We start from the raw sequence: 112,444 nt of genomic DNA, 5'->3' as shown, positions 1-112,444 counted from the left end.
CCGGGCATGGGAGCCAGTCCCGGCCCGAACGGCGGGGTCCCCCGCGACTGCAGCGGCGGAGTGTAGGGGCTGAAGGTGGCCCACGGCAGTCCTGAGGATTCAGCGAGGACCCGGGCGCCCCACGCGTTGATGTCGATGAGCAGCAGGTCGGGGCCGACGTCGGCAATAGCCTGCTGCAGGTCAGGCGCGTCGAAACGGGCGCGGCTGGTAAACGTTTCGACGCTGAGGGCAAGGGCGGCCTTGGTGGACCTTGCGCCGTAGTCCCGGGACTCGATGTCGAGCAGCCGGGCGTCCACCGGTTCGGCGTGGAGTCCCAGCCCGCGCAGTAAGGGGACGTAGGCGGGAAGGGTGCGGACATGGACGTCGTGCCCGCGGGCCCTGAGTTCCCCGAGCAGGGGAACCATGGGGAAGAGATGGCCGATGGCGGGCGAGGTGTAGGCAAGGACAGTGGACATCAGGGCCTCCGCGTGAAGGGTTCCAGCATTTCGAGCAGGGAGTGGGCCACCTGGTCGCGGCTGAGCCCGGCGTCCAGGCGCAGCAACTTCCAGGTGTAGACGTCGCAGAGGGCGACGAACTGGGCCAGCCGGCGGTCGTGGTTTGGGCTGCCCTTCAGCGGGTCAAGGTAGGGGGCGAAAACGCGGCGGCACCAATCGCGGTGCAGGCGGCGCGCTCCCGCGGTGATCTCCGCCAGGACGGGAGAGGCTTGTTCCTCGGCGAGCAGCTTCAAGGCAAGCGCGCCGGTGGTTTCGTAGTGTTCCAGGAGGTTGCCGACGGCGGCGGGCACGTCGCCGGGAGGGACGGAGTTGCGCTGGCGGTCCACCCTGGCCGCCGCCGCCTGGGCGGTGGCATCGATAAGGCCTCCGCGGTCCCCGAACCTGCGGATGACGGTCTGCACGGTGACGCCCGCGCGGGCCGCCACCGCGCCCAGCGTGACATCGGCGAGCGGGACCTCCATGAACAGGTTTTCGGTGGCCTGCAGGATCCGGCACCCGGTCTCGGCCGCCGACATGGCACGCTTGGGGGAGCTGTAACTGCGTGTTCCGGCTCCGGCCGTATTCATGTTAACTAGGTTAACTCGAATACGGTGCCAGGGATAGGGCGTCAGCCGCGGGAGATGCGGATCATCTCCTCGCGCGGCACCACCTTGATGCGTTCGCGGACCACATGGTCCAGCCCCTCGGGTCCGGTCCAGGCGGCACCGAGGCCCGCCTCGTGGGCGTCGAGCTTGTTCCAGCCTTCCCACGTGGTGAACTCAATGCCGCGCTCTTCGAGCAGGTCGATGATGGCCTGGGGGTCCGGGTTCTTGGCCGCCGGGAGGTTCAACCGGTCCTCCAGCAGGAAGCCGATAGTCTCCAGTGCGTCGCCCTTGGTGTGGCCAATCAGGCCCACGGGGCCGCGCTTGATCCAGCCCGTGGTGTAGATGCCGGGCACAGGGTTGCCGTCGGAATCCAGGACACGGCCGCCCTCGTTCGGGATGACGCCCCGTTTGGCGTCGTACTCCAGTTCGTCCAGTGCGGAGCCGTGGTAGCCAATGGCCCGGTAGACGGACTGGACCGGGTACTCCACGTACTCCCCCGTGCCCTTGGCGTTGCCGGTCCCGTCCAGCTGCATGCGCTCGAACTTGATGCCGCCCACCTTGCCCGTGCCGTCGTCGAGCACTTCAACCGGGCTGTGCAGGAAGTGCAGGTGCAGCCTGCGGGACGACGGGTTCTCCGACTCCGCGTGTTCCTCCACCAGCCAGTTGGTCAGCGTGTTCACCATGGTCTTGACCTGGTTGTTGGTGCGGATGGCCTCGTCCGAGGCGTCGTCGAATTCAAAATCCTCGGGGTAGAGGACGATATCCACGTCGTCCATGTGGCTCAGTTCCCGCAGCTCCAGCGGGGTGAACTTGACCTGGGCGGGGCCGCGGCGGCCGAAGACGTGGACGTCCGTGACGGGGGACGCCTTCAGGCCTTGGTAGACGTTGTCCGGGATCTCGGTGGTGAGCAGTTCCTCGGGGTGCTTGACCAGCATGCGGGCTACGTCCAGGGCCACATTGCCGTTGCCGATCACCGCGATTTCCTTCGCCTCCAGCGGCCACTCCCGCGGCACGTCCGGGTGGCCGTCATACCAGGACACGAAATCGGCGCCGCCGAAAGAGCCGCGCAGATCGATGCCCGGAATGTCCAGGTCGGCGTCCTTGATGGCGCCGGTGGAGAAGATCACGGCGTCATAGAAAGCCCGGAAATCGTGCAGCGTGAGGTCCCGGCCGTAGGTCACGTTGCCCAGGAAACGGATGTCGCCGCGGTCCAGGACCTTGTGCAGGGCGTTGACGATGCCCTTGATCCGGGGATGGTCCGGCGCAACGCCGTACCTGATCAGTCCGTAGGGCGCCGGGTAGGCCTCGAAGAGGTCGATGCTGACCTGGAAGTCGCCGTCCTTCACCCCGCTGGACTTGGTGAGGATGTCCGCAGCATAGACTCCTGCCGGTCCCGCGCCGACGATCGCGACGCGGAGGGGACGGTTGGCGGCGGTTTCGCTGTGATTGGACACCGGGAACCCTTCTGAACTGGTCCTGCTCATATTTCATGAGGGTGCGCCGCTGGGTGCAGCGCACAGTCCCCCATTCTAGTTGGCGGCCAGGGCCACCACCTTGCCTTCGCGGTACAGGAGCGCCCTGAGTTCTGACTCCGCCGAGTCCAGGCGCTTCGGGTCGATGGTTTCGCCATCGTGGTAGTGGTCCAGCACCCGCGGGTCCACGTAGCTTTTGCGGGCGATGGAGGGAGTGTTGCCCAGTGTCTCCGCTGCGTCGTACATGGCGCGGCTGATGGCACGCTTCCGCTTGGCGGCAGTCCGCTGGACCCCGGTCCGGGCCAGGCTGGACGCCGCTGCCACCGTGCCGCGAAGGGTCCGGAAGTCCTTGGCGGTGAAGTCGGAGCCGGTCCGTTCCTTCACGTAGGCATTGATGTCCGCGCTGGTGACCGGGCGCCAGGTTCTGCCCTCCTTGTAGGCCAGGAGCCGGGCATTGGACCCCCGCCGCTTGAGCAGGCGCAGGAGGGCGGCGAGGTCGGCGTCGCGGATTTCCGATTCCCAGTCCTTGCCGCTCTTGGCCGGGAAGCGCAGCAGGATCCGGTCCTTCCGCACCTGGACGTGGGCGCACAACAGGGTCGCCAGGCCCCGGCTGCCGTTCTCGTTCGTGTACCGCTCCGAGCCCACCCGCAGGGATCCACTGTCCAGCATCCGGAACGCCGCGGCCAGGACTCGCTCGCGGGAGAAGCCTTCGCCGCGCAGGTCCATGGTGACCAGCCGCCGGGCGGCGGGCAGCGATTCTGCCAACTGGAGGGACCGGTCGAATTTCACCCGGTCCTTACGCTCGCGCCACTCGGGATGGTAGATGTACTGGCGCCGTCCCACGGCGTCCACGCCGGTCGCCTGGATGTGGCCATTGTCAAAGGGGGCGATCCAGACGTCGGTCCAGGCCGGCGGTATGCCAATGCTTTCCAGCCGGTCCCGGACGGGACCCGGCGGCAGGGTGGAGCCATCGAGGTCCCGGTAACTGAATCCCTTGCCGGCGGCGACCCTGCGGTAGCCGCGGCCCGAGGCGTTGCTGCGGCGGAGCCTCACGGGGCAGGCTCCGGGAAACGGACACGTGTCATGAAAGCAAGCCTACTGACTATTTTCCGGAATCCACGCCCACCTGCTGGAATACCTGCCCCGAGCCTGCTGTTATGGACTTCGTGCCCATGCCAAAAGGAACGTCCCCCGCTACCCCTGTTGCTCAGACCACAGCGCCGCCGCAGGCAGCGAAGTCACCGGCGGCCCCTGCCCCCGCCAAGGAATCCACGGCGGGCCTGTTGTTCGGCATCGGCGCGTACGTTTTGTGGGGCATGCTCCCGCTGTACTTCTTCATCCTGATGCCGGCGGGCGCCGTCGAGATCGTGGCCAACCGCGTGGTGTGGTCGCTGCTGTTCTGCGCCCTGCTGATCACGGTGACCAGGTCGTGGGGCGTGCTCGCGGTGGCGCTGAAGGACCGGCGCGTCTTTGGTTCCCTGGCGCTGGCGGCGTTCCTGATCGCCATCAACTGGCTGACCTACACCTACGGCGTGACAACGGGGCAGGCAGTGGAGACGTCACTGGGGTATTTCATCAACCCGCTGGTCTCCGTGCTGCTGGGGGTGCTGGTCCTGAAGGAAAGGCTGCGGCCGCTGCAGTGGACTGCCGTCGGCGTCGGCTTCGTGGCGGTGGGCGTCCTCACCTACTCCTACGGGCAACTGCCGTGGATCGCCCTGACCCTGGCGTTCAGCTTCGGCCTGTACGGCTTCGTCAAGAACCGGGTGGGATCGAGGGTGGACGCCATCACCAGCCTGAGCGTGGAGACCATGGTGCTCGCCCCGCTGGCCGCCGTCGCCATGGTGGTCCTGGCCGCGAGCGGCAGCTCCACGCTCACGTCCCAGGGGGCGGGGCACTTCTGGCTTCTGCTGGCATCCGGCGTGATCACCGCCGTTCCGCTGCTCTTCTTCGGCGCCTCGGCGCGGAGGTTGCCCATGACCACCATCGGCCTGCTGCAGTATTTCGCTCCCGTCCTGCAGTTCCTGGTGGCGCTGCTGGTGTTCCGGGAGGCCATGACTGTTGAACGCTGGATCGGGTTCGGCGTGGTGTGGCGCTGCGGGCCCACCCTCCTGGGTTTGCGGGTAAAGCCGTCCTGGCTAGGCGTTGGCCTTGATGGCGGCGGCGAGGACTTCCAGGCCGTCGGCGAGCAGTTCGTCGGTAATGACCAGCGGGGGGAGCAGGCGGATGACGTTGCCGTAGGTGCCGCAGGTGAGGATGATGACGCCTTCCTTCAGGCAGGCGGCGGCAACAGCCTTGGTCAGCTCCGGGTTCGGCTCCTTGGAACCGGCCTGGACAAGTTCGACGGCGAGCATGGCGCCACGGCCGCGGACATCGCCGATCACGCCGGTACCGGCAGCGGCCAGTTCGGACTGCAGTTCCTGCAGGCGCGCCATGGCGATGGACTCGATGTGGCGGGCACGGCCGTTGAGGTCGTACTCCTCCATGGAACCGATGGACGCCAGCGCGGCCGCACAGGCCACCGGGTTGCCGCCGTAGGTGCCGCCCAGGCCACCCGGGTGCACGGCGTCCAGCAGGTCGGCGCGGCCGGTGATGGCGGACAGCGGCATGCCGCCGGCGATGCCCTTGGCCATGGTCAGGATGTCCGGGACGACGCCCTCGTGGTTGACGGCGAACCATTCACCCGTGCGGCAGAAGCCGGACTGGACCTCGTCGGCGATGAAGACGATGCCCTTCTCCTTGGCCCAGGCGGCCAGCGCCGGCAGGAAGCCCTCGGCCGGGACGATGAAGCCGCCCTCGCCCTGGATGGGCTCGATGATGATCGCGGCAACCTGGTCCCCGCCGATCTGCTTCTCGATCATGGTGATGGCGCGCTTGGCGGCCTCGGCACCGGTGATGGCGGGGTTTTCCTCGCGGTACGGGTAGCTCATGGGCATCCGGTAGACCTCGGGTGCGAACGGGCCGAAGTTGGTCTTGTACGGCATGGCCTTGGCGGTCAGTGCCATGGTCAGGTTGGTGCGGCCGTGGTAGGCGTGGTCGAAGGCGACGACGGCGTCCCGGCCGGTTGCCAGTCGGGCCACCTTGATGGCGTTCTCCACTGCCTCGGCGCCGGAGTTGAAGAGGACGGTGCGCTTTTCGTGGTCGCCCGGGGTGAGCCGGTTCAGCTGCTCGGCGACGGCCACGTAGCCTTCGTACGGGGTGACCATGAAGCAGGTGTGCGTGAAGTGCTCCACGGCTTCCTTGACGGCACCGACGACGGCGGGATCGGACGCGCCCACGCTGGTCACCGCGATGCCGGAGCCCAGGTCGATGAAGGAGTTGCCGTCGACGTCGTGGATGATGCCGCCGTCGGCGTCGGCAACGTAGACCGGGACGCTGGAAGCGACGCCGGCAGCCACCACTGACTTGCGGCGCTCGGTCAGTGCCACGGACTTGGGGCCCGGGAAGTCGGCCTGGACGTTGCGCTTCTGCTCCAGGCGGAAGGTGATGTCTGATGCGGTGGTGGTCATGGCGTTACTTTCTCTTACTGGTGGTTGAGCTTGCCGAACCCGGGGTTTCGACAAGCTCAACCACCGGGGAATTGGTCAGGAGACGGGGTCAGGCGTCGAGGGCGGACATCACGTGCTTGATGCGCGTGTAGTCCTCCACGCCGTACATGGAGAGGTCCTTGCCGTAGCCGGACTGCTTGAAGCCGCCGTGCGGCATTTCGGCGGTCAGCAGGATGTGGGTGTTGATCCAGACGGCACCGAAGTCCAGGTCGCGGCTCAGGCGCATGGCGGTGCCGTGGTTGGTGGTCCAGACACTGGAGGCCAGCGCGTAGTCCACGTCGTTGGCCAGGGCCACGGCTTCTTCCTCGGTGCTGAACTTCTGGACGGTAATGACGGGGCCGAAGGTTTCCTTCTGGACCACGTCGTCCGTCTGCTTGGCGCCGGTGATGATGGTGGGTTCGAAGAAGTAGCCCTTCTCCCCCGCGCGGTGGCCGCCGGTTTCGATCCGGCAGTTGGCCGGCAGGTTCTCCACCACGGAGGTCACGGCGTTGAAGTGGTTCACGTTGTTCAGCGGGCCGAAGTAGTTGTCTTCGTCGTTCTGAGAGCCGGTGTGCAGGGTCCGGGTGTGTTCCACCATGGCCGCCACGACGTCGTCGTGCACGGAATCCTGCACCAGCACGCGGGTAATGGCCGTGCAGTCCTGGCCGGCGTTGAAGAACGAGAACTCGGCGATGGCCGCGGCGCTCTTCTTGATATCGGCGTCGGCGAACACGATGGCCGGGGCCTTGCCGCCGAGCTCCAGGTGCGCCCGCTTGAGGCCCTTGGCGGCACCCGAGGCCACCGCGATCCCCGCGCGGACAGAGCCCGTGATGGACACCAGGCCGGGGACCTTGTGCTCAACCATCATGGCGCCGGTTTCGCCGGTGCCCAGCACCACGTTCAGGACACCCGCGGGCAGGACTTCACCGGCCAGGCGCGCCAGGACCAGCGTGGACTCGGGGGTGGTATCGGAAGGCTTGAGAACCACGGTGTTGCCGGCCGCGAGCGCGGGACCGATCTTCCAGATGGCCATCAGGAAGGGGTAGTTCCACGGGGCCACCTGGGCCACCACGCCGATCGGTTCACGGCGGACATAGGAAGTGTGCCCCTCGAAGTACTCCCCGGCGGACTTGCCTTCCAGGATCCGGGCGGCGCCGGCGAAGAAGCGCAGCTGGTCGGCGCCGGCTGCCACTTCCTCGGAGGCGATGAGCGAGCGGACCTGGCCGGTGTTGCGGTGCTGGGCTTCGACGAGTTCGTCGCTGTTGGCCTCGATGGCGTCGGCGAGCTTGAGCAGCATCAGCTGGCGCTGGCCCGGGGTCACGTGCTTCCAGGTCCGGAAGGCGTCCTTGGCGGCGGCCATGGCCGCGTCCACGTCGGCCTGCACCGAAACGGGGGCCTGGGCCACCACTTCTCCGTTGGTGGGGTTGACCACGTCCAGCAGGGCGGTGCCGGCAGGGGTGACGAACTTCCCGTTGATGAAGTTCTGCAAGGTTTGGACCACGGTGTGCAACCTCTTTCGTAAGGGCCATCGGCGGCCGGACGGAACCCGGGACGGATGGATGGAACTGCCTCGAGCCTATGCCAGCGCCCAAGCGGGGTGAATAGCCACCTGCACACCCTTGTTTGGAGGGTTTAGTGCGGTTGCCCAGCTCACGTTTATCCTTGCTTCATGGCCATTTCCCTCGCTGCCCTGGTGGGCGTGTCCTCCCTGAAGCTGGCCAAGGCCGGGGTGGCGGAGACAACCTGGAACCAGGACATTAACTGGGTTGCCGTCACCGAACTGGAGGATCCGCAGCGGTTCCTCAACGGCGGCGAGCTGGTGCTCACCACCGGCCTGCGCCTGCGTTCGGCCCCGGAGCAGCGCCGCTTTGTGCGGCAGGTGCAGCGGGCGGGCGCGGTGGGCATCGGATTCGGCGTGGGGTTGTCACACGAGACGGTGCCGCCGGCCCTCCTGGCCGAGGCCAACCGCTGGGGCCTGCCCGTGGTGGAAGTGCCGTACGAGACGCCGTTCATCGCCATCACCAAGCTGGTGGCGGATGCCCAGTCGGCGGACCACTACGCCAAGCTGGAACGCCTGATCGCCGGGCACCAGGTCCTGGCCCGGGCGCTGCTGACCGGCGGCGGGCTCGCGGAACTGTTGAAGAACCTCGGCGGCATGCTGCGCACCGACATTGCGTTGACCCAGTTCACGGCCCAGCTGTACAACAGCGGCAGCGCCCACCCGTCGGCCGACACCTGGGCCAGCTATCCGGTGCCCACGGGACGGCGGGACGCCTGCACGCTGTGGGTGCGCCAGCCGTTCGAGGACACGGGAATCATCGGCTACGCGCAGAACCTGATCAGCGTGGAGCTCAACAACATGGTCAAGCAGCGCCAGGCCCAGCGCGCCCTGTGCGGGCAGGTGCTGGAGGACGTGATCCACGGGGCGCTGGAGACCAGCGAGGCGCAGCGCCGGCTCGCGGGCGTGGGGGTGAACAGCACCCGCAAGAACGTGGTGCTGCTGGCCGTGTCGGCCGCCCACGGGAAGGCCCTGGGGAGCACGTCGGTGCCGCAGGAGCTGGAGAAAGCCGTTGCCGCCGTCGTGGGCAAGGACCTGGTGCTGGTGGTCAATGACGACGGCGGGACGGCGCCGTCGCTGGCGCGGAGGCTCAGCGACCACCTCGCCGAAGCCGGCATCCACGCCACGATCGGCATCGGCGGGGCGTACACCAAGCCGAACGGCCTTCGCTGGAGCTACTTCGAAGCCCGGGATGCTGCCAGCCATGGGTTGCCGGTCAACGAACCGGAGCGGCTGAGCCTGACCTCGCTGCTGCTGGCCAGCGAGGATGTGCCGCTGGCGGACATGGCGCACGAGTCCCTGAATCCCCTGCGTTCGTTCGACGCCGCGCACGGGTCCGAACTGATGGCCACGCTGGAAAGCTACCTGAACAACAACGGCTCGGTGGCCGCGGTGGCGGAGGAACTCACCCTGCACCGCAACACTGTCAGGTACAGGCTGGCTCAGATCACGGAGCTGACCGGCTACGACCCCGCGGTCACGGCGGACCGGGTGCAGCTCTGGCTCGCCCTGGCGGTGGCCCGGCTGTCGGCGCGGCAGGGCAAATAGGGCCGGGACCGCGTCAGATGACGCCGCGGCCGAACAGGTCCCGCGATTTTTTCCAGGCCTTCCGGTACCCGGCCTGTGCCGCCGCCATCCGTTCCTCCTGCAGGCTGAGCAGCTCCGCGTAGATGCCCGCCGTCGCGGGTTCGCCGTACTCCGCCGCGATGGCGGCCAGCAGGTCGCGGGCCACTACGGCGTCCTGGTGTTGGCCCAGGACCTTCTGCTGCCGGTGGGCGGCCTTGGCCACCTTGCCCGCACGCTTGCCGTGCACCAGTGTTGCTGATTCAGCCACGTGGCGCAGCCGCTTCGCGTCCTTGCGCACCCGGTGGAGCGCCAGTTCCTGCTCCCTTCCGCGCCGTGCGCGCTTGGCCGCTTTGCGGGAGCGCTGCAGCCGCTTGGCGGCCTTGTCCACGGCCTTCGCGGCCGCCCGCCGGCCCGGCGCCACCGAGTCGGCGCGCACCGGCGGGTTGTCACGGAAATCCTCAAGCGTGTCCAGGAGCCGGAAGTAACGCTCCGTCCCCAGGGCTTCCTGCAGGAGGCGGTACGCGGCGTCGTAGTCCGCACCCGTGCGCTGTTCCACCCTCGACGTGGCCGCTTCCACGCCGCCAGCGGAGTGCAGTCTACCCAGCTGCCCGCGGAGCTGCGCCCGCAGGACCTCGGCGTCGCGTGGCTGGCCCAGGAGCTGGCCCAGCCACTTCAGTTCGGTCCGCAGCTTGCGCACCGGCGCTGCCCGGTAGAGCTTGGCATAGGCTGCCAGGACCGAGCGGATGCGGCGGGTGGCGGAGCGCATGTTGTGCACCGCCTCCGGTTCCTCCAGCCGGACGGCACCGTCGCCCGCAAGAATCGCGTCGACCTGCTGCGCCACGTAGACGGTGACGACGGCGGCCGCCGGGGCCCGCTTCCCGGCCAGCAGGGCGGGGGCACTTTGGCTGTCGGCGGCAGCGTCCCCTGCGGCGGCACGCTTTCCCGCCTTGGTACCAGGGCCCAGGGCACGCGCCAGCTTCGAAGCATGCCCGGCCGGCCTGGCGCCGGCAGCCGTGAGCAGTTCCCCGACGGGGCCAAAAAGGTCAGGCTTCCCATGGACCAGCTCCAGCTCCCACTCGCGCCACTCCTGCCGCGCAGCGCTGGCTCCGCCCGCCAGCCGTTCAGCGGTGACCTGGTCATCGGCGAGGTCGGCGAGGTGGACACCGTCGTCCCCATACAGGGGGTAGGTGGTGCGCCGGGTGTCCAGCCGCACGACGGGCACCGGAACGGCGCCCCTGAGGTACGCAAGAAGGTGGGTCAGCAGGGCGTCTGGGACGGCATCGGGCCGGCCGAGGGGTGCGTGCAGTTCCGTCCGCTGCTGGACGCCCTCCCCCGTTGCCTGGTCGCCACCCCCCGGCGGCAGCTTGAGGTGCCATCCGGCGTCCTTCCCGCCGGTGCGGCGCCGGAGCGTGATGCGGCGTGCGGCCAGGGCATGGTTGGGGGTGTCGAAGTAGACGGCCTCCAGCAGGTCGGTGTGCGGCGCGCCGGTCCGGGCAACCCCGGCGGCGTGCTCCAGGGCCGGCACCACGGCATCGGCGTCGACGTCGTACTTCTTCTCAATCTCTAGTCCCCGGGAAGCTTCCACAGCCGTCCTTCCGCACTGCCTGGCCCGCGCCAGGCCCTCCGACCATCCGTTGGCAGTCTATTCCAGCCGGGGCAGGACGGAGAGGTCGGCCACAAAAGGACAAACATCAAACGTCTAACCTTTAGGCTGGAGGGCATGCCAGGAATTCCCCCCGCGTCTCCGCCCGCAACAGCCCAGGCGCCCACGGTGCCGGCCACCCCGGCCACCGGCAGCGCGCCGCCCAAGCCGCGTTCCGCCGTCGTCTTCGGTGTCATTGCGCTGGTCCTGATCGGTCTGAACCTGCGCGCCGGCATCACCGGGGCCTCCGCGCTGCTGCACGATCTCCAGGCGGTGCTGGGCTATGGGGTGCTGGTGGCGTCCATCATTCCCTCGATACCCACCCTGTGTTTCGCCCTGGCCGGCGCCGCCACATCCTGGCTGACCGGCAGGCTTGGCGTGGAGAAGGCCATCCTGCTGTCCCTGGCACTGTTGGCCGGCGGGCTGCTGCTGCGCGGCATTCCCGCCACGGGCATGCTGGTGGCAGGGAGCGTGGTGGGAATGTCGGGCCTGGCCGTCTGCAACGTGGCCATGCCGTCCTTCATCCGCGAGCACTTCGCCACCAGGACGTCGCTGATGACCGCTGTCTACACGGTGACCATGACCACCGGCGGTACCCTGACCTCGGTGGCGGTGGTCCCGCTGGCCCATGCGCTGGGGTCGCCGTCCGCCGCCGTCGGAGCCGTGGGCATCGCTGCCGTCGCCGCCTTCGTGGGCTTCCTCCCGGTGGCACTGCACGCCCACCGCACGGCCGTCCGGACCACGGGCGGCCATGTGGCCCCCTGGCCACTGCTGCGCACCCGGAAGGGCCAGCTCCTCACTGCCATCTTCACCCTGCAGGCCCTGCTGGCCTACGCGCTCCTGAGCTGGTTCCCCTACATGCTCACCACCATGGGCCTGAGCGCCGCGGACAGCGGGCTGATGTTCGGCCTCATGCAGCTGGTTTCCGTCCCGGCGGGCATGGTGCTGATTGCCATCGGGGCCAGGCCGCGGATGCTGCGTCCGGCCTTCTACCTGGTGAGCATCATCATGGCGGCCGGGATCGCGGCGCTGTTGTCCCTTCCCGTAGCGTATGCGGCCGTCCCGGCGGTCCTGATCGGTTTTGGGCTGGGCATCTTCCCGCTGGTCATGGTGATGATCAGCCGGAGCGGAACCAGTACGGCCGAAACCACCGCCCTGTCCACCCTGGCCCAGTCCTCCGGCTACCTGCTGGCCACGGCCGGCCCGTTCGGCATGGGACTGCTGCACAGCGCCACCGGCGGCTGGTCCCTCCCGCTGGCGCTGCTGCTGGCCCTTGCCCTGGCCCAGATCGTGGTGTCCCACCTGATCACCGGCCCCGCGATGACCGGCAAGAACGCGCGAGGAAAGTAATCCCATGACACTGAGCCCTTCGGTCCGTCCGCCGCTGGCCGCCGAGGTCACGGCCAAACTGCGCGGGATGGTCCACACCGGCGAGTGGCCGCTGAACCAGCGCATTCCGCCCGAACCCGAGCTCATGGCCCGGCTGGGAGTTTCCCGCGGCACCCTCCGCGAAGCCGTCAAGGCCCTGGCCCACAGCGGAATGCTGGAAGTACGCCGCGGCGACGGCACCTACGTGCGCGCCACGAGCGAGATGTCCGGGGCCGCGCGCCGCATGTACCTGGACCATACCGAGCAGCACATCCTGGAGGTCCGGCTGGGCCTGGACACCCAGGCCGCCCGGCTGGCCGCCCGGAATGCCACGGACGACGACGTTGCCACCCTGCGCGCCCTCCTCGCCGCGCGGGACCAGGCCTGGACCGCGGGGGACTTCGAAGCCTGGGCGGACGCGGACTGGAGTTTCCATGAGGGCGTCGCCAGGGCCTCGGGCAATCCCCTGCTGCACGAGCTTTATGCAAGCTTCGGCACCGTGTTCCACCAGGACCTGCTGAAGCAGCAGGGCCGGCCGGGCTTCAACGGACTCCCGCGCGACGGCCACGAAACGCTGCTGGACGCCATCACGCAACGGGACCAGGACGCTGCCGTGGCCAGCGTGAACCGCAACCTCAACTCGTGCGCGGAGTGGCTGGCGGAGTAGCCGGACATGGGTGCGGCCCGGCACTGGGGTGCCGGGCCGCCGTCGTCCGCTGTGTGCTGACGGGTGGTGCTAGTCGCGGCGCAAACCCGCGAGGACATTCTTGGGGCGCTGCATCTCGCCGTGCTTGGCACCGAGGATGATCACCAGGGCAGCGAAGCCGGGGATGGCCCACTGCAGGGCCTTGAGCTGCTGCTGGGCCGACTTCAGCTCATCCGAGGCTGCACCGTGCGGTTCGGTGGCACCCTCAGCACCCTCACCGGCCAACTTCTCCACCTTTTTGCCCAGGATGCCCGAGTACAGGGTCACCGCAGCGCCCACCACGGTCACGGCCGTCTTGATGACGGTGTCGCGGGCCACGCCCTCCTGCTTGGCGATGCGGCCTTTGTTTTCCCAGGCAATGGCGAGGTCGGCCACCAGGTGGGAGGCGAAGGCTGCGGTCTGGAAGGGCGCCCACTTCATCCAGCCAGCACTGGACAGCCGGGTGCGCTCGGCCGGGTCCTTGGCCTGGGCTGCCGCCCCGTTGAGCCCGATGGCACCCATCAGGGAGCCACCAAACCATGCTGCCGCCGTCAGGTCGTGAACTGAACGGGCAATGAGATTTCCTGCCATGATGTGCATTCCTAACGTTGTGGACTGATGCAGCTGTGCTGCGGACTATACGCGCCGTGTTCCATCGAAGTGTGGTCCACTCATGGTAAGCACACTTACTAATATTACGAAAGCCCGCCCCGGACAGGACCAACCGCGTAATATCGTCGCCATGGGAAACACTGGGACATTGTTCGGCTGGGCCTTCGGGGACCCCGCCCGTGAGAGAGACGGCGGCTATGTGGACGGGCTGCAGCGGGAGGCGCTGGGGAACGCCCGGGAGACGGCGAAGGCCAAGGGTGTCGGCGTCGTTTCGGGTTCGGAGGTGTTCACCGTCCTGAGCGCGGACGATTCCCTGGTGGAACTGGACAATGCCCCCGGCCAGCTGGTGGTCCGCTGCACCGTGCACGTCGAAGGACCGGGAGCCGAGAAGCTGCGGGCCGAAGGGCCCATGAACGGCTGAGGCATGTCCGACGGCGAATCCACCCTCAGCCAGGCAGCGGACGCTGTCGAGGAGGCGTCCAACCACAAGGCCCTGGACGTCCTGGCCCGCACCGGGTTTGCCGTCATGGCACTGCTTCACGTCATCCTCGGCGCCATTGCCATCGCCATCGCGTTCGGCCATCCGGGCGATGCCGAACCCACCGGCGCCATCGCGCGGCTGGCGGACAACCCCTGGGGGCCACTGGTGATGTGGGCCTGCGTGGCCGCCTGCCTGGGCCTGGCCTTATGGCAGGCCAGCGAGGCAACCCTGCGGGCCAGGAGCCTGCCGCGCAAGCAACGGCTGGCCAAGCTTGTGTCCTCGGGATTCCTGGCCATCGCCTACGGCAGCGTGGGGTTGACCTTCGGCGGCTTCGCCCTGGGGCAGCGCAGCGACTCGGGCGACAACACGCGCGACCTCAGCGCCAGCCTGATGGGCACCCCTGCAGGGCCGTGGCTCCTCGTGGCGCTGGGCCTGACCATCCTGGGCATCGGCATCTACTTCATGGTCAAAGGCTTCCGGCGCGGCTTCAAGGAGGAACTGTTCCACTTTGAGGGCACCAGGCGCGGCAGGCTCATCGACAGCCTGGGCGTCACCGGCCACGTGGCCAAGGGGGTTGCGCTGGACCTCACCGGACTGCTGTTCATCATCGCCGCCGCCAAGCACCGGCCCGAGGAGTCCACCGGGCTGGACGGCAGCCTCAAGGCGCTGCAGGACCACCCGTTCGGCCCCACGCTGCTGGTGGCCATTGGTGCAGGTTTTATCGCCTATGGGATTTTCGCGCTGATCCGTGCCCGCTTTGGCCGCATGTAGTGCCGGGGTTTGTGGGTAGGAAGGAAGTATGACCCAGCAGCTGCGCGTCGTTTCAGCCGCCACCGATAGTGCCGGCCAGGCTTTCGCTGCCGTCTTCCGGCTCCTGAAGCTGGCCAGGCCAGGCCGGCCCATCCATCCCGAGGGACTGGGGCTGTCCGGAACTGTGGCCAGGACCGGCAACCCGGGCGGCCCCAGCGGTATCGGCTGGCTGGACTCGCCGGGCACCGACCAGGTGGTGGCCCGCTTTTCCCGGTCCGTGGGGCTGCCGCAGCGCCTGCCGGACATCCTGGGCCTGGCCCTCCGGGTTTCTGCGTCCGGCGATGCTGCTGCCGGCCCTGCTGATGTCCTGTTTGCCTCCACCGGCTGGGGGCTGCCGGGCCGGTTCATCCTGATGCCACGGCTGGATGTGGCAGGAGCCGCAATGACCACGCTGATGCCCTACCGCGGAAGCCTGGGCCCCGTTCTGCTGGGCCTGCGGACGCGGAGCCTCCCACCGGGTTCGCTTGCGTCAGGGGAATGGGTGCTGGGGCTACACTGGACCACGCCGGGCGGCCGCTGGCGGGAATGCGGTGAGGTGCGGCTGCAGGCCGGTGCCACTCCCACGGATATCCCCCTGCGCTTCGATCCCCTGGAGCACCAGCCGCCGGGCGCGCAGGCCTACGGATGGACCCGGCGTCTGCGGAAGCCGTCCTACCGGGCCGCACGCCGGCCCGCACCTCCCGCCGTCGGACGCCCCACCGAACCTGGACATCCCGCGGTACCCTCCGCGGGACACCGGGGAAGCACCACCGCAACCGGAAGGAACCCCATGTCCACCGTCTCGCAGCTGTTCAAGTCCCCCGCCGCCGACGTCTGGCGCGTCATCGCCGACGGCTGGCTGTACTCGGGCTGGGTGGTGGGCGCCTCCCGGATCAGGGATGTGGACGCCGAATGGCCCCGGGTGGGGGCCAACCTCCATCACTCGGTGGGTGCCTGGCCGCTGGTGATCGACGACAGCTCCCGCGTGACCGCCGTTGAGCCCGGCCGCTCGCTGGAACTCGTGGCGCGTGGCTGGCCCATGGGCGAGGCCAAAGTGGAAATCACCCTGGAGGACCGGGGCGCCCAATGCCTGGTGACCATTGCCGAAGATGCCATCCACGGGCCCGGCAAGCTGATGCCCAAGGCCCTGCGCGATCCCATCATCTCGGCCAGGAACCGGGAAACCCTGCGACGGCTGGAGCTCATGGCCATCGGCGGCGCGGGTAAATAGCCCGGCCGGGTTAAGCCGACTTTTAAACGCAGGAACCGCGGGACCCCCAGGCCCCGCGGTTCCTGTGCCCAGGTCCTAGACCTGCGCGGCGACACCGTCACGGGAGATGGAAACCATGTCCTCGCGCGGCACCACCTTGACGCGCTCACGCTTGACCTCGACGCCGTGCGAGCCGCCGGCCTCGGTGGCTGCGGCGCCGAGGGCCAGCTCGTGGGCATCCAGTGCCAGCCAGCCTTCCCAGCTGGTGAACTTCACGCCGCGGGCGTCGAGGAGTTCGGTAACAGCGTCCTCTGCGGGTGCCTCGGCGACCGGAAGGTTTGCGCGGTCTTCCAGCAGGTAGGTGACGGTCTCCAGGGCGTCGCCCTTGGTGTGGCCGATCAAGCCCACCGGTCCGCGCTTGATCCAGCCGGTGGCGTAGAGGCCCGGCACATGCTGGCCGGTCGCATCCAGGACGCGGCCGCCGTCGTTCGTGACCACGCCCTTCTTGTGGTCGAACTCAACGTCCGGCAGCGCGGAACCGAAGTAGCCGATGGCGCGGTACACGGCCTGGACCGGGTAGTCCACGTATTCGCCGGTGCCGCGGGCGTTGCCGGTGCCGTCCAGCTCGGTGCGCTCGAACTTGATGCCCGCCACCTTGCCGGGGGTTTCGGCGTCGTCGTAGATCTCCACCGGGCTGTGCAGGAAGTGCAGGTGCAGGCGGCGGGAGGCCTTGAGCTCGGAGAGGTCCTCGGGCTGCTCGGCGATCCAGTTGGTGAGGGTGCCCACCATGGTCTTGGTCTGGTTGTTCGTCTGGATCTGGCGGTCAGATTCCTCGTCGAACTCGAAGTCCTCCGGGTACAGGATGATGTCCACGTCCTTGGAGTGGGACAGCTCGCGCAACTCCAGCGGGGTGAACTTGACCTGGGCGGGACCGCGGCGGCCGAAGACGTGCACGTCGGTGACGGGCGAGGCCTTCAGGCCGGCGTAGACGTTGTCCGGGATCTCGGTGACCAGCAGGTCATCGGCGTGCTTGGACAGGACGCGGGCCACGTCCAGGGCCACGTTGCCGTTGCCGATCACGGCGATTTCCTTGGCCTCCAGCGGCCATTCACGCGGCACGTCCGGGTGGCCGTCGTACCAGGAGACGAAATCGGCGCCGCCGAACGAGCCCTCCAGCTCGACGCCGGGGATGTTCAGGTCCGCGTCCTTGATGGCGCCGGTGGCGAAGATGACGGCGTCGTAGTGCTTGCGGAGGTCCTCGATGGTGAGGTCCGTGCCGTAGTCGACGTTGCCGAAGAAGCGGATGTCGCCGCGGTCCAGCACCTTGTGCAGGGCCTTCACGATGCCCTTGATGCGGGGGTGGTCCGGGGCCACGCCGTAGCGGATCAGCCCGTAGGGTGCCGGGTAGCGGTCAAAGAGGTCAATGCTGACGGTCAGCTCGCCGCTCTTGACGGCTTCGCTCTTGGTGAGGATGTCAGCGGCGTAGACGCCGGCCGGGCCGGAGCCCACGACGGCGACGCGCAGGGGACGCGCAGCAGATCCTACGGTAGTGCTGGATGACACGGCTGTGTTCCTTTTCTTCTGCATCGATTGCTGGGTAACTGCCGTTTTGAAGGCTCATAACGGCGGTTACGGAGCAATCGATGGGTTTCAGGTGGTGAGGACGGTCTTGCGGGGGCTGTTCGGGGTGGTGGTGCTGTAGTCAGCGGTTTTGAAGTGCGACGGCGCGAACGGGCTCACGCGCACCACGTCACCGATGACAATCACGGCAGGATTTGCGACGCCGGCCGCCTGGGCCTGGTCGGCGATGGAACCGAGCGTGCCGATGGTGACACGCTGGTCCGGCAAATAGCCGTTTTCCACGATACCAACAGGGGTGTCTGCAGGGAGTCCGGCTTCGCCCAGCGCAGACGCGGATTCGCGGAGCTGGCCTACGCCCATGAGCAGGATGATGGTGTGGTCGGCGCGGGCCGGGACCTCGGAAAGTTCCTCGTGGCCGGTGACCACGCTGAAGCCCTTGGCCAGGCCGCGGTGCGTGACGGGGATGCCTGCGGCTGCGGGGACGGAGATGGCGGACGTAACGCCGGAGACCACCTCGACCTCGACGCCGTGCTGGCGGCAGTATTCGGCTTCCTCGCCGCCGCGTCCCAGGACGTACGGGTCGCCGCCCTTGAGCCGGACCACGCGGTGGCCCTTGAGCGCTTCCTCGACGAGGATCCGGTTGATCTCTGCCTGCGGTACGGGGTGGTGGCCGGGGGTCTTGCCCACTTCGATGACGCGGACGTCCGGGGCGAGTTCGTTCAGCAGTTCGCGGGGGCCGAGTCGGTCGGCGACGACGACGTCAGCCTGGCCCAGGAGCCGGCGGCCGCGGACGGTGATGAGCCCGGTGTCGCCGGGGCCGCCGCCGACGAGGGCAACGGAGCCTCGGTGGGCGCGGCGGCGGCGGAGCGGAAGGTCCCCGGTTTCGAGGGCGGTGGCGACGGCGTCGCGGACGGCCATGGCGCGGCGCGGGTCTCCCCCGGCGTTCACGGCGATCTTGACGTCATCCACCACGGCGACGGCTGGGGTCCAGGCGGCAGAAGCTTCATGGTTGGAGGCGTTGACGCACCAGACCCGCTGCGCCTCGGCGTCGGCCGATACCTGGGCGTCCACTTCCGGAACGCCCGTGGTGGTCTGGATGAACCAGACGCCGTCCACGTCGCTGGAGCGGTAGGGCCGTGCTTCCCAGGTAACCAGGCCGGCGTCGGCCATCTCCTGCAGCGAGGGCGAGGCAACCGGGGCCACGACGGTGACCAGGGCGCCGGCGTCGAGCAGCCCCTTGGCGCGGCGGGCAGCAACGGGGCCGCCGCCCACCACCAGCACGGGGCGGCCGAGGAGCCGCAGCGCCGTGGGGTAAATGTCCTGAATTGCCATGGATCAACGGTAGGGCGGCGTCACATTGGCCTACAAAGGGTCAGCAACACCAGTTCACGTAAGGTAACGCTGCGTCACAAAGGATTTCAGGCGCGGCCGGCAAGGAAGTTGCCCCGGTTGGTGATCAGCCGTTCCAGGTACCGGGCCAGGATGACGCGCTCGACGACGCCGCCCAGGACTCCCAGCGGGGCGGTGAACTCCACCCGGTCCGTCATGATGCTGCCCCCGGCTGTGGGTACGAACTCATGGACGTGCCGGAACGACCTGAACGGCCCCTTGACCTGTTCGTCGGTGAAGCTGCGGGGGAAGTCCAGGTAGGTGACCCGGCTGGTCATGGTGAGGGGAATGCCGAAGTGCTTGGCCCGCCATGTGACTTCCTGGCCTGCTCCGATCAGCCCTTTGGTGACACCCCCGACCGCCCGCTCCCCCGAGTCCTTCTGCGAGTCCAGGTGCAGGTCGATGCTGCGGGCCCGGTCAAAGAGCTGCGCCACCGGAAGCCGGGACTCGGTGCGGCACACGAAGCTGACGGTCATGGCGCCAGTCTGCCATGCGCCAGGGAACGGCAGAGCCCGACGGCGGGAGGTCGCCGTCGGGCCCTAAGCGTGCGTTGGGAGGGGTTTGGGTCAGCGGGTGCTGCCGGCCAGGAGGCCCCGGCGCCGCAGGAGGCGTTTCTCGATGGGCCCGAAGACCAGCAGCTCGATGAGGATGCCGACGCCGAGGATCAGCAGGATGGCAGCCATCACGATGGTCATGTCGGACAGGTCGCGGCCCTGGTCCAGCAGGGACCCCAGGCCAAAGCCGATGGTGCCGCCCACCGCGATGATTTCCGCCGCCATGAGCGAGCGCCAGGAGAAGGCCCAGCCCTGCTTGAGGCCGCTGAGGTAGCCGGGCAGTGCGGCGGGAAGGATCACCTGCAGTGCCATCTGCAGCCGGGACGCGCCCAGGACGGTCCCCACGCGCCGGTACTGCGGCGGGATCTGGTCCACGCCGGAGATGAGGCCGTTGATGATGGAGGGGATGGCGCCCATGAACACCACGAAATACACGGTGGCGTCCGTGAGGCCGAACCAGATGATGGCCGCGGGAACCCACGCCACGGACGGCAGCACCTGCAGGCCGGAGATCAACGGGCCGAACGCGCGTCGAAGCGGCGCAACCTGGGCCAGCAGCAGACCGACGGGAGTGGCAATGGCCACCGAGATCAGGAAACCCACCACACCGCGCTGCAGCGAGGTCCAGATCGCCTCCTGGAACTTGCCGTCGCCCCACAGGACGCCCATTTGCGCCACCACATCAAGCGGACCCGGAACCAGGTCCCGCCGCTTCACGCCGAGCGAGACGTAAAACTGCCAGACGAGCACCAGGACCACCAGCGCCGCCACCGGCAGGAGGATGCGGCTCCAATCGATCCGGTGCTTCCGGTCGGCGTCGGACTGCAGCGAGTCCAGGCCGGACTCAAGCTCCCGGAGGTCCTCATGGCCACTCGAAGTCCGCGTCAAAGCGGCATGGACGTGGGCCGCAGGCGCAGCGCCGGATGCCGCCCAGGGAGTGGCATCGGGCCTTTCGGAGCCGGACGCTTCGTCCGAAGGACGAAAGCCGTCCGGCGAAGGGGCGGGGGCGGCATCCGGCGCGGAGCCAGACAGGAACTTACTTGGCATGGCGGCGAATCTCCTCCCGCAGCCGGGCGGTGATGACCCCGGTCAGCTGGCCGGCGAGCCCGGCGTCGGTTCGGTGTTCCTCGGTGACGTTCCATTCCTGGACCACGCGGCCGGGGCGGGAGGACAGCAGCAGGACGCGCTGGCCCAGCCGGACGGCTTCGCGGACGTTGTGGGTGACGAAGACGATGGTGCGCCCGGTTTCCTTCCAGATGCGTTCCAGCTCGTCGTGCAGCAGGTCGCGGGTGATGGCGTCGAGGGCGGCAAAGGGCTCATCCATGAGCAGCAGCTGCCGGTCCTGGGCCAGGGAGCGGCCCAGGGACACGCGCTGCCGCATGCCGCCGGACAGTTCGTGCGGGCGCTTGTCCCCCGCGGATCCCAGGTGCACCAGTTCGAGGAGTTCCTGGGCCTTGGCGCGGCGTTCGGCCTTGCCCACGCCACGCAGCTTCAGGGCCAGCTCGATGTTCTCCCGCGCTGTGAGCCACGGGAACAGTGCGGCGTCCTGGAACATGAAGGCGGCGCCGTCGCTGGGCACTTCCAGGGCGCCCGACGTCGGCGCTTCCAGTCCCGCGATGATGTTCAGGAGGGTGGATTTGCCGCAGCCGGAGGCACCAAGGAGGGCAACGAACTCGCCCTGCTTGATGTTGGCGTTGACGTCGTCCAGTACCGGGGCGCCGTCGCCGAAGCGCTTGCCCAGGTGTTCCAGTACGACTGGCATGGTGGCGTCCTTTGGTAGTGGTGGGTGTCAGTCCTGGCCGAGGCCGGCTGCCGAAATCCTGCCGGCGCCGGTGACCTGGTTAAGCGCGGTGAGGTCGAAAAGGCCGTTGATGTCGGCCTTCTTGGTGGTGCCGGCGTCCACCCCGTCCTGCAGCAGTTTGGGGTAGCTGCCGGCCAGCGGGTCGAGGGTGAAGGTGATGTTGGCGAGGGAACGGTTCAGCACATCAGCCGGCAGTGCGGCCCCGGCGGATTCCTGCAGGGCCTCGTTGATCAGTGCGGCCTTCTCGTCGGCGGGTGCGGAGTTGAGCCATGCCACCGACTTGGCGTGCCCGGCCAGCAGCGCCTTGACGGTGTCCGGGTGGTCGGCGGCGAACTTCTGGTTCACGATCAGGACGGTGGTGGGGAACTCCCCGGGTTTGCCGGTGGCTGAGCCGTCCCACAGGTCTTTTTCGTCAACCAGCACCTTGGCTCCGGCCTGGAGCACCAAACGCGACGCCCACGGCTCAGGCAGCCACGCGCCGTCGAGCTGTCCGTCCTGGAAGAGCTTGAGCGTCTGGGCGTTGTCCGTGGGGTTGATGGCGACGTCGCCGCTGCCGTCCACGCTGGTCTTGTAGCCCTGCTTGGTGAGCCAGGCGCGCAGGGCGACGTCCTGGGTCCCGCCCAGCTGCGGCGTTGCCAGGGTCTTGCCCCGCAGGTCCGCGGCGGAGGTGATGCCGGGCTTGACCACCAGCTGTGCTCCGCCTGCCGCGGCTCCCGCGATCACGCGCACGGACTGGCCCTGGCTCTTGGCGAAGGAGTTGATGGCGGGGTTCGGGCCGATGTAGGCCGCGTCGATGGCCCCGGCGTTGAGGGCTTCGATGGCTGCCGGTCCGGCGTTGAAGGTCTCGGTGCTGAGCTTAGTGCCGCCCAGGGCCTCCGCGAGGAACCCTTTTTTGACCCCGACGAGGGCGGGGGCGTGCGTGACGTTGCCGAAGTAGCCCAGTTTCAACTCTGCGGCGGGGGTGGGCTCGGCGGCCTGCGCCTCGGTGTTGCGGGAGATGTTGGAGGCAACGATGGCCCCGACGGCGATCAGCAGCACCAGCCCGATGGCCAGGGCAGCCTCGACGGCGCGCCTGCGCGTGGGGACCGCGCTCTCGCCTGCCACGATGCGGGTCATCCCGGGCTTGGAACTAGTCATTGTTTCACCATAGGGAGCGGCCCCAACCCGTTCAACGAAGCGGAAACGGGGGGTCACGCACGTTCATCCAGCGTCATATTCCGCCGCACAGCTGCCCGGTTTCGCGGATTCAGTTGCCTTTGACGTTGACCAACTGCCGCAGCTTGTGCCGCACCGTCACCAGGTCCGCGGCGTCCTGCATGACCTGGTCGATCGGCTTGTACGCAGCCGGGATCTCATCGATGAAGGCTTCGGACGCCCGGAACTCGATGCCCCGCATGGCCCGCTTCAGTTCCTCCAGGGTGAAGGTCCTGCGGGCTGCATGGCGCGAGTATTCACGCCCGGCCCGTGCGGGGAGGAGTTCAGCGACGCCGGGTTGCCGCGGCCTTCCACAACATACGACGCCGTCCCCATGGACCCGGGGATCAGTCCGGGATCGCCGCGGCCGGCTTTGATGGCACCCTTGCGGGACACCCAGACGGGCTTGCCGTAGTGCGTTTCCTGCTCCGTGAAGTTGTGGTGGCAGTTGATCCGTTCGCGTTCCCGGACCGGCCCTCCCACCCAGCGGCTGAACTGGGCAGCCACCCGGTCCATCATTTCCTCCCGGTTCAGCAGGGCGAAGTGCTGGGCCCACCGCAGCTCGGCAATGTACCGCTCGAACTGGGGTGTCCCTTCGTCCAGGTAGGCGAGGTCCGGGTCCGGCAGGTGGACCTGATGCTTCCGGCTGACCTGCCGGGCCACCTGGATGTGGTGCTGGGCGATCCTGTTGCCGATGCCCCGCGAGCCCGAATGCAGGAAGAGCCACACGCCGTCGTCCTCATCCGCGGAGATTTCGATGAAATGGTTTCCGGAGCCCAGGGACCCCAGCTGCAGTTCCCACTGGGCGACGTATTGGGCCGGGTTGAAGCCTGCCGCCGCGGCCCGCTGCTTCAGCTCGGCGATCCTCGGCCCGGCAGTGGGCAGCACCTGCTTGTTGTTGTGCCCTGCGGAGAGCGGGATGACCCGTTCGATGTTTTCGCGGAGGCTCTTCCGGTCCTTCGGCAGTTCCCGCACGGAGTACTGGGTGCGCACCGCAATCATGCCGCAGCCGATGTCAACGCCCACCGCCGCAGGGATGATGGTTCGCAGGGTGGGGATGACTGAGCCGACGGTGGCACCCTTGCCCAGGTGCGCGTCCGGCATCAGCGCCAGGTGCGGGTAGATGAAGGGCAGGCTTGCGGTCATGACGGCCTGCTCGCGGGTCTTGTCGTCCAGGATGGACGCCCAGTTGAGCAGTTTCGGGCTGATGGTCTCCATGTCCGCCTCCCAGGCACCACCGCTAACGTGGTTGCAGGCTATTCCCGCACTCTACAGAGGAGACGCAACCATGGTGGACGTCCTGACCGAGATTGTCATCAAAAGGCCGCGCCCCGAAGTGGCGGAGTATGCTGCCAACCCGGACAACGCGCCGAAGTGGTACGTGAACATCCACAGCTCGCAGCGGCTCAGCCCGGGACCGCTTGATAGAGGGTCCAAAGTAGCCTTCACCGCGAAGTTCCTGGGCCGGGAGCTCAAGTACACGTACGAGTTCGTTGAGTACGTCCCCGGCGAAAAGCTGGTGATGAGCACGGCCCAGGGCCCCTTTCCCATGCAGACCACCTACACCTGGACGGACGACGGCGGCGGCACGCGGATGTCGCTGCGCAACAGCGGGAGCCCCTCGGGTTTCTCCCGGCTGGCGGGGCTGGTCATGGAGCCTATGATCCGGCGCGAAACCCGGAAAGACCTGCAGAAGCTCAAGTCGATCCTCGAGGAGCGCTCCGCGTAACCGGCCGAGCCCCGCATAACCGTTGCCGGGCAGCACCGGTTATGCGGACCGGGGCCGGTTACGTGAAAAGCACGAAGGCCCCGCTCCAGATAACTCCAGTGCGGGGCCCGTGCAAGCCACATCAGATGCTGTAGCGCTCGTCCTCGTGGTCGCCCGGGTGGTCCTTGACCAGGCCGGCGGCCAGCGTGTTGCCGTCGAGCGGGTCGATCACCAGGAACGCACCGGTGCGGCGGTGGTGCAGGTAGTTCTCCAGCGGCAGCGGCGCGGCGAGCCGGAGCTGCGCGTGGCCGATGTCATTCAGTTCCAGGCTCGAGGCACCCTCAAGCTTGAAGGTGGCCAGGTCCAGCTTGCCGGACACGCTGCGGACCATCGCCTGCACGGTGCGGGTGCCGTGCTTGACCAGCACCTTGGCGCCTTCGCGCAGCGGCTTCGGGGACAGCCAGCACAGGGCGGCGTACAGGTCGGCGGAGGCTTCGCGGACGGTGCCGGCGGCGGCAATGGTGTCACCGCGGGCCACATCGAACTCGTCTGCCAGCCGGATGGCCACGGACTGCGGGGCGGCGGCTTCCTGCAGGGGAGCGCCGGCGAAATCGATGCCCGCCACGGTGGTGGTCCTCGGCGACTGCCCCGGTGTCAGCACGGAGACCTGGTCCCCCACCTTCACGGAGCCCTCGGTGATCTGGCCGGCGTACGCGCGGTAGTCGCGGTAAGCCTCAACGTCCAGGCCGGCGGCGACGGCGTCGGGAGCCAGGGCGCCCTGCGGCCGGACGACCAACTGGACCGGGAAGCGGAAGCTTTCCAGGTGGCTTTCGAGCTCATCGGCGGCGGGCAGGGTCTCTAGGACCTCCAGCAGCGCCGGGCCGGTGTACCAGGGGGTGCGCTCCGAGCGATCCACCACGTTGTCGCCGTCGAGCGCGGAAACGGGGACCACCAGCAGGTCGCTGATGCCGTCCGAGCCCAGGCCCAGTTCCCGGCCCACCTGCTGCACGTCGGCTTCGATGCCGCGGAACACGGACTCGCTGAAGTCCACCAGGTCGATCTTGTTCACGGCCACGATCACGTGCGCCACGCGCAGCAGCTGCAGCACGGACAGGTGCCGGCGGGTCTGCTCCAGGACACCCTTGCGGGCGTCGATGAGGACGACGACGGCATCCGCGGTGGACGCGCCCGTCACCGTGTTCTTGGTGTACTGCACGTGCCCGGGGCAGTCGGCCAGGATGAAGCTGCGCCGGTCGGTGGCGAAGTAGCGGTAGGCCACGTCGATGGTGATGCCCTGTTCGCGCTCGGCGCGCAGGCCGTCGGTCAGCAGGGCCAGGTCGATCCCGCCCTTTTCGCCGCCGAAGCCACGGTCCGCGGAAGTGCGGGCCACAGCGTCGAGGGTGTCAGCGAGGATGGCCTTGGAATCGTGAAGGAGGCGGCCCACCAACGTGGACTTGCCGTCGTCGACCGATCCTGCCGTGGCGAAGCGGAAGAGGGTGGTGGGCAGGGCCTCGTTGATCGAGCTGGCCTCGGCGATTGAGCCTGTCGAAATCGTGGTCATTAGAAGTACCCGTCCTTCTTGCGGTCTTCCATGGCGGCCTCGGAGATGCGGTCATCTGCGCGGGTGGCGCCACGTTCGGTCAGGGTGGAGGCGGCAACTTCAACCACCACGTCGGATACGGTGAATGCGTTCGATTCAACGGCGCCGGTGCAGGACATGTCCCCCACGGTCCGGTAGCGGACGGTCTTGGTGATGACGTCCTCATCGGGGCGCGGCTGGGACACTTCGCCCACTGCGCGCCACATGCCGTCGCGGGCGAACACCTCGCGCTCGTGGGCGTAGTACAGGCCGGGCAGCTCGATGTTCTCGCGCTCGATGTAGCGCCAGATGTCCAGCTCGGTCCAGTTGCTGATGGGGAATGCGCGGACGTGCTGGCCCACGGTGTGGCGGCCGTTGTAGAGGTTCCACAGCTCGGGGCGCTGGTTGCGCGGATCCCACTGGCCGAACTCGTCGCGGAGGCTCAGGATGCGCTCCTTGGCGCGGGCCTTGTCCTCGTCGCGGCGGCCGCCGCCGAACACGGCGTCGAACTTGTTCTGCTGGATGGCGTCCAGAAGCGGGACGGTCTGCAGCGGGTTGCGGGTGCCGTCGGCACGCTCTGCCAGCTCGCCGCGGTCGATGAACTCCTGCACGGAGCCGACCACGAGTTTCAGGCCGAGGCGCTCAACGGTGCGGTCGCGGAATTCGATGACCTCGGGGAAGTTGTGGCCGGTGTCCACGTGCAGCACGGGGAACGGTACTTTGCCGGGCCAGAAGGCCTTGGTGGCCAGGTGCAGCATCACCACGGAGTCCTTGCCGCCGGAGAACAGCAGCGCGGGCTTCTCGAACTCGGCAACAACCTCGCGGATGATGTGGATGGCCTCGGACTCGAGGGTGTCCAGGCTGGACAGGCGCGCCGGAGTGTGGACCGGCTCAATCACCGGAACGCTGGTTGAGCCTGCCGATACCAAAGTGTCATGTGAAGTGCTCATACGTGAAGTCCGCATTCTGTCTTGTCGGAACCTGCCCAGCGGCCGGCTCGGGGGTCTTCGCCGGGCGCCACCTTGCGGGTGCAGGGCTGGCAGCCAATGGAGGGGTAACCCTGGGAAAGGAGCGGGTTGACGGGCAAAAGGTTGTCGTCCGAGTACTGGACCAGCTGGTCGAACGTCCACGCAGCCATGGGGTTGACCTTGACCAGGCCGTTCTTCTCGTCCCAGGAGACCAGCGGCGTGTTGGTGCGGGTGGGGGCTTCGTCGCGGCGGACCCCGGTGAACCAGAGTTCGTAGCCGGCCAGGGTGCGCTGCAGCGGAGCCACCTTGCGGAGGGCGCAGCACTGGGCGGCGTCACGGGCAAAGAGGTCCTTGCCAAGGAGCCGGTCCTGCTGTTCCACAGTGTTCTCCGGGAGGACGTCCACCACGTTGACGCGGAGGTTCGCCGCCACTTCGTCGCGCGTGGCGTAGGTTTCCGGGAAGTGGTAGCCGGTCTCCAGGAACAGGACGTCGACGCCGGGCATCTGGTCCGCGACCAGGGCCGGCAGGACGGCGTCTGCCATGGAACAGGCGACGGCGACAGCCGGCAGGTCGAAGTTGCGCTCCACCCAGGCGATCACGTCGCGGGCCGGTGCATCCCAGCCGAGCTCGGCGGCGCCGGCCTCGGCCAGGGCCTTGAGCTCTTCCTTGGAGCGGAGGGTGGGGGCAGTGGCAGGCGATGCCACGGGGTCTGCTCCGAGTGCGTGCTGGGACATTACTGGAGTGCCTCCTCGTCTGCTGCGTGGGCCCATTCGGCGAAGGTCTGGCCTTCAATGCGGTCGGCTACGAACCGGCGCACTACGCGCTCAACGTAGTCCGGCAGGTCCTCGACATAGACCTTCAGGCCGCGGACGGTACGTCCGAGCCCGGCTTCCTCGCGGTGGTTGTTGGCCAGGCCGCCGCCCAGGTGGACCTGGAAACCCGGGGAGGGATCGCCGTCGGGCGTTGGCAGCATCATGCCCTTGAGGCCGATGTCCGCCGTCTGGATGCGGGCGCAGGAGTTGGGACAGCCGTTGATGTGCAGGGACAGCGCAGCGGGCAGCTGGCCCGAGCCGGCCAGGTCTGCCAGCCGGCGCTCCAGCTCGGCAACCGCGCTGGCGGCGGTCACCTTGGTTTCGACAATGGCCAGCTTGCAGTACTCAATGCCGGTGCAGGCGATGGTGCCACGGCGGAACACGGACGGACGGGCAGACAGGCCCAGGCCGTCCAGCTCCGACACCAGCGGCTCCACCTGGTCCTTCTCGACGTCCAGCACCACGATCTTCTGGTGCGGCGTGGTGCGCAGCCGGTAGGAGCCGCGGGCCTCCAGGGTGTCCGCGAGCTTGACCAGGCTGGAGCCGGACAGCCGGCCAGCGATCGGGGTGGCACCGATGAAGAACTTGCCGTCCTTCTGCTCGTGCACGCCCACGTGGTCGCCTGGGGTTGCGGGCTTGGGCGCGGCGGGACCGTCGGCCAGCTTGTAGCCCAGGTATTCGTCCTCGAGGATCCGGCGGAACTTCTCCGGGCCCCAGTCGGCCAGCAGGAACTTCAGGCGGGCCTTGGTGCGCATGCGGCGGTAGCCGTAGTCGCGGAAGATGCTGGTCACGCCCAGCCACACATCGGCGGCCTCCTCCGGCTTCACGAACGCGCCGAGGCGCTTGCCCAGCATGGGGTTAGTGGACAGCGCGCCGCCCACCCACAGGTCGTAGCCAGCGCCGAGCTCGGGGTGTTCAATGCCCACGAATGCGCAGTCGTTGATCTCGTGGACCACGTCCTGGCTGGGGTGGCCGGTGATCGCGGTCTTGTACTTGCGGGGCAGGTTGGACAGCAGCGGGTTGCCGATGAACCGTTCCCCCAGCTCGGCGATGAGCGGGGTGGGGTCGATGATCTCGTCCTTGGCGATGCCGGCCACGGGCGAACCCAGGATGACGCGGGGCACGTCGCCGCAGGCTTCGGTGGTGGACAGGCCCACCGACTCCAGGCGGTTCCAGATCTCGGGGATGTCTTCGACCCGGATCCAGTGCAGCTGGATGTTCTGGCGGTCGGTGAGGTCGGCCGAGTCGCGGGCGAAGTCGACCGAGATCTGGCCGATGACGCGCAGCTGTTCGGTGGTGAGCGCACCGCCGTCGATCCTGACGCGGAGCATAAAGTACTTGTCTTCGAGCTCGTGCGGCTCCAGGGTGGCGGTCTTGCCGCCGTCGATCCCCTGCTTGCGCTGGGTGTACAGGCCCCACCAGCGGAAGCGGCCGTGCAGGTCCTGGCCGGGGATGGCGTCGAAGCCTTCCTTGGCGTAGATGGACTCGATACGCTCGCGGACGTTCAGGCCGTCGTCTTCCTGCTTCCAGGTTTCGTTGGCATTCAGCGGCGTCTTGCCGTCCACTTTCCACTGGCCGTGCGGCTTCGCAGCGGGGCGGGACGGGCGGGCGGGGCGCTTGGTGGCAGCGGAGTCCGCGGACGCTCCGGCTAGAGCTGTATCAGTCATGCAACGACTGTAGGGCGCCCCCGAATAGCGTCACAAAGGCCCGGAAACGCTAAGTCACCTAGGGAAATATTTCGTCACGAAACGCCGGAGGACCTTGAAGAACCCACCCTGCTGTGCATCGCCGGAAGCCCCGTTTGGCGTCTCAGTGGGTGCTTCCCCGGGCGTTCCGTCCATGGTGGCGACGGCGGCGTCGTACCTGTCCAGCGCGATCTCCGCGAGCGTCGGGGACGGCAGCAGGGGCTGGGTCACGACGTCGGCACCCGCCTTGGCCAGCTGGTCGTGGAAGAAGCCCGGAGCAAGGAGGTAGGACGCAATCACCACCCGGCCACCGACGTCGACAGCCCCGGCGGACTCCCCCGCGCCGGCACCCCCGGCGAGTTCCTCGCGGAGCATGGCAACGGCGTCGGGCACTGAGGGCTGTGCTGAGGCACCATAGGCGGCCACCATCCGGTTGGACCGGAGCTGCCGCAGCTGGCCCAGGAGTTCCTCGACGCTGACCGCGGCATTGGGATTCGACGAGCCCGCGGCGGCCAGCACGACGACGTCGTTGTCGGTGGTGCCGGCCTCGCGCAGCCGCTGGTCCAGGAGGGCCGCCAGGCGCGGGTCGGGGCCAAGCGGCGCCGCGGCGGCACTGCCCGGCCGGCTCTTCACAGCCTTGGCGATATCGACTTTGACGTGGTAGCCGACGCTCAGCAGCAGCGGCACCACCACCGCAGCTTTGCCCTCGGGCAGCCCCGCCACCACGTCCACCAGGTCCGGCTGCTGGACATCGACATAAGCCTCGCGGACATCAAGGCCCGGCCGGAGCTCCGCGATGGCGGCACGCAGGGCATTAACCTCTGCGGCCCCCTGTGTGTTTGACGTCCCATGGGCACAGGCGATCATGATGGGGCTGTTCATACGGGCTAGCGTAACGTTGGAGCCGCCCTGTCCGCCCTCTTTGAAACAGCGGGACGCCCCATGACATTCGCCTTTGACAACTCCCCGGTATGGCTGGATCTGCTGGGCGTGTTCTTCTTCGCCGTTTCGGGTTCACTGCTGGCGGCGCGGAAGCAGATCGACATCGTGGGATCACTGCTGTTGGCCTCACTGGTGGGCCTGGGCGGCGGCGTGATCCGGGACATCGTTTTGGGCATTGTGCCTGCTGCGTTCACCAATCCGGCGTACCTTGCACCTCCGCTGCTGGCCATGGCATTGGTGTATTTCCTGTTTTCCAGCGTCCAGCGCTACACGTCGCTGCTGACCCTGTTCGACGCCGCCGGCCTGGCACTCTTCTGCATGACAGGTACGGTCAAGGCCCTCGCCACCGGCCTGAACCCGGTGGCGTCAGTACTGCTGGGGGTGACGACGGCCGTGGGCGGCGGATTGCTTCGTGACATCACCGCCAATGAGGTGCCGGAGCTTTTCAACCCCAAGGACATCTACGCGCTGCCCGCATTTGTGGGTGCCTCGTTCACCGCGGTGCTGTGGGTCCTGGGCGTGTTCAACGTGCTGACCGCCGCCGCCACCGCGGCATTGGTTTTCGCGTTCCGCGTCCTGGCCTGGCGGCGCTCCTGGCAGGCGCCGCTGGCGGTCCGCGGGTGGCACCGGCGGGCAAGCGATTCGGGGCTGTGACATTGGTTTCCATGTCATTTTGGGAGCCTCTGGATTAGCTAGGATATGAGCATGACTGACATGTTCCTCGAGAAGTTCCGCGCGCTTGTTCCGAAGTATCTCGAGGATGAATGGCAGGAAGCCGATGGCCTGACTCCCGAGGAGCTCGACAAGGCCCTGGCCGACCACCAGTTCGAGATCCCCCTGGTCCTGCGCGAGTTCTACCTTGCCCTTGGGGGCTGCGAGGACCTGATGGAGGCCTACCACTACTTCTGGGACCCCGAAGAGCTCGAGGTGGACGACGAAGGCTTCCTCATGTTCCTCGAGGACGAAGAGGAAGCGTTCACCTGGGGCTTCCGCGTGGGCGACCTCGGCATCCCGGACCCCATCGTGTACCGCCGCAACAACGCCCGCGGCCAGTGGAAGTCCGAGGAAGGCACCTTCTCCGAGTTCGTCTTCGACATGTTCGAGTGGGCGTTCGAGGACGAAGAGGAAGAGTAAGCCTCCGCGGCTTCGGTTGACGCTCCGGCTTTGACGTAAATGCGTCACTTATGGACCGGATTTTGAGCTGTGCCCCTGCGTTTGCAGGGGCACTCGCCGGTTAAGAGCCCATAAATCACGCAAACAGGTCGCCAAGCCCGCTGTTCGTCGGCCTCCGCCACACCCGCAGCACCGCCTGAACCTCCGCGACCATCGCCTCGGGCCGGTGGATAACGTCCTCATAGTAGTAGCGCAACACCAGGTAGCCCCCAACTATGCTCCGGTTGTTGCGCCGCTGGTCCCGTTTGATGGACTTCGGCTCGAAATGCGTTGAGCCATCCGTCTCCACTACCAGGCACTCCTCGACGAGGAAATCCACCTCTCCAACTCCGGCAATGTAGACATGCCGCCGAACCCGTAATCCGGCCCGCGCGAAATGGACATCTACGAGTACCTCCAGCACGGAGTCCGCGCGGGGAATCACCAGATCCAGCACCGCCCTGGTGCGCCCGTTGCGGCGTCCTTGGCAGCACGCGTAGAGGAAATCGAGCGAGAGGGCACCGGCGCCCACAGCCGACTGCACCATCACCAGCGCCTCCAGCTCCGGCAGGCAGTGCACGGCATGAAGAAGCACATCCAGCTATAAATCACGCAATTCTGCGAGGACGCATCCACAGCCGGCGGAGCTCCCTGAAAACTCTTTGACACATGCAGTTACAGAGGACTTGCGCATTGTGACAAATCTGTCATAAGCTATTCACGGATCCGCTAAACGCCTCCGGCGGGTCTGATGCGAACGGAGAGATAGCCCCGGTTCACAGCAGCTTCGGTTGCTGAGGACCGGGGCTATCCCGTTAAGCCCGGCTGCCACGGCCGAGTCGGCACAACGAAGAAGCCCAGTACCTCCTTGGCTGGATCAACCAGGGGTACCGGGCTCCTAACGGACAGTAATCAGCTGGCGCGGTCCACCACAGCCAGCGCGAAGTTGGACAGCGACTCCTTGACAACGCCCTCGGGCAGCGGAGCCAGGGCGTCAATGGCTTCCTTGGCCCACTGGCGTGCAACCACCCAGGACTCCGCGGTGACAGGGTGCTCCCGCAGTCCAGCAACAGCCGCAGCAAGCGCTTCGTCGGAGGACAGGTCGCCGTCAATCAGCTTCAGGAGGTCGACGGCGGACTGGTCGCCGTCGACGGCAGCCTTGCGCAGGAGCAGCACCGGCAGGGTGGGTACCCCTTCGCGCAGGTCGGTTCCCGGTGACTTGCCGGACTTGACCTTCACGCCCGTCACGTCGATGACGTCGTCCGCGAGCTGGAAGGCCACGCCCACCTTCTCGCCGTACTCCACCAGGACGTCCTCGTAGGCTTCGTCGGCGCCGGAGAAGATGGCACCGAACTGGCCGGAGGCGGCAACCAGCGAACCGGTCTTGTCGGCGATGACGGAGAGGTAGTGCTCCACCGGATCTTCATCCGGCCGCGGGCCCACGGTCTCGTGCAGCTGGCCCAGGCACAGCCGCTCGAAGGTGCGCGCTTGGATGCCCAGTGCGCGGCCTCCGAGCTCGGACACCAGGATGGAGGCGCGGGCAAAGATCAGGTCCCCGGTCAGGACCGCGACGGAGTTGCCCCACACCTCGTGCGCCGTGGGAGCGCCGCGGCGGAAGGGAGCGGAGTCCATGACGTCGTCGTGGTACAGGGTGGCCAGGTGCGTAAGCTCAACCACGACGGCGGCCTGCACCACGGCGGGCAGCGAGGCGTCGCCGAGGTGGGCGCAGAGCAGGGTCAGCAAGGGCCGGATCCGCTTGCCGCCGGCTTCCACGAGGTGCCGCGACGTTGCGTCAGCCAGGGGGTCCGAGTTGGCGATGGCCTCGCGGAGCTTCTTCTCCACCTTGGCCAGGTTGTTGGTGATGGCCGGCCCCAGCTCGTCGTCCCCCGCGATGGCCGCAAATCCTGCAGGGAGCTGAAGTCCCGTGGCGATGGCGGTGGTGTTGAGGCTGGGTTCGGAGTCCGGCAGGCCGTGCCCGGCGTGCGTCCAGCTGTGGTCTGCGGAGTTGGTCACGGGTTAACCCTAACTTTTTGTTGCGGATACCGCTGGTTCGGAGCTGACGGGGTATTGGATGTGGCCGGAACCAGTGATTCCAGGACGCGGATCACCCGGTCCTCGAAGCCCTTCGCGGACGGGTCCGTGAGGTTGGCAAGTAGCCGGACCACGAACCGCATCAGCACCGGGATGGGCATGCCGGTCCGCAGTGCAAGCTTCATGACGGCCGGCTTCCCGATCAGCGCGGCGAAGGCCCGCCCAAGCGTGAAATGCGAGCCCCACTGGCCCCGCACATAGTCCGCGTACCGCGAAAGGTGCGCATCGGCGTCGTACGTTCCGCCCGAGGCAGCCGTGCGTGAGGAGGCGTCGATGATGAACTCCGCGGCGAAGCGCGCGGACTCCATGGCGTAGGAGATACCCTCGCCGTTGAACGGCGAGACCATGCCGCCGGCGTCGCCGAGCAGGAGCAGGCCGGGCGAGTAGTGCGGGGTGCGGTTGAAGCCCATGGGGAGGGCGGCGCCGCGGATCTCGCCCACCTGGTTCTCCGGCGTGAAGCCCCAGTCTGCAGGCATCCCCGCGGTCCATTCGCGCAGGACCTGCTTGTAGTCGAGCTTGCCGAATTCCTTGGACGAGTTCAGGATGCCCAGGCCAACATTGGAGGTGCCGTCGCCCACTCCGAACACCCAGCCGTAGCCAGGCAGCAACTTGCCGTCGCGGCCGGGAAGCTCCAGCCAGCCTTCCATCCAGTCGTCGTCGGTGCGGGGGGAGGTGAAGTAGGTGCGGACGGCGACGCCGAGCGGGCGGTCGTCGCGCTTTTGGATCCCGAGGGACACGGCGGTGCGGGTGGAGTTGCCGTCGGCAGCGAGCACGACGTCGGCGCTGAACTCGCCCGTCTCCCCCGTCTTGCGTCCGGACCCGTCCAGGAGCGCTGCGCGGAGACCTGTCACGCGGCCGGTATCGTCCCGCAGGGCCTCGGTGACGCTGTGCCGCTCAAGGATCGTGGCGCCGGCAGCCTCGGCGTGGCGCGCCAGTTCCTCGTCGAAGCCCAGGCGCGTGCGGATCAGTCCGTACTGCGGAAAGTCGGACACCTCGGGCCAGGGCAGCTCGATGGTGCGGCCGCCGGCGATCAGGCGCAGGCCCTTGTTCCGGCGCCAGCCCTCGTTCTCCGGGTGCGGCAGGCCGAGCTTCTGGACCTCGCGGACGGCGCGCGGCGTCAGCCCGTCACCGCAGACCTTCTCCCGCGGGAACGCCGTCTTTTCCAGGACCGTGACCGCAAGCCCGGCCTTGGCAAGGTAGTACGCGGCGGTGGATCCGGCCGGACCCGCGCCGACAATCAGTACCTTCACAGGTCAGCGAACGGTGTTGCGGCGCAGCTTGGCCACCGGGCCCTTGTGCGCAGCGATGGCGGCAGCAGCGCCGTCGGGCGAGGAATCGGCAGGCTTGAACGCACGGTGCACGGCCACGATGCCGCCGGTCAGGTTGCGGTAGGTGACCTTCTCCCAGCCGCATTCCTGCAACCAGGCTGCGAGGTGGTCCTGGTCCGGCCAGGCGCGGATGGATTCGGCGAGGTAGACGTATGCGTCCGGGTTCGAGGCGACCTTGACGGCGATGGCGGGCAGGGCGCGCATCAGGTATTCGGTGTACATGGTGCGCCACAGCGGAACCACCGGCTGGGAGAACTCGGCGATGACCAGCCGGCCGCCGGGCTTGGTGACGCGCAGCATCTCGGCCAGCGCCTTCTTGGGTTCGTTGACGTTCCGCAGCCCGAAGGAGATGGTGGTGGCGTCAAACGTGTTGTCGGCGAACGGCAGGTTGGTGGCGTCCCCGGCAATGAAGTCGATGTCGGGGCGGCGGCGCTTGCCCACCTTCAGCATGCCCAGGGAGAAATCGCAGGCCACCACGTCTATGCCGGCGTCGGCATACGGCTCGCTGGAGGTACCGGTTCCGGCCGCGAGGTCCAGGACCCGCTGGCCCTTGGAGACTTCCATGGCATCCACCACGATCTTCCGCCAGCGGCGGGTCTGCCCCATGGAGAGGACATCGTTGACGACGTCGTATTTCGGTGCGACGTCGTCAAACATCGTGGCTACTTCGTCCGGACGCTTATCCAAGGATGCTCGGTTCACCATGACATTGTCTCAAATGTTCCTGACGGTGCTGACCAGTACGGATTCGGCGTGGCCGGGGGCGGAAAGTTACTGCGAAGTACTGTGAATTACTGTCGGGGGTACTGTTGATCCATCATGACGAGCACGTTCCGCACCCTGACGGTCCCCCTGGATGGCAAAGCATTCCCCGGGGGACTGCCTTCGTTTCTGGTCCGTGACGATGTCCTGTGCTGGACCCGGCGCGAAGCCGGCCTGGCGGGCTTCGGCGAGATCGCCCGCTTCACCGCCACGGGACCGGACCGGTTCCTGGAGGCGGACATCTGGTGGCGGCACCTGGTCCTGGAGGCCGAGGTGGCGGATTCCGTGGAGCTGCCGGGCACCGGCCCTGTCGCTTTCGGCTCCTTCGCGTTCTCCAAAACGTCGGCCCACGAGTCCCGGCTGATCGTGCCGGAGATCGTGGTGGGCGTGCGGGACAACCAGGCGTGGCTCACCCATCTGACGTTCGACGGCGGCCCGCTCACCGAAGAGACGGCCCTCGCCGCGCTGGACCGCTGGCTGGACGGCGGTTCCGACGCTGCCTCTGCCACGGAAGGCACGACGCCGGCAGCGGACTCAGCCGGGGACGCGTCGGTTGGTGACGTGCCCGGCCAGGCGCGCGGCGCCGTCGTCCGCCCCCTCCCGCTGGCTGCCGGCGCAACGCTGCACACCGGCTCGCTCAGCGAGGAAGCCTGGATGGAGGCCGTGGCCGCCGGTGTTGCCGAAATCCGCACGGGCGCCCTGGAAAAGCTGGTGCTGGCCCGGGACGTCGTGGCAACTATTCCTTCCGGCGTACATGCCGCAGACGTCCTGCGAGAGCTGGCTGCCCGGTACCGCGAATGCTGGACCTACGGCGTGGACGGACTGGTGGGGGCCACCCCCGAGATGCTGATCCAGGTGGAAGGACGCACCGCCCAGGCGCGGGTGCTGGCCGGTACCCTGGACCGCCGCGACGCCCACGGCGAGGACGGCCTGCCAATGGACTACGCCACCCGCGTCCTGGCCGGCTCGGAGAAGCAAAGGCATGAGCATGAGATCGCCATCCAGTCGTTAACCAAGCAGCTGGCGCCGTTCTCCGAGGCGATGAATGCCCATGACGAACCCTTCATCCTGGAGCTGCCCAACGTCTGGCACCTGGCCTCCGACGTGAAAGCCGAGCTCACCGAGGTGGAAGGCCACGTGCCCACCTGCCTGGCCCTGATCAACGCGCTGCACCCCACCGCTGCTGTCTGCGGAACGCCCACGCTGGTGGCCGGGGAACTGATCCGCAAGCTGGAGCACCTGGACCGCGGGCCATATGCCGGTCCCGTGGGGTGGCTGGACGCGGCCGGCAACGGCGAATGGGGCATCGCCCTGCGCGGTGCGGTCATCGAGTCTCCTGAAACCGTACGGCTGTATGCCGGGTGCGGCATCGTTGACGGATCGCAGCCGGAGGCCGAATTGGCCGAGACCTGGGCCAAGTTCCGGCCGATGCTGGAGTCCCTGGGCATCAACAGCTGACGTTCTTTTTGCGCCCTCCTGGATAAGGAGTCTGGGATGACAGACTACTGCTGCTCTGGAAGGCTTGATTTTGTCACCGTTACAGTTATCCAATAGTGAAACTTAGTTGCGTGTGACGTACCTCTCTTGTTGAGCGTTACACTATAAGCCGCGTTAGTACCTCATAGCCCCTGCAACAAAAGGTAAGAAATGCAGACTCCCCGTACCCTCCTGGGCACGTCCAAGCTGACCGCTGCCACCATGATCGCCATCAGCGCCCTGGCCCTCTCAGCATGCACCAACGCCTCGGAAACGGGTCCCTCCAGCGCGGCTACCTCGTCGGGCAGCGCCAGCGCCAGCTTTGATCCCACCACCGTCAAGAAGGACGACTCCCTGGCCGCCATGGTCCCGGACGCCATCAAGTCCAAGGGCACCATCACGGTTGGCTCCGACACCAGCTACGCCCCGGCCGAATTCCTGGGTGCGGACGGCCAGACACCTGTCGGCTACGACGTGGACATCGCCAAGGCCATCGGCGCCACCCTGGGACTCAAGGTCCAGGTCCAGACCGCGGAGTTCACCGGCATCCTCCCGGCCCTCGGCCCCAAGTACGATCTGGGCATCTCCTCATTCACCATCAACCCGGAGCGCCTGGGTGCAGTGAACATGGTCAGCTACTTCAACGCAGGCACCGCGTGGGCCGTCAAGAAGGGCAACCCCAACAAGTTCTCCCTGGACGATGTGTGCGGAAAGTCCATCGGTGTGCAGACCGGCACCGTCCAGGAGGACCCGGACCTGTCCGACCGCAACAAGAAGTGTGTTGCTGACGGCAAGAAGCCCATCGACATCGTCACCCTGAAGAACCAGACCGATGTCACCACCCGCCTGGTGAACGGCAGCATTGATGCCATGGCCGCCGACTCCCCCATCATCGGCTACGCACTGACCCAGACCAACGGCCAGCTGGAAAAGCTGGGCGACGTCTACGACTCCGCACCGCAGGGCATCGCCGTTGCCAAGGCCGACACCGCCTGGGCAGAGGTCATCCAGAAGACCGTCACCAAGCTCATGGCAGACGGCTCCTACAAGAAGATCCTGGACGGCTGGGGCAACTCCGAAGGTGCCATCACGAAGTCCGAGGTCAACCCGGCGGTTAAGTCTTGAGTTTTCGCGTTACCGACGACAAGTCAGGCGTGCACATGGAACACCATCAACACCGGGACGCACCGGTACTGAATAAGTCAGTGCCGGTGCGCCACCCCGGCCGGTGGGTCAGCGCCGTCATCATCCTTCTCCTGGTGGCCGCGTTCCTGCAGAGCCTGTTCACCAACCCCAACTTCCGCTGGGATGTTGTGGGCACCTACATCCTGGACGTGAAAGTGGTCCAGGGTGTGGGCTGGACCCTCCTGCTGACGGTCGCGTCCATGGTGCTGGCCATCGTCCTGGCCATCCTGCTGGCGGTCATGCGGCAGTCTGACAATCCGGTGTTCCGCTGGACCAGCTGGGTGTGGGTGTGGTTCTTCCGCGGCACCCCTGTCTACACGCAGCTGGTGTTCTGGGGCCTGGTGACGGTTCTCTACCCCGCCTTTACCCTGGGCATCCCGTTTGGTCCCGAGCTGTTCAGTTACGCGCTGTCGGATCCGAGTAAGGGCTTGATCCCCGCGATCCTGGGCCTGGGCCTCAACGAGTCCGCCTACCTGGCGGAAATCTTCCGTGCCGGCCTCAAGTCCGTGGACAAGGGCCAGCAGGAAGCCGCCGAAGCACTGGGCATGTCCAAGGGCAAGATCATGTGGCGGATCATCCTGCCGCAGGCCATGCGGATCATTGTTCCGCCCACCGGCAACGAAACGATCGGCATGCTGAAGACCACCTCGCTGGTCCTCGCCGTTCCGTTCACCCTGGACCTGACCTTCGCCACCAACGCTCTCGCAAACCGCATCTACCTCCCGATCCCGCTCCTGATCGTTGCGGCGTTCTGGTACCTCCTGGTCACCAGCATCCTCATGGTCGGTCAGCACTACCTTGAGGCGTACTACGGCAGGGGCGTGGACAACTCGGCCCCGGCAGCGGTCAACCCGGCAGCCGCCAAAGCCGCCGGCGCCGGCGCCGGTGCTGATGCCCAGCGGTCCATGAAGACGGACTTCCCCGAGGAGAGTGCACGATGACCGTCACAGCAGAGAAGCCGCTGGTCAAGATCGAGGGCCTCCACAAGTACTACGGGCACCACCATGTCCTCCGGGGCATCGACATGACCGTCAACCAGGGCGAAGTATCGGTGGTGATCGGCCCTTCCGGTTCCGGCAAGTCCACCATGCTGCGCTGCGTGAACCTCCTGGAATCCATCAGCGCCGGCCGGATCTCCGTGGGCGGCCAACTGATCGGCTACCGCGAAGTCAACGGCAGGCTCCACGACCTCAAGACCAAGGAAATCGCCGCCCAGCGCCGCGAAATCGGCATGGTGTTCCAGCGCTTCAACCTCTTCCCGCACAAGACGGCGCTCCAGAATGTGATGGAGGCGCCGGTGCACGTGAAGGGCCAGTCCAAGGCTGCCGCCCAGAAGCGGGCGCTCGAGCTGCTGGACCGGGTGGGGCTCGGCGACCGTGCCGGCCACTACCCGTCCCAGCTTTCCGGCGGCCAGCAGCAGCGCGTGGCCATCGCCCGTGCCCTGGCCATGGAACCGGAGCTCATGCTGTTCGATGAGCCCACGTCCGCCTTGGACCCGGAGCTGGTGGGTGATGTCCTGAACGTGATGAAGGACCTCGCCAAGTCCGGCATGACCATGATCGTGGTGACCCACGAGATCGGCTTCGCCCGCGAGGTGGGTGACACACTGACGTTCATGGACGGCGGCGTGGTGGTGGAATCGGGCGATCCCCGCGAGATCATCGCCAACCCGCAGCATGCCCGCACCAAGGAGTTCCTGGGCCGCGTCCTCTGACACGGTTCCACGCTTTCGACACGCAAATGCCCTGTCGCTGCCGGTATTCCGGCAGCGACAGGGCATTTCCGCGTCGTGGGGTAATGTGCGCGTCGGCTGCTACTGCCCGGAGAGCACTGACTCCACCGCAGCGGAGACGGCATCCCTGATCTGTGCGTGGAGTTGCCGCAGCGACCGGCGGTCCGTGCGGACCTCCACGATGCTGCGCCCCTGCACAGGCTGGCCCAGCGCTTCGGCGAGTCCCGCCGTCGTACTCACCAGGGAATGCCCGACGCCGTACGCTGCGGCGAGTGCCGCGATGTCCACCGAGTGAGGGGTGCCGAAGAGGCGCTCGACGGCGTCTCCGTAGCGGCCGCCTTCCTCCACTCCCCCGTGCTCGAGCAGGCTGAAGATGGCGCCGCCGGAATCATTCAGGACCACGATCCGAAGGTCCGGCTGTTCTTCGCCGGCGCCGAGGAGGAGGCCGCCGACGTCGTGCAGGAAGGTCACGTCGCCCAGCAGGACGGTGGTCTGCTGCCGGCCGCCGAGGGCGATGCCGGTGGCGGTGGAGATGGTGCCGTCGATGCCGGCCAGGCCCCGGTTGGCATACACGATGGCGGCTGGATCCGCGGCGGGAAGGCCGGCGAGGTCAACGTCGCGGATGCCGTTGGAAGAACCGAGCAGCAGCTGGCCGCGGGAGTGCTTCCAGACCAGCGCCGCCACAGACGGTCCGTTCGCGGCGGGTTCGGCGGACACCACCCGGTCCAGGGCGTGCTGCGCGGCTGATCCCGCCAGCAGCCAGGTGTCCAGCCAGTCGGAGGCCCCCCGGCCGGCGAATTCGGCGAGGTCCGCCAGGTTCTCCAGCGGCAGCTCGGTGCGGCGCCCGGGCTCGTACCAGGCCACCGGGACGGGCTGGTACAGGGCGGATTCGACGTCGGCACTGGCCAGCAATGCGGCCACCGGACGGGAAAGCGTGGGCCGGCCGAACAGCACCACGCGCTCGATGGGCTGCGCGGAGCCGGCCCGGAAATGTTCCAGCAACAGCCGGTAGGGGCCTACGGCGTTGGGGCCGAAGCGGGAGTTGGAGGAGGGTTCGGCGAGCAGCGGCAGGTTGTGGGCGCGGGCGAATGCTTCGGCAACCGGACCGGCGTCGTGCCCCGCGAGCACCACCGTGCGCCGCTCCGGCAAGGTCTCCGGGACCGGGGGCAGGTTCATGACCAGCGGTTCGGCCCCCACCCGGTAGCGCTGCCGCTCCACGGCGTCGGGCAGCCGGTCCCCTGGGGCGGGAACCAGCGGATCGCGGAACGCGAGGTTGAGCTGGACAGGGCCCGGCGGAAGGTCCGGGAAGGCCCCGGTGGCTGCAGACAGTCCGGTCTGGATGGCCCGCTCGGGGTTGCTGCCGGCGGGAACATCGGCGGCGAACCGAACCTGCTCGCCAAAGAGGTCCGGCTGCACCGTGGTCTGGTTGGCCCCGGTCCCGCGCAGCTCATCCGGCCGGTCCGCTGACAGGACGATCAGCGGGACGGCCGCGTGATTGGCTTCCATCACGGCCGGCATCAGGTTTCCGACGGCGGTCCCGGACGTAGTGAGGACGGCTGCGGGCGAGCCGCTGGACAGGGCAAGGCCCAGCGCGGTGAAGCCTGCGGCACGCTCGTCGATCCGGACCAGCAGCTCCACCCGGCCCGCGGCGGAGGCCTCGGCGAGGGCGTAGGCCATTGGCGCCGACCGCGAACCCGGCGATACCACCACGTGCCGCACGCCGCCGTCGAGCAGGACGTCGACGACGATCCGCGCCGCAGCAAGGGCGCGCAGCTCAGCCTCGGGGGCGTCAGGGCTGCCCAGCCCGGGGGTGTCCGGGGTTGGTTCGTTCAACGAAGTCACCAACCCAGTCTGCCACCCTCCAACGCCCCATCACCTCCTGCCCCAAACCACCACACGCCCCATCACCTCCTGCCCCAAACCACCACACGCCCCATCACCTCCTGCCTTCATAGGCCCGAAAGGTGATGGGGCGTCCCCGAAAAGGAGGCAACAGGTGATGGGGCGTTCCCGAAAAGGAAGCAAAAGGTGATGGGGCGTTCCCGAAAAGGAGGCAAAAGGTGATGGGGCGTTCCCGAAAAGGGGGCTAAAGGTGATGGGGCGTCGGGAGAGCGCGGAAGCTCACACGAGTTAGGTAAACTGCACCCAAGCAAGAGATCCCAGCACCCGAAGGACCGCCAATGAAGCGCAAGGCCACCGCCCTCGACGTCGCCAAGCTGGCGGGCGTCTCGCGCAGTGCCGTGTCGCTGGTGTTGAACGGCCGCGGCGACGGAAACGTGGCCCTCGAAAGCCAGCAGCGGATCCGGGAAGCTGCTGCGGCGCTCAACTACTCCCCCAACAAGATCGCCCTGAGCCTGCGCAACCAGCAGTCGCGGGTCATCGGCATCGTGTCCGACCAGGTGGTCACCAGCCCGTTCGACGGCAACATCATTGCCGGCGCGGATGCGGTGGCCCGGGAACATGGCTTCGTGACCGTGGTCATGGACACCGAGCTGGACGAGTCCCGCGACGAGAGCGCCGTGGAAACCCTGCTGGACCGACAGGTGGACGGCCTCATGTACGTGACCGTGGGCCTGCGGCCGCTGCACGTGCCCGCAAACATGGCGCGTGTCCCGTCGATCCTGGCCAACTGCTTCGATGACCGTCCGGAGGCAGGCCTTCCGGCCGTGATTCCTGACGAAGTTCGCGGTGGCCGGGAAGCCGCAGAGCACGTGATGTCCTTGGGCCACCGGGACATCGCATTCCTCGCCGGCGACTCCCTGACCCCCGCGGCACCCCGCCGGATCGTGGGTTACCGGGAGGCCTTCAAAGTCGCGGGCAGGCCTGTCAACGAGGACCGCGTCATCCAGGTGGGCTGGGACATCGACGCCGGCTTCCACGGCGCCATGAAACTCCTCGAAGGCGTGGAGCCGGCCGCCCGGCCCACGGCCATCCTGTGCGCCAACGACCGCCTGGCCATCGGTGTGGTGCTGGCCTGCTACCGGCTCGGCCTGGGCGTCCCGCAGGACGTGTCCGTTATGGGATACGACGACGAGTTCCGCATCGCCAAGGCCATGGTCCCGGCGCTGAGCACCATGGCCCTGCCGCTCCGGGAAATGGGGGCCGCCGCCATGACGTCGCTGCTCGCCGAGGTGGGGTCGGCACCGGAGGGAACGTCCGACGACGGCGGCGCGGCTGCCGGGGCCGCGCGGGAGACGTTGGTCCCCTGCCGGCTGGTGGTCAGGGAGTCCACCGGCCCGGTCCCGGCCGGACGCTGACCACGCCGCCGGTCGGGCCCCCGGGCCGGTGTGGAGCGGGCTACGCGGGCCTGGCCAGGCTCCAGACGTCCGCCGTTGCCCCTGTGGGAAGGTTCAGTTGCCATTCCTCCCCCGCTGCCGGGTAAGCACGCAGCGTGGTTGCCACCGATCCTGAACGGTACACCTCCACCAGGGAGGCATCCACGAACACCCGCAGCTCCTCCCCCGAGGCAATGCTGCCGCTGAAGACCACCTGCCTGTTGCCGTTCCCCACCAGGAGCAGCTGCAGCGGGCCTTCCGCGCCTGCCCTCACCACAGCCTCGGCGAAGGCCGGTACCGGCACCGTTCCGGACGCGTGGCGGGCCAGTAACTCTCCGCGGTAGGCATCAATTTCCGGGGCCGGGCACACCGCCAGGGCGCCGGCCACAATCGAGAGCTCGCGCGGGAAGGTCAGGACTCCTGCCCAGCCGGCGGCGTCGATCTCTTCCTGGCTGCGGCCGCGGCGCCCGTCCCGCCCCGGGCCTTCGTTGGCCCAGCCCCACAGCAGGGCCCGGTCCGGCAGGGACACCACCTGCGGGGCGTAGAAGTCGCGGCCCAAGTCGGATTTTCCGCCGGTCCGCGGCGTGAACACGGGCAGCCCGGTGGCAGGGTCTTCGGCCAGTGAGCCGATCAGGTGGCCCACCCCGTTGGCGTGCTCGTGTGAGTCGCCGGCGAGCCAGAGCGAGAACATCATCAGCCACGTGCCCCCGCCAAGGGCATCGTTGTCGGGCACCTGCACCATCTGCGGGCATTCCCAGATCTCGGCCGGGGTGAACTCCGAAGCGACCGGGTTCTCCGAGGTCAGCCAGATGCCCTGGTACTTCCAGTCGGCCAGGTCGTCCACGGTGTAGAGCAGCAGGGCGGCGTGCCCGTTGGCCAGGCCGGCGCCCTGCATGGCGTACCGCTTGCCGTTGAAGTGGAAAATGAAGGGATCCCGCACTGCCGTGACCTGTCCGTCGGCGGGCATCGTGGCGGCAACGTGCCCGGTTTGCTCCCAGTGGACAAGGTCCTCCGTGCCGCGGGCGATGACCACCTGGGAGTGGCCCCCGTCGCTGCGGACACCGGAGTACGCAGCGGTGGGAACACCGCCGTCGTCCGTCACCACCCCTGTCCAGCAGCCGTACTCGTCGGGGCCGCCGTCCTGCGGGCGCAGCGCCACGGGATGCTCCTCCCAGCGGACTAGGTCCGCCGAGCTCACGTGTCCCCAGGCGATCCGGTGGTGCCGGGCCGAGTCCGGGTTGTACTGGAAGAAGACGTGGTACCGGCCGTTGATGAAGCTGATGCCGTTGGGGTCGTTGATCCAGCCCTGCGCCGGGCGCGGGTGGAAGCGGGGGAAGGCGGCGTCGGGGTGGGAGGCGGCAACGTCGTCGAAGGTGACGGTGCCGGGGTGGACGGCGGCGAGGTCCGGGGAGGTCATGGAGCGGCCTTTCGGGCTTGAGGGAGGGAGGTTTACTTGCCGGTTCCGGCCGTGAGGCCGTCCTGCAGGGCGCGTTGGCCGAAGATGAAGACCACCAGCGCGGGGATCATGGACAGGACTACGCCCGCCAGGACCACCGAGATGCTGCCGGTGCCCAGGTTGCCCTGCAGTGAGACAAGGCCCAGCGGGAGGGTGAAGTTCTGTTCGGAAATGGTGAGGATCAGCGGGCGGAAGAACTCGTTCCAGTGGAAGTTGAACGCCAGGATTCCCACGATCGCCATGCCGGGCATCGCCAGGGGCGCATATACGGAACGGAACGTCCGCCACGGGCTGGCGCCGTCGATCGACGCGGCTTCGGCGAGTTCGGCCGGCAGCCCCATGAAGTATTGGCGCATCAGGAACGTACCGAACGCCGTCGGGATGGCCGGCAGGATCAGGGCGAGCAGGGTGTCGGACAGGCCCATGCCGCGGATCAGCATGAAGACGGGCACGATCGTTACCTGCACGGGCACCATCATGGTGGCCAGGACGATCGAGAACAGCGCCCCGCGTCCGCGGAATTTCAGGTGCGCGAACGCGTAGCCGGCCAGGGCGGCGGAGACCATCTGGCCCACCGCGATTATTCCGGTGACCAGGGCGCTGTTGAGGACCAGCAGGAAGATATTCAGCTGTTTGAATACTTCCCCGTAGGAGGTGAAGTCCGGGTTCCAGGGAATGAACGACGGCGGCAGCTTGAACGATTCCGACGGCGACCGCAGCGACGTGGACAGGGTCCAGAGCACAGGTCCGAGGGTCAGCGCAGCGGCGAGCAGCAGCAGGAGGGTCCGGACGGCGAAGCTCCAGTTGAACTTCTTCCGGTTGGGCTTGGTGGCGGGGAGCCCTTGGGAGAGCCGGGGGGAATGTCCGGCCAGGCCGTGGTCAGTGGTGGTTGTCATGGCTGGCCTTACTGGTAGAAGACGAATCGTTTGCTGAGCCGGAACTGTGCGGCCGTGATGGCCATGATGATCAGCGTAAGGAGCACGCCGATGGCGGACGCCTGGCCGAATTCGAGCCGCTGGAAGGCCGATTCGAAGATGACCATGACGGCGGTGCGGGTGGAGTCGCCGGGGCCGCCGCGGGTCAGGACGTAGGGCTGGTCGAAGACCTGCAGGGCGCTGATGATGGCCATGACAGAGGCGACGAGGGTTGTGGGGCTCAGCAGCGGCAGCGTCACGTGGAGGTGCTTGCGCCAGCCGGTAGCGCCGTCGATTGCGGCAGCCTCGTATGTCTCGACGGGTATGGAGGCCAGGCCGCCGATGAACAGGAGGAAGGAGAAGCCGAAGTTCTGCCAGACGTACACGAGGATCACGACGGCGGCCGATCCCCCCGGGGTGGTCAGCCAGGGCACGGCGGGGATGCCCACCAGGGACAGGAACCAGTTGACCACGCCGAACTGTTCGTTGAAGAGGTACCGCATGAAGATGGACACCGAGGCGGCGGACAGGATCAGCGGGAAGAAGAACGCGGACCGGAAGAACACCCGCAGCCACGCCGGCATCTTCTCCTGCACCATGACCGCCAGTGCCAAAGCGAGTCCCAGCTGGAGAGCCACGGCCACCACGACGAACACGATGGTGTTCAGGAAGGACACCCGCACGGTGGGGTCCTGGACCACTTCGGAGAAGTTGTCGAAGCCCACGAAGGTCGGCGCCGAGATGATGTCCCAGCGGAAGAAGGCCAGGACAACCGAGGCCACGATGGGGATCAGGGTGAACACGCCCATGCCCAGGATAGTGGGGGCCAGGAAGATCCAGGCCAGCCAGCGCTGGTTGTGCCTGGCTCCGCTGCGGCCGCCGGCGGTGGTGGCACCCCTGGTGCCGCCGGCGCCGTGGGTGCGGGCCGTCGTCGTACTTGTCCGGCCGGCCGGCCGCTTGGGCCGCTCCCGGGGCGGGGTGGTGGTGCTCATGACTGCCTCCTCAGGGCAAGTTCAAGGTCGCGCTGCATGGATGCGAGGGCCTGCTTGAGCTGCTGCTCGTCCCCGCTGACGGCAAGGGATACGTTCTTCATCAGGGCCGTTTCGACGGCGGCCTGCTGGGGCGGTGCCGGAATGGGGCCCGTAGTGGGGAACCGGTCCAGGGTGTCGTAGAAGACCTTCCAGTGGGCGGGGCCCTTGCCGGCGTAGAGCTGTTCGTTGACCATGGAGCGGCGCGCCGGCGTGGTGATCGGGTTGGGGAAAATCAGTTCCATGGCCTCGCGGCTGGAGCTGAACTTGATCCATTCCCAGGCGGCGTCCTTGTCCTTGGCGGTCTTCATGATCGCGTAGCCGGCGGTACCAAACTGATGGCGCTGGGTCTTCCAGCGAGGGAAGAACTGGACGTCGAAGTCGTTGGCGCCCATGCCGGCTTCATGCAGCCCCTGCACCCAGTAGCCGCCGGCGGGAGTGGTTCCAATCCGGTTGGAGGCGAAAAGGCCCACCAGGGAACTGCCGCCGCCTTCTTCCGGCCGGACGCCCAAGCCGTCCTTGACCAGGCCGCGGAGGTAGTCGAAGGACTCGAACACGTGGTCGTCGTTGGCGTTCGGTTCCAGCCACTGGTAGCCGCCGGAGCGGAGGCTGCGGGAGGGGTCGTTGGCGTAGAAGCCGTCCCAGAGCCAGTCGCCGCCCGCGGACCTGGTTTCCTTGAGGAAGCTGGTGTCGTTGGCGTAGAGCCACGGCACTACGCCGCCGAAGAGCCGGTTGGTCCAGTAGTAGGGCGTGAAGTCAGAGGTCCGGGCCTTGCGCATCGCGGCGAGGCTGTTGCGGAAATCGATGTGGGTCCAGTCGTCAGCCGGCCGGTCCAGGCCTGCCTGCGCGAAGGCGGCGGTGTTGTAATACATGTTGGCCGCGTTCCAGTCCATGGGGAGCTGGTACAGGCTGCCCTTGTACATGAAGGCTTCCACCAGGCTGGGGTGGACGTCATCGAAGAACTCACGCATGTCCGCGGCGTCGCGGCGGATGTATTCGTCCAGCGGGTGGGCCAGCTTTTCGGCGAACAGCTGGGCGCCCTCGGTGGCCACGTACACCACGTCCGGCGGGGTGCCGGCGGCCACCATGGTGAGGATCTTGGTGAAGAAGTCTTTCCAGTCCACGGCCTGGATGGCCTGGACCTTGACCCGGATCTCCGGGTGGAGGCGGGTGAATGCGTCGATGGCACGCTGGCGGGCGGCGGCGTCCGCGGCGGTGCCCATGATGGCGATACTGAGGCTGTTGTCTCCGCGGCCCGGTATGTCCGTTCCGGAAAGCCGCGGCCACGACGCCACGGTTGCCCCGATGATTCCCGCGCCGAGGGCACCCAGGGCAGTACGGCGGGTGATGTCCCGCAGGTGCCCGTTTATGGCTCCGGTCATGTCTTTTTCCTTCCTAACACGTGTTAGGAACACTAGAGGACCGACCTAACACGTGTCAAGCGTCACATTCGTCACCTCAATAGCTGGGAAAGGCGGACATTAAACCCAAACGCCCGCCCACCGTTCCGCCGGAAGGGGCGGAAGGTGAGCAGGCGTTTAGGGAAAAGCGGCCAAAGGTGATGGCGCGTCCCCGGAAGAGCGGCCAAAAGTGATGGCGCGTCCCCGGAAAAGCGGCCAAAGGTGATGGCGCGTCAGATTTCGACAGGCTCAATCACCGGAGGTCGCGGATATTAGCCGCGGAACACCTGGACCACTGAGGGACGGGGCGCGCGCACCTGGCCGGGTGCCGGCGTCGTGCCTGCCGGGACGTAGTCCGGGAAGAAGGAGTGCGGCGCCTCGAAGGTGCCTTCCTCGCCCGGGTGCTGCACGGAGACGAACACGGTGCGCTCGTCATCGTGGATGACCGGACCGCAGGTTTCGGCGTCGCGGGGAACGGCGAGGAACTGCTCCACCTTGCCGCGCTCGGCGCCGTCCAGGGTGACCTTGAAGAGGCCGTCGTTGTAGCCGATGCCGGAGGGGGCACCGTCGGTGGAGATCCAGAGGTTGCCCACGGAGTCGAATGCCACGTTGTCCGGGCAGGAGATGGGCGAGACCTTGTCCGCCGGGTAGCCGGAGAAGTAGGTGACATCGCCCTGCGCCGGATCGCCGCAGACCATCAGGAGGGTCCAGTTGAACTTCGTGGAGGTCTGGTCGCCGGTTTCGGTGATTTCCACGATGTGGCCGTCGCGGTTCTGCGTGCGCGGGTTGACCTCCGTGGCGCCTTCCTTGGTGCCGGTGCCGCGGTCGGAGTTGTTGGTGCAGACCACGTAGACCTTGCCGGTGTGCAGGCTGGGCTGGACGTCCTCGCAGCGGTCCATCTTGGTGGGGCCCACCTTGTCCGCGGCCAGGCGGGTGTACACCAGGACCTCTTCGACGGACATGCCGGGTACTGCCGACTTGCCGCCGACCACCAGGGGCAGCCATTCGCCGGTGCCGTCGAACGCGCCGTCGGAGGGGAGCGCCCCGGTGCCGGTGATTTCCGCGGCGGGCGAGTTGCCGGTGAACTTGGCTACATAGAGGTCGCCCTCGGAGAGCAGGTTCATGTTGTTCCTGCGGTCGCCTTCGACGTACTTGTCCTTGGAGACGAACTTGTAGAGGTAGTCGAACTTCTCGTCGTCGCCCATATAGGCCACCACGTGGCCGGATTCGGCCACGATCACGTTAGCGCCCTCGTGCTTGAAGCGGCCCATGGCAGAGCGCTTCTTGGGGGTGGAGGTGGGGTCGAACGGGTCGACTTCGACGATCCAGCCGAAGCGGTTGGCCTCGTTCTCATACCCTGCATTGCGGGTGTCGAAGCGGGGGTCATCGAGTTCCCACTTGCGTGCGGTGGGCTTGGCGGTGAGCCCGTAGCGCTTGTCGCCGGCTGACGTGCCGCCGGAGACGAAGTAGCCGTTGAAGTTTTCCTCACCGGAGAGGATGGTGCCCCACGGGGTGGTGCCGCCGGAGCAGTTGCCGAACGTGCCCTTGATGGCGCGGCCGGACGGGTCGGCCACGGTCTTGACCAGTGCCGAGCCGGCGACAGGGCCGGTCAGTTCATAGGTGGTGTCGGAGAGGTAGCGGCGGTTCAGCGGCGCGCCCTTGACGTAACTCCACGGCTTGGTGGTGTTCTTGCGCTCCAGTTCCACCACGGCAAGGCCGTGGGCGGCGCGGCCGATGGCCCGGGTTTCCACCGGGTCGTAGCCGGCCGGGACCATGATGTTTTCGTTGGTGTACTCGTGGTTGGTGAATAGCACCGCGCGGCGGCCCTTGCTGCCGGGGATTTCCACGATATCGGTGTAGTCGTTGTTGTAGCCGAACTGGCGGGCCTGGGCGGCAGCGGTCTGGTTGTTCAGGTCGAACTCGGGGGAATCGCTGAACAGCGGGTCGCCCCAGCGGATGATCGGCTGCCAGGTGAAGCCCTCCGGCACGGTGAAGGCGTCGACGGCCTTGTCGACCGGCTTGATGGCGGTGAACTGAAGCTTGGAGTTGCCGAAGCCTTCCTTGGCGGCCTTGGACAGGCCGGCGGCGGAGGCAGGTTCGGCGGAGCTTACGGCTGAACCGAGGGCGACGGCGAGCGCTCCGGCGGCGCCAAGGCCCAGGGCGGCGCGGCGGGACATGGTGGCTGAGGCGATGTCGCGGAAATAGCTGTTGGAGCTGGTGTTGCAGACGTCGCCGGCGCAGGCGTTGTCGCACTTGAGCGCACAGGTGACGGGGCTGCGCTTGCCCTTGGTATGGCCGAGCATGGGCAGCAGGGTGAACTTGCGGGCAGTTTCAGACATGGGGAACCTTCCGAAGGAATGTCTTTGGGGTGCCCGCTCACCCTTCCAGCCCGTTCCTACAGGAAACCGTCCATTCGATGAAGTTATGGTTAACCCCCCGTGACCTGCAGGAACGTTGCCCAATCCCTCATCGGCTGCTCCGTGTCGGGAAGAAGGCGCGGACCGGCAGCAGGAGCCCTGCGAGCGAAAGGGCGATGAAGACCACCTGGTGGATGTGGTCGTTACCCGGAGGGAGATTCCCCATAAGATGCACCGCCCAAAACAACGGATAGAACCAGAGCGCGTACCAGGCCCAGCGTTCGCGCCGCCGGTACGGCACCAGCACGATCAGCAACCCGAAAAGGCCAAGTCCTGCAGAGGCCAGCCCATCCGCGCGGTAGAGGCCGGCATCCCCGGCCGGCGGAAACAGGGCAACCACCACACCGAACACCACAATGCCCAGGCTGACGGCAGCAAGGCAGAACCAGCCCACGCGCATGGTCACCTTCTCCACGCGCACGAAGTCACCCAACCTACTCAGCAATCGATGGGGTGAGGAGGGCGTGGACACGGCGGAGCCTGTTCAGCCACCAGTCGCGCCGGTCCGCGGGAGCTGCAAACCGCTCCAGCAGCCCGGAGTCGGCGGCCACGTCGCGCAGGCGGATGGCGCCGTCGTCGGCCACCAGGGGGTCCAGCGTGACGTCGGATTCGAACAGGGACACCGTGCCAAGGCCGCAGGCATAGGGCAGCTCCGGCAGGGCGGCGGCCAGCGCCAGCCCGGCGCGGATGCCCACGGAGGTGTCCAGGGCGGAGCTGACGACGGCGGGAAGTCCGGCCTGCGCCACGATGTCCAGGGCGCGCCGCACTCCCCCGAGCGGCGCCACCTTGACCACGATCAGGTCCGCCGCGCCCGCCCGGGCCACGCGGAGGGGGTCGGTCTCCTTGCGGACACTCTCGTCCGCGGCGATCAGCACGGGAGTGCCCGCGTCACGGAGCCGGGTCCGGACCTCGGCCAGTCCCTCGATCGAAGGGACCGGCTGCTCAGCGTACTCAAGCCCCACCGGCGCCAGCCTCGACAGGGCCTCGACTGCGCCGGGCACGTCCCACCCGCCATTGGCATCCACGCGGACGGCAGCGTCCGGCAAGGCGGAGCGGACGGCACGAAGCCGGGCTACGTCGTCGTCCAGCGACTGGCCCCGCTCCGCCACCTTGACCTTGACGGCGTCCACCCGGCCGAACCGTGCCAGCACCTCCGGTACCAGGTCTGCGGAAACGGCCGGAACCGTGGCGTTGACCGGAACCGCCGTCCGCACCGGGGCCGGGAACCCCTGCCATCCCGCCTCGATGGCGGCAGCCAGCCAGCGCGAGGCCTCGGCGTCGCCGTACTCCGGGAACGGGCAGAACTCCCCCCAGCCCACGGGGCCGCGCAGCAGGAGGGATTCGCGCTGCATGATGCCGCGGAATTTCACCCTCATGGGCAGGGTGACCACATGGGCGCCGGCCAGCAGTTCTTCCAGCGGGGGAACCGGTTGGGGCATGTCAGGGGCAGTCGGAAGGCCGGGGGTGGGCATGTCGTTTACTGTACGCGGGGAACCGCCGGGTTCAGATCCATTTGTTGTGCTTGAACGCCAGGTAGAGGACCAGGCCCATGGCCACCATCAGGCCCAGCGCGTAGGGGTAGCCGTAGGTCCAGGCCAGTTCGGGCATGTTGGTGAAGTTCATGCCGTAAATGGACGCCACCAGGGTGGGAGCGAACAGGATGGCAGCCCAGGAGGAGATGCGTTTGACCTGCTCATTCTGCTCAAAACTGGACTCGGTCATGCGCTGCATTTCATCGTTCTGGCGCTGGGCCACCAGGGCCGCGTTCACGGCCAGGGCGTTCTGCAGCAGGGCGCGGAAGGAGGCAACGCGTTCGTTGAGCCGGATGACGTGGTCCAGGACATCCCGGTAGTGGTCCCGGAGTTCCGTTGCCTGGTCGCGGTCCGGAGTTCCGGCGATCAGGGCCTGCAGGATCCCGGCGAGCGGGCTGGTGGCCCGTTGGAAGGTGATGACCTGGCGGGACAGCTCGTAGATCCTGCGGGACACGTCGGGATCGGCCCCGAAGAGGTCGTCCTCGATTTCGTCGATGTCGTTCTCCAGGCCGGCCACCACGGGCTCGTATTCGTCCACCACCTGGTCCATTATCCCGTAGAGCACCGCGTCGGGGCCCAGGGCCAGGAACTCCGGCATGGCCTCCATCCGGCGGCGGACCTTGGCAAGGTCCGGGGACTCTGCGTGCCGGACAGTGACAACGTATTCATCGCCCACGAAGACATGGATTTCGCCGAAGTCCACCTTCTCCACGTCGTCCCGGTACCTTGCAGGCCGCAGTACCAGGAACAAGCACTCGCCGTAGTGCTCCAGCTTGGCCCGCTGGTGGCCGGCGAGCGCGTCCTCGACGGCCAGGGCGTTGAGGTCGAATTCCTCGCCCACGGACTGCAGTTCCTCAGCGTCCGGCCGGTAGAGGCCGATCCAGGCCATCCCCTCGCGCTGCCGGAGCAGGAAGTACGTCTCGTCGAGGTCCTCCGGGTCCTCGGTGCGGAGCCCATTCACATAGACCGCGTTGTCGATGATGGTCACGGTGCCGCCTCCCGCTCATGTTCCCAGTCGTCCAGCAGGGCCGGGATCCGCGAGTTGAGGAACCGGTAGAACCGCGCCATGTCCGCCACCCGGGCCCGTGCCGGGGACCCTTCCGGGAGCGTCTCCGCAGTGGCATCCGTCAGTGCCGCAAGCTTTTCATAGACCGGGCTGTTCCGCATGGACACCACATACCACTCGTCTTCATGCAGGGCGTAGAGGTCGCGGCGGCTGCCCGGCTGCGAGATCCGGTGCACGAAGCCCACCGTCTGCAGGTACCGCACGGCACCGGAGACTGCCGCCGCACTGGCCCCCAGCCGTTCCGAAAGCTCCGCAGCGGTGAGGCTGCCCTGCTCCGAGGACACCAGCGCCAACAGTGTCCGGGCAGGCATCTTGGGGAACCCCGCAGCGGCGAACGCGGCGGCCGTCCGTTCGGCGGCAGCGGCGGTAGCGGGGGCGGGAGCGGGGGCGCCAGCATCACCCGTGCCCGCGCCCGGCAGCATCTCCCTGGTGTCCGCCACCTCGGCGTCGGCGCTCATGCCGAACCCACCTCCCGCCGCCGCATCACCACGACAGCCAGCGCGCCGGCCACCACGGCAATGGCCAGCATCCACCACGCTCCGCTCCAGTCGGTTCCGGTTGGCTTTGGTACGGGCGTGTGGGTGAACGGGGACAGGTCACGCAGGCTCTGGTCAATGCCCAGCATGCCACCGAAAATACCCAGCATCACGCCCAGGGCCAGCAGCCCCCAGCTGGCGGCGACGGTGGCGGAAGGCCACAGGACAAAGACCAGGGCGGGCACGGCGAGGTAGACCAAGGCCGCCGGCAACTGGGCCAGGGCGGTCTGCCAGAGGGCATCGGCCGGCATGGACCGGTCTCCGGCGCCGATGAGCGTGGCCCACGCGCCGACCCCCGCCAGGCCCACCACCAGCACCACGGCAGCCCCGCCCAGCAGCAGGTACCCGGCAAGCCACCTGACCCGCCCCACCGGAGCGGACAGCAGCAGTTCGGCCGTCCCGGCGGCTTCCTCCTGCCGCAGCCTGATCACCGCCTGCAGTGCGCATGCTGCCGCAAGGACCCCGGCCATCATGAACAGCACGGAGACCATGAGCTGGGTCAGCGAGGTCCCCTGCGACTGGAGCATGGCCCGCAGCACCGCGGTGATGTTCGTGTCAGGGGTGTCGACGGCGGAAATCGCCTTCCCCAGCGACCCCGCCAACAATCCCAGCGCCAGGCCGCTGAGCCCCCACCCGATGATCGATCCTGACTGCAGGCGGAGGGCCAGCGCCACCGGGCTCCGCAGCCCGGCCCGGGCTCCGGGCCGTCCCGGCCGCGTATCCCAGACGCTCGCACCGGCGTCGCGCGCGCCCATGATCAGCCATGCCGCCGCGAGGCAGGCCACGCCGAGTCCGACGACCAGCAGCAGCGGCCAGCCGCGGTTCCCGGAGTAGGCGAAGGTCTGCTGGCCCCATCCGATGGGTGAGAACCAACTGGCCGCACCTTCGGTCATGGTGGTCCCGTCCGCGCCCGGCGTTCCGGTGGCGTCCCCGATCCCGCGCACCACGTAGGCCAGGACCACCAGCGCGGCAGAGGCACCGTTCGCCCCGCGTGAAGTCCCCATGAACTGGGCCACGAGCAGTCCTACGCCCAGGAAGGCGAAGCCGACGGCGCCCGTTGCGGCTCCAGCGGTCAGGGAACCCTGCGCGTCCAGGCCTTGGGCGGCGAACCCGGCAAAGACTGCGAGCGCCACCAGGATGTCGGCCATGATGCCGTGCAGCAGGGTGGCGGTGTAGGGAAGCAGCCGGCCCGCGGGGGTGGCGGCGATGAGTTCAGCGGCACCGGTCTCCTCGTCCGCCCGCGTGTGGCGCACTGCGAGGAAGGTACTCATCAGGCCGGCCAGCAGGGCAAGGAAGGCGTAGATCAGGAAGAACGTGAAGGCTCCCTGGTCAGCTCCGCGGGGAAGGCCGCGCAGCATCAGGATGGCGGGCGTGGCGATCGCCACCTGCAGGATCTCGGTGCGGCTGGCCATGTTGCCGTAGGTCTGGGTGACGGCTGCGGCCGCGAACAGCGCGAATGCCCCGATGGCCACCACCCAGCTGGCCAGTTGCCAGCGGTCCCGGCGCAGCCGCTGGCCCCAGAGAACCAGGAGGACGCCCATGTCAGCTCCGCCCCCTCGCCCCGAGCAGGTGCCGCCGGGAACCATGATGCTCTTCGACGGGGGCGCCGGCGTGGGCCCCGTCAGCGGCGGGGGCGTCACCGTAGTGCCGCAGGAACAGCTCCTCGAGCGACGGCGGCACGATCGTCAGGCCCTGCACGCCCAAGGCGCCCAGTGCGGGCAGTACCTCTGCGATCCGGTCCGAATCGGCGCTGAACCTGACCCGCCCGGCGTCGAGCGCCAGGTCATGCACCGCGCCCAGCCGGGCCAGGGCTTCGGCGTCCAGGCCGTCCGCGGCGAAGGAAACCTCTGACCTGGTGAGGTGCCGCAGGGAGTCCAGCGTGCCGCCGTCGACAATCCTGCCGGCGCGGATGATGCTCACCCGCTGGCAGAGCACTTCCACCTCGGAGAGGATGTGGCTGGACAGGAGCACGGTGGCGCCGCGTTCGACGGCGGCAAGCAGCTCCCGCCGGAACACTTCCTCCATGAGCGGGTCCAGGCCGCTGGTGGGCTCGTCCAGGAGGTAGAGCTCGGCTTCGGTGGCCAGTGCGGCGATCAACGCGACCTTCTGCCGGTTGCCCTTGGAGTAGGCGCGTCCTTTCTTGGCCGGGTCGAAGTCGAAGACCTGGCACAGGCGGTCTTTCCGACGGCGGTACGCGGCACCGTCCGCCGTGCCGCCGCGCAGCCGGGAGAGCAGGTCGATGGTTTCGCCGCCGGACAGGTTGGGCCAGAGCCGGACGTCGCCGGGGACGTAGGCCAGGCGGCGGTGCAGTTCCACCGCCTGGGTCCACGGCTCGAGCCCCAGGACGGTGGCGGACCCGGAGGTGGCTTTGGCCAGTCCCAGGAGGACCCGGAGCGTGGTGGATTTTCCTGCGCCGTTCGGGCCCAGGAAGCCGTGGATTTCGCCGCGCTGGACTTCCAGGTCCAATCCGTCGAGGGCCCGGACCTGGCCGAAATGTTTATGCAGCTGCGCTGTCTGGACGACGGTGTTCATGCCTCAAGTCTTCGAAGTTTTCACAACTTTGTGAAGGTACTAAAGTCCCAGCTATGAGCTCCGACAGTTCCCTGCCAGGCGCGCAGGCCACCCGCCAGGCAACGGCACCGCTGTACGCGGCGGGATTCGTCACGGCTTTCGGAGCACACAGCATCGCGGCCGGGCTGGGCGCGGAGAGCGAAAACATCGGCCTGACACTGCTCAACCTCGGCATCCTCCTGGCCCTTTACGACGTGGCCGAGGTGTTCCTGAAACCGGTGTTCGGCGCCCTGAGTGACCGCATTGGGGCCAAGCCAGTCATTGTCGGCGGCCTGTTCGCCTTCGCCGCGCTGTCCCTGATCGGCCTTGGCGCCGCTGACCCGCTGGTCCTCGCCCTGGCGCGGCTCGGACAGGGCGCGGCCGCATCGGCGTTTTCGCCGTCGTCGTCCGCCATGGTGGCAAGGATGGCCCGCGGCGGAAAGGCGGGCACCTACTTTGGCCGCTACGGGTCCTGGAAGAGCGTGGGTTACATCATTGGGCCCCCGCTGGGCGCCGGGCTGATCCTGGCCGGCGGTTTCCCCCTGCTTTTTGGGGCCCTGTCCGCGCTGGCGGCGGCCACGGCCGTGTGGGTGCTGGTGTCGGTACCGCATCTGGCACCGCTGCCGCGGAAGCGGTACACGGTGATGGACCTGGCGCGGCAGGTGGGCGAGCGCCGTTTCCTGGTCCCCACGCTGGTGCTTGCCGCGTCGACCGGAGCGCTGGGTGCCGCCGTCGGCTTCCTCCCCGCGCTGGCCACCCGCCACGGCCTGGATGCCTTCGCCGGCACGGCCGCGGTCAGCGTAGTGGCACTGGGCTCGGTGCTAACGCAGCCGTGGATCGGGAGGCTTCGGGACAGGCACGCCGTCAGCGACAACAGGGGCACCACGACGGGCCTGCTCCTGGTGGCCGCGGGCATCGCTCTGGTGGCGGCCGCCCCGGGCGTGGTCACCATGTTCCTCGCGGCGGCACTGATCGGGTCGGGGATTGGCGTGGCCACCCCGCTGGGGTTTGCGCACCTGGCGGACACCACGCCGCCGGAGCGGATGGGCCGGACCATGGGCTCGGCGGAGCTGGGGCGCGAACTCGGTGATGCCGGCGGACCCCTGCTGGTGGGGGCCATCGCCACGGCCACGGCCCTGCCTTTCGGGCTTGGCGCACTGGCACTGCTGGTGGCCGCCGCCGCCGTTCCCCGGCTGGACCCGGCCAGACCCTCCGCCTGAGCGGCCTTCCAGTTTTCTGTGTCAGGCTTAAACGCGATGACTTCTTCACGGCAACTCTCCACCAGGACCCCGGCGCGGCCTGCCCCGGGCTCGGCGTTCCTGTTCGTGCTGTCCACCGTGGCGTGCATCGCCGGGTTGGTTGCCACCTACTACTTCTTTGTCCAGACCACCACGGGCCAGTTCATTGATGAGTCCGCGCTGGTGGAGGCGGTGCAGATCCACGGACCTGCCGGCAAGGCCGCCACCCAGTTCCTCGACTGGCTGCCCACCATCTCCCTGGTGATGGCCGCCGTCGTGGTCCTCTTTGTCACCGTGATCCGGCGGCACTGGGCGGAAGCCGGGATCGCCGTGGCCGCGTGCATCGGGGCGAACGTCGCTACGCAGGTGCTCAAGGACCTGCTGCCGCCGCGCCCGGACAAGGGGGTGCTGACCCTGGAGCTGAACTCGCTGCCCTCCGGCCACACCACCCTGGCCGCGTCCGCCGCGGCGGCGGTGTTCCTCATGGCGTCCCCGCGCTGGCGCCCCATGGCCGGCTTCATTGGCGGCTCCTTCGCCATCGCCTCCGGTGTGTCCACCCTGATCAACCAATGGCACCGGCCGGCCGACGTGGTGGCCGCGTTCCTGCTGGTGGGCGCGTTCATGATTCCGGCCGGCTGGCTGATCCTGCGGCGCGGGTCGTGGAATGAGTGGGTGGGATTCGGCGACCATCTTGGGTCGGCCCGGATCTGGCTCATGCTGCCGGTGCTGATCGGGCTGGGCTCGGCCGGGGTTGCGGTCTATTCGCTGATCCGGATCGCACCGAGCCCGTGGCAGGAGTCCAGCACCACCAACTATTTCTGGGCCGGCATCTCGCTGATCGTGATCGCGGGCTACCTGGCCACCGTGGCCACAACGTCGCTGTTTGCGTTTGCCGCACGGCGACGGGATGTCCCCGGGCGGTAGTCGCTCACCCCGCGGTCCCGAAGTCGCGTCCCATGCTTTCCTCCATGGCCGCGGCAAGCTCTATGTCATCCAGGTACCGGGCGGCAGGCCGGCCCGTGGCCTTGGCCAGCTGGTCGAGCGTGGCCAGGTGCTGGCGGGCCAGCTCGATGGCCAACTCCTCCACGATGCTGGGGCCGTTCCGGACCACGAGGTCGCTGAGGTACGCCCGGAGGCTGCCGGCCGGGCGGCCCTTGGTTTCGATGTCCGCAGCAACGAGCCGGGTCAGGGCGGCCGCGGCGAGCGCCGGTTTATCGCTGAAGAGTTCCACGTTGTTCCCTCAGTCACGGTAGCCGGGAACGGAAAACGCCCCCGCGCTTAGCCTCAATGTAGCGTTTCCGTGCCTGCCGCGTAAGGGTCTGAAGTCCGGGTTATTGGGTGGGTGCGGCCTCCGCGCGGGCGGGCACACCGGCCCATGTTTCGTGCTCCGGAATATCGTTCATCACGGCTGAGCGCATCTCGACGTGGGAGTAGTCCCCCACCGCCAGTCCGTCGCCTATCCCGGCATTCATGCCAAGGTGCGCCGCCCGGCCAATCCGTGTGCCCTCCCCCACCGACACGCGGGGGAACAGGGTGGCGAAGTCGCCCACGCTGGCGCTGCATCCCACGTTGACGTGCGGCTTCAGGAGCACGTGCCGGCCGATGCGGGCCTGCGGAGCGATGGTGGCGTTCCGCATCACAATGCTGCCGGGGCCGATCCGTGAATCCCAGGGGACCCGGACGTCCGGGTCCACCACGGTGGCGTACCGGTCCTCGTGCACGCCGAGGAGGGAGAGCCGGCCCACCAGGCCTTCCCTGTCCCGCCCGGAGGGAAGGCACACGGTAAAGAATGCTTTGGTGAAGGCAGGCGCATCAGCGAGCGCGCCCATCACCACGGTGCCTTCGATCGTGGTGCCCAGCAGTGCCGGGTCATCGTCCAGGATCCCCACGACGTCGTATTGCCCGCCCTTCCGGACCGCGGCCAGCACTTCCCGGGCCAAGCCGCCCATGGCCAGCAGCATCAACTCGCTCAATGTGCGCCTCTTCCAGTCCCTGCTCCGTTGCAGGAATGTCCTTCGGCCCGTTCACCGGCTGCTTGATACCTGGCTGTCCCCAAACCCTATGCCGGACTCGCGCGGCAGGAAAGGTTTCGCGGCCCAAAGATTCAGGAGGGGAACCCCTCCGTAGCACTGCCGGGCTTATTACCGGGAAGTCTTGAGCCAACCTTGAGGATTTGGGGTCCCCGCGCTTGATGGGGGCGGTGGATAGTTGCTGGTGCCTGGGCGGCGTTTAGAAGTGGGCGCCACCAGGCATTCCTGCTTTTCCAGAGCGGGGCGGTCGTCGATCAGGGTACGAGCCGTTTGCGCAGCAGGCAGAATTCGTTTCCTTCGGGGTCCTGCAGGACGTGCCACTGTTCGTCGCCGGTCTGTCCGACGTCGGCCGGCCGGGCGCCGAGGGCCAGCAGCCGTTCCAGTTCGGCGTCCTGGTCCCGGTCCACGGGGTTGACGTCGATATGCAGCGGAAGCCTGCCCACCCGCGGGTTGCTGCTTGGGCTCAGGAAAATCGTCGGCTGCAATCCGCCGAACCCGGCGTCCGGAGGCCCGATCTCAATTGCCCCGTCCTCCCGGTCCAGCTCCACGTAACCAAGGACTTCACTCCAGAACCGCGCGAGCAGCTCAGGGTCGGTGCAGTTCAGGACCAGTTCACTGATGCGGCATGACATGGTGCCAGTGTACGGACCGCGTGAGGCCGCCGACCGTCAAAGACACGGGGAGCGGACCACGCCGGCCCTCGCCCGCGACTCGCTCCTCCATCCTCGACGCGCTCCTTCCCTCGCGCGGGCCACAATCCAGGAGCGAGGTGGACGCTGCGGGTCGGAGAAGCATTTGCGCGTCGCCAGCTCGGCAGGAGACGGTGCCACTGCATGGGGGGATGCAGCGGCACCTTCTTCCGCCGAGCTGGCGGGGAAAGCTCAGGCGCAGTAAACCTTCCTGTTTCCGGTCCCGGTATCCAGGCGTATGTTGACCACGGTGGATTGGGTGCCGGTGGATAATGTAGCGACCACCTTGACCGTAGCCGAGGTGCTGGTGACCTGGTTGAAGATCGCTGAGTCACCGGAGATCGTAAAGCTGCCCGCAGTGTTGAAAGGGCCAGCCAGGTCTGAGCCGGCGCCGTAAGCGCCACCTGCAGCGGCAGCCGAAACCGTAATCCTGGATGGTGCTTCAGACGAACTGGTGTAGCTCAGCTGGATAGTCTTATTGGCGGTGTCTCCGGCCAAGCATCCGGTTGTGCTGAACACAGGCGCAGACCAGGTTCCGGATGCGGTGACGGTCATGGTCGCGGTGGCGCTTTGCTGCCAGAGTGCCGACGCCGAGGCGACGCCACCACCCAGCAGCACCGTGAGCACGAAGGCCCCTACAGCGAGCGCCGCGCCTGGAAGATCCCGGAACCTTGCCATCTATTCAGCCTCGGCTGCCTGGTCATCGCGCTTGCGGGTCTTCCGGAAGGACGTGTACACCGTGATGGCGCCGTAGCCGATCAGCGCCACCGCTGCGATCACCGTCCAAGTGCCACGGTCTGAGTTCCCCAGGAAGTTCGCCACGAAGCCCACGTACGGTACGGCGTAGAACAGCTTGCCTTTGACCTGGATGGCGCGGATCGGTTCGGGATCGTTGGCACCATTGTTGTCGCCCTTGGTGATCAAGGTCTTTTCGCCCTGCTGGGTGGAACCGAAGCCGACGATCCGGTGCGTTTCCACGTCCGGCCGGCCCGAATAGAGCTGGAAGGTGATGACGTCGCCGTACTTGAGTTCGTCAAACGGCGCGGGCTTCATCACCATGAACGTACCCGGCGGATATTTCTGGGCCATGGACTTGGTCAGGATCGTGTAGGTCTGCGAGCCGGTGGCCACCGGCACCACGATGAGGACCAGGGCTGCGAACAGCGCCACCAGCATGGCGGCCATGCTCAGGAAGCGTCCGACGGCGGCCCACGCGGTTATGCGTTTGGTTCCACTTCGTGGGGTGGCCTGGGCAGTCCCGGTCCACCGCTTCAAAGGTCCGGCTGCGCCGCCGGGAAGGCGTTCGGTCAGGTCAGCAGCCACTGGGCACCCCGCAAAGCTGACGTGCGGTGAGTTGGATCGAGATGTTCACTGCCTGTCCTTTCACTGTTGATGGGGCACTGGAATCAAGGCTGACCTGGAAGCAGAAGACAGTTGAGCCTGCCTTGGCCACCGTGGGTGAGACGAGCCCTGCCGCACCGATCGCCGCGTAGCCGGTGGCGTTGCTGCAATCGGCGGGTGAGGCTGCCACCTTCGCGCTGACGCTGGCGTACGTGGCAAGCACTCCCCCGTTGAGGTTCGCCACGCTTGGCGGCCCCGCCGTGATTGCAGTGTTGAACTGGCCGCCGGCGTTGGTGTTATTGGTGACCACCACCCCGCCGTTGACCGACGTGCCCGGACCGAGGACCCCGGCGGGCGACAGGGTCAGCGTTGCCGCCGTCTTCCCGTCCGCGAGGGTCATGTTGGTCGTGGTGCCGGTATTGACCGCCTGGAGCGCTGTATCGAACGACGCCGAGGTGACAGTGCCCGGTGCTGCCGAGGCCACGGCGTTCCAGAGTGCGAAGGTACCCTGCACGGCGAACAGGCCCAGGACCACGGCAACGGCGATCAGTGCCGCCGTCTGCAGCCTGCGCTTGGTGCGCATGGTCCCTCCTGGTTATGGTCCTGTCGCCTGATCATGCAGGCGGGTGGCTATTCACCGACCACCCGCCGGCACACGGCTATGGCTGGGGGGTGGGGTCAGCCAGCCCGGGAGCCGACACGACCTGGGTCAGCGTGTAGCTAACATTTCCCAGGTTGTAGCTGGTGTTGACATCGTTTCGATCCGAGGTAGCGGCCTTGAATTCGAAGGTCGTAGTAGCCGTGACAGTCCTCGTTGAGGTTCCGCTGATGGCTGTTAGGGGATTTGCGACGGCTGCAGCACCGACTTTGAGGTCAGGACCGGTAACAGTCACATTGGCGGGGGTGAAGTTGTTGGCGGCATTAGCACCGCTGACCACAATGTTTGCGGCCATCTTGTCGCCAATGAGCGTCACCGTCAGGTCCTGCTTGTAAGTCAACTTGTCACCCGGAACCACTCGGTAGGCACCGATGTTGTTGATGACGTTGCCCGCCCGGTCGGTCCATACTCCAGTGCTTGCTTTGACGTTCAAGTCACCGGAGCTAATCGTCCCGGGAGCCGCGGCGTCGGCCGCGTTCCAGTTGGCCAGGGTGCCCCCGCCGCCCAGCAGCAGTGCGGCGCCTACGGCGATGGCTGCGGTTCCCTTGATCAGAGTGCTGTTCTTCATGATGTGTCCCCTCAGACTTGGTTGGTGTGCTGTGGTCTAACTGGGGACCACTTTGCACCGCCAACCTCAGGACGCGAGGGGGTAAACGGTCAATGAAAGCTCAAGGTATTTGAAAGTTCAACCGAGGTCTGACCTGCGCTTCTACCCGAACCGCGCCCTTATTGACGGGCGAGGGTAAAGCGCTGCCCGGTCACGGCACCGTGTAGGAATTCAATGGCCTGCCCGTGCTCCCGTAGGTGAGGTCCAGGACCAGCAGGCCCTTGCGTTCCAGGGTGCTCAGGTACCGCTGGGCAGTTGGCCGGCTGACACCAAGTTGCCCGGCAATTTCCGCCGCGTTGACTGGCCCGCGGGCTGTCCTAACGGCGTCGTACACCTTCTGCATGGTGGGCTGCAGCCGCGGGGCCGGGGCTGCTGCCTTGATTCCGGCCAACCTCGCTTTGTATAGGTTGTCGATGGTTGCCTGGTTGGCCATCGAAACCGACTCCAGTTCCTCCCGCCACTGCCGGTAGGCCTCCAACTGGGTGCGGAGGCGGTCGAACCCGAAAGGCTTAACCAGGTAGTAGACGGCACCGCTGGTCATCGCGGATTTTACGGTGGCCAGGTCCTGGGCGGCGGTAATGACGATGCAATCCACCTGGGTCCCGGCCGCCTGCAGGGAGCGCAGAAGGGACAGTCCATCCTCGTCGGGCAAATGGATGTCCAGCAGGAGCAGGTCGGGACCCAAGTCCGCGATTGCTTCCCGCGCAGCGGCCGCACTGTACACCTGGCCGACGCACTCGAACCCATCCACCCGGGCCACCCGGGCCGCATGAATTCCGGCAACCCTAAAATCGTCGTCCACCACCAGCGTCCTAATCAACGCGCGCACTCCTGTCCTCGCCAGCTGTCGGCGTCTTTGCCGGCAGCCACACCTCAAAATTACCGCCGGGCCCTGGGAATACGTCCAGCGTGCCCCCGGCCCTGCGCACAATCCTGCTGACCAACGCCAGACCGATGCCGCGCCTCATGCCGGGGCGGGGGTCTTTCGTCGAGTATCCATCCACCATGACCTGGTCGATCTTGTCGGCCGGAACCCCTGGCCCGTTGTCCCGGACGGCAATGAATGTGCCGTCCGCGTCGTCGAACTGGACGGTCACCACCCGCGGCCGGGGCGTATTTGCCAGCGCATCCACGGCGTTGTCAAGGAGGTTGCCCACGATGGTGACCAGTTCCGTATCGTCCACTTCCGGACGTTCCAGCCGGGAGTCGGCGGTGACGTCCATCTGCACGTCCTGTTCTGCAGCAACGGCTATCTTGGCCAGCAGCAGGGCCGCCAGCTCAGGCGGCGCGATGGTGGCGCGCAGCCGCTCCCCCAGCGACCTGGACATGGTGGACACCTGCGAGACGTACCGTTTGGCCTGGTCCAGGTCTCCCATTTCCAACAGGCCATCCACGATATGGAGCCGGTTGGCGTACTCATGTTCCAGGGCCCGCATGGCCTCCATCAGGCCCTGGATGGAATGCAGGTCGCGAACCAGCCCTTCAATCTCGGTGCGGTCCCGCAGCGTGACCACCGAACCGATGCTCCGCCCGGCAGTGGAGACAGGCATCCGGTTGACAACCAACAGGGCGTCCTCGGTCAGGGCCACCTGGTCGGCGCCGGGCAGCCGGCCGGCGAGCACGTCCCGCAGCCGGCCGTGTGGAAGCAGGTCGGCGATGGGCTTTCCCAGTGGTTCGCCTTCCAGGTGAAGCAGCCGCCTGGCTTCCTCGTTGATCACCGTTACCCTGCCGTCGTCGTCCAGCCCGACGACGGCCTCCCTGATTCCATGCAACAGTGCCTCGCGTTCCTGCAGCAGGGAGGCGATTTCAGCCGGTTCCAGGTCGAAGGTGACGCGTTTGATCCGCCGTGAGAGCAACAGCGAACCGGCGATGCCCAAAGCCAGGACCAGTGCTGAAAAGCCGGTGATCAACCAAATGTTCTGCATCTGGTTGCTCAGGACCTGGGTATCCTCGATCCCGACCGACACTTGGCCGATCACCGCTCCCCCGGCGTCGAAAATCGGGGCCTTGGCGTTGGCCGAGCGGCCCAGGCTGCCGGGGTCGAAACCCACGTGGGTCTGTCCGTCCAGGACCGCCACCGGCTCCTCCAGCCTGCGCCCGATCAGCGCCGGGTCCGGATGCGAGAATCGGGTGCCATCCGTGTCGCTGACCACCACGTAGTCGGGCTGCGCTGCGGCCATGATGCCGTGGGCGAGGCCATCTATGACGTGCCCGGGATCCCCCGCCGCGAGCGCGGAACGGATTTCGGGCATCTGCGCCGTCGTCGTCGCGATGCCCAATGCCCGGAGCTGGTACTGCTGGTCCAAGGTTTGGTTGCTGATCATCGAGAAGAGCAGGCCGCCCAAAACCACCGTGAACAGCAGCAGGGACAGTGAGGCCAGGAGGATCTGGGCCGTCAATGTCGAGAAATGGCGGCGGAGGCGGAGGAGCCCGGCCATCCGCCGACGGCTCATCGGAACCCCCGGAATCGCCGCAGTTTGACCGGGCAGCAGAAAACGCACAAAACGTGCACTTTTGCGGCTAAAGCACACATCTTACTGAAGTCTTTCTGGCAACAATGTTCACTTCCTAAGCTTCACACAGTTCCAGTGATCCACATCACGGACCGGAATTACCTGGATCAAAAGACAGCGAGGTCTTGCAATGAATACCATCCACACCGCCCGGCCGCCCGGCCCCCCACGCACGGCCGACGACGGGGCCCGCATCGAAGTCAGCAGCCTGACCAAGCGTTACCTCACTCCCAAGGGTGAGACCTTCACGGCCATCAGGGACGTGAACGTGACCGTCGAAGCGGGCCAGTTCTGCTCCATCGTCGGACCGACGGGCTGCGGCAAATCCACCACCCTGGCCCAGGTCTCGGGCCTGGAACAGCCAAGCGCAGGCTCCGTGAAGGTTGGCGGCAACCTCGTGGAAGGCATCACGAACGGGGTGAGCTACATGTTCCAGGCTGATGCCCTCTTCCCCTGGAAGAGCGTGCTCGGCAACGTCATGATGGGGCCCAGCCTGCTGGGAATGCCAAAGCGGGAGGCCACCGATCTTGCCCGGGACTGGTTGCGCCGTGTTGGCCTGGCCGGATTCGAGGACCGTTATCCGCACCAGCTCTCAGGTGGCATGCGAAAGCGCGTTGCCATGGCCGCTGCCCTGATCAACAATCCCCGGATCCTCCTCATGGATGAGCCGTTCGGAGCACTGGATGTGCAGACCAAAGCCATCATGCAAAATGAGCTCCTCAAGCTCTGGGAGGAGCTCCGGCCCTCCGTCCTCTTCATCACCCATGACCTGGACGAGGCCGTGGCCCTGTCCGACCGGGTGGTCATTATGACCAGCAGCCCGGGATCGGTAAAGGACGTCTTCGACATCGATCTCCCCCGGCCCCGCGGAAACGTGCAGGAGATACGCCATGAACAGCGCTTCCTGGAATTGCAGGGGCGCATCTGGGAGTCCCTAAAGGACGAGGTCACCCGCGCGTATGCAGTCACGGCGGGTGCGGCATGACAACCCTCACTCATCAAGACACCCACAAAGGCGGGAAGCCAGTGGAACCAGAGACAGCAGCACAGAACGCGGGCAGGGTAAAGGCCCGGCGCCGCTCCACGTCCATTTGGGCCGGCCGGGTGATCTTGGCCGTCGCGGTCATCGGCGGCTGGCAGTGGTTCACCACGGAGGGATGGGTGGACAAATTCTTCTTCGGCCAGCCCTCCGAAATCTGGGCCAGCCTGGTCAAACTCTTCACGAAAGGCACGGCGTTCGGGAGCATCTGGGAGAACCTGGGCGTCACCGCGCAGGAAGCATTCCTCGGGTTCCTCCTGGGAACTGCGGTGGGCGTGGTGCTCGGCATCCTCCTGGGATCCAACAAGTACCTCTCAGCCGTGGTTGGGCCCTACATCCGGATTGTGAACTCCATTCCCCGCATTGTGCTTGGCTCGATCTTCATTGTGGCCTTTGGCCTGGGAGTCTTCCCGAAGATCCTGCTCGCGGCCGTACTGGTCTTCTTCGTGGTCTTCTTTAATGCATTCCAGGGCGTCCGTGAAGTGGACCAGAACCTGGTAGCCAACGTCCGTGTCCTCGGCGCTTCACCGTTCCAGGTGGCCATGCACGTGACCATCCCATCAGCAATGACGTGGATCATCGCCAGCCTGCACACGGCGTTCGGTTTCGCGATCATCGGCGCCCTCGTTGCCGAGGTACTTGGCGCCCAAAAGGGAATCGGACTCATCATCAGCCAGGCACAGGGCACGTTCGACCCGAACACAGTGTTCGCCTGCATGGTGATCATCGCCGTCGTCACGCTTTTTGCTGAGTCCCTGATCAACCTGCTTGAGCACCGGCTCCTGAAGTGGCGCCCGCCAAACCGTTCCGAAGCCCAGGCCATCTGACCCGCCCTCCCACCCGCTGGACCTGCAATACCCAATGACAACCACCCATGTCCCGTTCGGGACGAACCAAAGGATGCGTAAAACAATGATGATGAAGCGCTCTATCTTTGCCGCCGCCGCTGCAGGTGCCGTGGCCCTCAGCCTCGCAGCGTGCGGCAACAGTTCCACTCCCGCCGCCAGTGGCGGTTCAGCGAGCGGCAGTGCGGCCGCCGGCAGCAGCTCAATGCCCACAGTGAAGATGATGGTGGGCGGCATCGACAAGCAGATCTACCTCCCTTACCAGCTGGCCCAGCAGCTTGGCTACTACGAAAAGTACGGGGTCAAGATGGAACTTTCCACCGAGCAGCAGGGCGGCGTGGGAGCCGAGGAGGCCATGGCGTCCGGACAGGTGGACATGGCCGGAGCGTGGTACATCCACACCGTGGACTTCCAGGCGAAGGGCAAGAAGGTCACCAACCTCATCCAGCTCTCCGGCGCGCCGGGTGAGCGGATCATGTGCAGCCCCAACGCCAATGTCCACTCCGGCGCCGACCTGAAGGGCAAGACCGTCGGCGTCACGGACCTCGGCTCAGGCACCGATGAACTCACGCAGTTCATCGCGTCAAAGGCCGGCCTGTCCAAGGAGGATTACCACACCATCGCCGTGGGGGCAGGTGCCACCGCCATCGCGGCCATCCAGCGTGGTTCGGCGGACTGCGTCATGACCACGCAGCCAACAGTCGGCGCGCTGGAATCGAAGAATCTCGCTGTTCCGGCCATCGACCTCGCGACCGCGGACGGCGCCAAGGCTGCCCTGGGCAGCAGCCTGCCGTCCGCCGGGCTGCTCGCACAAACGGACTGGGTCAACAGCCACCAGGATGAGGTCCAGAAGGTAGTCGACGCGCTCGTGGACACTATGCACTGGATCAGCACCCACTCCGCCCAGGAGATCGCCGACAAGCTGCCCCAGGACTTCGTCCAGAACAGCACCATCAGCAAGGACGACTACATCAAGGCCCTGGACCAGGACAAGGGCCAGTTCCTTCCGGACGGCATCATGCCCGCCGGTGGCCCGAAGACGGTCTTCGACGAGGAGAAGACCATCGGGGTTGACACTTCCAAGGTCAACGTCGCGGACACCTTCGACCAGAAGTACGCCCAGGCTGCGCTGAAGCTCGAGGGCTACACGGCCACCACCACTCCCGCCGGCACGGATGGGTAGGACTGCCGCACAGGCCTGACAGCGCTCCTCCGGATATCCACCACGGCGTTCCGGAGGGGCGCTTACTGCCCCGCCAGCAGCAGCCTGCACCACGCGTCGGCCAGCCACTCGGCGAACTGCCCGGGCGACCACCCACGCTGATCCACCAGCAGCACCCAGTATTCAGGTCCGTTCATGCTCCAGACAGCATCGGCAAGTTCGGCGGCCGGGCGGTCCGTTCGCAGCTCGCCGGTGGCGGCAAGGTCCGCCACGAACTCAAGCATGTTGGCGGCCCGCCGTTCGGAGATCCCGGTCCAGAGCGCTGCGCAGTCGGGATCGGTGCCGGCGGCATCGCGGAGGGCCAGGTAGACCGGCGCCAGGCGGGGCTGGATTCCGGCCAGCGCGTGAGCGTAGATCGAAATCTTACGGGCCGCCCCGTCCGCCTCCCGCAGTCGGATCACGTAGTCCCGTTGTTCAGCGGGCACGGCCTGGCCGGTGCCCGAGATGGCCGCTTCCACCACTTCCCGCATGAGGTCCGGCTTCCGTCCGATGGCCGCATAGATGGTGTCGACGGCGACTCCGGCCCTCCGCGCAATGCCCGCCACCGTGGTGGCCCGGTACCCCTCCCCTATGAAGAGCTCGCGGGCGGCGGCCAGCACGGCGTCGCGGGTGGCTGCCGCCTGTTCCTGCCGCCGCGGAGAGTGGTAGCTGCGGGAAGGGGCGTTGACTCCACTCATCTCCAGGCCTACCCTTTATTCATCCGAATCCTATTCGGATGAATTGTAGCAGGAAGCCACAGCAACGCACGGCGCCAACGCGGCGGAACAGGGGCGGAAGGGCAGGGCATCATGTCAGAGCACTTCGACACCGTGGTCATCGGCGGCGGCCAGGCAGGACTGGCGGTGGGCTACCACCTGTCGCGCCTGAAACGCCCTTACGTCATCCTCGACGGCAACGGGCGGACCGGGGACAGCTGGCGCAACCGATGGCAGTCCCTCCGGCTCTTCACCCCGGCCCGGTACGACGCGCTTCCCGGCAGCCGCTATCCCGGCCCGCCCTGGTCCTACCCGTCGCGTGAAGAATTCGCCGACTACCTCGGCAGCTATGCCGAGAAGTTCAACCTCCCCATCAGGAACAATCGCAGGGTCACCCGCCTCAGCCACAACGGAAACAGTTTCACCATCGAAGCCGACGGCCTAGACCTGGAGGCGGACAACGTGGTGGTCGCCCCCGGCTGGGACCGAACACCCAAGCTGCCGGCCTTCGCCGGGCAACTCAGCCCGGATATCAGGCAGCTCACGGCGGCCAGCTATCAGAGCCCGGACGACCTGTCACCAGGCCCCGTCCTCGTGGTGGGGGCAGGCAACTCCGGAGCCGACGTCGCGCTTGAACTCGCGTCCACCCGCACCACCTATCTCTCCGGCCGGCACCCCGGCCAGATTCCCTGGCCCATCGAAGCGGTAGCGGCGCGTCCGCTCACCCTCGCCGTCTTCTTCGCCTTCTCACACGTCCTCAACCTCAACACGCCCGCCGGACGGAAAGCCCGCCCGCAGATCCTGGCCCACAGCGGGCCACTGGTCAGGGTGAAGGACCGTGACCTGGTGCGTGCCGGCGTAGAACGCGTCCCCAGGACAGAGGGCGCCGAGGACGGCCGCCCACTGCTCGCAGACGGCAGGACGCTTGAAATCTCCAACGTCATCTGGTGCACCGGATTCCGGCCGGACCTGGCGTGGATCGACCTGCCGGTGTTCAGCCCGGACGGGGAGCCGGAACAGGTCCGCGGCGTAGCCAAAGCCCAAGCGGGACTGTACTTCCTCGGGGCCACCTTCCAGCAGTCGCTGGCATCCTCGATGGTGCACGGCGTGGGAAGGGACGCGGCCTTCATCGCCCGGCACATCGCCGCCAAAGCGCCACGCGGATCAGGGACAACGCAACTGCCCGGGAACGTCAGGCCGGAAGGTTCAGCTGCTCCACAATGATGCGGGCGGTGGCGGGGTCGCCAAGGATGCGGAAATGCCCGGCCACCGGCAGCTCAATGTTGGTGGCCCCGGGCAGGACGCTCCCCTCCGGGATGTGCGGATCGAACGGCCCGTAGAGGGAGGTGATGCGGCTGTTGATGGCCAGCTCGCGGGACATCTGGAGGGTCAGGGCGTTCCGCGGCGAGAAGATGCGCAGGCTGGGCAGCAGCATGTACCGGGCGTAGCGCGAGCCGGAAAACGGCGAGCACACAGCGATCATCCGGTCGATCCGGTGTTCGGGATCCAGGGACAGCATGGTGTACTTGCCAATCAGTCCGCCCTTGCTGTGGGCCACGAGAATGGCATCGCGCAACCCTGCCTCCTCCAGGTGCTGGGCCACCAGTTTGGCGGCGTCCGGCACTTTCAGCTTGTTGCGCTGAAGCACCGTGACCACATGCACCGGATGCCCGGCGTCGTGGATGGCCTGGATGAGCGGCATCATGAACTGCCAGTTTTCGTACACGCCGGGAATGATCACTACGGGTGCGCGGGTCCCGTTGCGGAAGGACGCCGGCTGGACGCGCGAGAAGAATCCGCGGACCTGCCAACCCGCGGCGTAGACATAGTCCTGCGCCCACCACACAGCCTTCTGCAGCGGACTGATGCGGGCAGCGGCGCCGGGATCACTCATGAGTCGAGAATAGCCTCGCGGCGCGGCCTACCCTCCAACCGGCCGCGCAAACACGCTTCAGTAGTTGCGGCGGTGCTTCAGGCGGGGAATCACGACGGCGAACACCCCAGCCGCCGCGAACCCCAGGACGCCCGTGGCGGCGATCCCCGGACCCAGGGAGGCGAGGGCCGTCACCCCGGAGAGGAGCACCGGTCCCCCGGTGGACCCGGCATCGGCCATGAACCGCCAGAGGCCAAGGAACTGCCCGCGGCCGCGGTCCGGCGAAAAATCGGCGCCGAGGGTCATCACCAGCCCGGAGCTGATCCCGTTGCCGAACCCGATCAGCAGCGCGGCCAGCAGCAGCCCCACGAAGGAACCTGTCAGCGGGATGAGGAGCAGCGCGGTGCCCATGAGCAGCGTGGACGGGACCGCCACCCACTGCCGGCCTTTGCGGTCCATGAGTTTTCCGGCCGGGTAGAACACCAGCATGTCGATTGCGCCGGACAGCCCGTAGATCAGGGATGCGGAGGCGGCGTCCATGCCCAGGTGGTCGGACCATAGCGGGATCACCACCTGCCGGGAGGAGCGCAGCGCACTGAGCAGCAGGATGCCAACGCCCAGCGAAAGGAACACCCCGGCATGGGACACCGCAACGCTGCGGAGCGTGGGCTGGGGCCCGGCGTCCGCACCGGTGCGGACCTCCGGCGTCGTAAGGTCCGGGATGGTGAGGGACAGCAGGGCGGCGGCCGCCATCGCCACTACGCCCACCCAGTAGGCGCCGGCGATGCCGAAGAACTGCATCACCGCCGCCCCCGCGAACGGGCCAATGAACACCCCGATCCGGTTCACGCCACCCAGCGTGGACAGCGCGCGGGCACGGAACGCCACGGGCACCGCCTCGGTGAGGTATTTTTGCCGCGCCAGGCCAAACACCGCCCCGGACATCCCGACGACGGTCATCGCCACGGCGAGCAGCCATAGTCCGTTCGGGGCGAGGGAGGACGTGGCGGCGGCTGCCAGGGCCAGGCCGGCGGCGACGGCGGCGCCCACGATGGACCAGCGTTCGCCGAAGCGCAGGGTCACCAGGGACGCGGGCAGGTTGAAGAACCAGGACCCCAGTCCGATCAGGGTGACGATCAGGGCTGCTACCGCCACCGAGGCACCTCGGTCGCGGGCGGACAAGGCCACCACCGGCAGGATGGCACCTTGCCCGATTCCGAAAAGCAACGTTGGGCCGAAGGCGGCCACCGCAATGCTGCGCAGGTTGAAGGGCTCGGGGTCATCCGGGGAAGTCATCAGATTTATCCTATGGCCGCCGCCCGATCCGGACCTCCCGTATTGGCGGGGGTGCCAGGAATCTCCGGGGGTGCTCTGATGGGTCTGCCGGCCCTCAGCGGGCCCGCGGCTCCAGCCCGGCAAGGGCGCGGAACAGGTTCACCAGTTCAGCAATGGCAGCAATGATCGAGCCGACGATTCCGAGGACCAGGAAGACACGCACCAGGACGGGCCAGCCGGACCAGGCGGTGCCGAAGTCGAAGGGGAAGACGTCCCAAAGGCGCAGCATTGCAGCCACCCCGATGCCCATGACCACAAGGTTTCCCAATGCCAGCAGCACCCTGGAGCGGATCAGCACGCACACGAGATTCACGATGATGCCGGCGATCAACGAGGCATTGATCAGGTCCAGGACCCGGGCCATATCCGCCGTCAGGAACGGCAGCACCTGCCACCCGGGCCAGATGTTGATCCCGTAAAGCAGCAGGGCGTTGACGATCGCAGAGCCTATGCTGCCGCTGCGGCCGGCACCGGACCTGCCTGCCATGCCACCCTCCTCACCGGTTTCCTGGCTCCCGCCGTAAGGCCCTTGATTTCAGCATCGATTGCTCCGTACCGGCCGTTTTCGGCGCTCAAAACGGCAGTTACCCAGCAATCGATTCAAGGGAGGGGGGCCCACGGACGTGCAACCAGAGTCGCCCCTGGCGTACGACGGCGGGAAGTGCCGAAGGTCCCGCGGGCGCTGGCAGGTGCCGGGCAGGGAGAGGATGTGCCGGGGAATCAGTAGCCCGCCAGCAGTTCATCGGCTTTGCCGTCCGCCGCGGCATTCACCAGTTCTTCGGCAACAAAATGCAGCTTGGTGTTGGCGTGCTGGCTCCTGGTGGCCAGGACCTGGAATGCCGCCGGCCCGTCCACACCCCGCAGCGCCATGACAACGCCCTTGGCCTGTTCGATCAGGGCCTTATGCCCGTATGCCCCCTCGATGGCTTCCTCTGCTGCGTGCTGGGATTCGATGCGAAGGCTCTGGGTCACGTCCACCATGAACCCGCGGACATATTCAACGTGTCCTGATGGATCGGCCATGGCCTGGACTGCGGAAAAAACGCGCCGCTCCCTGCCGCGCACGTCGATGACCCGGTGGAGGAGCGCGCCTTGGCCGCCGCCGTCCAGCAGGTTTTCCCAGAGGGCGCGGACCGGCTCCCGGTCCAGCGGATGCTTGTGGGCCATGAAGAGTTCCAGGGTGGGCACCACTTCGCCCTTCTTGAGGCCGTGGATGCCGAACATGCCTTCAGACCACTCCATCCTTCCAGAGGGAACGTGGAGCACGAAGGTGCCGGAGGGACACGTTGCCGGTGGCCGGAGCGGAAAGAGATACGCATCTAGTTTCGACCACATAAGTTCCTCCCAAAGTCGATTAAACCCCAGGTGGGCTGGCGACAACCAGCATAGGTCAAACGCGCCGGACGGGCACCCCATTTTTCGGTGCAAGCCCGGTAAGAATGCGGGGGTCACAAGTTGCCCGCGAAGGAGTAGCGTTCGCCTTATGGGGCGCCGATGATCTGCGCCCACAGCCAAGGGGAGGTCATTTCATGGGTGAAGTGTGGATCCGCACGCTGGGCAACGGGCTGGTCCGGGCAGACCGGGTCACGGAAATTTCATCCACCCGGGGGTCCCTTCATGAGGACAGCGGGTATTCATTGAAAGTCATCGTGGACGGCAAGGGCCACGTGCTGATTGACGACGGCGGGCTGCAGGGTTCCCAGCCCGAGCGGCTGGAATACGCCAGGCACATGGAGGACGCCCTGTTGCTGGCCATCGACGAGGCGCGCGAGAGCGACCCGTCAATGGTGATCTCGTACGAGCCGGAACGCGAACGCTGGTCCTCAGCACCCGTTTCGGTTTTAACGGGAAGGCTCCCCGAAGTCGTCTGACCCGGGGAGCCATCGCGCTGCACAGCATTCAGCTGTGGGTTGGCTCCTCCACCAGTGCCGTAGCGATGCTGGCGGCGTCCTCCAGGGCGGCCAGGAAGCGCTCGGCGTCCAGGGCCGCGGCGCAGCCGGTGCCGGCAGCGGTGATGGCCTGCCGGTAGCGGTGGTCCACGGCATCGCCGCAGGCAAAGACGCCGGACAGGTTGGTGCACGTGGTGGGGGCATCCACCTTGATGTAGCCTTCGTCGTCCAGGTCCACCTGGCCGGCCACCAGCTCGGTGCGGGGCAGGTGGCCGATGGCCACGAAGATGCCGGTGGCATCCTGGTGCCGGGTTTCTCCGGTGCGGGTGTCCGTCAGGGTCACCCCGGTGACCTTGCCGTCGCCGTGGATGGCCGTCACCGCGGAGTTCCAGGCGAAGCGGATCTTGGGATTGTCCTTGGCACGCTGGGCCATGATGCGGGACGCGCGGAGCTCACCCTTGCGGACCACGACGGTAACGGACTTTCCGAACCGGGTCAGGAAGGTTGCTTCCTCCATGGCCGAGTCGCCGCCGCCCACCACGATGATGTCCTGCTCGCGGAAGAAGAACCCGTCGCAGGTGGCGCACCAGGAGACGCCGTGGCCGCTGAACTTTTTCTCCTCCGGCAGTCCGAGTTCCTTATAGGCGGAGCCGGTGGCCAGGATGACGGCCTGGGCCTCGTACGTCTCCCCCGCTCCGGTGACCACGCGCTTGACCGGACCCTTCAGGTCAACGGACGTGGCGTCGTCGTACTCGATGCGCGCGCCGAACTTTTCCGCCTGCTGCTGCAGCCCGTCCATCAGCTCCGGGCCCTGGACGCCGCCGGGGAAACCAGGGAAGTTTTCCACCTCGGTGGTGTTCATCAGGGCGCCGCCGGCGGTGACGGAACCGGCCAGAACCAGGGGGTTCAAGCCGGCGCGGGCTGCGTAGATGGCGGCGGTGTAGCCGGAGGGGCCGGAGCCGATGATGATCAGCTGTTCTTTGCTCATTGCGTGTCCTTCGGTGGCGGTACTGCTGGGCGTCCGCGTGCTGGGCGGCCGGCAGACCGGTAGTCGGTTGTTGAGTGCGTGCCTTGATTACTAGGTCTGATTCTTCCATTCGCCCGGTGCCCAGGGCCAAGAACGGGGCAGCGGGTGACGAACCGCTCCTCCAACCGAGAGGAAACTGCGTTCGATGTAACAAACGTCACCGTGTTGCGCACATCACATTGGTTGCCTAATCTAGTTGAGGCTTAAGCAAACAGGTCATGCAAGAAGCTGCAGCGTCGCAGCCAATGCCGGGGAAGGCTTTATATCTTGAACTCTAAGCTGAACATCGTGGTCCGGGTCGATCTGGACCACAGCAAGGCCCAGGTGATTGCAAAGGGGCATATCACCATCCACAGCGTCAACGCCCTCTATGTAGTGGCAAAGCGTGCCAACTCCCTGAGGGGAGGCCTGGACCTGGAGCTTGATATCTCCAGCGCCTGGGTGGATGAGGAGGCGCTGGAAATGCTCCACGCCGCTTCCAAAACAAGGCAGCTGCCCGCGCGGATCGATCCGGACCAGGCACCCTGCACCATCAGCGTGCTGCCCAACCGCCGCCATCCGCGTACCGCGCCGGTACGGCTGGCCGCATAAAACTCCCGGCCGCTCGCCGCGCCCACTTTTCGGGCCAGAGCAGGCCGCAACCGCTTTTCCGCTTCCAACAACCCGAAGTGCAGCTGCATCTGAACAGACGGATGGCTGCACTTCGGGCTGTTAAGAGCCTTCCGCGGCCCGTGGGCTTACAGCAGCCCGGAGCCGCCAGCGAGGACGTCCTGGAGTTCCACTGCGCTCAGGCCGGCCGCCCTGCCCAGGGCATCCTCTTCCGCGCCGCGCTTCGAAGCGGTCCTCAAGGCGTTTTCGAACTGCTCCTGGGCGGCGTCAAGTTCCCATTGAAGGCTCTCCACCCTGGCTGATGCCAGCCGGACGGATTCCAGCGGGTCACCGGCGGGCGCACTGTCCATGGTGTAGCCGCAGGCGCAGGACCATTCCGATGAGCCGAGCTCCAGTGGCGCCCACCCCAGGGATGCGATGGGGACGGGCCCGGCGGTCATGGCAACGCCGCAGTGGAAGGGTGCGGCCGGGTCTTCCAGATCCATCGGCTCCGCATGCTCTTCCGGCAGAGCGGATGCCGGGGGCTCCTGGAGCTCCATCGGCGCCAGGTGGAGCTGGATGTCATCGTGGGCCTGGACAGGGATCGGTTGTCCCGCTGCCTGAGGTTCAAGTACTGCAGTCATGCGATCCGCCATCCGATAGTTACCAAACAATGTAGCTAGTCTAACTAGGATTACTGACTTGTCTACCGGAGTCCGGAAACCGGGCTCGGTTCCACGGCATCAACCGCTTCCCGCATGCGCAGCAGGAAGTTCATGACAGCGGTGATTTCCTCGGGCGTCAGTGACTCTGCGGCCTCGAGCATGCGCTTGTGCAGCTGGTTGAGGTTATGCCGCACCTCCTCGTCGGCGCCCGGGGTGGGCCGAAGAATTACGGCCCGCCGGTCCGAAGGGTGGGGTTCGCGGATCACGTGGCCGGCGGCAACCAGGCGGTCCACGAGGCTGGTCATCGATGCGGAGGTGATACCCAGCCGGGCGGCAAGCTGCGTGGGCCGGATGCCAACGCCCGCGGCCTCTGCGTCGATCAGGTACCGGAGCGCCAGGAGGTCAGTCTCCCCCATGGCCACCGAGGAACGGGTGCGCCTTCTCATGGCGCTCTCCGAGGTCCGGAACTCCCGAAGGGCATTGATGACGTCGACAGCCCGGGACCGGTTCCCCTCGGCAGATGGGTACCAGGAGCCTTCGCTTGCACCATGCGGGTTCATGCGAATTCCTTCGATATCCTACTTGCTTGGCCGTCTAACAAACCCATGGTAGCCCACTTGCCGCCCGCCCACCTCCCCCTCGGAGGAAACGAACAGGTATCTCCCCAGGCCCCCGGGGAAAAGTAGAGTACCGGCTACTCGTGCCGGGGGCCTGCCCGGACTAATAGGTTCTTGTGCAATCCCCGGCAGCACGGCCTTGGGGTAATGGCAGACGGGGGTGCGGGGTGGCTGATGGCCCGGCGAACAATGAGGGGCCCGATCGGCAGGGGTTCCTGCTGGACCTGATGACCGGGGCTGAGGACGAGGCCGCATCCCTGCAAAAGCTTGCGTACGCGTCCGCCCGCTGGCTCAGTAGCGCGGCAGGATCCGGGGTTGAATGTGCCGCGGTGCTGTACCGGCAGCGGGGATGCACCGCCACAGCGGGAAGCACCCCGGAGGCGGCAGCCGTTGCAGCCTCGGAGGACGAGTACTCGGACGGCCCGGCCGCGCTGGGCACGGCGCTGGCCGCGCCCACGGTGGTGGGCCAGGCAGGCTCGCGCTGGCAGGCCTACCGGCGGCGGCTGCTGGAGCACGGCTTCGGCGCGGCCCTGGTCGTGCCCCTGGAACTGCAACCGGGCGTATCCGCCGCCTTGGTGTTCCTGGGCCCGGCCAATCACGCATTCACCCCCCGGGCCACCAGTGAAGCCGCGTGGTTCGGCGAGGTTGCATCGCGCAGCTTGAAACTGGCCCTGGACGTCCACGGCGTGATCCGTGCCGGCGACAACCTGAAGCAGGTCTTGGAGAGCCGCACCAGCATCGACGTTGCCTGCGGCGTGCTCATGGCGCAGAACCGTTGCTCCTACGCGGAGGCGTTCAGCAGGCTGGCGGGAACGTCAAGGAACCGCAACCTCAAAGTGCGCAGCGTGGCGGACAGCATCCTGAAGGCGATGCCCAGCGGCGCACCCCGAACGCGTTTCGACCCCCCGGCGATCGCGTAGCCGGCCGCCCGGGTTACGCCTGGTGCCGCGCCCGCGCCTTGATGAGGCCGGCGGCCACGAGTCCTGCACATCCGAGTGAAGCCAGCATGCCGCCGAGAGCCACGATGTAATCGGTGATGGTCATTGTCCTGCGCTCCTTCCGTACTGCCTGATGCGCCCAAGCTACGCGGCGTAACTCAGTGTTCCCTGAAGAATCGCCAGCAGGTTTGGTCAAGATCCGGTCACAGGACCTGCGGGGATCCACATACTTCTGGTCCTTAACCTTTCGTTTGGCGCGGCTTTCCGTATTATTCATGCATGTGGACTAAACAAAGCCAGAGCTACTGCCCCACCTGCGGCAGGACCACCAATCACGTCACCCACTTCCAAAAGGACGACGCCGGTTCCCTGGTTGCGGACGTCCGCTGCATTGAGTGCCCGGAGATCGCCGGAGCGGTCGCCTAGGAGGATTCGGTTCCCGGAGACTGCAGTTCAGGGCGTGCGGCGTGGGGACGGACGACGACGAAGATCACCATGGCGGCGGCCTGCACAGCCGTGACGGTGACGGCGAGGGCAAGAGTCGAGTACTCGTAAAGCCACCCGATGAGGACACTCCCGGCCAGCCATGCGAGCCCGTAGCACGCGGTGAACATCCCATAGGCACTACCCCGGCGGGCAACCGGAGCCAGCCCGGCCACCCCGGCCCGCATGGTGCTTTCCTGGACGCCCATGGCCGCTCCCCACACCAGCACCCCGGCTACGGCCAACGCCGCAATGTTGCTGAAACCCAGCCACGGCACCGCAGCCGCCAGGACGGGAAGGACCAGGAGGACTTTCAACCCCACCCGGTCAAAGAGCCAGCCGGAGGCCAGGGCGGCGACCGCGTCCACCCCCATCGCTGCCGCGTATAGGACCGGCACCATGGCGGGCGGCAGCAGGCCGGTGGCCACCAGGTGGAATGAAAGCAGACCGAACGTGGCGTAGCCGAACATGGTCAGGCTGCTGAACGCAGCGTAGAGCCAGTACTGGCGCGGCATGGGGGCGGTCTTGCCGGACACGGCGGCGGCATCCCCGTGGACAGGGCTGCTTTCGCCGGGAACAGGACCGGCGGGCTGGACGTCCGTCGGCTCGAACAGGCCCGGGTCAGGGACCCTCCGTCGCAGCCAGAAGAGGATCAGCATGGCCGCCAGTCCGGGGACCGCGAGCAGCAGGAACCCCGGGCCGTAGCTGCCCGAAAGCGCCAGCGCCGCCCCCACCAGCAGCGGCCCCAGCAAGGCCCCCACCTGGTCCAGGGCCTCGTGCAGTGCGAACGCCTTTCCCTGGCCCATCGCGGATCCTGCCTCGGCCAGCATGGTGTCCTTGGCGGGGCTCCGGACGGCCTTGCCCAGCCGCTCCGCCAGGACCAGGAGGCAGGCGATCCACAGCGCGTCGGTGAGTCCGAGCAGCGGAACGGACACGGCCGTTAGGGCGTATCCGCCGATTGCCAGTGCCCACCGCAGCCCGGGCCTGTCCGCAAGCCGCCCGAACCCAAGGCGGAGGACCAGGGCCACGGCCTCGCCGGCGCCGGTGACAACGCTGACCAGGAGTGCTGAGGCGCCCAGCGCGCCGAGGTACGGGCCGGTGACGCTGCGGGCGCCCTCGTACACCATGTCCATCAAGGCGCTGATGATGCCGAAGGCCAGGATGAACCGGATGGCGGTCATGGGCGCCGCGGGACCCCGCCCGGCGGCACTAGCGGTGGTGGGCATGCTCCCGGACCTGCTCCACGGCGGGGCCGGCCACCGCACCGTGCGGCCTGGCATCCTCCGGCCTGTCCCCGCGGAAGCGCCCGCGGCCCAGCAGGCCCCGGCCCAGGCGGCCGCGGCCAGGGGGAACAGTTCCTTCGGGGCGTGTTACGGCCAGGATCACCCCAATTCCGGCGAGTGAGGAGACCATGGCCGAGCCGCCGTAGGAGATAAACGGCAGCGGTACGCCGATCACCGGCAGCAGCCCGCTGACCATCGCGATGTTGATGACCGCCTGGCCCAGGATCCAGGTGATGATGCTGCACGCGACGATCCTGGAGAAAGTGTTGGTGGTGCGGGCGATGGTCTTGAACACGGCAATGGCCAGGATGGCGAACAGGCCCAGCACCAGGAGCGACCCGGCAAAGCCCAGTTCCTCGCCCAGGATGGAGAAGATGAAGTCGTTGTGGGCTTCCGGGATCCAGTTCCATTTCTGCCGGCTCTGGCCCAGGCCCACGCCGAACCAGCTGCCGGAGGCCAGGGCGTAGGCGCCGTGCTGCGCCTGGTAGCCCATGCCTTGGGCGTCCTCGTCGGAGCCCATGCCCAGCCAGGAGGAGATCCGGCCCATCCTGTTGCCGCTGGTGGCCGCGAGCACCAGGGCCGCCGCCACGCAGATCAGCCCGGCCACGGAGAACACCTTCATCCGCACGCCGCCGTAGAACATGGTGGCGGCAAGGATCAGCATGATGATCATGGTGGTGCCAAGGTCGTGCCCCAGCGCCACGACGCCCATGATCAGTGCTCCTGCTGGTGCCAGCGGGATGACGGCGTGCTTCCACTGCCCCAGCAGTGCCTGCTTCCGGTCCAGGATGCCGGCGCCCCACACAATCAGCGACAGCTTGGCGAATTCGGACGGCTGGGCGGTGAAGCCGCCCACGCTCAGCCAGTTCCGGTTGCCGTTCACGGACATCCCCAGCGGCGTGAACACCAGCACCAGGGCGAACAGGGAACCGATCAGCAGCGGCCAGCCCAGCCACCGGATCCGCCGCACCGACATGCGCGCCAGCACCAGCATGAGCACTACGCCGGCCACGGTCCACATGGCCTGCTTGAGCGGAAGGTCGTAGGGGTTGTTTCCTGCCGCCACGGATTCCACGGACGACGCCGATGCCACCTCCACGAGTCCGATCGCCGAGAGCGTGAGGACCACCGCCAGGATCAGCGGGCGCAGGCGTCCCGGGGAGTCGTCCTCCAGCCAGACCGCCAGTTTGCCCAACCCGCGCCGGGCGGGCCGGGCCGTTCCGCGCTGTTTTTGTCCTGTATCCATTTGTCCGTTCCTCAGCCTGCACACCGGGCTTTCCCCACGGCCGGGCCCATCTCCGGGGCGGATACCGCCGAGAAGAAAGAGTACGCCCCCACACCCCGGCGGAGGCGCCGGGACACCCGCCATCGCTACGGTTCTGGGTGAATTGCCAGCTTCGGCGTGTAGCGTAGCGGAAACCTGTCCCCTCCCGAAGGTCATTTCGTCGTGTTCGGTTCCAAAAAATCCCCCGGCCCGGAACAGGAAGCCGCCCGCTCGCCCGCCTACCCCGGCCAAGGTGAGCTGTACGCCGCCAGTTCGCGCCGCCGTCGGCCTTTCCGCCACGCCCCCCGCTGGGTCAAAGCCGTCACCGCCGTGGTGTCCGTGCTGCTCCTTGGCGTCCTGGCGTTCGGCGGCTACTGGGCCTGGCGCCTGCAGTCCAACATCAGCACCTCGCAGCTGTCTGCGGGAGGGCAGCGTACCGAAGGTGCCGTGAATGACAGCACGGACCGGCTGCAGATCCTGGTCCTGGGGTCGGACACCAGGAGCGGGAACAACAGCCAGTACGGCACGGCGGACCAGTCCTCCGGCTACGGGCAGTCTGACGTGATGATGCTGCTGGACATCTCGGCAGACAACAAGCACGTCAACGTGGTCAGCTTCCCGCGTGACCTGATGGTGGACGTTCCGGCGTGCACGGATTCCAAAACCAACCAGGCGTATCCCGAGCAGAAGAGCGCCATGATTAACAGCGCCATGGCGCAGGCCGGCATTGGCTGCGCGGTGGACACGGTGAACAAGCTCACGGGCCTGGAAGTGGACCACTTCATGATGGCCGACTTCAACGCGGTCAAGGAGCTCTCCAACGCTGTTGGCGGTGTGGAGGTCTGCGTCACCGCTGCCGTCAACGATCCCGATTCCCACCTGAACCTGCCGGCCGGCAAGTCGCAGGTGCAGGGTGACCAGGCGCTGGCATTCCTGCGCACCCGGCACGCCTTCGCCAATGGCGGGGACCTGGGCCGCATCCAGGCACAGCAGGCCTTCCTGGCCTCGCTGAGCCGCAAGCTCAAGTCCGAGGGCACCCTGGGCAACCCGCAGAAGACGCTGACCATCGCCGATACCATCACCAAGAACCTGACTGTCGATTCGGGCCTGTCCTCCATCCCGTCGCTGCTGACCATCGCCAACCGGCTGAAGAACATCGATCCAGCCAACATCAACTTCATCACCACCCCGACGGTGCCGTCCCCCCAGGACCCCAACCGGCTGACCCTGGATGAACCGGCGGCATCCAACTTCTTCGCCGCCCTCCGCAACAGCCCGGACCTGAGCCAGCCGGCCCCCGCGGCCCCCACGGAGGCGCCCGCAACCCCTGCCGCGCCGGCATACGACAAGTCGCTGCAGCCGGTCTCCATCGCCAACGGCACCGGGGTGGCGGGGCGGAGCACCGCGATTGCGGGGCTTCTCTCCGATGCCGGCTTCACCAAGGTGACCAAGCTGCAGGCCCAGGCCCAAAGCCAGACCATGGTATACTACTCGGCCGGGTTCGAGGACGTCGCCGCCGACGTGGCAGCACTCTTCGGCCTGCCGGCCACCAGTGTCCAGCAGGTGGCGAACATCCAGGGCGTGCAGCTGTACGCCGGCACCGACTTTGCCACCGGCACCAAGCCCGCCGCACCGCCGTCGTCCGCCGACTCCTCCGGCAGCGTGGTGGCGCAGACCGGCAGCGACCAGACCTGCCAGTCAGCCAACCCCGCCGGCTACTAGGCACGCCCCGGAGGAATCCACTTTTGCCTGAATACAGCTTCGGCTGTACTTTTGGGACATGCAGACCCTTACCCACGCCCCGGTATTGGCCCGCTTCGGCCATGCCGTTTCGGATCCCACCCGCGCGCGGGTGCTGCTGGCCCTCGCGGAGTCACCGTGCTACCCCTCCGACCTGGCAGACAGCCTGGGGGTATCCCGCCAAAGCATGTCCAACCATCTGACCTGCCTGCGGGGCTGCGGGCTGGTCGTTGCAGTGCCGGATGGACGGCGGAGCCGGTACGAGCTGGCGGATCAGGCAATCGGCCATGCCATCAAGGAACTGCTGGGCGTTGTCCTGGCGGTGGACCCTGCCTGCTGCGCGCCGGATGGGGAATGCCTGGCGTGACGGACCCAAGCATGGCACCCACCGTCGCCAGGCGGCGCGTGCTGAACCGGCGGATCAGGCTGTTCGCTGCAGCCACCATCACCTACAACATCATCGAGGCCATCGCTGCCCTCTGGGCCGGGGGCGCTGCTGATTCGTCCGCGCTGATCGGCTTCGGCTTGGACTCGGTAATCGAGGTGGCCTCAGCACTGGCGCTCTCGTGGCAGTTCTCCGCCAAGGATCCCGAGCGCCGCGAACACCTGACCCTGCGGATCATCGCCGTATCGTTCTTCGCACTGGCAGCGTTCGTCGCCGCGGACTCCATCCGGTCCCTGGCCGGCGGCGGCGAAGCACAGCATTCCCTGCCGGGCATCGTGATCGCGGCGCTGAGCCTGGCCATCATGCCCGTTCTCTCCTGGGCACAGCGCCGCGCCGGCCGGGAGCTCGGGTCCAGGACGGCTGTCGCGGACTCCAAGCAGACGCTCTTGTGCACCTACCTCTCCGCGGTGCTGCTGGTTGGACTCGTCCTGAACAGCGCCCTGGGCTGGTGGTGGGCCGACGCTGGAGCAGCGCTTGCCATCGCGGGCCTCGCCGTCCGTGAAGGCATCAACGCGTGGCGCGGGGACGCCTGCTGCGCTGTGCCGCAGCGGGTGGCTGCCGCTGCCGACCGCCCGGAGGGTTGCTGCCCGGACTGTACGAGCTCAACCCCTGTGCCTGACTCAGCGGGCAGGCCCCAGCTGGGACTTCAGCCCATCAGGAAAAGCTGACTTTTGGTTGGTGGACAGAGGGCAGGCGTGGACCTACCCGGCTGACGCCGACACGGGTTGCTTCGAGGGCTTGACGGTGGAACGGACGCCGACGGGTTCCAGCTTTTGGTTCGCCCAGAGCCGGAGTGGCCGCTCCACCCAACGGAAGGACGCGTACGCCAGCAGCACCGTCAGCACGGCCGTCAGCCCGATGCGGAGGGGCAGCGCCGGGATCAGCCGCATCAGCAGCAGGTACACCGGCAGGTGCCAGAGGTACATGGCGTAGGACAGGTCGCGGCCGGGGCGGGCCAGCCAGGGATGGCTGAAGACGCGGGACAGGAAGCCGGCCGGCTGGAGGACCAGCGAGCCGATGAGCACGGCCGAAACCAGGGCGAGGGCCGTGGGGCCCACGGTCCAGAAGGTGTTGAACCAGGCGCCGGGGGTGTCGGGTTCCTTCAGCAGGAACAGGGCGCCCACGAGTGCGGCCCCGGCCAGCGGAGCGCCCCAGCGGGCAGCCGATGCCAGGGCACGGTGCAGCCTGGAGCCCTCGCGGACCGCAGTGAAGAGCAGGGCCAGGGCGCAGCCGATCAGCAGTTCGTCGGCGCGGGTGTCCGGTCCGTTGTAGATCCGGTCCAGCGGCTGGCCGGCGTTGACCAGCAGGAAGCGGTTCAACACTAAAGCGGTGGCCAGGCCCACGATGGCGATGGCAGCGGTGCGGACCTTCCAGAACCGGAGCATCCCCAGCAGGAGCAGCGGCCACACCAGGTAGAACTGTTCTTCAACGGCGAGCGTCCAGGTGGGGCCCAGGGTTTCGCCGGCGATGGGGTCCCCGAACACGCCGAAGTGGGCCAGGTTCATCACATAGGCGGCGGCGGGAAGGACGAAGCCTGCCTGGCCGCCCCAGCCGGAGGCGGGGAACAGCAGGCCCGCGGTGACGATCACGGCGCAGAGCGCCAGGAGCGCGGGCCAAAGCCGGGCCAGCCGCTTGGCGTAGAAGATGCCCAGGTGCAGCCGGCCGGTGGCGATCCGCTCCTTCATGATCAGCAGCGTGATCACAAAGCCGCTGAGGGTGAAGAATACGTCCACGCCGATGGACCCGCCCGGCATCGACTCGGTGGCCGTGTGGAAGAAGAACACGCCGGCCACGGCGATGATCCTCAGCCCGTCCAGGGCATGCTTACGCCCGGCCAGGAGCCCGGCCTGGGGCGCCGCCGGGCCGGCCGATACTGACAAATTTCCGCTGCTTGACCTCAAAACCACTAAGCAAGCATATATAACGTTTCCATAACTGCGCTGACCCGGAGCTGGGTGGAAGCTGGGAGCGGGCCCTTGTGGGTGCTGGCTGCCGCTCCTACATTGAAGGCATGGTGGAACAGGATAGGGCAGAAGACCTGGAAGAGCTCGTGGACCTCATCGCCGGCATGGAGGACATCAAATCCGTGCTGGACGATCTCACCGGCTTTGCGGCAGCCACCATGACCAACAGCACGGGAAAGTCCATCGAGTGCGCCGTTACCTTGCACCGGCGCAAGCGCACGGCCACCATCGGAGGCAGCAGCGGGAGGGCGGTGGTACTGGACCGAATCGAACAATCGCTGGGGGACGGGCCCTGTATCGAGGCCCTGGAGACTGGGGTTCCGGTCCTGCTGGAAGACGTGTCAACGGACCCGCGCTGGCCAGAATACCGCACGGCCCTTTCAGCGGCGGGCGTCGCCAGCTCTTTGGGGATTCCGATGAAACTGGAGAACGACGGCGGCGCGGTCCTGGACTTCTTCGCTCCGGTCAGCGGGCTTTTCGACGAGCAGGCCGTGGCCGACGCCATGAGGTTCGGCGAGATGGCGGGCAAGGCCCTGCGGCTCGCGGTGCGGATCGCCTCGGCGGACCAGCTCGCAGAAAATTTGAGGGCGGCGATGGACACGAGGACCGTAATCGATGTGGCCTGCGGGATCATTATGGCCCAAAACAATTGCAGCAAGGACCAAGCCTTCGAGCTTCTCCGCAGTGCGTCCAGCACCCGGAACCAAAAGCTCCACGAGATTGCCGAAGCCCTGGTCAGCCGCTTCTCCGGCGCTGTGGCCGTGAAGGCGCACTTCGACGACTGACGTTTGCACGATGCCCGGGAGCCAGCCACGCTGCTGGCCCCCGGAGTGGACGACGGGATGTGGCCCACCCCCGAAAAATGGATACCCTGGGCCACATCCGCGTCAGCTTTGCGGGCGGTTGCGTGCCCAGGAATGATTGCCAGGATCCCGGCGAAAGGGGCGGGCGGCAATGAAGAGGCTTTCCCTCGGCAGCAACAGCAAGGCCACCTGCCTGACCCGGGATTCAGCTTAACAAACTGCAGCTGCGGGCAATAGGGGGAACTCCCGCAGTTTTTGCTCAGTTTCCCCCAATTAATGCATCTGTGGCGCGGACCAGTTTGGGATCCTCACGGGTTGGCCGGGCCGAACCACGTACCCAGGGCCTCGGCGAGGCCGTCCGCCGACCCCTGCCCCACCCACGCGACGTAGCCGTCGGGCCGGACCAGTACTGCCGTGGGTGCAGCAACGGTTCCCAGCACGGGAAGCTGCCACGCGGCGTCGTACGTTGCCCGGGTGTGCAGCACGCGTCCGGCCCAGGACCCCGGCTCCAGCGCCGGGCCGCCGACTTCCAGCAGCAGCGGCCGCGCACTGTGCAGCAGCCCGTACACGGTGGCCGGCCCGGCAGGGGTGGCCAGGTCCAGGTCCGGCATGCGGCGGCCCAGGAGCGGGTGGCCCGGGCCACGGTGGTAGGCGACGTCGAGTCCGGTGATGAGCGCCGCGATGGGCGTTCCGGCGCCGTCGACGCGCAGTACCTCGCCGAGCAGGTCCCGCAGGGCTTCCTGCCGGGGATCGGCCTTCTGGAAGAGGGACTGGGCCATGGTGTACTTGAGGGACCGCTCCCCCGCCGGGTGCCGCTCCGCGTGGTAGGTGTCCAGCAGGGCTTCGGTGGCGACGCCCCGCACTACCTGCCCCAGTTTCCAGCCAAGGTTGACGGCGTCCTGCATCCCGAGGCCGATGCCGAGCCCGCCGGTGGGTGAGTGGACATGGGCGGCGTCCCCGGCCAGCAGCACCCTGCCCTTCCGGTACGCCTCCGCCTGCCGGGTGGCGTCGGTGAAGCGCGAGAGCCAGGTGGGGCTGTGCACGCCGAAATCGGTGCCGAAGACCTCTGTCAGGGCCTCCCGCAGGTCTGCCAGGGTGGGCTCGGTGGCCGGCCCCAGGGACGCTTCGGTGACCACCACCCGGACCATGCCGCCGCCCATCGGGTACAGCCCGTGGATCCCGCGGGCGTCCACCTTCCCCTGCTGACCCGGTTCCCCGGCGGCCTTCGCCTCTGCGATCAGGCTGCTCCGGGTAGCGTCCGGGCCCACCATGGGAATGCCGGCGGACCGGCGCACTACGCTGCGCCCGCCGTCGGTGCCCACAACGTAGCGGCCCCGCACGGGTCCGCCGCCGGCCAGGTGGACCTCCGCGCCGTCGTCGTCCGCTGAAACTCCGGTGACCTCAACGCCGCGCCGGATCTCCACGCCCAGGCCCTGCACCCACTCGAGCAGCAGCTGCTCAATGTGGTTCTGGAACAGTGCCAGCGTGTACGGGTGGCGGGTGGGCAGGCCGCCCAGGTCCAGTTGCGTGTTGCCGAAGGACGCCGTCTGGACCGTCTTGCCAGCGGCGAGGAACCGGTCCGCGATGCCGCGCTGGTCCAGCAGTTCGATGGTGCGCGAGTGGATACCGCCACCGCGGGAACCGGCCAGTTCCTGGGACGCGCGCCGCTCCAGCACCACCGCGTCCACCCCAGCCAGCCGAAGTTCCCCCGCCAGCATCAAGCCCGTGGGCCCGCACCCCACAATCACTGCGTCGTGCATCTCGCTCCCCCGCCTACGTCCGGTATACGACGGCCAGTATGCGGCACCCCCGGGGCCTTGCGGCAAGGCCCCCATGGCGGGGTACTTTGAAAATGGAAGGAATACTGCGGGTGTTGTCGATTTCCGCTTCCGCTGTGCGTCGAATTGGTAGGGGCTCGATGAAGGGCCTTTCATCACGGCAAAGGAGCATGACATGTCCAAGTACCTGATCCTGATCTACCAGGACGAATCGGTGGCACGGCAGGCCGAAGGGGAGTCGATCAGCGCGAGCTACCAGGAGTTCCAGCAGCGCCGTGGCCCGTCCCTGCTCGGCGGAGCTGCCCTGCACCCCTCCTCCACTGCGACATCGGTCCGCCGCGACGGGGCCGGCGGATTCCTGGTCACGGACGGTCCGTTCGCCGAGTCGAAGGAAACCCTGGGCGGCTACTACCTGATTGAAGCCGCCGACCTGGATGAGGCACTTGAGATTGCCAAGGAGGTTCCCGCCGGCGTCGGAGTCGAGGTGTGGCCGGTGCGGGTGGCCAACTGATGCCGCAGGCCGCCAGCGCGGAGGTTGCTGCAGCGGTAGCGGACGCGCACCGCCGGGAGTGGGCCTTCGTGCTGGCGGCAACATTGCGGGTGGCGGGCGACATCGACACCGCCGAGGAAGCTGTCCAGGACGCCTATGCCAGCGCACTGTCCAGCTGGGGCGGGAGCGGGATCCCCAGGAATCCGGGGGCTTGGCTCACGGTGGCGGCCCGGCACCGGGCCCTGGACATGCGCCGCCGCGCAGCTACGGTTCAACGGTCGCTGCCCAAGCTGCTTGAGCCGGAGGAGTACGACGGCGGTCGTCCGGACTTCGATCCCGCCGGCATTCCGGACGACCGGCTCCGGCTGATCTTCACGTGCTGCCACCCGGCCCTGGCGCTCGAGGCCCGTGTAGCCCTGACGCTGCGGCTGTTGTGCGGGCTGTCCACGGCCGACGTGGCGCGGGCGTTCCTCGTGCCGGAATCCACCATGGCCGCCCGCATCACCCGTGCGAAAAAGAAGATCGCGGCAGCCCGTATCCCGTACCGGGTGCCGCCGGCGTCCGAGCTGCATGAACGTGTGGACGGGGTGCTGGCAGTGGTGTACCTGGTGTACACCACGGGGCATACGGCTCCGTCGGGACCGGAGTTGATGCGCCGCGACCTCGCCGAACGCGGGCTGGAGTTGGCAAGGATGCTGCGCGTCCTGCTTCCTGCCGATCCCGATGTCGCCGGGCTCCTGGCACTCGTCTTGCTCACCGAAGCCCGCAGGGATGCACGGCTCGATAAACACCATGACGTCGTCCTGCTGGAGCACCAGGACCGGTCCGCCTGGGACCGGCAATCCATCAATGAAGGCGTGGCGCTCCTTGGGGAAGCTTTAGCTGCCCGGCCGCCGGGCCGCTTCGCCCTCATGGCGGCCATCGCGGCCGTGCATGATGAGAGCGGGTCCTGGTCCGACACCGACTGGCAGGAGATTCTGGGACTATATGACCTGCTGATGGAACGGTGGCCCTCCCCCGTGGTTCGACTCAACCGGGCCATAGCCCTGGGTTTCGCCGCGGGATATGCCCAAGGCCTGGCAGAGTTGGATGCGCTGGGTGCCGAGCCACAGCTGGCACGCTACCCGTACCTTGCCGCCGCCCGGGGCGATTTCCTGGTCAGGCTTGGCCGCGCCGAGGAGGCCCGCGTGGCGTTTGAGGAGGCGCTGATCCTCACGGACAACGACGCGGAGCGGCGCTTCCTCCGGGGGCGGCTGGACGAGCCGGCAGGGTGACCTGGGCACCGCTGGTGCCGGGTCCTGGCCCGGATAGCTACGTCCTCTCCCAGATGGATACCCAGTCCACCAGGACATGGCCGTTGGTTTCGGGCAGCGGACAGTTCGGGGAGCAGGCTTCGGTCTGCAGGATGTAATGCATCGGCTTGTTCGGGACGAACCTCGTGGAGACGCCGAGGGATTTCCCGTCAAGGAAGAATTCGATGCCGTCCGCACGCCACTCAGTGGTGGCAATGTGCCAGTCCCCGTATGGCTGGTTGGGGCGGAAGACGTCGAACCGGTGTTCGCCGGCCTCCACGCCATGCACCGCAGCGTAGATGACCTTTGACAGGTCCCCTTCCGGGAAGTCGATTTCCCCATCCTCCGGCCACTGCTTGCTGTCCGGCCACAGCAGCCACGCCAACTTGTATCCCGGCAACGCTTCGGCTTTGAAACGGACGGAAAATCGTCCGTACACCAAGCTGTTGTAGGGCCGCTGGCTGGCTCCGTAGAGTTTGGGCGACGGCGCGGCCCCCATGGCCACTCCGTCTTCCGAGTGCAGGAACATGTCCAGGACGCCGTCATGGACACTCAGAACCTTCGACGGGTAGTACCCGGACGTCCGCGCGTCCTTGGGCTGCTGCTGGGCGGCGGTGTCCGGTGTTCCATCCGCGTAGTTCTCGCTCCAGCGTGAGGCGTAGACGGGACCGGGAAATGTCCCCAGGCCAACGTCTCCGTCGGTGAAGTCTTCCGCGAAGACCTGTTTCCAACCGGGAAGATCCGTGGTGGGCATGGCCTCTGAAGCTGCGGAGGGGTCTGCGCTTTGGGGCGTTCCGGAGGGGGCAGGGGGGTCTACGTTGTGGGAAACCTCGGGGGCGGCCGACGACACCGGCGCCCCGGTGGTTGGATCCGCGGGATCGGAGGCACTTCCGGGCCCGGAACCTGACCCTGGTCCTGAACCTGCAGGAGCGTTGAGGTCACCGCAGGCAACGGCCGTCAAAGCAATGACCATGACGAGGACAAGGCTGCGGGCATGATGGGCAAATGTCGCCACGGGCCTGCCTCCGTCCAGTCAGAGTTATTGGATTCTACCGCCGGGTAATCCAGGCGGCGACCGGCTCCGCAACGGGTGTCTGCATTGCTGTCCTCCCCCTGGATCCCGCGACGACGGGAGAACCGTACGCGGCATCCCGTCCCTAGTCCGGTCCAGCCTACGAACCTCCCGGCGACTGGTCATGAGTAGCTGGTACTCAGGTTTCCGGAACTTCGCTCGGGGGCGCTTGGCAGGGGTACCTGTTTTTGCCCTAACCGGTTCCGGAGGATGGCCGCGCCGTTACAATCCGCACCCGGGCCGGGTTTGAGGCGTGCCATTGGCGGCAAGGTACGCTCCGCGGAGCTGCAGGGCAAAGGGAAGGCCCCTCCTAGGAGGGGCCTTGAACGTAGTGGTCACTTGTCTTCTGGTATCGGTCAGCGGTGATGCGCAATCCCCCTTCCCGGACGCCCCCGGCGCCCATCCGGACTATGACGCGTTCCACTTTAATAACTGGCTGCCGGAGCGTAAAGACCCTCTTGGAAAAATTTTGGATGCCCGACGGCGGCGGCGGGCCGAGGCGGGCCAGGTGGCCCTAGCGCCGGAGTCAGCTTTGTTCTATAACTAATAGAACAAAGGTAAAGGGGTGGGGACATTGATCCTCAATGTGGACCTGGCTGCCGACGTCCCGATCTACCAGCAGATCCGGGACCAGATCGTGGAAGCGATCGCCCACGGCGCATTGAAAGACGGCAGCTCACTGCCACCCACCCGCACTCTCGCTGCCGATTTCGGTATCAACTTCCACACTGCCAACAAGGCCTACGATCTCCTCCGGCAAGAAGGCCTGATCCGCCTCAGCCGCGGCACCGGAGCGGTGGTGACCGCACCCGCCGCGAACCCACTCCCCGCGGACTGGACCGGCAGGGTCCGGACCCTCCTGGCCGAGGCCGTGGCCCGCGGAGCCTCGGCCCCTGAGGTGCTCGACGCCTGCCGGACAGTTCTCGATTCATTCAGCTCCAAACAGCAGGAGGGCACGCCGTGATTGTTTCCGTGATTTTGGGCCTGGTATTGCTGGGCCTGGTTCTGCTGTTGGCACTGGTCTTGCCGTCGGTCACCAGCGGAACTGTTCCGTTCGGGGTCCGGATCCCGGCCCAAAATGCCGCAGATCCGGTGGTCACCGCGCAGTCGCGCCTGTACCGGCGTCGGGTCCTGATCTGCGGAGGCATCATCGCGGCTGCCGGCGTGGCCAGCGTTGCAGTGACCGGGCAGCCGCTGCTTCTGCCGTTGTCTGTCCTGGTGCTTGTAGGTACTTGGTATGGCTGCTTCTTCCTGGCCCACCAGGAGATCCGCGCGGCGAAACTTGCCGGCGGCTGGTTCGAGGGGCTGCACCAAGGCATCGCCGTGGACACCGAGCTGCGGACCAATCCTCCACGGTTCCCCTGGCTCTGGCTGGTGCCGGCAGTAGCCATCCCGGTGGCGACGGGAGTTATCGGCATCCTGATGTATCCGTCGATGCCGCAGAACCTCGCGGTGCACTATGGCGCGAACGGTGTGCCGAACAGGATTGAAGTGAAGTCGGTTGGCTCCGCTTTTTCGCTGGTTTTCCTGCAGCTGGGGCTCACCGCATTGCTGGCCGGCATCGCGGCGGCCATTCTCCGCAGCCGTCCCGATCTTGACCCGGCCCGCCCCATGGGGTCCTCGCGGTGGGCACGGCACTACATGTCGCTGGGCGCCAAGGCCCTGCTGGGACTGGTGGCCATGATCGACCTGGGCCTGATGGGATCATCGCTGTTAATGTGGACAGGAACCGTTTCCCGGTGGGCACCTTTGGTGATCGTGATTCCGGTCTTGGTCTCGGTGGCAGCAACTATCACTGTCCTGGCCAGGAACAACCGGGACCGCGGCGGCAACGGGGAGGACACCGGCCTCACTCACCGCGACGACGACAGGTACTGGCGCGGCGGCGTGATCTACATCAATCGGGAAGACCCGGCCCTGGTTGTCCCCCGCAGGTTCGGCATCGGCTGGACCCTGAACTTCGGCGACCCGAGGGCGGCGATGTTTTTGGCCGGCGTGGTCGCGCTGATCGGGTTGGTGATCGCGCTCCGCTTTACCAGCTGAGGAGCTTTCGACGCGCAAAGAGGCTGGCGCAGCCCGAATACCGGGAGCGCCAGCCTCTCTGCGTGTCAGCGGAGGTTTCCTGTGTCGAAAACGTCCGCTGGGTTAGATGTCCGCCAGGAGGGATGTGGGGTTTTCGATGGCGTCGGCCACGAAGCGGAGGAAGCCGCCGGCTGTGCCGCCGTCGCAGACCCGGTGGTCGAAGGTCAGCGTGAGTTCGGTGACCTTGCGGACAGCCAGCTCGCCGTTGACCACCCACGGCTTGTCGATGATCCGGCCCACGCCGAGGATGCCTACCTCCGGGTGGTTGATGATCGCCGCTGAGCCGTCGACGCCGAACACACCATAGTTGTTCACCGTGAACGTTCCGCCGCCCAGCTCGGCCGGGGTCGCCTTGCCGTCGCGGGCCACCTGCGTGAGGCGGCGGATCTCCGCGTCCAGCTCCCTGGCACTGAGCTTTTCGGCCCCGCGCACGGAAGGCACCACCAGGCCGCGGTCGGTCTGCGCCGCAAAGCCCAGGTTTATCCCGTCGAAGGCCACGATCTCCTGCGACCCGTCGTCGGCAGTCTCGATGCGGGTGTTCAGCTCCGGGAACTTTTTCAGCCCCGCCGTGACGAACCGGGCAATGAACGCCAACAAACCGGGAACCTCCGCGCCATTGGCTTTCAGCCCCTCACGCAGCTCCATCAGCGCGGTGGCGTCCACGTCCACCCAGACCGTGGCTTCCGGGATCTCGGAACGGCTGCGTGCCATGTTCGCGGCGACTGCCTTCCGGACGCCGCGGACCGGGGTGCGGGCCGAGATGGCGAGTCCGGTACGGGCGTCCGTGGCCGGGCCGGCGGACGGTGCGGCCGGCTCCGCCAACGGTGCGGGCGCTTCAACGGGTTGGGCCGGGGGTGTGGCTGCAGGGGCTGCCGACTTCAGCGCCGCTTCAACATCACGGCGCATGATCAGCCCGCTGTCGCCGGAACCAGAGATGTCACCGAGGTCCACGCCGTGCTCCTTGGCCATGCGCCGGACCAGTGGTGAAATCACCGCGCCCAGCTTGCCGGGTACACGGGTGCGGAGCAGTGCGAGCTCATCCTCCTTGGACAGCTCTGCAGGAGCCGATTCAGTCCGCTCGTCCACGGCGACGGCGGTCTTCCGGGCACGGGTACGCCGCGCCTGACCGTGCCCGCCGGGAGTGCCGTACCCGATCAGCACATTGCCGGACCCGGCCTTCTCCTCTTCCCGATACGCTTCCGCCTCAGCCGACGCGGATGATGCCGCCCCGGGAGTGGCATCGGGCCTTCCTGAGCCGGCAGCATCGTCCGCAGGACGAATGCTGTCCGGCGAAGGGGCGGGGGCGGCATCGTCCGCGGCGGACCCCGCAACGGAACCAACAGGCGTCACCGAGATCAGCGGCTTCCCCACGTCCAGGGTCTCCCCCGGCTTCCCGTGCAGCTCGGCCACGATCCCGGCATAGGGCGACGGCACCTCCACCGCGGACTTGGCGGTCTCCACCTCGGCGATCGGCTGATCGACGGCGATCTCGTCACCCACAGAGACATGCCAGGCCACCAGTTCGGCTTCGGTGAGGCCCTCACCCAGGTCGGGCAGCAAGAATACGCGTGGTTCGCTCATGGTCAGTTCTCCCACTGAAGGTCGTCAACGGCGTCGAGGATGCGGTCCACGCCGGGCAGGTAGTACTTCTCGAGTTTGGGCGCCGGGTAGGGGACATCGAACCCGGTCACGCGGCGGATCGGGGCGGCCAGGTAGTGGAAACAGCGCTCCTGGACCCGGGCCACGATCTCGGAGGACACCGACGCAAAGCCGTGCGCCTCCGCGATCACCACGACCCGGCCGGTCTTGCGCACCGATTCACACACGGTCTCGTCGTCGAACGGAACGATGGTCCGCACATCGATGACTTCCAGCGAGCGCCCTTCCAAAGCGGCAGCCTCCGCGGCAGCCAAAGCAGTGGGCACGGACGGACCGTAGGCGATCAGCGTCGCGTCGGTGCCGGGACGCGCGACGGCGGCCCTCCCCTCCGAGGTGCGTCCCGCCGTCGTACCGTCCGCAGAACGCCCGTCCTCGTGAAGGCGCCGCAGCTCGCCCAGGTCCACGGAGTCCTTGGTCCAGTACATCTTCTTGGGTTCCATGAAGACCACCGGATCGTCGGAGTCGATGGCTTCGCGGAGCATCCGGTAGCCGTCCGCGACGGTGGCCGGGGTGTAGACCTTCAGGCCGGCGGTGTGGGCGTAGTAGGACTCGGAGGAGTCGCAGTGGTGCTCCACTCCCCCGATGCCGCCGCCGTACGGGACGCGGATCACCATGGGCAGCTTGACCGTGCCCTTGGTGCGGTTGTGCATCTTGGCCACGTGGCTGACGATCTGCTCGAACGCGGGGTAGGCGAATGCGTCGAACTGCATTTCGATGACCGGGCGCATGCCGTTGATGGCCATGCCCACGGCCATGCCCACGATCCCGGATTCTGCCAGCGGGGTGTCGAAGCAGCGCTGCTCGCCGAACGTGGCGGTGAGGCCGTCGGTGATGCGGAAGACGCCGCCCAGGAGCCCCACGTCCTCGCCGAACACCAGGACGGAGGAGTCGGCGTGCATGGCGTCGGCGAGCGCCGTGTTGAGGGCTTTGGCCATGGTGACCGGCTGTGGGCCGGCGGCCTCCGCGGACGCTGCGGCGGAGGCGGCGGCCCGGGCGGTGGCGGCGGAAACGTTGCCGTTGGCCTCGGATGAGGTGGTGATGGTGGGGCTCACTTGCCGGCCTCCTTCGAATCGGTAGCTGCGGCGTCGCGGGCCAACTCGTCGGCGAGCAGGGCGGACTGTTCCTTCAGCTGCGGGGTTTGAACCGCGAACACGTGGCGGAAGAGTTCCTGCGGGTCCACGGGAACGTCTTCGCCGAGGCCTTCGCGAAGCTGTGCGGCAACCGCTTCAGCGTGCTCGCGGATGCGGGCCTCGCCGTCGTCGTCCAGCAGGCCCCGGTCCGTCAGGTAGGTGCGCATTCGGTTCACAGGGTCCTTGGCCCGCCACTCCGCAACCTCGGCGCTTTCCCGGTAGCGGGTGTCGTCGTCGGCGTTGGTGTGGGCCTGCATGCGGTACGTGTTGGCTTCCACCAGCAGCGGGCCGGAGCCCTCGCGGGCCAGCTTCACGGCGCGGTCCAGGACGGCGAGGAGCGCGACGACGTCGTTGCCGTCCACGCGCTCACCCGCCATGCCGTAGCCCACGGCTTTGTGCGCGAGCGACGGCGCCACGGACTGGTGTGCCAGCGGCACCGAGATGGCGTACTTGTTGTTCTGGACGAAGAAGATGACCGGGAGGTGGAAGACGGCGGCGAAGTTCAGGGCTTCGTGGAAGTCGCCTTCGCTGGTGGCGCCGTCGCCGCACATGGCCAGCACCACGGTGTCCTCACCGCGGAGCTTGGCGGCGTGGGCAACACCGACGGCGTGCAGCAGCTGGGTGGTCAGCGGGGTGCACTGGATGCCCACCTTGTACTTGAGGGGGTCGTACCCGCCGTGCCAGTCGCCGCGGAAGATGGTCATCACCTGGACCGGGTCCACGCCGCGGGTCATCACGGCCACGGCGTCGCGGTAGGTGGGGAACATCCAGTCGCCGTCGGACAGGCACAGGGCGGCAGCCACCTGGCAGGCTTCCTGGCCGTGGCTGGAGGGGTAGACGGCCATGCGGCCCTGCCGGACCAGGGCGGAATTCTGGTCATTGACGCGGCGGCCGACGACGAGTTGTTCGTATGCTTCGAGCAGTTCCTTGTCGCCGGGCACGGGGTATTCGTGGCCGGGCTGGGTGCCCTGCTCGCCCTTGGATTTCAGGTTGCCGTCCGGGTCCACCATCTGGATCTGGTGCCGGGCGGGGAGCATGTAGTCCTCCACCGTGATGCCGAACTTCTTCACAGCTTCCGTCAGCGCATTCTCGGGCGCTGCCGTGCTGGTGGTGTCCGGCGCGGTGTGGTCTGCGGAGATCGTCATTGGTCCGTCCTTCGGTAGCCACTATTCCCTCCAAGTATTGTCCTGACGCCGGTTTCGTATCTACTGGATAGCCAAATCGTGGAGAACCTGCTCCCACGGCCCTATTATGGGAGACGATTTGTAACTGTGACGTGGATTACCGACGGGGGCTGTGGACAAAATGCCGGGCAAGGATGCTGCTGCTGAGGTTCCGCTGGACGAGATCGACCGCCGCATCATTGCCGAGCTCACCCGCGACGGCCGGATGTCCGTCACCCAGGTGGCCGAAAACGTGCACATCTCACGGGCCCACGCCTACTCCCGGATTGCCCGGCTGACCGGCGACGGGGTGCTGACCCGGTTCACGGCGCTGGTGGATCCCATCAAGGCGGGGCTGAAATCCTCCGCCTACGTCACCCTGAAGCTGAAGCAGGACTCCTGGCGCGAACTCCGCGACCAGCTGGGCGCTATCCCCGAGGTGCACCACATTGCCTTGGTGGGTGGCGACTTCGACGTGATCCTGCTGGTCCGGGCCGTGGACAATATCGACCTGCGCCGGGTCATCTTCGACCAGCTCCAGTCCATGCCGGGCGTGCTCGATACGCAGACGTTCCTGGTGTTCGAGGACGTGGATACGCGCTAGGAGACTTCCGCGCCGAGGGCAGTGCTTATTCCGGAAATTGATGTTCCAGGTACTCAAGATTTCCTCAATGTGAGCGCTCCACGGCAGTACCCGAAGCCAGCGGGGACGACTACTTGGGTTGCCCCTTTTCGCCTTGAGTCTTCACGGTGCGCGGAGAAACTTCCACGGCAACGCAACGCGTAGAACGCAGGTAGTGGCAGCGCTTACCGAGTACCGGGCTTCTTGAGGTTCCAGAAACTCGGGTACCGGTACCTGTTGTTGCGCCTATTTGGCTCCGGCAAATATTGGGTCATCGATCCACCGGAAGGCACCTGGATGGAGCCACCAATGGGGGAACGGGTTCTCAATCACACATTCAAGGAGCTTCTCCATGCGCAAGATGACCAAGAAGAACAAGATCGCCGCTGTTGCCCTGTCCGCGACGCTGCTGGCAGCCGGCGGCGGCGCCGCATACGCCTACTGGAGCACCACGGGCTCCGGTACCGGATCTGCCGCCGCGTCGGCAGGCAACAACGAAGTCACCCTGCACTCCTCATTCGCCGTGGGTATTGCGCCAGGCGAGACCCGGGCTGTGACCTACACGGCAGATAACTCGAACACCTCCAGCACGGTTGTCGCGGGCTTGGCTCCAACGGTGGCCACGAGTGACGCGAAGTGCCTCCCCATCTGGTTCACCGTAGACGCTACCGCCACGCCTGCGACAGTTCCGGCGAAGACGACCGGAACGACTGTCGGCACCGGTACCCTGACCTTCCTTGACGACGAAGCGAACCAGGATGCCTGCAAGAACGCAACGATCACGGTGAACGTCACCAGCCGCTAACTAAGCGAGCGGGCCGGGGGCGGTGCGAATCCACCCCCGGCTTGCCGTCATTTGCACCGAAGAAAGAGGGGCACAGGGTGCACGAGCAGGACGGGCATGCGCGGCGTCGCAGGCGAATCGGAATCAAGGCAGCGCTGGTGGCGCTGGTGCTGCTGCTGGCCGGCGCCGGATCGCTGATCGCAGCGGCCAACAATCCAAAGCCAGGCATTACGGTGCAGGTCTCCCCCGCGAGCCAGTCCGTCCAACAGGGCCAGCTGGCGTCCTACACGGTGTCACTGACCTCCACCGGCGGATTCAGTGGGGCCGTAAACCTGACCGCCGCAGGACTCCCGGCCGGCGCAGGCGGTGCGTTCTCGCCGTCGTCCGTCACCCTCAACTCCGGCAGCACCGCAACGGCCACCCTGAACGCCACCACCGCCGCGACGACGCCGGCGGGCACCAGCTCAATCACCATTACCGCGGCAAGCGGCAAGGTCTCCGGCAGCGCAACTGCCAGCCTCACGGTGAACTACAAAATCTCCAGCTCCTTCTCGATGACTGCCACCCCGGATTCCGTCACCATTCCGCCGGGTGCCACCGCCGTCTACACGCTGCAGCTCAGCCGCACCAACCTCAGCGGACCCATTACCTTCAGCGTCCTGGGCGGCCTGCCCGCGGGAGCCACCGCATCGTTCTCGCCCAACCCGGCCACCGGGAACTCCACCACTCTCCAGGTGGTCACCGCCAACTCCTCCCCCACCGGAAGCTCCAGCATCTACCTGGTGGGCACCGGCAAGGACTCTTCCGGGAAAGCGCAGTACGCCTACGCGAACGTGCAACTGGTCCTGGACTCCACCATCAAACAGTTCGGTATCTCCGGGAACGTCCCCGGCACCCTGTCCCCCGGTACGTCGGCCGGACTGAACCTGCAGATCAGCAACCCCATCAACAAGCCGCTGTCGCTGACCAACCTTTCGGTCGCCGTCGCGGGCGTCACCAGGAGCCCGGCCGCGGTGGCAGCAAACCTGCCCTGCACACCGGCCGACTTCACCGTCACCCAGTACAGCGGTCCCTACCCACTGACAGTGCCGGCCGCGGGCGGTTCCCTCCAGGGGCTCAACGTCGTACAGACCGCCTGGCCGCGGGTGGGAATGCTGGACACGTCCACCAACCAGGACGGCTGCAAAGGCGCCACCCTCCAGCTCAGCTACTCAGGATCAGGACAGGGGAACTGAGATGACACCTACACGAAGCCGGGGGCTCAAGGCAGCTGCCCTCGCCGGACTCCTCGTGACCGCCGGCGCCGGAACGGCCTACGCCTTCTGGAGCGGCACGGGCGCCGGGAGCGGATCGGCAGCCGCAGGCACCATGCAGGCCGTCACCGTGGACGCCCTCGTCGAAAGCGACAACCCCAGGGCGGCCCTCTACCCTGGCGGCAGTGCCGACGTCGTCCTCCGCCTGACCAACCCCAACCCGTATGCGGTTCAGGTCTACAGCGTCACCGGCAACGGGCCTGTCACAGCGGACACCGCGCACCTCGGATGCACCACTACGGGCGTCATCTTCACCGGCACTGCCGCACCTCTCGCCCCCGCAACCTACGTTGCGGCGAACTCGTCAGCACTCATTACCCTCCCCGGAGCGGCCACCATGGATACCACCTCGCTCGCAGCCTGCCAGGGCGCAACGTTCAGCGTTCCAGTGACGGCGGAGGTCCGCAAATGAGCCTCGCCGTCCGCAACGCAGCACTCTTCGTTGGCCGCCGCCCGTCCCGCAGGCTCGCTTGGATCATTACCGCGGTCCTGCTGCTGCTCGGCTCGGGCACCGCAGCCTACGCGTTCTGGGCCTCCACCACCAGCAGCAGCAACGCAGCCGCGGCTGCCGACGCCCTGACGCCGGGCTCCAAGCCGGCCGTCAGCGCCAACGGCGCCGCACTCTCGGTCACCTGGGCCAGCGGCACCACCGTCAACGGCCGGGCCGCCACCGGCTACACGGTGGCCCGCTACCCAGCAGCCACCGGCGGGGCCGCCACCCCGGCCACCGGCGGCTGCGCGGGGACCGTCACCACCCTCACCTGCACGGAGCAGAACGTCCCGGGCGGCACCTGGTACTACACCGTCACCCCGGCCATCGCGCTGTGGACCGGCGCCGAGAGCCCGCGCAGCAACGGCATTAGCAGCGATGCCACCCCGCCCACTGCGGCAGCAACGGTTTCGCCCACGCCCAACTCTGCCGGCTGGAACAGCACCAGCCCCGTCACCGTGACGGTCACGGCCGACGACGGGACCAACGGTTCCGGCGTCGCCTCCATTACGTACGCGGTCGACGGCGGAGCGCAGCAGACGGTGAGCGGCGCCGTCGCCACTATCCCGGTGGCCGGCGACGGGACGCACACGGTGCCCTACTTCGCGACGGACAAGGTGGGCAACGCCGGAACGGCGCAGAGCCAGACGGTGAAGATTGATACCCAGGCGCCAGCCGTTACTGGGCTAAGCGCTCCGCAGTACGTGAACCTGGCGACGGTTTCCGGAGTGACCGTCAGCGGAACTGCTGAGGCGAATGCGAAGATCACGCTCACCGCGGCCGACGCGGGTTCCGCCCACACCACGCCCGCTGCTACCCCCACCGCGGACAGCACAGGCAAATGGACGGCCACCCTGAACCTCAGCAGCCTGAACGAGGGACCCGTGACGTTCTCGGCAACGGCAACGGATGCCGCGGGCAACACAGGCCCAGCCAGGACCGCCACGAGCAGCAAGGACATCTCGGCCCCTGCTGCCCCTACGGCCCTGAAAGTCCCGACTTATGTCAATGCCGCCACCGCCCCGTCCATCAACGTTTCGGGCAACGCGGAAGCCGGGGCGACCGTATCTGTTTCGGCCATGAGCCCAGGGTCCCCCGCCGCAGTTACGGGCACCGCCATTGCCAGCAATGGCGCCTGGTCGCTGAACCTGGACCTCAGGTCCCTCAAGGATGACACCGTGACCTACACGGTCACGGTTATCGATTCAGCGGGCAACACGAGCAGCCCTGTCTCAGCATCGAATATCAAGGACACCGCAGCCCCGGTTCTGAGCATTGCGGCACCGATGTACGTCAACCTGAGCAGCAACATCGCGGCAGTTCCGGTCAGCGGAACTACAGAGGGCGGCATGATGGTGAACGTGACAGTCAGGAACAACAGCCTCTCGCAGAGCGTCACCAAACAGGTCACGCCAGCTGGCACTTCATGGTCAACAACGATGGATCTCACGATGGTGGGCGACGGCACCCTGACCTACACCGCCTCCGCCACAGACGCAGCGGGCAACACCGGCAGCGCAACCGCAGCGGGCTTCACCGGCAAGGATACTGTGCTTCCCAGCGTCGTTGACGTAACCGGGCAGAATGGTACTGGTTCGACTTCCGGCTCCCTCGACAAGGGGGACGTCATCACCGTGGTCTTCTCGGAAGCGATGGATCCGGCGAAGTTCTGCGCGGGATGGTCAGGGACAGAGCTGAGCGGATCCGCTACTGTTGCCGACGCTGGTAACAACGACACCATCAGTTTCACCGCCGGGAACTGCGTCGTACCATCTGGAACTCTCTCGCTCGGCGCAAACTATGTGGGAAACAGCTCTGCAGTCTTCAGCGCCACTGGCAACGGCAACGGCAACGGCAACACTCCCTCCACCCTGACGCTGGATCCCACCGGCAAGACCCTCACTATCAAGCTGGGGTCCTACAGGTCGAATTCAGGTAACGTGAGCATGCCCGCCACCCAAGGAGTCCCCTCTTACAGCACGGCAACTGGCTTGGCTGACGTGGCGGGGAACCCCCTTCCCTCAGGAGTCAGCACCAGCGGGAAGGTGAAAACCACCTTCTGACCGCGGGAGGCCGGCGGATCCAACGGGAGCCGTCGCCAGTATGGGCGAGGCCCATCCTTGCCGGCCACTCACTTCCGCCGGCGGACCACCAGGACGATGTACAGAGCGACGCCCACTGCCACCAGCGCTCCGATGTTGGCCCCCAGATTCCCACCGTTGAGCATGATCGGTCAGTTCTTCTTGGACGGAGTCGGCTGCGAGGCAGTTCCAGGAGCGCTGATCAGGTTCTGCGGCGGGGCATCGAAGTTCCCGTGGTCGTACAGGCCCACCGCACTTTGCATGTACTGCGCCCATTGCGGCCCGGCAATGAACGCCCCATCCACTGCCGGGTAGAACTTGCCGTTGACGGTGATGTTGCGGCCCAACCGGGTCGGGCCGCCGTTGAAGGGGTCGCCGAAGAAGGACGCCGTCGCCAGGCCCTTCGTGTAGCCAACCACCCAGGTCTGGTTGTTGTACTCGTTGGTTCCTGTCTTCGCGGCATCCGGAACCCCCAGCTTTTGCGGGATCAGGAGGCCGGAGCCCTTGGTGAGGACGTCCTGGAGGACGTTGGTGACGGCCTTGGCGACGTCCGGTTTCAGGGCGTCGGCCTGGCAGGAAGACGTTTGGCCGCCGATCTTGTTGCCCTGGGAATCGTCAACCTCGGTGATGGACATCGGCGCGCAGTAGGTCCCGTTGGCGTCGAACGTGGCGAAGGCGTTGGCCATGGTCAGCGGAGCGACGTTCTGGCTTCCGAGGATGTTGCCCAAGGTCGAGAGGTCGATTTTTTCGCCACCTCCGCTGCCCAGGTGGAGGCCGATGGCATCGCCGGCACGCTGGACATCGCAGAAATCGTTAAGTCCGGCGAGCGAAGCGAACGTGGCAGTGTTGATCGACTGGTAAATGCCTTCCCTGACGGTCATGGGCCGGTACCAGTTGGGCTCATCGTTTTGCAGGTCCGAGGATTGCGGAACTGTGCTGTCGAACCAGCCGTGCACCGGCTGGCAGGTGGTCTTCCACGGGTAGTAGATGCCATAGCGGCGCTTGGAAGCGTCCACAACCTGGTTGGTCGATTTGCCCTCGCCCAGCCAGGCGGCCAGGGTCACCGGCTTCATGGTTGATCCGGGCTGCATGCCTCCCACACCGCCGAGGCTGTTCCCTGCAGCATCGCCGCTGTCCACGTTGAAGTTGTAGTCGGAGACAAACCCGGCACCCTGGTCCGGCAGTTTCCGTGAATTCTGCGCCATGGACAGGACCTTGCCGGTGCCCGGTTCGATGGTCACCAGGGAGGCGCCCCACTTGTCCGGATTTGCACCGGCCGTGGCGTCCACCTGCGCCTGGGCCGGTCCCTGCAGGCGCGGATCCAGTGTGGTCTTGATGGTCAGGCCGCCAGCCATGATCTTCTGGTCCCGCTCGTCCAGGGTGGCGCCATAGGCCGGGTCGTTCTCGATCTGGTGCAGGACGTAGTCGCAGAAATACTGTGCCTGGGATGCGTAGGCGCAGCCCTGCTTCGGCGGGTTGACCTTGAGTTGGATGGGAGTGCCGACAGCGTCGTCATGTTGCTGCTGGTCGATGTAGCCGTGTTGCAGCATGGCGTCGAGCACCAGGTCCCGACGGCCCTTGGCCGCCTCAGGGTGCACGGTCGGATCGTAAAGTGACGGGCCGTTGACCAGCCCGGCGAGCAGCGCCCCCTGGGGCAGGGTGAGGTCCTTGGCATCAACAGAGAAGAAGTACTGGCTCGCCGCCTGGATGCCGTACGCGTTGGCGTTAAAGCCGACGACGTTCAGGTACCCGGCGAGGATCTGGTCCTTCGAGTACTTCTCCTCCAGGCCGATGGCGAGCTTCATCTCCTGGATCTTCTGGTTCACGCCCTTTTGCCCGTTGAGCACCACCTGGGCGTCCTTGCCCTGGGCAATGAGGTTCTCGTTGAGCATGTTCGTTACGTACTGCTGGGTCAGCGTGGACGCGCCCTGGTGGCCGCCGGCGGCGTCGACCGCCAGCGCCCGGAAGATGCCCTCAGGATCAATGCCGCCGTGCTGGTAGAACCGGTAGTCCTCGACCGCCACGATCGCGTTCTTGATGTTGGGCGACATCTGGTCGAGCGGGATCCGGGTCCGGTTCTCGTCGAAAAGCGTCGCGATCAGCGAACCGTCCGCCGCCAGGACACGCGTCATCTGCGCGGGCGGCGCGGAGAACACATCATTGGGGAGGTCGGTGGTCAGTGCGGCGGAGCCACCTGACACTGCCGTCTCGGTCAGCGCTGCTGCGGGTACCATCAACCCGGCGACCAGGGCGCCACAGAGGGCACTGACACCGATGAAACCCAGGAACCAGCCAATGGTAATTCCCGTGGCGCGGAACACGTTCCTGCTCCGGGGTGCGGTCGGGGAAGTTCGGAACGGGACTCGCTCGGGCATTCGTGTCTCCGGATCTTCTTCCTTGCCGGCAACCATACGTTTTTACCCTACTCTCCAGAATCCGCGCCCTGCGGACCTGCCCCCGCAACCACGCGGGAGTGCGGAAGAACTCATAGCGTTTTCCCAGCAAAGGCCGTTGCGGAACAGTTGCCCAGAGCGAGGTGGGCACCCAACAGGGGTAGCCTCCGCCCCAGGTTAGGTAGTGGATGTGCTTGTGGCCCGGACCTCAGCGTGGTTAGCGTGAGGCTACTGGACCGGTAACTGGGGCTGGACAGGGACCACCTTGGGGGAAGGAAGCCCGATGTTCGCAGCCTCGCGCCGGATTGTCCGCTTTGCACCGGCGGTTGCCGTCCTGCTCCTCGCCACAGCATGCCAGCCGCCCCAGGCCGCACCCAGCACTTCCTCCCCGCCATCCACTCCCCCGACCGTCGCCGCGCCGTCGTCTTCTACCGCGGCCGCCGTGCCCACTGCGTCAGCATCGCCTTCGCTGACACCAACCCCGTCTCCGACGGCACCAAAAGACTGGGCGGAGACGGTGAAACTGGTCAGGTCAGGGGTGGCCCGCGTTGCCGTAACCCTCTGCGATGGCGGCGGCGTGGGCACCGGTTTCCTGGTGGGCGATGACCTGATCATGACGGCGGCCCACGTGGCAAAGAACGAGGCCGCCATCAACGTTTCGGTGAACGGCCAGTTCACGTCGGCGGCGGTCCTGGGGATCAATGACAACCTTGACCTGGCCCTGCTGCGGACGCCCACGCCACTGAGCGGGTACAAGTTCCGGCTCGCTCCCGACCTTCCCTCCCAGGGCGTTGAGGTGGCAGCGCTTGGTTTCCCCCTGGACCGGGGACTTGCCTTCACTTCCGGCCGCGTCAGCGCTTTGGACCAGGAAGTCAGCCTCCCCGCCGGAAGGGTCCGCGGCCTCATCCAGACAGACACGGCCATTAACCCGGGCAACAGCGGCGGACCGCTGCTCCTCATGGACGGCAGCGTCGTCGGAGTGGTCAGTTCGAAGCGGGCCTGGGTTTTGGGCACCCGTGACGAGAACGATTACGGCGCCGAGGGCGTGGGCTACGCCGCCCCGGCACCGTCGGCCGCCGCGGCGCTGACGGACTGGGGCCGCCGCAGCACACCGGTGCCCCAGGCCAGCTGCGACAACCAGGCGCAGACCTCCAGCAGCGACATCATCACCACCAACCATTCGGACCACGAGCAGGCACCCAAAGTCATCCAAAGCCTGCTCACCCATGGACAGGCCATCAACCGGGCGGCCTACGACACCGCCTTTGCCGTCCTGACGCCCGAACTGCAGGCCAGCGAAGGCGGACTGGCCAAGTGGAGTTCCGGGCTGGGAACGTCCTTCTGGCGCGCCCTGACCGTCAACACCATCAGCGGCTCCGGCAACGAGCTGACGGCAGATGTCGTCCTCCGCACCGAGCAGGCCGCTGCCGACGGTCCCGGCGGCCAAACGTGCTCCGACTGGGGACTCCGTTACCGAATGTCCTGGGACGGAAGCATTTGGCGGATGGCGGCAGCGTCCACTCCCGCAGGGCCGCCCAAAGCCTGCTGACCGCCCAATACCCTTCAGCCTGCGCTGGAGGTGGGCGCCGGAACAGGCGTCGAGCCGTACTCGGCGTCAGGAGTGGGCACAACGGACGACGTCGGCTGCGGCACTTCCGTGTATTGCCCCGCCGGCGCGGTGGCACCGGACGTCGGGGCTGGGTTGGGATCACCGGCAGGGACCGTCCCCGGACTGGACGGTTCCATGACGGCCCTGGACGATGAGGGACCTGGGCTGGGATCTGCCGAAACAGTCGGCGCCGGGGCGGAGGCCGGGGTCACCGAAGCACCCCTGACGACGGCCGTGATTTGTTCCTTGAACCCGTTGAGCGCGGCCTGGATATCGGAAAGCGGTACGTCGCGGATGTTTCTCCCGTATTCGGCGATCTGGGCCCACAGCGCTTCCAGCTGTTGCTTGCTGTCACCGTCCAGCGGACCATCAAGGGTCAGGACCAGCTGGCTGGCCAAGGCGTAGGTGAGGCAGTCCAGGCAGTTGTAGTTGGCCGCCGCGGAAAGGTTCTGCGGCACGATCACGTCCGCCTGCCCCACGACCAGCACCACTTGGAACCCCACGGCCACCGCTGCGCAGCCCGCGCAGTTGGCGAAGGCATAGGCCTCGTTGGTGGTGGTGACGGGCTGGCCATCGTCGGCCCATACGAGGGCGAACGCCACGCTGTACTGGACGGAGCCGTCGGTGGTGTTGACGGCGAGCGCCTGGTTCCCGTCACCCTCGGGAGCAGCCGGCCGGTCGAACGGGAACACCCAGGACGGCGCCGCAGCGGAGGAACCGCGGCCGGCAGATGGAGCGGCGGAGGAACCCTCCGGTACCAGCACCATGCTCAGCTGAGGGTTATCACGGGTGGGTTTGGCCGTGCCGGCAGGCCACAGCGCAACGGTTCGTCCCGCCGCGCCCTGCCGCAACGCCCCGCCGTCGTGCGTGGGAAGGATCGCCCGGGCGGCATCCCCCACCGTTCCGCGCTCGTAGGCCTGCACCGGGCGGTACGTCCCGGCGTCGGGCCACCATGCCCACGCGAGTCCCGCCAGGAGGACCCCCACGGCACTCATGGCCACGATCCGCTGGGCAAGTTTGCCGCGGGTCTTCTGCCACAAGCCGGTGACCAACTGCCGCAACAGCCGCACCACGATATACAGCACGCCGAGCACCGGGACGGCCACCACAAGAATGGCCAGGGCCCGCACGGTCACGCCCAGGGCGTCGCCCGAGGACAGGCTCGCTGCCAGCGCCTCCTGCTGTTTGCCCACGCTGGCCCACCCGGTGGCCAACAGCCGCGGCAGGGACAGCACCATCATCACCATGGTGAACAGCAGCACCGGCACCGTGACCAGGACCCAGATGGTCACCACGGCCCGCGCCCACGGTTTCAACACCCTGCTTTCCGGGTTTCCCCACCGCCACGGAAGGATCCCCAGTAGGGTTGGCTTGATCCGCTGGAAGAGGTCCGGGACACCGGTGGCGTCGGCCAGGATGTGGTAGCCGTCGTATTTCACCAGCGGGATCAGTTGCCGGACCATCTGCAGGATCTGGGTGACCACCACCAGCAGGAGCGCGTCGAAGCCGGTGGCCCACCACAGGCCCATGATGGCCACCGCCACGATGGCATTGAAATATAGTCCGCCCAGGTCGGTGCGGATCCTGCCGCCGCGGCCCAGCCGGTAGGAATCCGTGACGTCAGTGAAGAACGCGGGCCACAGCAGGTACAGCCCGGCCCCCATGGCTCCGGGCGTCGCCCCGCCCTTGCGGGTGGCAGCGGCGTGGCCGAATTCGTGGAACCCGGCGGAGAGGATGGTGACTGCGAGGATCAGCAGCAGGAGGGCCGGCTGTTCGAAGGCCTCATGGGTGGCGGAGCCCAGGCCCTTCACCATGAGCACCCACCAGCATGCGGCCAGGAACGCGGCCGTCACGGCCACCACCAGCAGCGGGTGGAACAGCACGGCGAACGGGGCGGTGATCCTGCGCGTGCGCTCCGGATCGGACACGATGTAGCGGAACCGCAGGCCCAGCAGCGGGTTGGATTTCCTGACCTCGGGCTGGCTGCCGTCGGCGAGCCGGAGCAGGCCCATCGGCAGCAGCTGGGAGTCCATCAGCGTGCGGACGTTGTCCGCGCTGACCAGGCGCCCTGAGCCGTCGCTGACGTGCCGGGCGATGGCCTCCAGGTCGCGCGTCCCGTCGGCTCCCTCCAGCACCAGGTACAGGAGCCGGGTCAGCTGGAGGGTCTGCCCATCGCCGCGGCGCACCAAGGACGGCGGCTCCCGGTAGCCGGAGCCTTCCGCCGGGCCAAGCAGCTGCACGCCGTCGGCCAGCGCAGGAAGGTGGGAACCCGCCGTCGTGATGGTCCGGCCCGGCGGATCCTGGGAAAGGGCAGCGCTCGACGACGGCGGGCCCGCCTGGGCAGGCGGGCCGCCTTGGGTCTGGGTCATCTTGGCTTACTGCTGCAGGTCGGACTGCTGGCCGGCCGTGGCGTTGGCGGCGCCGTCGATGTGCTGCGAGATGGTGGCGCTCTGGTCCGAGATCGCGTACGCCTGGCTGTCGATGGAGCCAATGTTGGCGGCCACGGCCGCGTCGATCGGGGCTGCAACGTTGGCGTTCGCCGCGACGGCACCGTTGATGGGGGCGGCAATGGCGGCGTCCGCATCGAGGTTGACGTCGACGTTCAACAGGTTGCCGTTCAGCGCACCCGCTGCGTCTGTGACGCCACCGGTGCTTGTGGGCGCAGGTGCTGTTCCGGTGGTCCCATCCGTGGTTCCGGCGGTGCCCGTGTCGGTGGTGCCGTCGCCCTGGCCGATTACGCTGTCCTGGGCGGAGTTGGCATTGGCGTCGGCCACGATGCCCTGGTCAATCGCCGCGTCTTGGCTGGACAAGGCCTGCGCGTCGGAGCCATAGGACAGGATGTTGGCTGACGCGGCGGCGTCAATCGGCGCGGCCACGTTCGCATTGGCGGCGACGGCCAGGTCGATCGGGGCTGCAGCATTGATCCCCAGGTCCAGGTCCGCGTTCAGGTCCAGGACGGATGCTACTTCCTTGTCCGGCAGGGCTGTGGCCTGTTCGGACATCAGTTCTTCGTCGGTGAGAGGACGCATTTCGTTGTCCATGCTTGTGAGACCTCCAGTGCGGCGCGGGTGCTCTGCCCCCAGCGGGCAGCCCACGCCCACCAATAGTAAGCATGATTAGTAGTTTTGCGAAGCTTTCCTCCGCCGGTGGCCGCTTTCGGTCATCGCTATACGGGGCATCCAGGGACTATCGCGCTTCGAGGAGCAAAGGCGCCGCCGCAGCAGCCATCAGTTTGTGGTCGTGCGCTGCACCCGGTATGACGGACAAGGCCCAGTTGAACTGATCCCCCTCCCGGGCTGCATTCCGGGAGGCCTGGTAGAACGCCAACCCGCGCGTCAGCCTGTTGTCGCCTTGGGCATCGGTATGCCGGTCGCGCTGAAGCATCGCATCTTTCGGGTCGACGTCGTCGGCGCCGAGGAGAATGATCAGGCGCCGGGAAAAGGCGTCTCTTAACGCCTTGGGTGCGAGCGGCGAGTTTTTCAATCCGTACGGGTACTCAACGCTTTGGTCCGGCATGGTGTACCAGCCGGCGTTTGCTGCGACTGCGACGCTGACGTGGTTCGTTGGGGTGAACTCCATGAAGCGGTGAACAAACTGGCCTCCCGCCGAATGGCCGAAGAGCGCATAGTTTTCGGTTCTGTTGTTGGTATCCCGGACCACTGCCTGGAAGAGTGACTCCACTACGTTGAAGCTCCAGGACTCGGGGGGGTTGATATTGCCGGCGACGTCGAGGATGTTGCCTTGGTTGTAGCTGGCGGCGCCCGGGTAGTCGTCTTTGGAAAATTCCAACACCAGCAGCAGCGTGTTGCTGTTCTGGATGAGGGGCAGCCAGTCCGAACGGTAGGACTCGCCGTCGCGGTGCGCCCCCGTCATGACCATCAGAATCTGAGCCGACGACGGATCGTCCGGCGCCTTGTACCAGACGCGGATGGGCTGGTCCTGCAGTGGACCTTGGCCGCTGAAGGTGAAATCCCCCGTCTCACCCGGCGATATCATCCGTGTTTGTGAACTGGTGGCAGCGGGGCTTGCCATTTCTCCTCCTCGATTGGACGGCGTCGGTCCTGCCGGGGTTCCTTCGGGGGCGGCAGTGCAGGAAACTGCGAAGGCGATCAGGCTGAGTGCGACCGCCAGCATCCTGAGAACAGGCCTTCTGCGTCTCCGGACGCGGCGGGCACTCACTCCCGCGGCTCGAAACAGCGGCACGGCATCCTGGCGGCATCGCCCTGGATCTGAAGCGCCGGATGGACCAGGGGAATGGCGCTGACCATTTGGGGTGCAGTGCAGGGCTGCGTCAGGAAGCCGGTCATGGCGTTGTCGGTGTTGAAGCACTTAACCACGAACTGGGCCGGGGCATCCTTCCTCAATTCCACGCTGAGCGATAACCCCACCCCTTGTTTACCGAAGGAAGCAAAGCGTCCCGGGGTGCCGAAAACGAAATTGCCAAGACTGTAGGCGACAGGCACCTTGTCGATGTATTCGATTTTGTCGGCAATGTGGGGACCGGTGCCGACAATCAGATCGTAGCCGGCATCCACCATAGCCTGGGCCCAGAATCGCTGTTCAGGGAGGGTTTCCGTATAGTTGTCGCCCCAGTGCACGTAGGCGATGACCCAGTCAGCGCCGGCAGCACGGGCCAGGTCGTAGCCCCTTTGAACAGTTTCCGGGCTGAAAACAACGGTTCCGGCGGTGATTTCGTCTGCCCGCGTGGCCTTCCCGAAGTTCTCCCCCAGCGCGACGACGCCGATCGTCCCCATATCCGTGTGCCAGATAAGCGGCCGTTCCGCCTCTGCCAGGGTGTGGCCGGCCCCAAAGGTGTCCATGCCCGAGTTTGCGGACAACTTGACGGTGTCCTCGAGGCCTGCGATTCCCATATCCATGGAGTGGTTGTTACCCAGACCCAGCGCATCAATGCCTGCTTTGGAAAGTGCCCAGGCCGCCATGGGGTCCGCGTGATACGAAAACTGCTTGCCGGGACTCAGGGGCTGGGTGGAGTAGGTCATTGGAGCTTCTGCATTGGCGATGACCAGGTCCCCATCGATCATCGGAAGGACCGCCGCCATCGCCGCCTCGTAGGCTGCAGCGTCTGCCAGGGGCGCCTCACCGTCGCCCAGCATGGTGTCCCCCAGGAACTGGATGGACAGCTGCTCATCCTCCAAGGCCCCGGCCGCAAGATCTATTGATTCAACGTGGGCGGCTTCCGTTGCACCGTAGTTGGCCGCCAACGCCCCGGTTCCGCCCAGCGCTACGGCCAGTGCGGCGGCGATGAGGACCCTGTCGCGCTTCTTGGGGTGCATTACGCGCCGCTTTCCTGGTTGCCGTACAGCCGGTGTTCCCCGCTCAGGTTTGACTCCAGCCACGCCCTGTCCCGGTACTCCTCACCGGACATGACCTCGGCCACCGTTCCACTTTTAAGGACAACCACCCTGTTTGCCATGGCGATTTCCCGCGAATCCTGCGTCGCAATCAGGACTGTGCCGTCATAGCGGGCCAAGATGGCGGCGAAGTCGGCCTTGGCCTTTTGGTCAAGACCGAGCGTGGGCTCATCCAGGAGCAGGATCGGTGGGTTGCCCACCAGCGCGCGGGCCAGGGCTATCCGCTGCCGCTGGCTGTAGGAGAGATTGAGGCCTCCCTCCGTGACCCACGTTTGCAACCCGTAAGGAAGATCCAGGAGCATCTCGTCCAGGCCCGTGGCAGACAGCACCCGTTCCACTTCCTCCTCCGAGGCTCTAGGGGAGGCATAAGTGATGTTGCGCCAAAGGGAGCCGCGCATCAGGGGCAGCTCGGGCCCGGCAGCCCCAATCCACCGGGAGGCCGAACGCAGGGCGGTTTTGCTGAGCATTTGCCCGTCGATGATCACGCATCCGCCGTCCGGGTCAACGGTCCGGGCCACCAGGCCCAGCAGGGTCGATTTTCCGCTGCCACCCTCCCCGGTGATGGCGACCACGTCCCCAGGGGCGACCTGGAGGTCGACCTCACTCAGCGCGCCCTGCACCGACACGGACATGAAGTTGATGGAACCCTTCCGGACTCTCAGCGGCGCATTGCCGCCGCTGTCGAGGTCACGGGTGGAGCTGCGGAGGTATTCCTTGATTTTGCTCACGGAGACCTGGGCCCGGTGCCAGTAGTCGTGGGCCAGGCCCAAGGTACGCACCGGCCCGGACAGCTGCCGGGTTACGACGACGAAACCCACCACTGTGCCGATGGTCGCTGTCCCCCGGCGGACTTCAAAAAGGCCCGCGGTGAGGACCGCGCCCAAGGCCAGCAACGCGAAGGCGGTGGAGACGCCGCGGAGGTAGCCGCGCAGCCGCGCTACCCTTACCAGTGCCCGGGTCAGCTCGTCGTTTTGATGGGAGAGCCGGCTGTATTCGCCGGCGGACCGGCCGAAGACCTGCACTACGGGCTGGGCGTTGAGTTGCTCGTCAATGTTGCTCATCACCAGCGAACGGCGCCGCCGCATGACACGCGTCGCTTGGCGCATGCGTTGGCCGGCCACGAAGGACGCGGCGGCCCCTACTGCCACCGTCACCACGATGGCCAGCGACATCCAGACGCTGAAAAAGAACAGGACAGCCAGCGCGCCCACCATGACGATCGCGG

The 112,444-nt window shown here is 67.0% G+C and carries 105 protein-coding genes and 3 pseudogenes (2 of these 108 only partly in view); 40 read left to right on the top strand and 68 right to left on the bottom strand.

The genetic code is table 11. From position 1 onward, the window contains the following. The 4 genes in view from AC1DIP_RS01400 to AC1DIP_RS01385 are tightly spaced (at most 45 nt apart) and all read right to left on the bottom strand, a layout consistent with a single transcriptional unit that may run on beyond the window. Positions 1-455: the beginning of a nucleotide disphospho-sugar-binding domain-containing protein gene (locus AC1DIP_RS01400; RefSeq protein WP_476206579.1), read on the bottom strand. Its footprint begins 820 nt before the window's first position; only the first 455 of its 1,275 coding nucleotides appear in the window; the start codon lies at positions 453-455; its stop codon lies beyond the left edge, outside the window. Beyond that, positions 455-1,060, bottom strand: a complete 606-nt coding sequence (locus AC1DIP_RS01395; protein ID WP_477732583.1) for a TetR/AcrR family transcriptional regulator — start codon at positions 1,058-1,060, stop codon at positions 455-457. The genes AC1DIP_RS01400 and AC1DIP_RS01395 overlap by 1 nt, the downstream gene beginning before the upstream one ends. A gap of 41 nt (positions 1,061-1,101) precedes the next feature. Next, a complete protein-coding gene (locus AC1DIP_RS01390; RefSeq protein ID WP_477732582.1) occupies positions 1,102-2,562 on the bottom strand; it encodes an FAD-dependent oxidoreductase in 1,461 nt (486 codons plus the stop codon). A 45-nt stretch (positions 2,563-2,607) separates the two neighbouring features. After that, entirely contained in the window at positions 2,608-3,603 is a 996-nt protein-coding gene (locus tag AC1DIP_RS01385; protein WP_476206585.1) for a DNA topoisomerase IB, read from the bottom strand. 119 nt (positions 3,604-3,722) lie between these two features. Between AC1DIP_RS01385 and rarD the strand changes: the two are divergent. Further along, positions 3,723-4,640 (top strand): annotated as a pseudogene (rarD, locus tag AC1DIP_RS01380) (EamA family transporter RarD); the annotation flags it as partial. A 45-nt stretch (positions 4,641-4,685) separates the two neighbouring features. On the opposite strand, the gene gabT reads toward rarD, so the two are convergent. Together gabT and AC1DIP_RS01370 are read right to left on the bottom strand one after the other, a co-directional pair. Further along, entirely contained in the window at positions 4,686-6,056 is a 1,371-nt protein-coding gene (gabT, locus tag AC1DIP_RS01375; protein WP_477732581.1) for a 4-aminobutyrate--2-oxoglutarate transaminase, read from the bottom strand. Between the two features lie 88 nt (positions 6,057-6,144). Beyond that, positions 6,145-7,575 carry a gamma-aminobutyraldehyde dehydrogenase gene (locus AC1DIP_RS01370; protein WP_477732580.1) on the bottom strand — a complete coding sequence of 477 codons (1,431 nt, stop codon included), beginning with the start codon at positions 7,573-7,575 and terminating at the stop codon, positions 6,145-6,147. Between the two features lie 168 nt (positions 7,576-7,743). Between AC1DIP_RS01370 and AC1DIP_RS01365 the strand changes: the two genes are divergently transcribed. Continuing rightward, a complete protein-coding gene (locus AC1DIP_RS01365) occupies positions 7,744-9,180 on the top strand; it encodes a PucR family transcriptional regulator (RefSeq protein WP_477732579.1) in 1,437 nt (478 codons plus the stop codon). A gap of 13 nt (positions 9,181-9,193) precedes the next feature. Here the strand turns inward: AC1DIP_RS01365 and AC1DIP_RS01360 are convergent, their stop codons facing one another. Beyond that, a complete protein-coding gene (locus tag AC1DIP_RS01360; protein WP_477732578.1) occupies positions 9,194-10,783 on the bottom strand; it encodes a CYTH and CHAD domain-containing protein in 1,590 nt (529 codons plus the stop codon). Between the two features lie 135 nt (positions 10,784-10,918). Between AC1DIP_RS01360 and AC1DIP_RS01355 the strand changes: the two genes are divergently transcribed. Together AC1DIP_RS01355 and AC1DIP_RS01350 are read left to right on the top strand one after the other, a co-directional pair. Continuing rightward, positions 10,919-12,190: an MFS transporter gene (locus AC1DIP_RS01355; RefSeq protein ID WP_477732577.1), complete on the top strand. Its 1,272-nt coding sequence runs from the start codon at positions 10,919-10,921 to the stop codon at positions 12,188-12,190. A 4-nt stretch (positions 12,191-12,194) separates the two neighbouring features. Next, the gene (locus AC1DIP_RS01350; RefSeq protein WP_477732576.1) at positions 12,195-12,875 is read left to right on the top strand and encodes a FadR/GntR family transcriptional regulator; all 681 of its coding nucleotides are present in this window, start codon (positions 12,195-12,197) and stop codon (positions 12,873-12,875) included. Between the two features lie 69 nt (positions 12,876-12,944). Here AC1DIP_RS01350 and AC1DIP_RS01345 read toward each other — a convergent pair whose 3' ends face one another. After that, the gene (locus AC1DIP_RS01345) at positions 12,945-13,484 is read right to left on the bottom strand and encodes a hypothetical protein (protein WP_477732575.1); all 540 of its coding nucleotides are present in this window, start codon (positions 13,482-13,484) and stop codon (positions 12,945-12,947) included. Positions 13,485-13,635: 151 nt separating this feature from the next. Here AC1DIP_RS01345 and AC1DIP_RS01340 point away from each other — a divergent pair, with 151 nt between their 5' ends. From AC1DIP_RS01340 to AC1DIP_RS01330, 3 genes are read left to right on the top strand one after another with little or no spacing between them, the layout of a single operon-like run. Beyond that, positions 13,636-13,926 (top strand): hypothetical protein, encoded by a 291-nt coding sequence (locus AC1DIP_RS01340; RefSeq protein WP_477732574.1) that lies wholly within the window; start codon positions 13,636-13,638, stop codon positions 13,924-13,926. Positions 13,927-13,929: 3 nt separating this feature from the next. Beyond that, positions 13,930-14,757 (top strand): DUF1206 domain-containing protein, encoded by an 828-nt coding sequence (locus tag AC1DIP_RS01335; protein ID WP_476206603.1) that lies wholly within the window; start codon positions 13,930-13,932, stop codon positions 14,755-14,757. A 28-nt stretch (positions 14,758-14,785) separates the two neighbouring features. After that, complete coding sequence (locus tag AC1DIP_RS01330) at positions 14,786-16,006, top strand: SRPBCC family protein (RefSeq protein WP_477732573.1); 1,221 nt, start codon at positions 14,786-14,788, stop codon at positions 16,004-16,006. Between the two features lie 75 nt (positions 16,007-16,081). Here the strand turns inward: AC1DIP_RS01330 and AC1DIP_RS01325 are convergent, their stop codons facing one another. The 7 genes and pseudogenes from AC1DIP_RS01325 to AC1DIP_RS01295 form a co-directional block, all read right to left on the bottom strand. Continuing rightward, the gene (locus tag AC1DIP_RS01325) at positions 16,082-17,548 is read right to left on the bottom strand and encodes an FAD-dependent oxidoreductase (protein WP_477732572.1); all 1,467 of its coding nucleotides are present in this window, start codon (positions 17,546-17,548) and stop codon (positions 16,082-16,084) included. 87 nt (positions 17,549-17,635) lie between these two features. After that, the gene (gene cobA / locus AC1DIP_RS01320) at positions 17,636-18,898 is read right to left on the bottom strand and encodes a uroporphyrinogen-III C-methyltransferase (RefSeq protein WP_477732571.1); all 1,263 of its coding nucleotides are present in this window, start codon (positions 18,896-18,898) and stop codon (positions 17,636-17,638) included. Positions 18,899-18,984: 86 nt separating this feature from the next. Next, positions 18,985-19,431, bottom strand: coding sequence for an SRPBCC family protein (locus AC1DIP_RS01315; protein WP_477732570.1), 447 nt, complete (start codon positions 19,429-19,431; stop codon positions 18,985-18,987). A gap of 90 nt (positions 19,432-19,521) precedes the next feature. Continuing rightward, a complete protein-coding gene (locus tag AC1DIP_RS01310) occupies positions 19,522-20,556 on the bottom strand; it encodes an ABC transporter permease subunit (RefSeq protein WP_476206611.1) in 1,035 nt (344 codons plus the stop codon). Next, complete coding sequence (locus tag AC1DIP_RS01305; protein WP_476206613.1) at positions 20,546-21,271, bottom strand: ATP-binding cassette domain-containing protein; 726 nt, start codon at positions 21,269-21,271, stop codon at positions 20,546-20,548. The genes AC1DIP_RS01310 and AC1DIP_RS01305 overlap by 11 nt, the downstream gene beginning before the upstream one ends. A gap of 27 nt (positions 21,272-21,298) precedes the next feature. After that, positions 21,299-22,426 (bottom strand): ABC transporter substrate-binding protein, encoded by a 1,128-nt coding sequence (locus AC1DIP_RS01300; RefSeq protein WP_477732938.1) that lies wholly within the window; start codon positions 22,424-22,426, stop codon positions 21,299-21,301. A 130-nt stretch (positions 22,427-22,556) separates the two neighbouring features. Next, positions 22,557-23,722: pseudogene (locus AC1DIP_RS01295) on the bottom strand (RtcB family protein). Between the two features lie 70 nt (positions 23,723-23,792). On the opposite strand from AC1DIP_RS01295, the gene AC1DIP_RS01290 reads away from it, so the two are divergent. Next, positions 23,793-24,233, top strand: coding sequence for an SRPBCC family protein (locus AC1DIP_RS01290; protein WP_477732569.1), 441 nt, complete (start codon positions 23,793-23,795; stop codon positions 24,231-24,233). 121 nt (positions 24,234-24,354) lie between these two features. Here AC1DIP_RS01290 and AC1DIP_RS01285 read toward each other — a convergent pair whose 3' ends face one another. The 5 genes from AC1DIP_RS01285 to AC1DIP_RS01265 are packed head-to-tail and all read right to left on the bottom strand — an operon-like array spanning position 24,355 to position 30,138. Continuing rightward, entirely contained in the window at positions 24,355-25,773 is a 1,419-nt protein-coding gene (locus AC1DIP_RS01285; protein ID WP_477732568.1) for a sulfate adenylyltransferase subunit 1, read from the bottom strand. Continuing rightward, complete coding sequence (gene cysD / locus AC1DIP_RS01280) at positions 25,773-26,741, bottom strand: sulfate adenylyltransferase subunit CysD (protein ID WP_477732567.1); 969 nt, start codon at positions 26,739-26,741, stop codon at positions 25,773-25,775. The genes AC1DIP_RS01285 and cysD overlap by 1 nt, the downstream gene beginning before the upstream one ends. Next, positions 26,738-27,493, bottom strand: coding sequence for a phosphoadenylyl-sulfate reductase (locus AC1DIP_RS01275; protein WP_477732566.1), 756 nt, complete (start codon positions 27,491-27,493; stop codon positions 26,738-26,740). The genes cysD and AC1DIP_RS01275 overlap by 4 nt, the downstream gene beginning before the upstream one ends. Beyond that, a complete protein-coding gene (locus AC1DIP_RS01270) occupies positions 27,493-29,238 on the bottom strand; it encodes a nitrite/sulfite reductase (RefSeq protein ID WP_477732565.1) in 1,746 nt (581 codons plus the stop codon). The genes AC1DIP_RS01275 and AC1DIP_RS01270 overlap by 1 nt, the downstream gene beginning before the upstream one ends. Before the next feature lie 54 nt (positions 29,239-29,292). Continuing rightward, positions 29,293-30,138, bottom strand: coding sequence for a sirohydrochlorin chelatase (locus tag AC1DIP_RS01265; protein WP_477732564.1), 846 nt, complete (start codon positions 30,136-30,138; stop codon positions 29,293-29,295). 60 nt (positions 30,139-30,198) lie between these two features. Here AC1DIP_RS01265 and AC1DIP_RS01260 point away from each other — a divergent pair, with 60 nt between their 5' ends. Then, entirely contained in the window at positions 30,199-30,852 is a 654-nt protein-coding gene (locus tag AC1DIP_RS01260; protein WP_476206629.1) for a TRIC cation channel family protein, read from the top strand. A gap of 51 nt (positions 30,853-30,903) precedes the next feature. Then, a complete protein-coding gene (locus tag AC1DIP_RS01255) occupies positions 30,904-31,332 on the top strand; it encodes a hypothetical protein (protein ID WP_477732563.1) in 429 nt (142 codons plus the stop codon). Between the two features lie 115 nt (positions 31,333-31,447). Here AC1DIP_RS01255 and AC1DIP_RS01250 read toward each other — a convergent pair. From AC1DIP_RS01250 to AC1DIP_RS01235, 4 genes and pseudogenes are all read right to left on the bottom strand, one after another. Continuing rightward, positions 31,448-31,948, bottom strand: a pseudogene (locus tag AC1DIP_RS01250) (endonuclease domain-containing protein); the annotation flags it as partial. A gap of 314 nt (positions 31,949-32,262) precedes the next feature. Next, complete coding sequence (locus tag AC1DIP_RS01245) at positions 32,263-33,363, bottom strand: polyprenyl synthetase family protein (protein ID WP_477732562.1); 1,101 nt, start codon at positions 33,361-33,363, stop codon at positions 32,263-32,265. Beyond that, on the bottom strand, positions 33,360-34,691 hold the full coding sequence (locus AC1DIP_RS01240; protein WP_477732561.1) for a geranylgeranyl reductase family protein: 1,332 nt from the start codon (positions 34,689-34,691) through the stop codon (positions 33,360-33,362). The genes AC1DIP_RS01245 and AC1DIP_RS01240 overlap by 4 nt, the downstream gene beginning before the upstream one ends. Positions 34,692-34,694: 3 nt before the next feature. Beyond that, positions 34,695-35,471, bottom strand: coding sequence for a demethylmenaquinone methyltransferase (locus AC1DIP_RS01235; protein ID WP_477732560.1), 777 nt, complete (start codon positions 35,469-35,471; stop codon positions 34,695-34,697). 117 nt (positions 35,472-35,588) lie between these two features. Here AC1DIP_RS01235 and AC1DIP_RS01230 point away from each other — a divergent pair, with 117 nt between their 5' ends. The 4 genes from AC1DIP_RS01230 to AC1DIP_RS01215 all read left to right on the top strand — a co-directional run bounded on the left by AC1DIP_RS01230 (position 35,589) and on the right by AC1DIP_RS01215 (position 39,906). Beyond that, a complete protein-coding gene (locus tag AC1DIP_RS01230) occupies positions 35,589-36,989 on the top strand; it encodes an isochorismate synthase (RefSeq protein ID WP_477732559.1) in 1,401 nt (466 codons plus the stop codon). Positions 36,990-37,178: 189 nt separating this feature from the next. After that, on the top strand, positions 37,179-38,132 hold the full coding sequence (locus tag AC1DIP_RS01225; RefSeq protein ID WP_477732558.1) for an ABC transporter substrate-binding protein: 954 nt from the start codon (positions 37,179-37,181) through the stop codon (positions 38,130-38,132). A gap of 35 nt (positions 38,133-38,167) precedes the next feature. Further along, positions 38,168-39,133: an amino acid ABC transporter permease gene (locus tag AC1DIP_RS01220; protein WP_477732557.1), complete on the top strand. Its 966-nt coding sequence runs from the start codon at positions 38,168-38,170 to the stop codon at positions 39,131-39,133. Beyond that, positions 39,130-39,906, top strand: a complete 777-nt coding sequence (locus tag AC1DIP_RS01215; RefSeq protein ID WP_387557928.1) for an amino acid ABC transporter ATP-binding protein — start codon at positions 39,130-39,132, stop codon at positions 39,904-39,906. The genes AC1DIP_RS01220 and AC1DIP_RS01215 overlap by 4 nt, the downstream gene beginning before the upstream one ends. A gap of 99 nt (positions 39,907-40,005) precedes the next feature. Here the strand turns inward: AC1DIP_RS01215 and menD are convergent, their stop codons facing one another. Beyond that, positions 40,006-41,766: a 2-succinyl-5-enolpyruvyl-6-hydroxy-3-cyclohexene-1-carboxylic-acid synthase gene (gene menD, locus AC1DIP_RS01210; protein ID WP_477732556.1), complete on the bottom strand. Its 1,761-nt coding sequence runs from the start codon at positions 41,764-41,766 to the stop codon at positions 40,006-40,008. Positions 41,767-42,104: 338 nt separating this feature from the next. Here menD and AC1DIP_RS01205 point away from each other — a divergent pair, with 338 nt between their 5' ends. Then, positions 42,105-43,181 carry a LacI family DNA-binding transcriptional regulator gene (locus AC1DIP_RS01205; RefSeq protein WP_477732555.1) on the top strand — a complete coding sequence of 359 codons (1,077 nt, stop codon included), beginning with the start codon at positions 42,105-42,107 and terminating at the stop codon, positions 43,179-43,181. Between the two features lie 40 nt (positions 43,182-43,221). On the opposite strand, the gene AC1DIP_RS01200 is transcribed toward AC1DIP_RS01205, so the two are convergent. The 11 genes from AC1DIP_RS01200 to AC1DIP_RS01150 form a co-directional block, all read right to left on the bottom strand. Then, positions 43,222-44,616, bottom strand: coding sequence for a glycoside hydrolase family 32 protein (locus tag AC1DIP_RS01200; RefSeq protein ID WP_477732554.1), 1,395 nt, complete (start codon positions 44,614-44,616; stop codon positions 43,222-43,224). 32 nt (positions 44,617-44,648) lie between these two features. Further along, positions 44,649-45,551, bottom strand: coding sequence for a carbohydrate ABC transporter permease (locus tag AC1DIP_RS01195; protein WP_477732553.1), 903 nt, complete (start codon positions 45,549-45,551; stop codon positions 44,649-44,651). A gap of 8 nt (positions 45,552-45,559) precedes the next feature. After that, a complete protein-coding gene (locus tag AC1DIP_RS01190) occupies positions 45,560-46,561 on the bottom strand; it encodes a carbohydrate ABC transporter permease (protein ID WP_477732552.1) in 1,002 nt (333 codons plus the stop codon). Then, complete coding sequence (locus AC1DIP_RS01185) at positions 46,558-47,979, bottom strand: extracellular solute-binding protein (RefSeq protein WP_477732551.1); 1,422 nt, start codon at positions 47,977-47,979, stop codon at positions 46,558-46,560. Before AC1DIP_RS01185 ends, AC1DIP_RS01190 begins: the two co-directional genes overlap by 4 nt. A 290-nt stretch (positions 47,980-48,269) precedes the next feature. Beyond that, the gene (locus tag AC1DIP_RS01180) at positions 48,270-50,336 is read right to left on the bottom strand and encodes a PhoX family protein (protein ID WP_477732550.1); all 2,067 of its coding nucleotides are present in this window, start codon (positions 50,334-50,336) and stop codon (positions 48,270-48,272) included. Positions 50,337-50,463: 127 nt separating this feature from the next. Continuing rightward, positions 50,464-50,835, bottom strand: a complete 372-nt coding sequence (locus tag AC1DIP_RS01175) for a hypothetical protein (RefSeq protein ID WP_477732549.1) — start codon at positions 50,833-50,835, stop codon at positions 50,464-50,466. A gap of 13 nt (positions 50,836-50,848) precedes the next feature. Next, complete coding sequence (locus tag AC1DIP_RS01170; RefSeq protein WP_477732548.1) at positions 50,849-51,886, bottom strand: o-succinylbenzoate synthase; 1,038 nt, start codon at positions 51,884-51,886, stop codon at positions 50,849-50,851. Positions 51,887-51,917: 31 nt separating this feature from the next. After that, positions 51,918-52,934 carry a magnesium/cobalt transporter CorA gene (gene corA / locus AC1DIP_RS01165; RefSeq protein WP_476206661.1) on the bottom strand — a complete coding sequence of 339 codons (1,017 nt, stop codon included), beginning with the start codon at positions 52,932-52,934 and terminating at the stop codon, positions 51,918-51,920. Then, positions 52,931-53,470 (bottom strand): MarR family transcriptional regulator, encoded by a 540-nt coding sequence (locus tag AC1DIP_RS01160; RefSeq protein WP_476206663.1) that lies wholly within the window; start codon positions 53,468-53,470, stop codon positions 52,931-52,933. Before AC1DIP_RS01160 ends, corA begins: the two co-directional genes overlap by 4 nt. Next, a complete protein-coding gene (locus AC1DIP_RS01155; RefSeq protein WP_477732547.1) occupies positions 53,467-55,089 on the bottom strand; it encodes an ABC transporter permease in 1,623 nt (540 codons plus the stop codon). The genes AC1DIP_RS01160 and AC1DIP_RS01155 overlap by 4 nt, the downstream gene beginning before the upstream one ends. A 1-nt stretch (position 55,090) precedes the next feature. Further along, positions 55,091-56,080 carry an ABC transporter ATP-binding protein gene (locus tag AC1DIP_RS01150; RefSeq protein WP_477732546.1) on the bottom strand — a complete coding sequence of 330 codons (990 nt, stop codon included), beginning with the start codon at positions 56,078-56,080 and terminating at the stop codon, positions 55,091-55,093. 53 nt (positions 56,081-56,133) lie between these two features. Between AC1DIP_RS01150 and AC1DIP_RS01145 the strand changes: the two genes are divergently transcribed. Continuing rightward, a complete protein-coding gene (locus AC1DIP_RS01145; protein ID WP_477732545.1) occupies positions 56,134-57,318 on the top strand; it encodes an MFS transporter in 1,185 nt (394 codons plus the stop codon). Between the two features lie 36 nt (positions 57,319-57,354). Continuing rightward, complete coding sequence (locus tag AC1DIP_RS01140; protein ID WP_477732544.1) at positions 57,355-58,260, top strand: phosphatase PAP2 family protein; 906 nt, start codon at positions 57,355-57,357, stop codon at positions 58,258-58,260. A gap of 4 nt (positions 58,261-58,264) precedes the next feature. On the opposite strand, the gene AC1DIP_RS01135 is transcribed toward AC1DIP_RS01140, so the two are convergent. The 9 genes from AC1DIP_RS01135 to AC1DIP_RS01095 all read right to left on the bottom strand — a co-directional run bounded on the left by AC1DIP_RS01135 (position 58,265) and on the right by AC1DIP_RS01095 (position 65,114). Next, a complete protein-coding gene (locus AC1DIP_RS01135; RefSeq protein ID WP_477732543.1) occupies positions 58,265-58,567 on the bottom strand; it encodes a hypothetical protein in 303 nt (100 codons plus the stop codon). A 100-nt stretch (positions 58,568-58,667) separates the two neighbouring features. Beyond that, positions 58,668-59,309, bottom strand: a complete 642-nt coding sequence (locus AC1DIP_RS01130; protein ID WP_476206674.1) for an LbetaH domain-containing protein — start codon at positions 59,307-59,309, stop codon at positions 58,668-58,670. Positions 59,310-59,620: 311 nt separating this feature from the next. Continuing rightward, positions 59,621-59,998: a VOC family protein gene (locus tag AC1DIP_RS01125; protein WP_476206676.1), complete on the bottom strand. Its 378-nt coding sequence runs from the start codon at positions 59,996-59,998 to the stop codon at positions 59,621-59,623. A 249-nt stretch (positions 59,999-60,247) separates the two neighbouring features. Then, on the bottom strand, positions 60,248-60,733 hold the full coding sequence (locus AC1DIP_RS01120; protein WP_477732542.1) for a hypothetical protein: 486 nt from the start codon (positions 60,731-60,733) through the stop codon (positions 60,248-60,250). Continuing rightward, positions 60,734-61,378 (bottom strand): signal peptidase I, encoded by a 645-nt coding sequence (locus AC1DIP_RS01115; RefSeq protein ID WP_476206679.1) that lies wholly within the window; start codon positions 61,376-61,378, stop codon positions 60,734-60,736. Then, the gene (locus AC1DIP_RS01110) at positions 61,368-61,979 is read right to left on the bottom strand and encodes a hypothetical protein (protein ID WP_476206681.1); all 612 of its coding nucleotides are present in this window, start codon (positions 61,977-61,979) and stop codon (positions 61,368-61,370) included. Before AC1DIP_RS01110 ends, AC1DIP_RS01115 begins: the two co-directional genes overlap by 11 nt. A 76-nt stretch (positions 61,980-62,055) precedes the next feature. Further along, entirely contained in the window at positions 62,056-62,622 is a 567-nt protein-coding gene (locus AC1DIP_RS01105) for an alternate-type signal peptide domain-containing protein (RefSeq protein WP_476206683.1), read from the bottom strand. 190 nt (positions 62,623-62,812) lie between these two features. Continuing rightward, positions 62,813-63,490 carry a response regulator gene (locus AC1DIP_RS01100; protein WP_476206685.1) on the bottom strand — a complete coding sequence of 226 codons (678 nt, stop codon included), beginning with the start codon at positions 63,488-63,490 and terminating at the stop codon, positions 62,813-62,815. Continuing rightward, positions 63,474-65,114, bottom strand: coding sequence for an ATP-binding protein (locus AC1DIP_RS01095; protein ID WP_476206687.1), 1,641 nt, complete (start codon positions 65,112-65,114; stop codon positions 63,474-63,476). Before AC1DIP_RS01095 ends, AC1DIP_RS01100 begins: the two co-directional genes overlap by 17 nt. 190 nt (positions 65,115-65,304) lie before the next feature. Here AC1DIP_RS01095 and AC1DIP_RS01090 point away from each other — a divergent pair, with 190 nt between their 5' ends. From AC1DIP_RS01090 to AC1DIP_RS01080, 3 genes are all read left to right on the top strand, one after another. Then, positions 65,305-66,159 carry an ATP-binding cassette domain-containing protein gene (locus AC1DIP_RS01090; protein ID WP_476206688.1) on the top strand — a complete coding sequence of 285 codons (855 nt, stop codon included), beginning with the start codon at positions 65,305-65,307 and terminating at the stop codon, positions 66,157-66,159. A 41-nt stretch (positions 66,160-66,200) separates the two neighbouring features. Beyond that, a complete protein-coding gene (locus AC1DIP_RS01085) occupies positions 66,201-67,040 on the top strand; it encodes an ABC transporter permease subunit (RefSeq protein ID WP_476206690.1) in 840 nt (279 codons plus the stop codon). A 91-nt stretch (positions 67,041-67,131) separates the two neighbouring features. Further along, a complete protein-coding gene (locus tag AC1DIP_RS01080; RefSeq protein WP_476206692.1) occupies positions 67,132-68,241 on the top strand; it encodes an ABC transporter substrate-binding protein in 1,110 nt (369 codons plus the stop codon). 62 nt (positions 68,242-68,303) lie between these two features. Here the strand turns inward: AC1DIP_RS01080 and AC1DIP_RS01075 are convergent, their stop codons facing one another. Further along, complete coding sequence (locus AC1DIP_RS01075; RefSeq protein WP_477732541.1) at positions 68,304-68,957, bottom strand: TetR/AcrR family transcriptional regulator; 654 nt, start codon at positions 68,955-68,957, stop codon at positions 68,304-68,306. Between the two features lie 111 nt (positions 68,958-69,068). On the opposite strand from AC1DIP_RS01075, the gene AC1DIP_RS01070 reads away from it, so the two are divergent. Then, positions 69,069-70,199, top strand: a complete 1,131-nt coding sequence (locus AC1DIP_RS01070) for a flavin-containing monooxygenase (protein WP_477732540.1) — start codon at positions 69,069-69,071, stop codon at positions 70,197-70,199. Here the strand turns inward: AC1DIP_RS01070 and AC1DIP_RS01065 are convergent. The 4 genes from AC1DIP_RS01065 to AC1DIP_RS01050 all read right to left on the bottom strand — a co-directional run bounded on the left by AC1DIP_RS01065 (position 70,168) and on the right by AC1DIP_RS01050 (position 73,425). Then, positions 70,168-70,869, bottom strand: coding sequence for an esterase/lipase family protein (locus AC1DIP_RS01065; RefSeq protein ID WP_477732539.1), 702 nt, complete (start codon positions 70,867-70,869; stop codon positions 70,168-70,170). The two genes, AC1DIP_RS01070 and AC1DIP_RS01065, sit on opposite strands and share 32 nt — an antisense overlap. A gap of 57 nt (positions 70,870-70,926) precedes the next feature. Then, positions 70,927-72,144 carry an MFS transporter gene (locus AC1DIP_RS01060; RefSeq protein ID WP_477732538.1) on the bottom strand — a complete coding sequence of 406 codons (1,218 nt, stop codon included), beginning with the start codon at positions 72,142-72,144 and terminating at the stop codon, positions 70,927-70,929. 94 nt (positions 72,145-72,238) lie between these two features. Next, positions 72,239-72,670: a hypothetical protein gene (locus AC1DIP_RS01055; protein WP_477732537.1), complete on the bottom strand. Its 432-nt coding sequence runs from the start codon at positions 72,668-72,670 to the stop codon at positions 72,239-72,241. A gap of 233 nt (positions 72,671-72,903) precedes the next feature. Beyond that, on the bottom strand, positions 72,904-73,425 hold the full coding sequence (locus AC1DIP_RS01050) for a PAS and ANTAR domain-containing protein (protein WP_477732536.1): 522 nt from the start codon (positions 73,423-73,425) through the stop codon (positions 72,904-72,906). 287 nt (positions 73,426-73,712) lie between these two features. Between AC1DIP_RS01050 and AC1DIP_RS01045 the strand changes: the two genes are divergently transcribed. Next, a complete protein-coding gene (locus AC1DIP_RS01045; RefSeq protein ID WP_307359124.1) occupies positions 73,713-74,054 on the top strand; it encodes a thioredoxin domain-containing protein in 342 nt (113 codons plus the stop codon). Between the two features lie 28 nt (positions 74,055-74,082). Here AC1DIP_RS01045 and trxB read toward each other — a convergent pair whose 3' ends face one another. Beyond that, positions 74,083-75,060 (bottom strand): thioredoxin-disulfide reductase, encoded by a 978-nt coding sequence (gene trxB / locus AC1DIP_RS01040; RefSeq protein WP_307359126.1) that lies wholly within the window; start codon positions 75,058-75,060, stop codon positions 74,083-74,085. 306 nt (positions 75,061-75,366) lie between these two features. Here trxB and AC1DIP_RS01035 point away from each other — a divergent pair, with 306 nt between their 5' ends. Further along, positions 75,367-75,690 (top strand): hypothetical protein, encoded by a 324-nt coding sequence (locus tag AC1DIP_RS01035; protein ID WP_476206707.1) that lies wholly within the window; start codon positions 75,367-75,369, stop codon positions 75,688-75,690. A gap of 146 nt (positions 75,691-75,836) precedes the next feature. Here the strand turns inward: AC1DIP_RS01035 and AC1DIP_RS01030 are convergent, their stop codons facing one another. Together AC1DIP_RS01030 and AC1DIP_RS01025 are read right to left on the bottom strand one after the other, a co-directional pair. Further along, positions 75,837-76,331, bottom strand: a complete 495-nt coding sequence (locus AC1DIP_RS01030; protein WP_477732535.1) for a hypothetical protein — start codon at positions 76,329-76,331, stop codon at positions 75,837-75,839. A gap of 62 nt (positions 76,332-76,393) precedes the next feature. Then, positions 76,394-76,912 carry a MarR family transcriptional regulator gene (locus AC1DIP_RS01025; protein ID WP_476206709.1) on the bottom strand — a complete coding sequence of 173 codons (519 nt, stop codon included), beginning with the start codon at positions 76,910-76,912 and terminating at the stop codon, positions 76,394-76,396. Positions 76,913-77,136: 224 nt separating this feature from the next. On the opposite strand from AC1DIP_RS01025, the gene AC1DIP_RS01020 reads away from it, so the two are divergent. Beyond that, on the top strand, positions 77,137-77,889 hold the full coding sequence (locus AC1DIP_RS01020) for an ANTAR domain-containing protein (protein WP_477732534.1): 753 nt from the start codon (positions 77,137-77,139) through the stop codon (positions 77,887-77,889). A gap of 297 nt (positions 77,890-78,186) precedes the next feature. Then, positions 78,187-78,333, top strand: a complete 147-nt coding sequence (locus AC1DIP_RS01015) for a hypothetical protein (RefSeq protein ID WP_307359137.1) — start codon at positions 78,187-78,189, stop codon at positions 78,331-78,333. On the opposite strand, the gene AC1DIP_RS01010 is transcribed toward AC1DIP_RS01015, so the two are convergent. Together AC1DIP_RS01010 and ftsW are read right to left on the bottom strand one after the other, a co-directional pair. Beyond that, positions 78,330-79,616, bottom strand: coding sequence for an MFS transporter (locus tag AC1DIP_RS01010; protein ID WP_477732533.1), 1,287 nt, complete (start codon positions 79,614-79,616; stop codon positions 78,330-78,332). The two genes, AC1DIP_RS01015 and AC1DIP_RS01010, sit on opposite strands and share 4 nt — an antisense overlap. Continuing rightward, the gene (ftsW, locus tag AC1DIP_RS01005; RefSeq protein WP_477732532.1) at positions 79,600-80,919 is read right to left on the bottom strand and encodes a putative lipid II flippase FtsW; all 1,320 of its coding nucleotides are present in this window, start codon (positions 80,917-80,919) and stop codon (positions 79,600-79,602) included. The genes AC1DIP_RS01010 and ftsW overlap by 17 nt, the downstream gene beginning before the upstream one ends. A 201-nt stretch (positions 80,920-81,120) precedes the next feature. Here ftsW and AC1DIP_RS01000 point away from each other — a divergent pair, with 201 nt between their 5' ends. Genes AC1DIP_RS01000 through AC1DIP_RS00990 form a run of 3 tightly spaced genes read left to right on the top strand, consistent with a single transcriptional unit; the run spans position 81,121 to position 83,790 of the window. Further along, positions 81,121-82,659, top strand: a complete 1,539-nt coding sequence (locus AC1DIP_RS01000) for an LCP family protein (RefSeq protein ID WP_477732531.1) — start codon at positions 81,121-81,123, stop codon at positions 82,657-82,659. Positions 82,660-82,717: 58 nt separating this feature from the next. Continuing rightward, positions 82,718-83,044, top strand: a complete 327-nt coding sequence (locus AC1DIP_RS00995; RefSeq protein WP_307359151.1) for an ArsR/SmtB family transcription factor — start codon at positions 82,718-82,720, stop codon at positions 83,042-83,044. Positions 83,045-83,055: 11 nt separating this feature from the next. Continuing rightward, positions 83,056-83,790, top strand: a complete 735-nt coding sequence (locus AC1DIP_RS00990) for a cation efflux transmembrane domain-containing protein (protein WP_307359154.1) — start codon at positions 83,056-83,058, stop codon at positions 83,788-83,790. 33 nt (positions 83,791-83,823) lie between these two features. Here the strand turns inward: AC1DIP_RS00990 and AC1DIP_RS00985 are convergent, their stop codons facing one another. Next, a complete protein-coding gene (locus AC1DIP_RS00985) occupies positions 83,824-85,002 on the bottom strand; it encodes an acyltransferase family protein (protein ID WP_477732530.1) in 1,179 nt (392 codons plus the stop codon). 131 nt (positions 85,003-85,133) lie between these two features. Between AC1DIP_RS00985 and AC1DIP_RS00980 the strand changes: the two genes are divergently transcribed. Next, positions 85,134-85,871 (top strand): GAF and ANTAR domain-containing protein, encoded by a 738-nt coding sequence (locus tag AC1DIP_RS00980; RefSeq protein ID WP_307359159.1) that lies wholly within the window; start codon positions 85,134-85,136, stop codon positions 85,869-85,871. 326 nt (positions 85,872-86,197) lie between these two features. Here AC1DIP_RS00980 and AC1DIP_RS00975 read toward each other — a convergent pair whose 3' ends face one another. After that, positions 86,198-87,649, bottom strand: a complete 1,452-nt coding sequence (locus AC1DIP_RS00975) for an FAD-dependent monooxygenase (RefSeq protein WP_477732529.1) — start codon at positions 87,647-87,649, stop codon at positions 86,198-86,200. Positions 87,650-87,842: 193 nt separating this feature from the next. Here AC1DIP_RS00975 and AC1DIP_RS00970 point away from each other — a divergent pair, with 193 nt between their 5' ends. Together AC1DIP_RS00970 and AC1DIP_RS00965 are read left to right on the top strand one after the other, a co-directional pair. After that, entirely contained in the window at positions 87,843-88,178 is a 336-nt protein-coding gene (locus AC1DIP_RS00970; RefSeq protein WP_477732528.1) for a YciI family protein, read from the top strand. Continuing rightward, on the top strand, positions 88,178-89,431 hold the full coding sequence (locus AC1DIP_RS00965) for an RNA polymerase sigma factor (RefSeq protein ID WP_477732527.1): 1,254 nt from the start codon (positions 88,178-88,180) through the stop codon (positions 89,429-89,431). The genes AC1DIP_RS00970 and AC1DIP_RS00965 overlap by 1 nt, the downstream gene beginning before the upstream one ends. A gap of 37 nt (positions 89,432-89,468) precedes the next feature. Here AC1DIP_RS00965 and AC1DIP_RS00960 read toward each other — a convergent pair whose 3' ends face one another. Next, a complete protein-coding gene (locus AC1DIP_RS00960; RefSeq protein ID WP_477732526.1) occupies positions 89,469-90,464 on the bottom strand; it encodes a glycoside hydrolase family 16 protein in 996 nt (331 codons plus the stop codon). A 379-nt stretch (positions 90,465-90,843) separates the two neighbouring features. On the opposite strand from AC1DIP_RS00960, the gene AC1DIP_RS00955 reads away from it, so the two are divergent. From AC1DIP_RS00955 to AC1DIP_RS00945, 3 genes are read left to right on the top strand one after another with little or no spacing between them, the layout of a single operon-like run. After that, a complete protein-coding gene (locus tag AC1DIP_RS00955) occupies positions 90,844-91,068 on the top strand; it encodes a hypothetical protein (RefSeq protein WP_477732525.1) in 225 nt (74 codons plus the stop codon). 18 nt (positions 91,069-91,086) lie between these two features. Further along, on the top strand, positions 91,087-91,485 hold the full coding sequence (locus AC1DIP_RS00950) for a GntR family transcriptional regulator (protein ID WP_477732524.1): 399 nt from the start codon (positions 91,087-91,089) through the stop codon (positions 91,483-91,485). Continuing rightward, positions 91,482-92,564 carry a DUF1648 domain-containing protein gene (locus tag AC1DIP_RS00945; RefSeq protein WP_307359174.1) on the top strand — a complete coding sequence of 361 codons (1,083 nt, stop codon included), beginning with the start codon at positions 91,482-91,484 and terminating at the stop codon, positions 92,562-92,564. Before AC1DIP_RS00950 ends, AC1DIP_RS00945 begins: the two co-directional genes overlap by 4 nt. A 102-nt stretch (positions 92,565-92,666) precedes the next feature. On the opposite strand, the gene AC1DIP_RS00940 is transcribed toward AC1DIP_RS00945, so the two are convergent. Genes AC1DIP_RS00940 through pdhA form a run of 3 tightly spaced genes read right to left on the bottom strand, consistent with a single transcriptional unit; the run spans position 92,667 to position 96,537 of the window. Beyond that, positions 92,667-94,184: a dihydrolipoamide acetyltransferase family protein gene (locus AC1DIP_RS00940; RefSeq protein ID WP_477732523.1), complete on the bottom strand. Its 1,518-nt coding sequence runs from the start codon at positions 94,182-94,184 to the stop codon at positions 92,667-92,669. A gap of 2 nt (positions 94,185-94,186) precedes the next feature. Further along, positions 94,187-95,314, bottom strand: coding sequence for an alpha-ketoacid dehydrogenase subunit beta (locus AC1DIP_RS00935; RefSeq protein WP_477732522.1), 1,128 nt, complete (start codon positions 95,312-95,314; stop codon positions 94,187-94,189). Then, positions 95,311-96,537 (bottom strand): pyruvate dehydrogenase (acetyl-transferring) E1 component subunit alpha, encoded by a 1,227-nt coding sequence (pdhA, locus tag AC1DIP_RS00930; protein ID WP_477732521.1) that lies wholly within the window; start codon positions 96,535-96,537, stop codon positions 95,311-95,313. Before pdhA ends, AC1DIP_RS00935 begins: the two co-directional genes overlap by 4 nt. Positions 96,538-96,697: 160 nt before the next feature. On the opposite strand from pdhA, the gene AC1DIP_RS00925 reads away from it, so the two are divergent. The 5 genes from AC1DIP_RS00925 (at position 96,698) to AC1DIP_RS00905 (ending at position 101,827) form a co-directional block, all read left to right on the top strand. Beyond that, a complete protein-coding gene (locus AC1DIP_RS00925; protein WP_188570390.1) occupies positions 96,698-97,159 on the top strand; it encodes an Lrp/AsnC family transcriptional regulator in 462 nt (153 codons plus the stop codon). 370 nt (positions 97,160-97,529) lie between these two features. Next, on the top strand, positions 97,530-97,982 hold the full coding sequence (locus AC1DIP_RS00920) for a hypothetical protein (RefSeq protein ID WP_477732520.1): 453 nt from the start codon (positions 97,530-97,532) through the stop codon (positions 97,980-97,982). A 77-nt stretch (positions 97,983-98,059) separates the two neighbouring features. Further along, positions 98,060-99,196 carry a COG1470 family protein gene (locus AC1DIP_RS00915; protein WP_477732519.1) on the top strand — a complete coding sequence of 379 codons (1,137 nt, stop codon included), beginning with the start codon at positions 98,060-98,062 and terminating at the stop codon, positions 99,194-99,196. Position 99,197: 1 nt separating this feature from the next. Beyond that, positions 99,198-99,686 carry a hypothetical protein gene (locus tag AC1DIP_RS00910; RefSeq protein ID WP_477732518.1) on the top strand — a complete coding sequence of 163 codons (489 nt, stop codon included), beginning with the start codon at positions 99,198-99,200 and terminating at the stop codon, positions 99,684-99,686. Next, a complete protein-coding gene (locus tag AC1DIP_RS00905) occupies positions 99,683-101,827 on the top strand; it encodes a beta strand repeat-containing protein (protein WP_477732517.1) in 2,145 nt (714 codons plus the stop codon). Before AC1DIP_RS00910 ends, AC1DIP_RS00905 begins: the two co-directional genes overlap by 4 nt. A gap of 170 nt (positions 101,828-101,997) precedes the next feature. Here AC1DIP_RS00905 and AC1DIP_RS00900 read toward each other — a convergent pair whose 3' ends face one another. Next, the gene (locus AC1DIP_RS00900) at positions 101,998-104,220 is read right to left on the bottom strand and encodes a transglycosylase domain-containing protein (protein WP_477732516.1); all 2,223 of its coding nucleotides are present in this window, start codon (positions 104,218-104,220) and stop codon (positions 101,998-102,000) included. Positions 104,221-104,466: 246 nt separating this feature from the next. Continuing rightward, positions 104,467-104,823, bottom strand: coding sequence for a hypothetical protein (locus tag AC1DIP_RS00895; protein ID WP_477732515.1), 357 nt, complete (start codon positions 104,821-104,823; stop codon positions 104,467-104,469). On the opposite strand from AC1DIP_RS00895, the gene AC1DIP_RS00890 reads away from it, so the two are divergent. Continuing rightward, a complete protein-coding gene (locus AC1DIP_RS00890; RefSeq protein WP_477732514.1) occupies positions 104,816-105,787 on the top strand; it encodes a S1C family serine protease in 972 nt (323 codons plus the stop codon). The genes AC1DIP_RS00895 and AC1DIP_RS00890 overlap by 8 nt on opposite strands. 14 nt (positions 105,788-105,801) lie before the next feature. On the opposite strand, the gene AC1DIP_RS00885 is transcribed toward AC1DIP_RS00890, so the two are convergent. From AC1DIP_RS00885 to AC1DIP_RS00865, 5 genes are all read right to left on the bottom strand, one after another. Continuing rightward, entirely contained in the window at positions 105,802-108,216 is a 2,415-nt protein-coding gene (locus tag AC1DIP_RS00885) for a hypothetical protein (protein WP_477732513.1), read from the bottom strand. A 6-nt stretch (positions 108,217-108,222) separates the two neighbouring features. Continuing rightward, entirely contained in the window at positions 108,223-108,876 is a 654-nt protein-coding gene (locus AC1DIP_RS00880) for a peptidoglycan-binding protein (protein ID WP_476206747.1), read from the bottom strand. Positions 108,877-109,033: 157 nt separating this feature from the next. After that, positions 109,034-109,879: a hypothetical protein gene (locus AC1DIP_RS00875; protein ID WP_476206749.1), complete on the bottom strand. Its 846-nt coding sequence runs from the start codon at positions 109,877-109,879 to the stop codon at positions 109,034-109,036. Positions 109,880-110,022: 143 nt separating this feature from the next. Beyond that, positions 110,023-111,141, bottom strand: coding sequence for a CapA family protein (locus AC1DIP_RS00870; protein WP_476206751.1), 1,119 nt, complete (start codon positions 111,139-111,141; stop codon positions 110,023-110,025). Next, positions 111,141-112,444: the 3' portion of an ABC transporter ATP-binding protein gene (locus AC1DIP_RS00865; protein WP_477732512.1), read on the bottom strand. The gene runs 442 nt beyond the window's last position; 1,304 of the gene's 1,746 nt are visible here — the last part of the coding sequence; its start codon lies off the right edge, out of view; it ends in the stop codon at positions 111,141-111,143. The genes AC1DIP_RS00870 and AC1DIP_RS00865 overlap by 1 nt, the downstream gene beginning before the upstream one ends.

Source organism: Pseudarthrobacter sp. 05T312 (assembly GCF_056396685.1).
Note: the sequence above shows the minus strand (reverse complement) of the source record. Positions and strands in the feature narration are given on the sequence as shown.

Coding starts and splice junctions, on each gene's coding strand:
- AC1DIP_RS01395 (WP_477732583.1), bottom strand. CDS start 1,060: ATGAATACGGCCGGAGCCGGAACACGCAGTTACAGCTCCCCCAAGCGT.
- AC1DIP_RS01390 (WP_477732582.1), bottom strand. CDS start 2,562: ATGAGCAGGACCAGTTCAGAAGGGTTCCCGGTGTCCAATCACAGCGAA.
- gabT (WP_477732581.1), bottom strand. CDS start 6,056: ATGACCACCACCGCATCAGACATCACCTTCCGCCTGGAGCAGAAGCGC.
- AC1DIP_RS01365 (WP_477732579.1), top strand. CDS start 7,744: ATGGCCATTTCCCTCGCTGCCCTGGTGGGCGTGTCCTCCCTGAAGCTG.
- AC1DIP_RS01355 (WP_477732577.1), top strand. CDS start 10,919: ATGCCAGGAATTCCCCCCGCGTCTCCGCCCGCAACAGCCCAGGCGCCC.
- AC1DIP_RS01350 (WP_477732576.1), top strand. CDS start 12,195: ATGACACTGAGCCCTTCGGTCCGTCCGCCGCTGGCCGCCGAGGTCACG.
- AC1DIP_RS01345 (WP_477732575.1), bottom strand. CDS start 13,484: ATGGCAGGAAATCTCATTGCCCGTTCAGTTCACGACCTGACGGCGGCA.
- AC1DIP_RS01340 (WP_477732574.1), top strand. CDS start 13,636: ATGGGAAACACTGGGACATTGTTCGGCTGGGCCTTCGGGGACCCCGCC.
- AC1DIP_RS01335 (WP_476206603.1), top strand. CDS start 13,930: ATGTCCGACGGCGAATCCACCCTCAGCCAGGCAGCGGACGCTGTCGAG.
- AC1DIP_RS01330 (WP_477732573.1), top strand. CDS start 14,786: ATGACCCAGCAGCTGCGCGTCGTTTCAGCCGCCACCGATAGTGCCGGC.
- cobA (WP_477732571.1), bottom strand. CDS start 18,898: ATGGCAATTCAGGACATTTACCCCACGGCGCTGCGGCTCCTCGGCCGC.
- AC1DIP_RS01315 (WP_477732570.1), bottom strand. CDS start 19,431: ATGACCGTCAGCTTCGTGTGCCGCACCGAGTCCCGGCTTCCGGTGGCG.
- AC1DIP_RS01310 (WP_476206611.1), bottom strand. CDS start 20,556: ATGCCAAGTAAGTTCCTGTCTGGCTCCGCGCCGGATGCCGCCCCCGCC.
- AC1DIP_RS01305 (WP_476206613.1), bottom strand. CDS start 21,271: ATGCCAGTCGTACTGGAACACCTGGGCAAGCGCTTCGGCGACGGCGCC.
- AC1DIP_RS01300 (WP_477732938.1), bottom strand. CDS start 22,426: ATGACCCGCATCGTGGCAGGCGAGAGCGCGGTCCCCACGCGCAGGCGC.
- AC1DIP_RS01290 (WP_477732569.1), top strand. CDS start 23,793: ATGGTGGACGTCCTGACCGAGATTGTCATCAAAAGGCCGCGCCCCGAA.
- AC1DIP_RS01285 (WP_477732568.1), bottom strand. CDS start 25,773: ATGACCACGATTTCGACAGGCTCAATCGCCGAGGCCAGCTCGATCAAC.
- cysD (WP_477732567.1), bottom strand. CDS start 26,741: ATGAGCACTTCACATGACACTTTGGTATCGGCAGGCTCAACCAGCGTT.
- AC1DIP_RS01275 (WP_477732566.1), bottom strand. CDS start 27,493: ATGTCCCAGCACGCACTCGGAGCAGACCCCGTGGCATCGCCTGCCACT.
- AC1DIP_RS01270 (WP_477732565.1), bottom strand. CDS start 29,238: ATGACTGATACAGCTCTAGCCGGAGCGTCCGCGGACTCCGCTGCCACC.
- AC1DIP_RS01265 (WP_477732564.1), bottom strand. CDS start 30,138: ATGAACAGCCCCATCATGATCGCCTGTGCCCATGGGACGTCAAACACA.
- AC1DIP_RS01260 (WP_476206629.1), top strand. CDS start 30,199: ATGACATTCGCCTTTGACAACTCCCCGGTATGGCTGGATCTGCTGGGC.
- AC1DIP_RS01255 (WP_477732563.1), top strand. CDS start 30,904: ATGACTGACATGTTCCTCGAGAAGTTCCGCGCGCTTGTTCCGAAGTAT.
- AC1DIP_RS01230 (WP_477732559.1), top strand. CDS start 35,589: ATGACGAGCACGTTCCGCACCCTGACGGTCCCCCTGGATGGCAAAGCA.
- AC1DIP_RS01225 (WP_477732558.1), top strand. CDS start 37,179: ATGCAGACTCCCCGTACCCTCCTGGGCACGTCCAAGCTGACCGCTGCC.
- AC1DIP_RS01220 (WP_477732557.1), top strand. CDS start 38,168: ATGGAACACCATCAACACCGGGACGCACCGGTACTGAATAAGTCAGTG.
- AC1DIP_RS01215 (WP_387557928.1), top strand. CDS start 39,130: ATGACCGTCACAGCAGAGAAGCCGCTGGTCAAGATCGAGGGCCTCCAC.
- AC1DIP_RS01205 (WP_477732555.1), top strand. CDS start 42,105: ATGAAGCGCAAGGCCACCGCCCTCGACGTCGCCAAGCTGGCGGGCGTC.
- AC1DIP_RS01200 (WP_477732554.1), bottom strand. CDS start 44,616: ATGACCTCCCCGGACCTCGCCGCCGTCCACCCCGGCACCGTCACCTTC.
- AC1DIP_RS01195 (WP_477732553.1), bottom strand. CDS start 45,551: ATGACAACCACCACTGACCACGGCCTGGCCGGACATTCCCCCCGGCTC.
- AC1DIP_RS01190 (WP_477732552.1), bottom strand. CDS start 46,561: ATGAGCACCACCACCCCGCCCCGGGAGCGGCCCAAGCGGCCGGCCGGC.
- AC1DIP_RS01185 (WP_477732551.1), bottom strand. CDS start 47,979: ATGACCGGAGCCATAAACGGGCACCTGCGGGACATCACCCGCCGTACT.
- AC1DIP_RS01180 (WP_477732550.1), bottom strand. CDS start 50,336: ATGTCTGAAACTGCCCGCAAGTTCACCCTGCTGCCCATGCTCGGCCAT.
- AC1DIP_RS01170 (WP_477732548.1), bottom strand. CDS start 51,886: ATGCCCACCCCCGGCCTTCCGACTGCCCCTGACATGCCCCAACCGGTT.
- AC1DIP_RS01160 (WP_476206663.1), bottom strand. CDS start 53,470: ATGAGCGCCGACGCCGAGGTGGCGGACACCAGGGAGATGCTGCCGGGC.
- AC1DIP_RS01155 (WP_477732547.1), bottom strand. CDS start 55,089: ATGGGCGTCCTCCTGGTTCTCTGGGGCCAGCGGCTGCGCCGGGACCGC.
- AC1DIP_RS01150 (WP_477732546.1), bottom strand. CDS start 56,080: ATGAACACCGTCGTCCAGACAGCGCAGCTGCATAAACATTTCGGCCAG.
- AC1DIP_RS01145 (WP_477732545.1), top strand. CDS start 56,134: ATGAGCTCCGACAGTTCCCTGCCAGGCGCGCAGGCCACCCGCCAGGCA.
- AC1DIP_RS01140 (WP_477732544.1), top strand. CDS start 57,355: ATGACTTCTTCACGGCAACTCTCCACCAGGACCCCGGCGCGGCCTGCC.
- AC1DIP_RS01125 (WP_476206676.1), bottom strand. CDS start 59,998: ATGTCATGCCGCATCAGTGAACTGGTCCTGAACTGCACCGACCCTGAG.
- AC1DIP_RS01120 (WP_477732542.1), bottom strand. CDS start 60,733: ATGGCAAGGTTCCGGGATCTTCCAGGCGCGGCGCTCGCTGTAGGGGCC.
- AC1DIP_RS01110 (WP_476206681.1), bottom strand. CDS start 61,979: ATGCGCACCAAGCGCAGGCTGCAGACGGCGGCACTGATCGCCGTTGCC.
- AC1DIP_RS01105 (WP_476206683.1), bottom strand. CDS start 62,622: ATGAAGAACAGCACTCTGATCAAGGGAACCGCAGCCATCGCCGTAGGC.
- AC1DIP_RS01095 (WP_476206687.1), bottom strand. CDS start 65,114: ATGAGCCGTCGGCGGATGGCCGGGCTCCTCCGCCTCCGCCGCCATTTC.
- AC1DIP_RS01090 (WP_476206688.1), top strand. CDS start 65,305: ATGAATACCATCCACACCGCCCGGCCGCCCGGCCCCCCACGCACGGCC.
- AC1DIP_RS01080 (WP_476206692.1), top strand. CDS start 67,132: ATGAAGCGCTCTATCTTTGCCGCCGCCGCTGCAGGTGCCGTGGCCCTC.
- AC1DIP_RS01075 (WP_477732541.1), bottom strand. CDS start 68,957: ATGAGTGGAGTCAACGCCCCTTCCCGCAGCTACCACTCTCCGCGGCGG.
- AC1DIP_RS01070 (WP_477732540.1), top strand. CDS start 69,069: ATGTCAGAGCACTTCGACACCGTGGTCATCGGCGGCGGCCAGGCAGGA.
- AC1DIP_RS01065 (WP_477732539.1), bottom strand. CDS start 70,869: ATGAGTGATCCCGGCGCCGCTGCCCGCATCAGTCCGCTGCAGAAGGCT.
- AC1DIP_RS01060 (WP_477732538.1), bottom strand. CDS start 72,144: ATGACTTCCCCGGATGACCCCGAGCCCTTCAACCTGCGCAGCATTGCG.
- AC1DIP_RS01055 (WP_477732537.1), bottom strand. CDS start 72,670: ATGGCAGGCAGGTCCGGTGCCGGCCGCAGCGGCAGCATAGGCTCTGCG.
- AC1DIP_RS01050 (WP_477732536.1), bottom strand. CDS start 73,425: ATGGAGTGGTCTGAAGGCATGTTCGGCATCCACGGCCTCAAGAAGGGC.
- AC1DIP_RS01045 (WP_307359124.1), top strand. CDS start 73,713: ATGGGTGAAGTGTGGATCCGCACGCTGGGCAACGGGCTGGTCCGGGCA.
- trxB (WP_307359126.1), bottom strand. CDS start 75,060: ATGAGCAAAGAACAGCTGATCATCATCGGCTCCGGCCCCTCCGGCTAC.
- AC1DIP_RS01030 (WP_477732535.1), bottom strand. CDS start 76,331: ATGACTGCAGTACTTGAACCTCAGGCAGCGGGACAACCGATCCCTGTC.
- AC1DIP_RS01025 (WP_476206709.1), bottom strand. CDS start 76,912: ATGAACCCGCATGGTGCAAGCGAAGGCTCCTGGTACCCATCTGCCGAG.
- AC1DIP_RS01015 (WP_307359137.1), top strand. CDS start 78,187: ATGTGGACTAAACAAAGCCAGAGCTACTGCCCCACCTGCGGCAGGACC.
- AC1DIP_RS01010 (WP_477732533.1), bottom strand. CDS start 79,616: ATGCCCACCACCGCTAGTGCCGCCGGGCGGGGTCCCGCGGCGCCCATG.
- ftsW (WP_477732532.1), bottom strand. CDS start 80,919: ATGGATACAGGACAAAAACAGCGCGGAACGGCCCGGCCCGCCCGGCGC.
- AC1DIP_RS00995 (WP_307359151.1), top strand. CDS start 82,718: ATGCAGACCCTTACCCACGCCCCGGTATTGGCCCGCTTCGGCCATGCC.
- AC1DIP_RS00990 (WP_307359154.1), top strand. CDS start 83,056: ATGGCACCCACCGTCGCCAGGCGGCGCGTGCTGAACCGGCGGATCAGG.
- AC1DIP_RS00980 (WP_307359159.1), top strand. CDS start 85,134: ATGGTGGAACAGGATAGGGCAGAAGACCTGGAAGAGCTCGTGGACCTC.
- AC1DIP_RS00975 (WP_477732529.1), bottom strand. CDS start 87,649: ATGCACGACGCAGTGATTGTGGGGTGCGGGCCCACGGGCTTGATGCTG.
- AC1DIP_RS00970 (WP_477732528.1), top strand. CDS start 87,843: ATGTCCAAGTACCTGATCCTGATCTACCAGGACGAATCGGTGGCACGG.
- AC1DIP_RS00965 (WP_477732527.1), top strand. CDS start 88,178: ATGCCGCAGGCCGCCAGCGCGGAGGTTGCTGCAGCGGTAGCGGACGCG.
- AC1DIP_RS00940 (WP_477732523.1), bottom strand. CDS start 94,184: ATGAGCGAACCACGCGTATTCTTGCTGCCCGACCTGGGTGAGGGCCTC.
- pdhA (WP_477732521.1), bottom strand. CDS start 96,537: ATGACGATCTCCGCAGACCACACCGCGCCGGACACCACCAGCACGGCA.
- AC1DIP_RS00925 (WP_188570390.1), top strand. CDS start 96,698: ATGCCGGGCAAGGATGCTGCTGCTGAGGTTCCGCTGGACGAGATCGAC.
- AC1DIP_RS00920 (WP_477732520.1), top strand. CDS start 97,530: ATGCGCAAGATGACCAAGAAGAACAAGATCGCCGCTGTTGCCCTGTCC.
- AC1DIP_RS00910 (WP_477732518.1), top strand. CDS start 99,198: ATGACACCTACACGAAGCCGGGGGCTCAAGGCAGCTGCCCTCGCCGGA.
- AC1DIP_RS00905 (WP_477732517.1), top strand. CDS start 99,683: ATGAGCCTCGCCGTCCGCAACGCAGCACTCTTCGTTGGCCGCCGCCCG.
- AC1DIP_RS00900 (WP_477732516.1), bottom strand. CDS start 104,220: ATGCCCGAGCGAGTCCCGTTCCGAACTTCCCCGACCGCACCCCGGAGC.
- AC1DIP_RS00885 (WP_477732513.1), bottom strand. CDS start 108,216: ATGACCCAGACCCAAGGCGGCCCGCCTGCCCAGGCGGGCCCGCCGTCG.
- AC1DIP_RS00880 (WP_476206747.1), bottom strand. CDS start 108,876: ATGCGTCCTCTCACCGACGAAGAACTGATGTCCGAACAGGCCACAGCC.
- AC1DIP_RS00875 (WP_476206749.1), bottom strand. CDS start 109,879: ATGGCAAGCCCCGCTGCCACCAGTTCACAAACACGGATGATATCGCCG.
- AC1DIP_RS00870 (WP_476206751.1), bottom strand. CDS start 111,141: ATGCACCCCAAGAAGCGCGACAGGGTCCTCATCGCCGCCGCACTGGCC.